This window comes from Pseudomonas fluorescens, assembly GCF_902497775.2.
In the GTDB taxonomy this organism is placed as follows: Bacteria; Pseudomonadota; Gammaproteobacteria; order Pseudomonadales; family Pseudomonadaceae; genus Aquipseudomonas; species Aquipseudomonas putida_F.
Genome location: NZ_OZ024668.1, coordinates 841,528 through 952,819, shown reverse-complemented (window position 1 = coordinate 952,819; position 111,292 = coordinate 841,528). Strand labels below are relative to the sequence as shown.

Annotated in this window: 106 protein-coding genes, 2 tRNA genes and 1 riboswitch (2 of these 109 running past the window's edge); of the genes, 54 read left to right on the top strand and 54 right to left on the bottom strand. The window is 63.6% G+C overall.

The annotated features are described in order from the left end of the window. Positions 1-297: the 3' end of a class II fumarate hydratase gene (locus F8N82_RS04525; RefSeq protein ID WP_038994022.1), read on the top strand. The gene continues 1,098 nt to the left of window position 1, outside the view; the window shows 297 of its 1,395 coding nt (coding positions 1,099-1,395); its start codon lies off the left edge, out of view; its stop codon occupies positions 295-297. Position 298: 1 nt separating this feature from the next. Here F8N82_RS04525 and F8N82_RS04520 read toward each other — a convergent pair whose 3' ends face one another. Next, positions 299-1,255, bottom strand: coding sequence for a DMT family transporter (locus tag F8N82_RS04520; RefSeq protein WP_038994021.1), 957 nt, complete (start codon positions 1,253-1,255; stop codon positions 299-301). A 222-nt stretch (positions 1,256-1,477) separates the two neighbouring features. Continuing rightward, positions 1,478-2,971 (bottom strand): polyphosphate:AMP phosphotransferase, encoded by a 1,494-nt coding sequence (gene pap, locus F8N82_RS04515; protein WP_038994020.1) that lies wholly within the window; start codon positions 2,969-2,971, stop codon positions 1,478-1,480. 135 nt (positions 2,972-3,106) lie between these two features. On the opposite strand from pap, the gene mnmC reads away from it, so the two are divergent. The 5 genes from mnmC (at position 3,107) to F8N82_RS04490 (ending at position 10,302) form a co-directional block, all read left to right on the top strand. After that, positions 3,107-5,122 carry a bifunctional tRNA (5-methylaminomethyl-2-thiouridine)(34)-methyltransferase MnmD/FAD-dependent 5-carboxymethylaminomethyl-2-thiouridine(34) oxidoreductase MnmC gene (gene mnmC / locus F8N82_RS04510; protein WP_038994019.1) on the top strand — a complete coding sequence of 672 codons (2,016 nt, stop codon included), beginning with the start codon at positions 3,107-3,109 and terminating at the stop codon, positions 5,120-5,122. 150 nt (positions 5,123-5,272) lie between these two features. Continuing rightward, on the top strand, positions 5,273-7,060 hold the full coding sequence (locus tag F8N82_RS04505) for an N-acetylglutaminylglutamine amidotransferase (RefSeq protein ID WP_038994018.1): 1,788 nt from the start codon (positions 5,273-5,275) through the stop codon (positions 7,058-7,060). A 3-nt stretch (positions 7,061-7,063) separates the two neighbouring features. Further along, entirely contained in the window at positions 7,064-8,809 is a 1,746-nt protein-coding gene (gene ngg, locus F8N82_RS04500; protein WP_038994017.1) for an N-acetylglutaminylglutamine synthetase, read from the top strand. Between the two features lie 14 nt (positions 8,810-8,823). Next, entirely contained in the window at positions 8,824-10,008 is a 1,185-nt protein-coding gene (locus F8N82_RS04495) for an osmoprotectant NAGGN system M42 family peptidase (RefSeq protein WP_038994016.1), read from the top strand. Positions 10,009-10,074: 66 nt separating this feature from the next. Next, entirely contained in the window at positions 10,075-10,302 is a 228-nt protein-coding gene (locus F8N82_RS04490; RefSeq protein ID WP_038994015.1) for a YheU family protein, read from the top strand. A 1-nt stretch (position 10,303) separates the two neighbouring features. Here the strand turns inward: F8N82_RS04490 and csrA are convergent, their stop codons facing one another. The 3 genes from csrA to F8N82_RS04475 all read right to left on the bottom strand — a co-directional run bounded on the left by csrA (position 10,304) and on the right by F8N82_RS04475 (position 11,823). Next, entirely contained in the window at positions 10,304-10,486 is a 183-nt protein-coding gene (csrA, locus tag F8N82_RS04485) for a carbon storage regulator CsrA (RefSeq protein WP_038994014.1), read from the bottom strand. A 135-nt stretch (positions 10,487-10,621) separates the two neighbouring features. Further along, entirely contained in the window at positions 10,622-10,954 is a 333-nt protein-coding gene (locus tag F8N82_RS04480; RefSeq protein ID WP_038994013.1) for a YnfA family protein, read from the bottom strand. A gap of 53 nt (positions 10,955-11,007) precedes the next feature. Next, positions 11,008-11,823, bottom strand: coding sequence for an SDR family oxidoreductase (locus tag F8N82_RS04475; RefSeq protein WP_038994012.1), 816 nt, complete (start codon positions 11,821-11,823; stop codon positions 11,008-11,010). 242 nt (positions 11,824-12,065) lie between these two features. On the opposite strand from F8N82_RS04475, the gene F8N82_RS04470 reads away from it, so the two are divergent. Continuing rightward, the gene (locus F8N82_RS04470) at positions 12,066-12,218 is read left to right on the top strand and encodes a DUF3309 family protein (RefSeq protein WP_010224169.1); all 153 of its coding nucleotides are present in this window, start codon (positions 12,066-12,068) and stop codon (positions 12,216-12,218) included. Between the two features lie 51 nt (positions 12,219-12,269). Here the strand turns inward: F8N82_RS04470 and F8N82_RS04465 are convergent, their stop codons facing one another. From F8N82_RS04465 to F8N82_RS04455, 3 genes are all read right to left on the bottom strand, one after another. After that, on the bottom strand, positions 12,270-13,928 hold the full coding sequence (locus F8N82_RS04465) for a cation acetate symporter (protein ID WP_038994011.1): 1,659 nt from the start codon (positions 13,926-13,928) through the stop codon (positions 12,270-12,272). Continuing rightward, positions 13,925-14,236: a DUF485 domain-containing protein gene (locus F8N82_RS04460; protein ID WP_038994010.1), complete on the bottom strand. Its 312-nt coding sequence runs from the start codon at positions 14,234-14,236 to the stop codon at positions 13,925-13,927. The genes F8N82_RS04465 and F8N82_RS04460 overlap by 4 nt, the downstream gene beginning before the upstream one ends. 192 nt (positions 14,237-14,428) lie before the next feature. Continuing rightward, positions 14,429-15,277, bottom strand: coding sequence for a glycine betaine ABC transporter substrate-binding protein (locus F8N82_RS04455; protein ID WP_038994009.1), 849 nt, complete (start codon positions 15,275-15,277; stop codon positions 14,429-14,431). 224 nt (positions 15,278-15,501) lie between these two features. Here F8N82_RS04455 and F8N82_RS04450 point away from each other — a divergent pair, with 224 nt between their 5' ends. Then, positions 15,502-17,058 (top strand): beta-1,6-glucan synthase, encoded by a 1,557-nt coding sequence (locus F8N82_RS04450; RefSeq protein WP_038994008.1) that lies wholly within the window; start codon positions 15,502-15,504, stop codon positions 17,056-17,058. A gap of 98 nt (positions 17,059-17,156) precedes the next feature. Here the strand turns inward: F8N82_RS04450 and F8N82_RS04445 are convergent, their stop codons facing one another. After that, positions 17,157-17,513: a hypothetical protein gene (locus F8N82_RS04445; RefSeq protein WP_038994007.1), complete on the bottom strand. Its 357-nt coding sequence runs from the start codon at positions 17,511-17,513 to the stop codon at positions 17,157-17,159. Between the two features lie 242 nt (positions 17,514-17,755). On the opposite strand from F8N82_RS04445, the gene F8N82_RS04440 reads away from it, so the two are divergent. Both F8N82_RS04440 and F8N82_RS04435 read left to right on the top strand, forming a co-directional pair. Further along, complete coding sequence (locus F8N82_RS04440) at positions 17,756-19,054, top strand: hypothetical protein (protein ID WP_038994006.1); 1,299 nt, start codon at positions 17,756-17,758, stop codon at positions 19,052-19,054. Then, complete coding sequence (locus F8N82_RS04435) at positions 19,047-19,850, top strand: MlaA family lipoprotein (RefSeq protein ID WP_038994005.1); 804 nt, start codon at positions 19,047-19,049, stop codon at positions 19,848-19,850. The genes F8N82_RS04440 and F8N82_RS04435 overlap by 8 nt, the downstream gene beginning before the upstream one ends. A 6-nt stretch (positions 19,851-19,856) precedes the next feature. On the opposite strand, the gene F8N82_RS04430 is transcribed toward F8N82_RS04435, so the two are convergent. Then, entirely contained in the window at positions 19,857-21,014 is a 1,158-nt protein-coding gene (locus F8N82_RS04430) for a patatin-like phospholipase family protein (RefSeq protein WP_038994004.1), read from the bottom strand. A gap of 88 nt (positions 21,015-21,102) precedes the next feature. Further along, a complete protein-coding gene (locus F8N82_RS04425; protein WP_038994003.1) occupies positions 21,103-22,035 on the bottom strand; it encodes a lipid A biosynthesis lauroyl acyltransferase in 933 nt (310 codons plus the stop codon). Between the two features lie 121 nt (positions 22,036-22,156). Between F8N82_RS04425 and minC the strand changes: the two genes are divergently transcribed. From minC to F8N82_RS04390, 7 genes are all read left to right on the top strand, one after another. Further along, the gene (gene minC / locus F8N82_RS04420) at positions 22,157-22,906 is read left to right on the top strand and encodes a septum site-determining protein MinC (protein WP_371857216.1); all 750 of its coding nucleotides are present in this window, start codon (positions 22,157-22,159) and stop codon (positions 22,904-22,906) included. 97 nt (positions 22,907-23,003) lie between these two features. Next, on the top strand, positions 23,004-23,816 hold the full coding sequence (gene minD / locus F8N82_RS04415; RefSeq protein WP_038994001.1) for a septum site-determining protein MinD: 813 nt from the start codon (positions 23,004-23,006) through the stop codon (positions 23,814-23,816). Positions 23,817-23,819: 3 nt separating this feature from the next. Beyond that, positions 23,820-24,074, top strand: a complete 255-nt coding sequence (gene minE / locus F8N82_RS04410) for a cell division topological specificity factor MinE (RefSeq protein ID WP_038994000.1) — start codon at positions 23,820-23,822, stop codon at positions 24,072-24,074. 108 nt (positions 24,075-24,182) lie between these two features. Then, entirely contained in the window at positions 24,183-24,818 is a 636-nt protein-coding gene (locus tag F8N82_RS04405) for an RluA family pseudouridine synthase (protein WP_038993999.1), read from the top strand. Between the two features lie 126 nt (positions 24,819-24,944). Further along, positions 24,945-26,234 carry a M18 family aminopeptidase gene (locus tag F8N82_RS04400; protein ID WP_038993997.1) on the top strand — a complete coding sequence of 430 codons (1,290 nt, stop codon included), beginning with the start codon at positions 24,945-24,947 and terminating at the stop codon, positions 26,232-26,234. Between the two features lie 130 nt (positions 26,235-26,364). Further along, the gene (locus F8N82_RS04395; protein ID WP_166675657.1) at positions 26,365-26,529 is read left to right on the top strand and encodes a hypothetical protein; all 165 of its coding nucleotides are present in this window, start codon (positions 26,365-26,367) and stop codon (positions 26,527-26,529) included. Between the two features lie 48 nt (positions 26,530-26,577). Next, entirely contained in the window at positions 26,578-28,737 is a 2,160-nt protein-coding gene (locus tag F8N82_RS04390) for a mechanosensitive ion channel family protein (RefSeq protein WP_038993996.1), read from the top strand. Here F8N82_RS04390 and phnR read toward each other — a convergent pair. Continuing rightward, positions 28,734-29,447, bottom strand: coding sequence for a phosphonate utilization transcriptional regulator PhnR (gene phnR, locus F8N82_RS04385; RefSeq protein WP_038993995.1), 714 nt, complete (start codon positions 29,445-29,447; stop codon positions 28,734-28,736). The genes F8N82_RS04390 and phnR overlap by 4 nt on opposite strands. 292 nt (positions 29,448-29,739) lie before the next feature. On the opposite strand from phnR, the gene F8N82_RS04380 reads away from it, so the two are divergent. From F8N82_RS04380 to F8N82_RS04355, 6 genes are all read left to right on the top strand, one after another. Continuing rightward, positions 29,740-30,804: an ABC transporter substrate-binding protein gene (locus F8N82_RS04380; protein WP_038993994.1), complete on the top strand. Its 1,065-nt coding sequence runs from the start codon at positions 29,740-29,742 to the stop codon at positions 30,802-30,804. A 116-nt stretch (positions 30,805-30,920) separates the two neighbouring features. Beyond that, positions 30,921-31,727 (top strand): alkaline phosphatase family protein, encoded by an 807-nt coding sequence (locus tag F8N82_RS04375; protein WP_038993992.1) that lies wholly within the window; start codon positions 30,921-30,923, stop codon positions 31,725-31,727. A gap of 5 nt (positions 31,728-31,732) precedes the next feature. Further along, positions 31,733-32,566, top strand: a complete 834-nt coding sequence (locus F8N82_RS04370; protein ID WP_162195921.1) for an ABC transporter permease — start codon at positions 31,733-31,735, stop codon at positions 32,564-32,566. Beyond that, positions 32,553-33,350, top strand: coding sequence for an ABC transporter permease (locus F8N82_RS04365; protein ID WP_038993990.1), 798 nt, complete (start codon positions 32,553-32,555; stop codon positions 33,348-33,350). The genes F8N82_RS04370 and F8N82_RS04365 overlap by 14 nt, the downstream gene beginning before the upstream one ends. A gap of 1 nt (position 33,351) precedes the next feature. Next, complete coding sequence (locus F8N82_RS04360; RefSeq protein ID WP_038993989.1) at positions 33,352-34,341, top strand: ABC transporter ATP-binding protein; 990 nt, start codon at positions 33,352-33,354, stop codon at positions 34,339-34,341. 25 nt (positions 34,342-34,366) lie between these two features. Then, complete coding sequence (locus tag F8N82_RS04355) at positions 34,367-35,020, top strand: HAD family hydrolase (protein WP_038993988.1); 654 nt, start codon at positions 34,367-34,369, stop codon at positions 35,018-35,020. A gap of 64 nt (positions 35,021-35,084) precedes the next feature. On the opposite strand, the gene F8N82_RS04350 is transcribed toward F8N82_RS04355, so the two are convergent. Beyond that, positions 35,085-36,047 carry a zinc-binding dehydrogenase gene (locus tag F8N82_RS04350; protein ID WP_038993986.1) on the bottom strand — a complete coding sequence of 321 codons (963 nt, stop codon included), beginning with the start codon at positions 36,045-36,047 and terminating at the stop codon, positions 35,085-35,087. 140 nt (positions 36,048-36,187) lie between these two features. Between F8N82_RS04350 and F8N82_RS04345 the strand changes: the two genes are divergently transcribed. Further along, entirely contained in the window at positions 36,188-38,275 is a 2,088-nt protein-coding gene (locus F8N82_RS04345; protein WP_167336583.1) for a carboxy terminal-processing peptidase, read from the top strand. A 123-nt stretch (positions 38,276-38,398) separates the two neighbouring features. After that, entirely contained in the window at positions 38,399-40,177 is a 1,779-nt protein-coding gene (locus F8N82_RS04340; RefSeq protein WP_038993984.1) for a bifunctional diguanylate cyclase/phosphodiesterase, read from the top strand. On the opposite strand, the gene F8N82_RS04335 is transcribed toward F8N82_RS04340, so the two are convergent. The 4 genes from F8N82_RS04335 to F8N82_RS04320 all read right to left on the bottom strand — a co-directional run bounded on the left by F8N82_RS04335 (position 40,153) and on the right by F8N82_RS04320 (position 42,410). Beyond that, positions 40,153-40,524, bottom strand: a complete 372-nt coding sequence (locus tag F8N82_RS04335; RefSeq protein ID WP_038993983.1) for a hypothetical protein — start codon at positions 40,522-40,524, stop codon at positions 40,153-40,155. The genes F8N82_RS04340 and F8N82_RS04335 overlap by 25 nt on opposite strands. Beyond that, positions 40,521-40,859: a helix-turn-helix domain-containing protein gene (locus tag F8N82_RS04330; protein ID WP_038993982.1), complete on the bottom strand. Its 339-nt coding sequence runs from the start codon at positions 40,857-40,859 to the stop codon at positions 40,521-40,523. Before F8N82_RS04330 ends, F8N82_RS04335 begins: the two co-directional genes overlap by 4 nt. Positions 40,860-40,957: 98 nt before the next feature. Next, positions 40,958-41,398: a YkvA family protein gene (locus tag F8N82_RS04325; RefSeq protein ID WP_038993981.1), complete on the bottom strand. Its 441-nt coding sequence runs from the start codon at positions 41,396-41,398 to the stop codon at positions 40,958-40,960. A 280-nt stretch (positions 41,399-41,678) separates the two neighbouring features. Further along, entirely contained in the window at positions 41,679-42,410 is a 732-nt protein-coding gene (locus F8N82_RS04320; protein ID WP_038993980.1) for an FKBP-type peptidyl-prolyl cis-trans isomerase, read from the bottom strand. 329 nt (positions 42,411-42,739) lie between these two features. On the opposite strand from F8N82_RS04320, the gene F8N82_RS04315 reads away from it, so the two are divergent. The 11 genes from F8N82_RS04315 (at position 42,740) to F8N82_RS04265 (ending at position 54,300) form a co-directional block, all read left to right on the top strand. Beyond that, a complete protein-coding gene (locus F8N82_RS04315; protein ID WP_038999216.1) occupies positions 42,740-43,471 on the top strand; it encodes a helix-turn-helix domain-containing protein in 732 nt (243 codons plus the stop codon). Positions 43,472-43,677: 206 nt separating this feature from the next. Further along, on the top strand, positions 43,678-44,745 hold the full coding sequence (locus F8N82_RS04310; RefSeq protein WP_038993978.1) for an SDR family oxidoreductase: 1,068 nt from the start codon (positions 43,678-43,680) through the stop codon (positions 44,743-44,745). Further along, the gene (locus F8N82_RS04305) at positions 44,746-46,017 is read left to right on the top strand and encodes an aspartate aminotransferase family protein (protein ID WP_038993976.1); all 1,272 of its coding nucleotides are present in this window, start codon (positions 44,746-44,748) and stop codon (positions 46,015-46,017) included. It abuts the gene before it with no gap. Continuing rightward, complete coding sequence (locus F8N82_RS04300) at positions 46,014-46,457, top strand: type II toxin-antitoxin system RatA family toxin (protein ID WP_038993973.1); 444 nt, start codon at positions 46,014-46,016, stop codon at positions 46,455-46,457. Before F8N82_RS04305 ends, F8N82_RS04300 begins: the two co-directional genes overlap by 4 nt. Before the next feature lie 5 nt (positions 46,458-46,462). Further along, on the top strand, positions 46,463-47,608 hold the full coding sequence (locus F8N82_RS04295) for an acyl-CoA dehydrogenase family protein (protein WP_038999215.1): 1,146 nt from the start codon (positions 46,463-46,465) through the stop codon (positions 47,606-47,608). Between the two features lie 5 nt (positions 47,609-47,613). Further along, a complete protein-coding gene (locus F8N82_RS04290) occupies positions 47,614-48,432 on the top strand; it encodes an SDR family NAD(P)-dependent oxidoreductase (RefSeq protein WP_224793855.1) in 819 nt (272 codons plus the stop codon). Positions 48,433-48,442: 10 nt separating this feature from the next. Further along, positions 48,443-49,435, top strand: a complete 993-nt coding sequence (locus F8N82_RS04285; protein ID WP_038993971.1) for a fatty acid desaturase family protein — start codon at positions 48,443-48,445, stop codon at positions 49,433-49,435. A gap of 32 nt (positions 49,436-49,467) precedes the next feature. Next, positions 49,468-50,271 (top strand): DUF3050 domain-containing protein, encoded by an 804-nt coding sequence (locus F8N82_RS04280; RefSeq protein ID WP_038993970.1) that lies wholly within the window; start codon positions 49,468-49,470, stop codon positions 50,269-50,271. A gap of 80 nt (positions 50,272-50,351) precedes the next feature. Then, positions 50,352-51,416, top strand: coding sequence for an HlyD family secretion protein (locus F8N82_RS04275; RefSeq protein ID WP_038993969.1), 1,065 nt, complete (start codon positions 50,352-50,354; stop codon positions 51,414-51,416). Further along, positions 51,413-52,987, top strand: coding sequence for a DHA2 family efflux MFS transporter permease subunit (locus F8N82_RS04270; RefSeq protein WP_038993968.1), 1,575 nt, complete (start codon positions 51,413-51,415; stop codon positions 52,985-52,987). The genes F8N82_RS04275 and F8N82_RS04270 overlap by 4 nt, the downstream gene beginning before the upstream one ends. After that, positions 52,951-54,300 carry a TolC family outer membrane protein gene (locus tag F8N82_RS04265; RefSeq protein WP_080764690.1) on the top strand — a complete coding sequence of 450 codons (1,350 nt, stop codon included), beginning with the start codon at positions 52,951-52,953 and terminating at the stop codon, positions 54,298-54,300. Before F8N82_RS04270 ends, F8N82_RS04265 begins: the two co-directional genes overlap by 37 nt. On the opposite strand, the gene pcaQ is transcribed toward F8N82_RS04265, so the two are convergent. The 4 genes from pcaQ to F8N82_RS04245 all read right to left on the bottom strand — a co-directional run bounded on the left by pcaQ (position 54,291) and on the right by F8N82_RS04245 (position 62,314). After that, complete coding sequence (gene pcaQ, locus F8N82_RS04260; protein WP_038993967.1) at positions 54,291-55,223, bottom strand: pca operon transcription factor PcaQ; 933 nt, start codon at positions 55,221-55,223, stop codon at positions 54,291-54,293. The genes F8N82_RS04265 and pcaQ overlap by 10 nt on opposite strands. Before the next feature lie 111 nt (positions 55,224-55,334). Then, on the bottom strand, positions 55,335-55,700 hold the full coding sequence (nirD, locus tag F8N82_RS04255) for a nitrite reductase small subunit NirD (RefSeq protein WP_038993965.1): 366 nt from the start codon (positions 55,698-55,700) through the stop codon (positions 55,335-55,337). Then, the gene (nirB, locus tag F8N82_RS04250; protein ID WP_038993964.1) at positions 55,700-58,258 is read right to left on the bottom strand and encodes a nitrite reductase large subunit NirB; all 2,559 of its coding nucleotides are present in this window, start codon (positions 58,256-58,258) and stop codon (positions 55,700-55,702) included. Before nirB ends, nirD begins: the two co-directional genes overlap by 1 nt. A 276-nt stretch (positions 58,259-58,534) precedes the next feature. After that, complete coding sequence (locus F8N82_RS04245; protein ID WP_038993963.1) at positions 58,535-62,314, bottom strand: bifunctional nitrate reductase/sulfite reductase flavoprotein subunit alpha; 3,780 nt, start codon at positions 62,312-62,314, stop codon at positions 58,535-58,537. A gap of 296 nt (positions 62,315-62,610) precedes the next feature. On the opposite strand from F8N82_RS04245, the gene map reads away from it, so the two are divergent. From map to F8N82_RS04230, 3 genes are all read left to right on the top strand, one after another. After that, positions 62,611-63,399 carry a type I methionyl aminopeptidase gene (gene map, locus F8N82_RS04240; protein WP_038993962.1) on the top strand — a complete coding sequence of 263 codons (789 nt, stop codon included), beginning with the start codon at positions 62,611-62,613 and terminating at the stop codon, positions 63,397-63,399. A 99-nt stretch (positions 63,400-63,498) separates the two neighbouring features. Next, positions 63,499-64,194 carry a DUF1266 domain-containing protein gene (locus F8N82_RS04235; protein ID WP_038993961.1) on the top strand — a complete coding sequence of 232 codons (696 nt, stop codon included), beginning with the start codon at positions 63,499-63,501 and terminating at the stop codon, positions 64,192-64,194. After that, a complete protein-coding gene (locus F8N82_RS04230; protein ID WP_038993960.1) occupies positions 64,191-66,881 on the top strand; it encodes a DUF805 domain-containing protein in 2,691 nt (896 codons plus the stop codon). The genes F8N82_RS04235 and F8N82_RS04230 overlap by 4 nt, the downstream gene beginning before the upstream one ends. Here F8N82_RS04230 and F8N82_RS04225 read toward each other — a convergent pair. The 3 genes from F8N82_RS04225 to F8N82_RS04215 form a co-directional block, all read right to left on the bottom strand. Continuing rightward, positions 66,875-68,566, bottom strand: a complete 1,692-nt coding sequence (locus F8N82_RS04225; protein WP_038993959.1) for a molecular chaperone HscC — start codon at positions 68,564-68,566, stop codon at positions 66,875-66,877. The genes F8N82_RS04230 and F8N82_RS04225 overlap by 7 nt on opposite strands. A 157-nt stretch (positions 68,567-68,723) precedes the next feature. Further along, positions 68,724-68,800: transfer RNA gene (locus tag F8N82_RS04220), tRNA-Asp, on the bottom strand. Positions 68,801-68,816: 16 nt separating this feature from the next. Continuing rightward, positions 68,817-68,892: transfer RNA gene (locus F8N82_RS04215), tRNA-Val, on the bottom strand. A 160-nt stretch (positions 68,893-69,052) separates the two neighbouring features. Between F8N82_RS04215 and rdgC the strand changes: the two genes are divergently transcribed. Further along, positions 69,053-69,973 (top strand): recombination-associated protein RdgC, encoded by a 921-nt coding sequence (rdgC, locus tag F8N82_RS04210; RefSeq protein ID WP_038993958.1) that lies wholly within the window; start codon positions 69,053-69,055, stop codon positions 69,971-69,973. Positions 69,974-70,136: 163 nt separating this feature from the next. After that, positions 70,137-70,454: a quaternary ammonium compound efflux SMR transporter SugE gene (gene sugE / locus F8N82_RS04205; protein WP_038993957.1), complete on the top strand. Its 318-nt coding sequence runs from the start codon at positions 70,137-70,139 to the stop codon at positions 70,452-70,454. Positions 70,455-70,469: 15 nt separating this feature from the next. Here the strand turns inward: sugE and F8N82_RS04200 are convergent, their stop codons facing one another. Together F8N82_RS04200 and F8N82_RS04195 are read right to left on the bottom strand one after the other, a co-directional pair. Then, positions 70,470-72,350, bottom strand: coding sequence for an MFS transporter (locus F8N82_RS04200; protein ID WP_038993956.1), 1,881 nt, complete (start codon positions 72,348-72,350; stop codon positions 70,470-70,472). Between the two features lie 79 nt (positions 72,351-72,429). Then, positions 72,430-73,575 carry a TDT family transporter gene (locus tag F8N82_RS04195; RefSeq protein WP_038993954.1) on the bottom strand — a complete coding sequence of 382 codons (1,146 nt, stop codon included), beginning with the start codon at positions 73,573-73,575 and terminating at the stop codon, positions 72,430-72,432. A gap of 164 nt (positions 73,576-73,739) precedes the next feature. Between F8N82_RS04195 and F8N82_RS04190 the strand changes: the two genes are divergently transcribed. Then, positions 73,740-74,936 carry an MFS transporter gene (locus F8N82_RS04190; protein ID WP_038993952.1) on the top strand — a complete coding sequence of 399 codons (1,197 nt, stop codon included), beginning with the start codon at positions 73,740-73,742 and terminating at the stop codon, positions 74,934-74,936. A gap of 20 nt (positions 74,937-74,956) precedes the next feature. On the opposite strand, the gene F8N82_RS04185 is transcribed toward F8N82_RS04190, so the two are convergent. Next, positions 74,957-76,147: an MFS transporter gene (locus F8N82_RS04185; RefSeq protein WP_038993951.1), complete on the bottom strand. Its 1,191-nt coding sequence runs from the start codon at positions 76,145-76,147 to the stop codon at positions 74,957-74,959. Positions 76,148-76,238: 91 nt separating this feature from the next. On the opposite strand from F8N82_RS04185, the gene F8N82_RS04180 reads away from it, so the two are divergent. Further along, on the top strand, positions 76,239-76,784 hold the full coding sequence (locus F8N82_RS04180) for a TetR/AcrR family transcriptional regulator (RefSeq protein WP_038993950.1): 546 nt from the start codon (positions 76,239-76,241) through the stop codon (positions 76,782-76,784). A gap of 119 nt (positions 76,785-76,903) precedes the next feature. Beyond that, positions 76,904-80,380, top strand: coding sequence for a PAS domain-containing hybrid sensor histidine kinase/response regulator (locus F8N82_RS04175; RefSeq protein ID WP_038993949.1), 3,477 nt, complete (start codon positions 76,904-76,906; stop codon positions 80,378-80,380). Here F8N82_RS04175 and rmuC read toward each other — a convergent pair. Together rmuC and F8N82_RS04165 are read right to left on the bottom strand one after the other, a co-directional pair. Beyond that, a complete protein-coding gene (gene rmuC / locus F8N82_RS04170) occupies positions 80,352-81,854 on the bottom strand; it encodes a DNA recombination protein RmuC (protein ID WP_038993948.1) in 1,503 nt (500 codons plus the stop codon). The two genes, F8N82_RS04175 and rmuC, sit on opposite strands and share 29 nt — an antisense overlap. 69 nt (positions 81,855-81,923) lie before the next feature. Further along, positions 81,924-82,352 carry a tetratricopeptide repeat protein gene (locus F8N82_RS04165; protein ID WP_038993947.1) on the bottom strand — a complete coding sequence of 143 codons (429 nt, stop codon included), beginning with the start codon at positions 82,350-82,352 and terminating at the stop codon, positions 81,924-81,926. 969 nt (positions 82,353-83,321) lie between these two features. Between F8N82_RS04165 and F8N82_RS04160 the strand changes: the two genes are divergently transcribed. From F8N82_RS04160 to F8N82_RS04150, 3 genes are all read left to right on the top strand, one after another. Continuing rightward, positions 83,322-83,546: a hypothetical protein gene (locus F8N82_RS04160; protein WP_038993946.1), complete on the top strand. Its 225-nt coding sequence runs from the start codon at positions 83,322-83,324 to the stop codon at positions 83,544-83,546. Positions 83,547-83,869: 323 nt separating this feature from the next. Next, a complete protein-coding gene (locus F8N82_RS04155; RefSeq protein ID WP_038993945.1) occupies positions 83,870-84,352 on the top strand; it encodes a hypothetical protein in 483 nt (160 codons plus the stop codon). A 146-nt stretch (positions 84,353-84,498) separates the two neighbouring features. Next, positions 84,499-85,758: an OmpP1/FadL family transporter gene (locus F8N82_RS04150; protein WP_038993944.1), complete on the top strand. Its 1,260-nt coding sequence runs from the start codon at positions 84,499-84,501 to the stop codon at positions 85,756-85,758. 40 nt (positions 85,759-85,798) lie between these two features. Here the strand turns inward: F8N82_RS04150 and F8N82_RS04145 are convergent, their stop codons facing one another. Continuing rightward, a complete protein-coding gene (locus tag F8N82_RS04145) occupies positions 85,799-86,731 on the bottom strand; it encodes a LysR family transcriptional regulator (RefSeq protein ID WP_038993942.1) in 933 nt (310 codons plus the stop codon). 116 nt (positions 86,732-86,847) lie between these two features. Between F8N82_RS04145 and F8N82_RS04140 the strand changes: the two genes are divergently transcribed. Continuing rightward, on the top strand, positions 86,848-87,111 hold the full coding sequence (locus tag F8N82_RS04140) for a DUF2798 domain-containing protein (protein WP_038993941.1): 264 nt from the start codon (positions 86,848-86,850) through the stop codon (positions 87,109-87,111). A gap of 9 nt (positions 87,112-87,120) precedes the next feature. Here F8N82_RS04140 and F8N82_RS04135 read toward each other — a convergent pair whose 3' ends face one another. From F8N82_RS04135 to cobO, 14 genes are all read right to left on the bottom strand, one after another. Continuing rightward, positions 87,121-87,672, bottom strand: coding sequence for a glutathione peroxidase (locus F8N82_RS04135; RefSeq protein WP_038993940.1), 552 nt, complete (start codon positions 87,670-87,672; stop codon positions 87,121-87,123). Positions 87,673-87,714: 42 nt separating this feature from the next. Further along, the gene (locus tag F8N82_RS04130) at positions 87,715-87,837 is read right to left on the bottom strand and encodes a hypothetical protein (RefSeq protein ID WP_256584435.1); all 123 of its coding nucleotides are present in this window, start codon (positions 87,835-87,837) and stop codon (positions 87,715-87,717) included. Next, positions 87,834-89,036 carry an MFS transporter gene (locus tag F8N82_RS04125; protein WP_038993939.1) on the bottom strand — a complete coding sequence of 401 codons (1,203 nt, stop codon included), beginning with the start codon at positions 89,034-89,036 and terminating at the stop codon, positions 87,834-87,836. Before F8N82_RS04125 ends, F8N82_RS04130 begins: the two co-directional genes overlap by 4 nt. 62 nt (positions 89,037-89,098) lie before the next feature. Continuing rightward, positions 89,099-89,503, bottom strand: coding sequence for a MarR family winged helix-turn-helix transcriptional regulator (locus F8N82_RS04120; RefSeq protein ID WP_038993938.1), 405 nt, complete (start codon positions 89,501-89,503; stop codon positions 89,099-89,101). A gap of 50 nt (positions 89,504-89,553) precedes the next feature. Continuing rightward, complete coding sequence (locus F8N82_RS04115) at positions 89,554-90,282, bottom strand: adenosylcobinamide-GDP ribazoletransferase (protein ID WP_038993937.1); 729 nt, start codon at positions 90,280-90,282, stop codon at positions 89,554-89,556. 1 nt (position 90,283) lies between these two features. Next, positions 90,284-90,853 (bottom strand): alpha-ribazole phosphatase family protein, encoded by a 570-nt coding sequence (gene cobC, locus F8N82_RS04110; protein WP_038993935.1) that lies wholly within the window; start codon positions 90,851-90,853, stop codon positions 90,284-90,286. Then, positions 90,850-91,905 carry a nicotinate-nucleotide--dimethylbenzimidazole phosphoribosyltransferase gene (cobT, locus tag F8N82_RS04105; protein ID WP_038993933.1) on the bottom strand — a complete coding sequence of 352 codons (1,056 nt, stop codon included), beginning with the start codon at positions 91,903-91,905 and terminating at the stop codon, positions 90,850-90,852. The genes cobC and cobT overlap by 4 nt, the downstream gene beginning before the upstream one ends. Continuing rightward, positions 91,902-92,423 carry a bifunctional adenosylcobinamide kinase/adenosylcobinamide-phosphate guanylyltransferase gene (gene cobU, locus F8N82_RS04100; protein WP_038993932.1) on the bottom strand — a complete coding sequence of 174 codons (522 nt, stop codon included), beginning with the start codon at positions 92,421-92,423 and terminating at the stop codon, positions 91,902-91,904. Before cobU ends, cobT begins: the two co-directional genes overlap by 4 nt. A gap of 1 nt (position 92,424) precedes the next feature. Then, the gene (locus F8N82_RS04095) at positions 92,425-93,879 is read right to left on the bottom strand and encodes a cobyric acid synthase (protein ID WP_038993931.1); all 1,455 of its coding nucleotides are present in this window, start codon (positions 93,877-93,879) and stop codon (positions 92,425-92,427) included. Further along, positions 93,876-94,868, bottom strand: coding sequence for a threonine-phosphate decarboxylase CobD (cobD, locus tag F8N82_RS04090; protein ID WP_038993930.1), 993 nt, complete (start codon positions 94,866-94,868; stop codon positions 93,876-93,878). The genes F8N82_RS04095 and cobD overlap by 4 nt, the downstream gene beginning before the upstream one ends. Then, entirely contained in the window at positions 94,861-95,769 is a 909-nt protein-coding gene (cbiB, locus tag F8N82_RS04085) for an adenosylcobinamide-phosphate synthase CbiB (protein ID WP_038993929.1), read from the bottom strand. Before cbiB ends, cobD begins: the two co-directional genes overlap by 8 nt. Next, positions 95,769-96,416 (bottom strand): 5,6-dimethylbenzimidazole synthase, encoded by a 648-nt coding sequence (gene bluB / locus F8N82_RS04080; protein ID WP_038993927.1) that lies wholly within the window; start codon positions 96,414-96,416, stop codon positions 95,769-95,771. The genes cbiB and bluB overlap by 1 nt, the downstream gene beginning before the upstream one ends. Beyond that, positions 96,413-97,708 carry a cobyrinate a,c-diamide synthase gene (locus F8N82_RS04075; RefSeq protein WP_038993926.1) on the bottom strand — a complete coding sequence of 432 codons (1,296 nt, stop codon included), beginning with the start codon at positions 97,706-97,708 and terminating at the stop codon, positions 96,413-96,415. Before F8N82_RS04075 ends, bluB begins: the two co-directional genes overlap by 4 nt. Continuing rightward, positions 97,705-98,316, bottom strand: a complete 612-nt coding sequence (gene cobO / locus F8N82_RS04070; protein WP_038993925.1) for a cob(I)yrinic acid a,c-diamide adenosyltransferase — start codon at positions 98,314-98,316, stop codon at positions 97,705-97,707. Before cobO ends, F8N82_RS04075 begins: the two co-directional genes overlap by 4 nt. A 163-nt stretch (positions 98,317-98,479) precedes the next feature. Continuing rightward, positions 98,480-98,703, bottom strand: a riboswitch (cobalamin riboswitch). 148 nt (positions 98,704-98,851) lie between these two features. Here cobO and F8N82_RS04065 point away from each other — a divergent pair. Next, on the top strand, positions 98,852-99,430 hold the full coding sequence (locus tag F8N82_RS04065; RefSeq protein WP_038993924.1) for a hypothetical protein: 579 nt from the start codon (positions 98,852-98,854) through the stop codon (positions 99,428-99,430). A gap of 68 nt (positions 99,431-99,498) precedes the next feature. Next, complete coding sequence (locus F8N82_RS04060) at positions 99,499-100,815, top strand: PQQ-dependent sugar dehydrogenase (protein WP_038993923.1); 1,317 nt, start codon at positions 99,499-99,501, stop codon at positions 100,813-100,815. Positions 100,816-100,849: 34 nt separating this feature from the next. Here F8N82_RS04060 and F8N82_RS04055 read toward each other — a convergent pair whose 3' ends face one another. The 7 genes from F8N82_RS04055 to F8N82_RS04025 all read right to left on the bottom strand — a co-directional run bounded on the left by F8N82_RS04055 (position 100,850) and on the right by F8N82_RS04025 (position 106,426). Next, the gene (locus F8N82_RS04055; RefSeq protein WP_038993922.1) at positions 100,850-101,497 is read right to left on the bottom strand and encodes an O-methyltransferase; all 648 of its coding nucleotides are present in this window, start codon (positions 101,495-101,497) and stop codon (positions 100,850-100,852) included. 17 nt (positions 101,498-101,514) lie between these two features. Next, positions 101,515-102,048 (bottom strand): C40 family peptidase, encoded by a 534-nt coding sequence (locus F8N82_RS04050; RefSeq protein WP_038993921.1) that lies wholly within the window; start codon positions 102,046-102,048, stop codon positions 101,515-101,517. Positions 102,049-102,181: 133 nt separating this feature from the next. Beyond that, entirely contained in the window at positions 102,182-102,817 is a 636-nt protein-coding gene (locus F8N82_RS04045; RefSeq protein ID WP_038993920.1) for a C40 family peptidase, read from the bottom strand. Positions 102,818-102,932: 115 nt separating this feature from the next. Next, positions 102,933-103,637, bottom strand: a complete 705-nt coding sequence (gene hda / locus F8N82_RS04040; RefSeq protein ID WP_010220358.1) for a DnaA regulatory inactivator Hda — start codon at positions 103,635-103,637, stop codon at positions 102,933-102,935. A gap of 141 nt (positions 103,638-103,778) precedes the next feature. Next, positions 103,779-104,261, bottom strand: a complete 483-nt coding sequence (locus tag F8N82_RS04035) for a hypothetical protein (RefSeq protein ID WP_038993919.1) — start codon at positions 104,259-104,261, stop codon at positions 103,779-103,781. A 16-nt stretch (positions 104,262-104,277) separates the two neighbouring features. Next, positions 104,278-105,351: an AI-2E family transporter gene (locus F8N82_RS04030; RefSeq protein ID WP_038993918.1), complete on the bottom strand. Its 1,074-nt coding sequence runs from the start codon at positions 105,349-105,351 to the stop codon at positions 104,278-104,280. A gap of 25 nt (positions 105,352-105,376) precedes the next feature. Then, positions 105,377-106,426 (bottom strand): DUF2066 domain-containing protein, encoded by a 1,050-nt coding sequence (locus tag F8N82_RS04025; RefSeq protein WP_038993917.1) that lies wholly within the window; start codon positions 106,424-106,426, stop codon positions 105,377-105,379. 344 nt (positions 106,427-106,770) lie between these two features. Here F8N82_RS04025 and purM point away from each other — a divergent pair, with 344 nt between their 5' ends. The 4 genes from purM (at position 106,771) to F8N82_RS04005 (ending at position 109,567) form a co-directional block, all read left to right on the top strand. After that, positions 106,771-107,829 (top strand): phosphoribosylformylglycinamidine cyclo-ligase, encoded by a 1,059-nt coding sequence (gene purM / locus F8N82_RS04020; protein WP_038993916.1) that lies wholly within the window; start codon positions 106,771-106,773, stop codon positions 107,827-107,829. Continuing rightward, positions 107,829-108,482 carry a phosphoribosylglycinamide formyltransferase gene (gene purN / locus F8N82_RS04015; RefSeq protein ID WP_038993915.1) on the top strand — a complete coding sequence of 218 codons (654 nt, stop codon included), beginning with the start codon at positions 107,829-107,831 and terminating at the stop codon, positions 108,480-108,482. The genes purM and purN overlap by 1 nt, the downstream gene beginning before the upstream one ends. Before the next feature lie 8 nt (positions 108,483-108,490). After that, complete coding sequence (locus F8N82_RS04010; protein ID WP_038993914.1) at positions 108,491-109,201, top strand: DUF3108 domain-containing protein; 711 nt, start codon at positions 108,491-108,493, stop codon at positions 109,199-109,201. A 183-nt stretch (positions 109,202-109,384) separates the two neighbouring features. Further along, positions 109,385-109,567 carry a hypothetical protein gene (locus F8N82_RS04005; protein ID WP_038993913.1) on the top strand — a complete coding sequence of 61 codons (183 nt, stop codon included), beginning with the start codon at positions 109,385-109,387 and terminating at the stop codon, positions 109,565-109,567. 45 nt (positions 109,568-109,612) lie between these two features. Here the strand turns inward: F8N82_RS04005 and F8N82_RS04000 are convergent, their stop codons facing one another. From F8N82_RS04000 to relA, 3 genes are all read right to left on the bottom strand, one after another. Beyond that, on the bottom strand, positions 109,613-110,152 hold the full coding sequence (locus F8N82_RS04000) for a DUF2058 domain-containing protein (protein ID WP_038993912.1): 540 nt from the start codon (positions 110,150-110,152) through the stop codon (positions 109,613-109,615). A 23-nt stretch (positions 110,153-110,175) separates the two neighbouring features. Then, positions 110,176-111,006, bottom strand: a complete 831-nt coding sequence (gene mazG / locus F8N82_RS03995) for a nucleoside triphosphate pyrophosphohydrolase (protein WP_038993911.1) — start codon at positions 111,004-111,006, stop codon at positions 110,176-110,178. A gap of 79 nt (positions 111,007-111,085) precedes the next feature. Continuing rightward, a protein-coding gene (relA, locus tag F8N82_RS03990) for a GTP diphosphokinase (protein ID WP_038993910.1) crosses the window boundary here: on the bottom strand, positions 111,086-111,292 show its final stretch. The gene runs 2,034 nt beyond the window's last position; the window shows 207 of its 2,241 coding nt (coding positions 2,035-2,241); its start codon lies beyond the right edge, outside the window; its stop codon occupies positions 111,086-111,088.

Sequence of the window (111,292 nt, the reverse complement as noted above, 5' to 3'; positions counted from 1 at the left end):
CTGCTGCAGTCCATCGAACTGCTGGCGGACGGTTGCAGCAACTTCCAGCAGCACTGCATTGCCGGCATCGAACCGGATCCCGAGCAGATGGCCGCGCACCTGGAGCGCGGGCTGATGCTGGTGACCGCGCTCAACCCGCATATCGGCTACGACAAGGCGGCGGAAATCGCCAAGAAGGCCTACAGCGAAGGCACCACCCTGCGCGAGGCGGCGCTGAGCCTGGGTTACCTGACCAACGAGCAGTTCGATCAGTGGGTGCGCCCGGAAAAAATGCTCGAACCGGGCGGCAAGGGCTGAGTCACTGGGCCAGGCGTACGCGCCTGGCCCGCCAGCCGGCCATGATCGACGGGCCCAGGGCGGTCAGCGCCGAACCCAGCACCACCACCAGTGCGCCTATATAGCCCAGGGTATTGATCTGCTCGGCATGGACGAAGTCGGGCCAGAACCAGGCCGCCAGAGCCACCGCCACAAAGGTAATCAACGGCGTAACCGCCAGGGTCGCACTGACCTTGGAGGCCTCCCAGTGCGCCAGGGCTTCGGCAAAGGCGCCGTAGGCCACCAGGGTGTTCAGGCAGCAGGCGAGCAGCAGCCAGCCTTGCAAGGGGCTCAGCTGCAGGGCTTCGAGCGGATGCACCCAGGGCGTCAGCAGCGCCGCGCAAAACAGGTAGATCACCATCATCACCTGCATCGAATTCCATACGGTCAGCAGTTGCTTCTGGCTCAGGGCGTAGAACACCCAGATCGAGGTCGCCAGCAGAATGGTCAGTACACCGGTGGTGTAGACGCTCAGGGAGGTGAGCAACTCATCCAGGCGCTGATTGAAGAACAGGCCAAAGCCCACCAGCAGGATCACCAGGCCCATGCCCTGACCCAGGCTGAAGCGCTCCTTGAACAGGAACACGCTGGCCACCAGCAACAGCACCGGGCCCATCTGCACCACCAGTTGCGCGGTGCCGGGGCTGAGCAGCTTGAGCCCGATCAGGTAGAGGACGTAGTTGCCCACCAGGCCGCAGGTGGCCAGCAGCACCAGGCCCCAGCCCTTGCGCCCGAGGGTGTTGAACGAGGGCAGACGCTTGCTTGCCGCCAGCCAGGCCAGCAGCAAGCCGCCGGAAACCAGCAGGCGAAACCAGGTGACGGTGATCGGGTCCATCACCTGCAGCACTTGTTTGAGTTTGATCGGCAGGATGCCCCAGAGCAAGGCGGTCAGCAGCGACAAGGACAGACCGTAAACCCAGCGTCCGGAAGAAATATGCATAACCAGCCTCGATAGCCCTATGGTGGGGGGAAACTGGATTCTACGGGGTGGGCTGGTGGGGAGACAGGCAAGTTTGCGGAAAAGAATTCAGTACTTCATTCCCTGAGTTCCTGCTGGGGCCGCTACGCGCCCCATCGCCGGCAAGGCCTGCTCCCACAAGGTCAGGTTTGTACAATTTCTGTGAGAGCGGCGGTGCGGCGTCCCGACTTGCCCCGCCATTGGCTACTTCTTGTGCTTCTTGAACGCCGCCTCCAGCGCCTCGTTGATCGTGCGCAAGACCTTGACCCGCGCCCAGCGCTTGTCATTGGCTTCGACCAGGGTCCAGGGTGCGATCTCGCTGCTGGTACGGTCGACCATGTCGCCCACCGCCTCGGCGTACTGCCCCCATTTTTCCCGGTTGCGCCAGTCTTCCTCGGTGATCTTGAACCGCTTGAACGGGATCTGCTCGCGCTCCTGGAAGCGTTCGAGCTGGGTCTGTTCGTCGATCGACAACCAGAACTTCACCAGCACGACCCCGGCATTGCTCAACTGCTCTTCAAAGTCGTTGATCTCGCCATAGGCGCGCATCCAGTCGGCCTGGCTGCAAAAACCTTCGACCCGCTCGACCAGCACCCGGCCATACCAGGAACGGTCGAACACGGTGAACTTGCCACGCGCCGGAATGTGCCGCCAGAAGCGCCACAGGTACGGCTGCGCACGCTCTTCTTCAGTGGGCGCGGCAATCGGCACGATGCGGTACTGGCGCGGGTCGAGCGCCGCCGCCACCCGGCGAATGGCGCCGCCCTTGCCCGCCGCGTCATTGCCCTCGAACACGGCGATCAAGGCATGCCGGCGCATGCGCTTGTCACGCAGCAAGCCGGCCAGGCGCGCCTGTTCGGTAATCAGCTGTTCCTGATAGTCGTCCTTGTCCAGGCGCAGGCTCAGGTCGAGGCTGCCAAGCAAACTGCGCTGGTCGATGCTTTCGCTCAGCGGGGCGATATTGGCCTGGTGGATCGGCGCATGATTGGCCTTGAGCGCGGCCTGCAGCCCCTCGAGCAGAATCTTGCCCACGGCCAGGCTGCGGTAATGCGGATCGACGCCTTCGATCACATGCCAGGGCGCATAGTCGCGGCTGGTCTGGCGCAGTACCCGCTCACCAAAGCGTACGAAGCGGTCGTAGGTCTCGGACTGCTGCCAGTCCAGCGGGCTGATCCGCCAGCTGTGCAGCGGGTCGTCCTTGAGCGCCTTGAGCCGGGCTTTCATCTGCTTCTTGGACAGGTGGAACCAGAACTTGAAGATCAGCGCGCCTTCATCGCAGAGCATCTCTTCGAGGCGCTCGGCACCGCGAATGGCCTGGTCGAGCACGGCATCCTTGAACTGGCCATGCACACGGCCCTGGAGCATCTGGCTGTACCAGTTGCCGAAAAACACGCCCATCCGCCCCTTGGCCGGCAGCGCCCGCCAGTAGCGCCAGGCAGGTGGCCGGGCGAGCTCTTCGTCGGTCTGCTGGTCGAAGGTGCGCACCTCGATCAGGCGCGGATCCATCCATTCGTTGAGCAGCTTGACCGTCTCGCCCTTGCCGGCACCTTCGATACCGTTGATCAGCACGATCACCGGAAAACGCGCCTGTTGCTTGAGTTCGAACTGCGCCTCGAGCAGCGCTTCACGCAGCGCCGGGACCTCGGCTTCATAGGTGTCTTTGTCGATGGCGTGACCAATTTCAGCGGATTCGAACATACCAGGCTCCCTACATGGATAAGCAAGACTAGCGGATTGTCGAATCCTTTGTCCGTACAAAACAAAGCCTGCCACAGGTCAAACAGCCTGGCGCCGATCAGCTAAAATGGCCCTCTTGCCAATGCTGAGCCGAACATGACCGAAGTAACCCAATACGCCCAGATCGACTGGGATGACCAGGGCCGACCGCACTCGCGCCAATACGACGACATCTATTTCTCCAAGGAGCAGAGCCTGGAGGAAACCCGTCATGTGTTCATTGACCAGAACGACCTGCGCCAGCGTTTCAGCGCGCTGCAGCCGGGCCAGTGCCTGGTGATCGGCGAAACCGGCTTCGGCACCGGCTTGAACTTCTTCTGCGCCTGGCAGCTGTTTGCCGAGTGCGCCCCGGCTGATGCGCGGCTGCATTTTATCAGCGTCGAAAAATATCCCCTGACCCGCGCCGACCTGAGTCGCGCCCTGGCCCTGTGGCCACAGCTGGCGCCGTTCAGCAGCCAGTTGCTGAGCCAATACGTGGCGGTGCACGAAGGTTTCCAGCCGTTTGAGTTCGAACAGGGCCGGGTACGCTTGACCCTGATGATCGGTGACGTGCTGGAGCAACTGCCGCAGCTCGATGCGAAGATCGATGCCTGGTTCCTTGACGGCTTTGCCCCGGCCAAGAACCCGGAAATGTGGACCCCGGAACTGTTCGCCGAAATCGGCCGGCTGTCATCGCCCTCCGCCACCCTCGGCACCTTCACCAGTACCGGCTGGGTGCGCCGTGGCCTGATCGCCGTGGGCTTTACCATGAAGCGCATTCCCGGCATCGGCAAGAAATGGGAAGTCCTGCGCGGCACCTTCAACGGCTGGCCGGCCGAACAACCGTTGCCAGCCGCCAGCGCGCCGTGGTTTGCCCGGCCACCCGCCCTGCCCGGCCCACGCCAGGCGCTGGTGATCGGCGCCGGCCTGGCCGGTTGCGCCAGCGCCGCCAGCCTGGCCGCCCGCGGCTGGCAGGTAAAGGTGCTGGAGCGCCATGCCACACCGGCAGCAGAGGCCTCGGGCAACCCGCAAGGGGTGCTGTACCTGAAGTTGTCCGCTCACGGCACGGCCTTGTCGCGCTTGATCCTCAGCGGTTTCGGCTACACCCGGCGCCTGCTCGAACGCCTGCAGCGCGGGCAGGACTGGGATGGCTGCGGGGTGCTGCAATTGGCTTTCGACGCCAAGGAAGAGCAACGCCAGCAGCAATTGGCCGATGCGTTCAACCCGCAACTGCTGCAACGCCTGAATCGTGAGCAGGCCGAGCAACTGGCGGGGGTTGCCCTGGGCAGTGGCGGGCTGTTCTACCCCGAAGCCGGCTGGGTACATCCGCCAGCACTGTGCCAGGCGCAACTGCAGCACCCGAACATCACCCTGCTGACTCATCATCAGGTGCTGCAACTGCGCAAGGTCGACGGCCTCTGGCAGGCCTGGGAGAGCGACAAACTGCTGGCCAGCGCGCCGCTGGTGGTGCTGGCCACCGCCGCCGAGATCCACAGCTTCGAGCCTTGTGCCGGGCTGGCGCTCAAGCGCATCCGCGGGCAGATCACCCGCCTGCCGGTGACGGCGCAAAGCCAGGCACTGGCAACGGTGGTTTGCGCCGACGGCTATGTCGCGCCGCCACGCAACGCAGAACACACCCTCGGCGCCAGTTTCGACTTCCACAACACCGATCTGACGCCCACCACCGGCGAGCACGTCGGCAACCTTGGCTTGCTCGAAGAGATCTCCAGCGACCTGGCCGAGCGCCTCGGCGCCCACCGCCTCGACCCGCATACGCTGCAGGGCCGCGCGGCGTTTCGCTGCACCAGCCCCGACTACCTGCCGATTGTCGGCCCACTGGCCGACCAGGCGCAGTTCAACCAGGACTATGCGGTACTGGCCCGGGATGCCCGGCAAATCCCCGACACCCCCTGCCCCTGGCTCGAAGGCCTGTTCATCAACAGCGGCCATGGCTCGCGCGGTCTCATCAGCGCACCGCTTTCAGGCGAAATGGTTGCCGCCTGGGCCGACAACGCGCCACTGCCAGTGCCCCGCGCCGTGGCCGAAGCCTGCCACCCGAATCGCTTCATGTTGCGTGAACTGATCAGGAGTAAAAAAGCAGCGTCAAGCGGCAAGCCACAAGCTAAAAGCTGATTGGCCCGGCTTCCTCTTGCAGCTTGAAGCTTGGCGCTTGCAGCTACCGCTTATAACCGATTGATCTAAAACTCTCGCTATCCGCACCGGTCAGTTTCCATGTGCCCGCGTTTTGGGCACCTTCCCCAACGGCAAAACCGGTAAGGACTTATGTGCGGATTAGCTGGAGAGTTTCGTTTCACCCCTGTTGCCCACCCACCACGCCCGGCGGACCTCGCCGCAGTCGAGCGGATCACCCATCACCTGGCACCTCGGGGCCCCGACGCCTGGGGCTTCTATAGCCAAGGGCCAATTGCCCTCGGCCATCGCCGGCTGAAAATCATGGACCTGTCCGACGGTTCGGCCCAGCCCATGGTCGATAACCAGCTGGGCCTGTCGCTGGCCTTCAACGGCGCTATCTACAACTTCCCCGAGCTGCGCAGCGAGCTGGAAAGCCTCGGCTATGCCTTCTATTCCGGCGGCGATACCGAAGTGCTGCTCAAGGGGTATCACGCCTGGGGCGCCGACCTGCTGCCGCGCCTGAACGGCATGTTCGCCCTGGCGATCTGGGAACGTGACAGCCAGCAGCTGTTCCTCGCCCGCGACCGCCTCGGGGTCAAACCCCTGTACCTGTCGCGCAGCGGCGAGCGCCTGCGTTTTGCTTCAAGCCTGCCGGCGCTGCTCAAAGGTGGCGATATCGACCCGGTGCTCGACCCGGTGGCGCTCAACCATTACCTGAACTTCCACGCCGTGGTGCCAGCGCCGCGCACCTTGCTGGCCAATATCGAGAAACTGCCACCGGCCAGCTGGATGCGCATCGATGCCCAGGGCCGCTGCGAGCAGCAGGTCTGGTGGCAGCTGCATTACGGCCCGCGCACCGACGAACAGGACCTGAGCCTGGAAGACTGGCGCGACCGCGTCCTTGACAGCACCCGCGAGGCGGTGGCGATTCGTCAGCGCGCCGCCGTGGATGTCGGCGTGCTGCTGTCCGGCGGCGTCGACTCGAGCATGCTGGTTGGCCTGCTGCGCGAGGTCGGCGTCGACGACCTGTCGACCTTCTCCATCGGCTTCGAGGATGCTGGCGGCGAGCGCGGCGACGAGTTCCAGTACTCCGACCTGATCGCCCGCCACTACGGCACCCGCCACCATCAGTTGCGCATCGACGAGCGGCAGATCATCGAGCAGTTGCCCGCAGCCTTCCGCGCCATGAGCGAACCGATGGTCAGCCATGACTGCATTGCCTTCTACCTGCTGTCGCGGGAAGTGGCCAAGCACTGCAAGGTGGTGCAAAGCGGCCAGGGCGCCGACGAACTGTTCGCCGGTTACCACTGGTACCCGCAGGTCGACGGCGCACGCGATCCGTTCGCTGCCTATCGCCAGGCCTTCTTCGATCGCAGCTACGACGACTATGCCGCCACCGTGCAGCCGTCCTGGTTGCTCGATCACGACGCCGCCGGCGACTTCGTCCGCCAGCACTTCGCCCAGCCCGGGGCCAGCGATGCGGTGGACAAGGCCCTGCGCCTGGACAGCACGGTGATGCTGGTCGATGACCCGGTCAAACGGGTCGACAACATGACCATGGCCTGGGGCCTGGAAGCGCGCACACCGTTCCTCGACTACCGCCTGGTCGAGCTGTCGGCACGCATCCCGGCACGCTTCAAGCTGCCCGACGGCGGCAAGCAAGTGCTCAAGGAAGCCGCGCGGCAGGTCATCCCCAGTGAAGTCATCGACCGCAAAAAGGGTTACTTCCCGGTGCCGGGCCTCAAGCACCTGCAGGGCGCGACCCTGGACTGGGTGCGCGAGCTGCTGCTCGATCCCAGCCAGGACCGCGGCCTGTTCAACCCTGGTGCCCTCGACCGCCTGCTCAGCGATCCCCATGGCCAGCTGACGCCGCTGCGCGGCTCCAAGCTCTGGCAACTGGCCGCCTTGAACCTGTGGCTCAGCGAACAAGGAATCTGATCGATGAAAGCCCATGCCTCACCCTATGGTCAGCGCCTGCTGCGTGGCCAGGTGCCGTCCTATGAGCGCCTGCAGGCGCAACTGGCCGGCGATGGCAGCGAACCGCACGACCAGCCGCGTTCGCTGCACTGCGGCTGGGGACGGTTGCTGATCGGTCACACCTACCCCGACCCGGCCAGCCTGGCCAGCGCCCTGCTCGACGAATGCCCCGGCGAGCGCGATATCGCCTTGTACGTGGCGGCGCCGCAGCAGGTGCTGGCCCAGGCCCCGCAGCAATTGTTTCTCGACCCGTCCGACACCCTGCGCCTGTGGTTCAGCGACTACCGTCCGGCGCAGCGAGTGTTTCGCGGCTTTCGCATCCGCCGAGCGCAGAGCGACAGCGACTGGCAGGCGATCAATGCCTTGTACCAGGCCCGCGGTATGCTGCCGATCGACCCCGAGCTGTTGACCCCACGCCACCAGGGCGGGCCGGTGTATTGGCTGGCCGAAGACGAAGACAGCGGCACGATCATTGGCAGCGTCATGGGCCTTGATCATCACAAGGCCTTTGCCGACCCGGAGCACGGCAGCAGCCTTTGGTGCCTGGCGGTGGACCCGCAGTGCACGCGCCCGGGCGTCGGCGAAGTGCTGGTGCGCCATTTGATCGAGCACTTCATGAGCCGCGGCCTGACCTGCCTCGACCTCTCGGTGCTGCACGACAACCGCCAAGCCAAGCGCCTGTACGCCAAGCTTGGGTTTCGCAACCTGCCGACCTTTGCGGTCAAGCGCAAGAATGGCATCAACCAGCCGCTGTTCCTTGGCCCAGGCCCGCAAGCCGGGCTCAACCCCTATGCGCGGATCATCGTCGAAGAGGCTTACCGGCGCGGCATCGACGTCCAGGTCGACGATACCGACGCCGGCCTGTTCACCCTCAACCATGGCGGGCGGCGGGTGCGCTGCCGTGAATCGCTGAGCGACCTGACCACCGCCGTGAGCATGACCCTGTGCCAGGACAAGAGCCTGACTCACAGGGCTCTGAACGCAGCGGGCTTGCAGGTGCCAGCCCAGCAACTGGCCGGCAATGCCGATGACAACCTGGCCTTTCTCGAGGACCACGGCGCGGTGGTAGTCAAGCCGCTGGACGGCGAGCAAGGCAACGGCGTGGCGGTCAACCTGACCACCCTCGATGAGATCAACGAAGCGGTAGAAAGCGCCCGGCGTTTCGACAGCCGCGTACTGCTGGAAAGCTTTCACGCCGGCCTCGACCTGCGCATCGTGGTCATCGGCTTCGAAGTGGTCGCCGCCGCCATCCGCCACCCGGCGCAGATCGTTGGCGACGGCCAGCACGCCGTCGGTGCCCTGATCGAGGCGCAGAGCCGTCGGCGCCAGGCGGCCACCGGTGGTGAAAGCCGTATCCCGCTGGACCACGAAACCCAACGCACGCTACACGCCGCCGGGGTCGACTACGACACCGTGCTGCCCGCCGGCCAGCGCCTGGCCGTGCGCGGCACGGCCAACCTGCACACCGGCGGCTGCCTGGAAGACGTCACCGAGCGCCTGCACCCGGTGCTGGGAGACGCCGCCGTCCGCGCCGCCCGCGCCTTGGACATTCCGGTGGTGGGCCTGGACCTGATGGTCAAGGCCGCCGACCAGCCCGACTACGTGTTCATCGAAGCCAATGAACGGGTCGGCCTGGCCAACCATGAACCACAACCGACTGCCGAGCGCTTCGTCGACCTGCTGTTCCCGCACAGTCGACCGGCGCCCTAAGCACAGGAGTTCGCATGCCAGAACAGATCCCCGAACCCGACCTCAAGTACCTGCAGAAAGTCCTGCTGGAAATGCTCGCCATCCCCAGCCCCACCGGCTTTACCGACACTATCGTGCGTTATGTGGCCGAGCGCCTGGAAGAGCTCGGCATCCCTTTCGAGCTGACCCGCCGCGGCACCATCCGCGCCACCCTCAAGGGCCGCAAGAGCTCGCCGGACCGTGCGGTCTCCGCGCACCTGGACACCATTGGCGCCAGCGTGCGGGCCATCCAGGACAACGGCCGGCTGTCGCTGGTGCCGGTGGGTTGCTGGTCCAGCCGCTTTGCCGAAGGCAGCCGCGTCAGCGTGTTCACCGACACCGGCGTGCTGCGCGGCAGCGTGTTGCCGCTGATGGCCAGCGGGCACGCATTCAACACCGCCATCGACCAGATGCCGGTCAGCTGGGAACATATCGAACTGCGCCTGGACGCCTATTGCGCCACCCGCGCCGATTGCGAATCGCTGGGGATTGGTATCGGTGACTTCGTCGCCTTCGACCCGCTGCCGGAGTTCACCGAGAGCGGCCATATCAGCGCCCGCCACCTGGATGACAAGGCCGGTGTCGCGGCGTTGCTGGCGTCGCTCAAGGCCGTGGTTGAAAGCGGCGCGCAGCCGTTGATCGACTGCCACCCTCTATTCACCATCACTGAAGAAACCGGCTCCGGCGCCGCCGCAGCGCTGCCCTGGGACGTCAGCGAATTCGTCGGCATTGACATTGCCCCGGTAGCGCCCGGGCAACATTCCAGCGAGCACGCGGTCAGCGTGGCCATGCAGGATTCGGCCGGGCCCTACGACTATCACCTGTCCCGTCACCTGCTCAAGCTTGCCCGCGAGCACGAGCTGCCGGCACGGCGCGATGTGTTCCGCTACTACTTCAGCGACGCGCATTCGGCGATCACCGCCGGCCACGACATCCGTACCGCCCTGCTGGCCTTCGGTTGCGACGCCACCCACGGCTACGAGCGCACCCATATCGACAGCCTCGCCGCACTGAGCCGCCTGCTGACCGCCTACCTGCTCAGCCCGCCGGTGTTCGCCAGCGACTCGCAAGCCACCGGCAATTCGCTGGAGAGCTTCAGCCATCAGCTTGAGCACGATGCGCAGATGGAAAGCGATACCCGTGTGCCGGCAGTCGACAGCCTGGTCGGCAACAAAAACTAGCGCCTACACAGCCAGGGCAGGTTTCGCGTAGCATGGCAGAACCTTTTCGCCAGACCTGTCCTGTTCATGCTGATTCCCTACGACCAACTGGAAGCCGAAACCCTCACCCGTTTGATCGAGGATTTCGTCACCCGCGATGGCACCGACAACGGTGACGACACCCCGCTGGAAACCCGCGTGCTGCGGGTGCGCCAGGCGCTGGCAAAAAAACAGGCGTTCATTCTGTTCGACCTTGAAAGCCAGCAATGCCAGTTGCTGGCCAAGCACGACGTGCCCAAGGAACTGCTCGAGTGATTCAGCCGGTCTGCTTGGCCAACTGCTCGACAATGCGCTTGTAGATCTCCGCCCGGTGCACTTCGACGTGCCGCGGCGCACTGATGCCAAAGCGCACAGTATTGCCCTCCACCGACAACACCTTGATCTTGATGTGATCGTCAATGGCGATGATTTCGCCTATTTCGCGGCCTATTACCAACATGCTCCGATCCTCCACAAATCAGGGAATTCGGAGACTGCACCGGGTGCCGGACGCCTTCAATGCTCCTGCGGCGAATTAGACAGGTCTCACATTTTCAGACGACTTTGCCTACAGATTTTCTGAGTTCTCGCTCACTCAAGCGCTCTGCAAGCGTGGCCCCAGGACAATGATACTGGCGCCCAACACACACAGCAGCGCACCGATCCAGTCACTGCCCAGCGGCCGCGCCCGCTCGACCAGCGCCAACCACAACAGCGAAGTGACGATATAGATGCCGCCATAGGCGGCATAGGCGCGCCCGGCGTAAGCGGCCTCGACCCGGGTGAGGATCAGTGCGAACAGGGTCAGGCTGAGCAAGGCCGGGGCAATCCACCACCCGCTCTTGCCCAGGCGCAGCCACATGTAGAAGCCGTAGCAACCGGCGATCTCGAAGACCGCCGCGAGGAAAAACCACAGGTAATTGATCACACCAGGCACTCAAGGCTGTTTCAGGGATGGCCAAGAATACCTGATGCCGCGGCTCAAGCCTGGGACGGCCGGGCCTTGGCGCGCATTTTCTCGGCCATGCTGGCCATTTCATCGTAGAGCACCTGCGGGTTGCGCTGCTTGAGCTTCCAGGCTTCACGGCCCTGTTCATGGGGCAAGATCAGGAACTCGCCGGCGGCCACTTGCTGGTGGATGTAATCGGCGATATCGGCGGCGCTGATCGGCGAGCTTTCCAGCAGCTTGCCGACCTGGGCTTTCATCGCCGGGGTCGGGCCACGGAACGATTCGAGCAGGTTGGTCTGGAAGAACGACGGGCAGACCACGTGCACCGCAACCTCCTGCTGGCGCAGCTCGATCAGCAGGCTTTCCGACAGGGCCAGCACCCCGGCCTTGGCGACGTTGTAGTTGCTCATCGCCGGGCCCTGCATCAGGGCTGCCATCGACGCAATGTTGATGATCTTGCCCTTGCTGCGCTCGAGCAGCGGCAGGAAGGCCTTGCAGCCCTTGACCACGCCCATCAGGTTGATTGCGATCTGCCAGTCCCAGTCTTCCAGCGACAGCTCGGCGAAAAAGCCACCCGAGGCCACACCGGCGTTGTTGACGATCACATCGATGCCGCCGAACTTTTCTTCACAGGCCTGGGCCAGCGCCGTGAGCTGGCTGTAGTCGCGCACATCGCAGCGCTGCACGAAGCCGTCGGCGCCCGCCTCACGCACCAGTGCCAGGGTTTGCTTGAGGCCAGCCTCGTTGACATCGGCCAGGGCCAATTGCCAACCCTCACGCGCCCAGCGCAAGGCAATTTCGCGCCCAAGCCCTGAGCCGGCACCGGTGATCATCATGCGCTTTTGCATAGCAGGCAGCCTTGTACTGTTCTGGAAAGTTCAGGCCAGTGTAGCGAAGGCAGCGCCGCCGCCCACGCTGTATCAGGATGCTGAATGGCCGGGGCAAACAGCGGTGAAAGTGGCACGTTTCGATGCGATAAAACTTTTAGCCACTGGCAGCAGTCGGAATTAACAGGCGGGCATGAAATACATGACCGAAGAGATGGATTGCAGCGTAACGCCTACTTCTCAAGCCAAACAAGGAAACTGCCATGGGCACCATACTTATCATCATCCTGATTCTGCTGTTGATCGGTGGCTTACCCGTCTTTCCGCACTCCAGAAGTTGGGGTTATGGGCCGTCCGGCATCATCGGTACCGTGCTGATCATCCTGTTGATCCTGTTGTTACTCGGCAAGATTTAAACGCAATAAAAAAGGCAGCCCAAGGGCTGCCTTTTCATACGCGGTTATAACTTAGTGAGACACCGCACCGCTGGCACCCAGGCCAGTCTGCGAGCGCACGAACTGCGGGAAGAACAGTGCGCGTTCATCATCGGCAGCCTTGGACTTGTCGGTGATCGAGAAGAACCAGATACCGGCAAAGGCAATGAGCATCGAGAACAGCGCCGGGTACTCGTACGGGTAGATCGCCTTCTCGTGACCGAGGATCTGCACCCAGATGGTCGGGCCGAGGATCATCAGCGCCACGGCACTGATCAGGCCCATCCAGCCGCCGATCATGGCGCCACGGGTGGTCAGCTTCTTCCAGTACATCGAGAGCAGCAGCACCGGGAAGTTGCAGCTGGCGGCGATGGAGAACGCCAGGCCGACCATGAAGGCGATGTTCTGGCTCTCAAACAGGATACCCAGGCCGATTGCCAGCACGCCAAGGAAGACAGTGGTGATCTTCGAGACGCGGATCTCATCCTTCTCGTTGGCCTTGCCCTTCTTGATCACGCTGGCATACAGGTCGTGGGACACTGCCGAGGCACCGGCCAGGGTCAGGCCGGCAACCACTGCCAGAATGGTGGCGAAGGCCACTGCCGAGATGAAGCCGAGGAACACGCTGCCACCCACGGCGTCGGCCAGGTGCACCGCTGCCATGTTATTACCGCCGATCAGGGCGCCGGCGGCGTCCTTGAATTCCGGGTTGGTGCTGACCAGCAGGATCGCGCCGAAGCCGATAATGAAGGTCAGGATGTAGAAGTAGCCGATGAAGCCGGTGGCGTACAGCACGCTCTTGCGCGCTTCCTTGGCGTCGCTGACGGTGAAGAAGCGCATCAGGATGTGTGGCAAGCCGGCGGTACCGAACATCAGCGCCAGGCCCAGCGAGAACGCCGAGATCGGATCCTTGACCAGGCCGCCCGGGCTCATGATCGCTTCACCTTTGGGGTGAACCTTGATCGCCTCGGAGAACAGCGCGTTGAAGTCGAAGTTGACGTGCTTCATCACCATCAGCGCCATGAAGCTGGCACCGGAGAGCAGCAGCACGGCCTTGATGATCTGGACCCAGGTGGTCGCGAGCATGCCGCCGAACAGCACGTACATGCACATCAGGATGCCGACCAGGATCACCGCGACGTGGTAGTCCAGGCCGAACAGCAGCTGGATCAGCTTGCCGGCACCGACCATCTGCGCGATCAGGTAGAAAGCCACCACCACCAGCGAGCCGGAGGCCGACAGGGTGCGGATTTCTTTTTGCCCGAGGCGGTACGAGGCGACGTCGGCAAAGGTGTATTTACCCAGGTTGCGCAGGCGCTCGGCGATCAGGAAGAGGATGATCGGCCAGCCGACCAGGAAGCCGATCGAGTAGATCAGGCCGTCGTAGCCAGAGGTGAACACCAGGGCGGAAATACCCAGGAAAGAGGCGGCCGACATGTAGTCGCCGGCAATCGCCAGACCGTTCTGGAAACCGGTGATGCGCCCGCCGGCGGCATAGTAGTCGGAGGCGGACTTGTTACGTTTGGACGCCCAGTAGGTGATGCACAGGGTGGCACCGACGAAAGCGACGAACATGACGATCGCCGAGACGTTCAAGGGTTGTTTCTGCACCGCGCCGGTGAGGGCGTCAGCGGCCCAGACGGCGGGTGCAAAAACGCCGAAGGCCAGGGTTGCCAGTAGACGCCGGATCATTGCTGAGCCTCCTTGAGGATCGCCTTGTTCATCTCGTCGAACTCGCCATTGGCGCGACGCACGTAGATGGCCGTGAGGATGAAGGCCGAGATGATCAGACCGACACCGAGGGGAATACCCCAGGTGATCGACGAGTCAGGGCTGAGCTTGGCACCGAGGATATGCGGGCCATAGGCAATCAACAGGATGAAGGCGGCGTAGAGACCGAGCATGATCGCCGAGAGAATCCAGGCGAAACGTTCGCGTTTTGAAACCAGCTCCTTGAACCGCGGGCTGTTTTGTATCGATAGGTAAATGCTGTCGTTCATTGTTTTTGTCCTCGCAGCACAGATTAGGTAGAACCCACTCCACTTTATGCTGCCTTCGAACGCACTCCAGACGACCTTAGTCTTAGATGCAAAACTCTTTTACCGATTCGGTAACAGCCTGAAACGACAAGGGCCGCGACAGCGTTTTCGCTGTCGCGGCCCTGGAAGGTGCCAGATAGAAGCCTTAGGCCATTATTTAGCGGTCCACTCGGCTACGCGCTCGGGGTGTTTGGCCACCCAGTCCTTGGCCGCGGCTTCGGGTTTTGCACCCTCTTGAATGGCCAACATGACCTCGCCGATTTCATCCTTGGACTGCCACTGGAACTTCTTCAGGAACGCCGCCACTTCCGGCGCCTTCTTGTCCAGCTCCTTGCTGCCGATGCTGTTGACGGTTTCGGCGGCGCCATACACGCCTTTGGGGTCTTCAAGGAACTTGAGCTTCCACTTGGCGAACATCCAGTGCGGCACCCAGCCGGTCACCGCGATCGATTGCTGCTTGGCATAGGCGCGGCCCAGTTCTGCGGTCATCGCCGCGCCGGAGCTGGCTTGCAGCTTGTAGCCGGTGAGGTCGTAGTCCTTGATGGCCTGGTCGGTCTTGAGCATGACGCCGGAGCCTGCGTCGATGCCGACGATTTTCTTCTTGAAGCTGTCATCGGTCTTCAGATCAGCCAGGGAGTTGGCCTTGACGTACTCGGGGACGATCAGGCCGATCTTGGCATCCTTGAAGTTGGGGCCGTAGTCGACCACGTTGTCCTTGTTCTTGGTCCAGTATTCGCCATGGGTTACCGGCAGCCAGGCCGAGAGCATGGCATCGAGCTTGCCGGTGGCCACACCCTGCCACATGATGCCGGTGGCCACGGCCTGCAGTTTGACGTCATAGCCGAGTTTCTGCCTGATGACTTCGGCGGCGACGTTGGTGGTCGCCACACTGTCGGACCAGCCATCGACATAGCCGATGCTCACTTCCTTGGCCAGCGCTTGCCCCGCGCCAATGGCCATTACCAGGGCGGTGCCCACCCCCAGGAGTCGTCGCATTTTCATCCAAGCATCCCCTCGTCACGTCACGGAAGCTGCATCATCAACCGCGCATGGCCGCTGACCTGCTCTGGTAACGACCTCAAGGCAACGAGAAACGACATCACATCGCCAGCAACGCAGATCGTTACATCAAGCAACATCCACCCTGGTTAACTTTGTAGCCCAAGGCTTTGGCCGGCGCCATTTGCGGGTACTATTGACGGCTTTGTTCCCAGACGGTCCGATCCATGCCCTCGACTGCGCGCTTCCCGCTCCTACCCTACCTGTTCGCCTGCCTGCTGGGCCTGTTCGCCCTGGGAGGGCTGTGGTACGGCCTGGGCAAACCGGTGGTGCTGCCGGATGCGGCTAGCGCTTCGCACAAGCTGCAGTGCGCCTCCTACACGCCGTTCGACAAGGACCAATCGCCGTTCGACCAGCCGTTCCAGCTGCGCCCGGCGCGCATGGACGCAGACCTGGCCTTGCTCGCCCAACGTTTCGAGTGCATTCGCACCTACTCGATGACCGGCCTTGAAGCCATCCCGGACCTGGCTCGCAAGCACGGCCTGAAGGTCATGCTCGGCGCCTGGATCAACGCCAATCCGGTGGATTCGCAAAAAGAGGTCAAGGCCCTGATCGCCTCGGCCAATGCCAACCCGGATGTGGTCAAGGCGGTGATCGTCGGCAACGAAACCCTGCTGCGCAAGGAAGTCACCGGCCCGCAACTGGCGGCGCTGATCAACCAGGTGAAAAGCCAGGTCAGCGTGCCGGTGACCTACGCCGATGTCTGGGAGTTCTGGCTGCAGCACCCGCAGATCGCCCCGACGGTAGACTTCTTGACCATTCACCTGCTGCCCTACTGGGAAGATGAACCCAAGAGCATCGACGATGCCCTGGTGCACGTGGGCGAGATTCGCCAGGTGTTCGGCAACCGCTTCGCGCCCAAGGATATCGTCATTGGTGAAACCGGCTGGCCGAGCGAAGGCCGCCAGCGCGAAACCGCCCTGCCCAGCCGGGTCAACGAGGCGCGTTTCATCCGTGGTTTTGTTGCCATGGCCGAACAGCAGGGCTGGAAGTACAACCTGATTGAAGCCTTCGACCAACCCTGGAAGCGTGCCAGCGAAGGCGCCGTGGGCGGCTATTGGGGCCTGTATGACGCCGACCGCCATGACAAGGGCATTCTTGAAGGTCCGGTGAGTAACCTGGCGTTCTGGCCAGAGTGGCTGGGCGTTGGCGTGGCGCTGTTCGCCGCCACTCTGCTGCTCGCCGGGCGCGTGCGCGGCACCCGCAGCGCCTTGCTGTTGCCACTGCTGGCGGCACTGGGTGCAGCCAGCCTGGGCCTGTGGGGCGAGCAACTGCGTATCAACAGCCGCTTTGCCGGTGAATGGCTATGGGCGATTTTGCTGGTGGGCCTGAACTTGCTGGTGCTGGCCCATGCGGCCCTGGCCCTGGCGCAGCGCCAGGGCTGGCGCGAGCGGGCCTTTGCCTGGCTTGAAGCGCGTGCCGGCTGGTGGTTGCTGGCGGCCGGTTTCGCGGCGGCGGTGAGTATGCTGGCGCTGGTGTTCGACCCACGCTATCGCAGCTTCCCGAGCCCGGCCTTGCTGTTGCCGGCGGTGGTGTACCTGCTGCGGCCGGTAGCGGCACGCCGGGCCGAAGCGGCTTTGCTGGCGTTGATCATCGGTGGCGGCATTGCCCCGCAGTTGTTCTGTGAAGGGCTGAGCAACCAGCAGGCACTGGTCTGGGCCGGGGTGAGCGTGCTGATGGTGGCGGCATTGTGGCGTAGCTTGAGGGTTCGGGTTCAGCAGTGAGCCATCGCGGGTCAAGTCGGATCGCCGCACCGCCGCTCCCACAGAGATCACTGTGGGAGCGGCGGTGCGACGACTCGACTTGACCCGCGATAAGACAACTAACGCCGTACCAGCCGCAACCCCGCCAGCACCACGGCAAACACGGCAATGCTTGCGGTGTACAACACCAGCGCCGGAATCCCGCACACCAGTGCCGCCACCGCCAGGCGCCAGCCGGCGCGCCCCGGCACCAGCATGGCCAGCAGCGCCAGACCCAAAGCCGACCAGGCCAGCACCCTGAAGTGAATCATCAAGCCCATCACCGAGCGCGCCTGGCAGCCCCACAGTTGTGCCTGGTCGGCGCAGGTCGCCACCCAGTGGGCATCTTCCATCAGCACATAACGCAGCCCATAGCTCGCCGCCAGCCACAAGGGCAGGAAAACCAGCAAAGCGATCAGCGGTAAACGGCGGGACATGCGACACTCCAGAAACATGAAAATCGGCGCCCAGCATAATCGTCCGGGGCGTCTATGCAAGGCAAAAGCGCCAGCCTCAGCTACTTTGTCCTGTAGATAAATGGAACCAATTGTTGCGAATCCTCAATGGACGGCGGCAACATCTGGGACGATAAATGCCGGAGCGCCAGGCAACTTTGCCGGGGCCACCATGGTCCTAGCCTGCGTAACGCACTTTGCTGCTGCATTTTTGGGGATCCGTCATGCTTCGTTCTCTGCGCCTCGCTGCCCTGTTGGGTGGCTTTATCTCGAGTGCGTGCGCTTGGGCACAAACCATCGACGCTGCCAGTTATGGCTATCCGTTGACCAACCCGTTCGAGGCGACGATTGCCACGACGCCGCCGGAGCTACGCCCGGAGCTGCCCAGCGACGACGACATCACCCAGTCCGACTACAGCCTGAACATGCGCCCGGAACGGGCCTTCACCCTGCCCGACAATTTCTGGGCGGTGAAGCAGCTCAAGTACCGCCTGGCCCGCCAGGACCACGAAGCGCCGCTGATCTTCCTGATCGCCGGCACTGGTGCGCCCTACTCCAGCAGCATCAACGAATACCTGAAGAAGCTCTACTACAAGGCCGGCTACCACGTGGTGCAGCTGTCGTCGCCAACCAGCTTCGACTTCATCACCGCCGCCTCGCGCTACGCCACCCCCGGGGTCAGCAGCGAAGACGCCGAAGACCTCTACCGGGTCATGCAGGGCGTGCGCGCCCAGCACCCGCGCCTACCGGTCAGCGAGTACTACCTCAGCGGCTACAGCCTCGGCGCCCTGGACGCGGCCTTCGTCAGCCACCTGGACGAAACCCGGCGCAGCTTCAACTTCAAGCGCGTGCTGCTGCTCAACCCACCGGTCAACCTCTACACCTCGATCAGCAACCTCGACAAGCTGGTGCAGACCGAGGTCAAGGGCGTGAACAACAGCACCACCTTCTACGAGCTGGTACTCAACAAGTTGACCCGCTACTTCCAGCAGAAGGGCTACATCGATCTCAACGATGCCCTGCTCTATGACTTCCAGCAGTCGCGCCAGCACCTGTCCAATGAACAGATGGCGATGATCATCGGCACCTCGTTCCGCTTCTCGGCGGCCGACATCGCCTTTACCTCCGACCTGATCAACCGCCGCGGCCTGATCATTCCGCCCAAGTACCCGATCACCGAAGGCAGCAGCCTCACACCGTTCTTCAAGCGCGCCCTGCAATGCGACTTCGACTGCTACCTGACCGAGCAGGTGATCCCCACCTGGCGCGCCCGCACCGACGGTGGCAGCTTGCTGCAACTGGTCGACCAGGTGAGCCTCTACGCCCTCAAGGACTATCTGCAAAAGAGCCCGAAAATCGCCGTGATGCACAACGCCGACGACGTCATCCTCGGCCCCGGCGACCTGGGTTTCCTGCGTAGCGCCTTTGGTGACCGCCTGACCCTGTACCCCCACGGCGGCCATTGCGGCAACCTCAATTACCGCGTCAACAGCGACGACATGCTGGAGTTTTTCCGTGGTTAAACGCCTACTGATTATTAGCGCGCTGCTGGCCTGTGGCCTGGCCCAGGCCGCCGAAGAAACTGCGCCGCGTGCCAGCGTGATTGAAGCCGATCCGGTCGATACCGATGGCTTCACCGAACCGCTCAAGGCGCTCAAGTTCAACCCCGGTCTCGACCAGCGCGAGTTCGAGCGCTCGACCCTGGCGGCGCTGAACGTCTATGACCCGCTGGAGTCGATGAACCGGCGTATCTACCACTTCAACTACCGCTTCGACCAATGGGTGTTCCTGCCAGTGGTCAACGGCTACCGCTACATCACCCCGCACTTTGTACGCAGCGGCGTGAGTAACTTCTTCAGCAACGTCGGCGATGTGCCGAACCTGCTCAACAGCCTGCTGCAGTTCAAGGGCAAGCGCTCGATGGAAATCACCGCACGCCTGCTGCTCAATACCACCATTGGTGTCGCCGGCCTGTGGGACCCGGCCAGCAAGATGGGCCTGCCGCACCAGAGCGAAGACTTCGGCCAGACCCTGGGCTTCTACGGTGTGCCTGATGGCCCATACCTGATGCTGCCGATCCTCGGCCCGTCGAACCTGCGCGATACCGGTGGCCTGGCGGTGGACTACAGCGCCGAGAACTGGATCAACTTCCTCAATGTCGCCGAGGTCAGCAGCAACCACCCGGAACTGTGGGTACTGCGCGGTATCGACAAGCGCTATACCACCAGCTTCCGCTATGGCCAGCTGAACTCGCCGTTCGAGTACGAGAAGGTGCGCTACGTGTACACCGAGGCACGCAAGCTGCAGATCGCCGAGTAAGCCGCTTCAGTTGGGCGCCGGCAGGCCCAGGAAGCCACACAGTTCGCGGCGCTTGGCCAAGGCGTCGTGGCGCCCGAGCTCGATCAGTTCGCTGCAGTAGCCGGCCTCGAACAGCAGGTAGCTGAGCACCCCGGCGCCGCTGGTCTTGGTCGCCCCCGGGCCACGCAGGAACAAGCGCAGGGCCGCCGGCAACTCACGCCGGTGGCGGGCGGCGATCTCGTCCAGCGGCTGGCTCGGCGCAACCACCAGCACATCGACTGGCGCCAGGCCCAGGCGCCTACGCTCGAGGTGTTCGGGCATCAGGTGGCTGAGGTGATTGAGCCGCTGCAGCAGCTCGATATCGTCTTCCAGGCTGTCAATGAAGGTGCTGTTGAGCATGTGCCCGCCGATCTGCGCCAGGCTCGGCTGCTGACCACTGAAGATCCGCTGGCGCATCTCGCCTTCGTTGGGCCGCTGCGGGTTGCCGCTGACCCCGACCACCAGCACCCGGCTTGCCCCCAGGTGCAGCGCCGGGCTGATCGGCGCCGACTGGCGCACCGCACCATCACCGAAGAACTCCTCACCAAGCTTGACCGGGGCAAACAGCAACGGGATCGCCGAACTTGCCAGCAGGTGCTCGACGCTCAATTGGGTGGGCAGGCCGATACGCCGGTGGCGCAACCAGGGGTCGATGGCGCCTCGGCCCTGGTAGAAGGTCACGGCCTGGCCGGATTCGTAACCGAAGGCCGTCACCGCCACCGCGCGCAGGTGCTGCTGCTCAATGGCGTGGCCAATACCGTTCAGGTCCAGGTGCTGGTTGAGCAAGGTGCGCAAGGGCGAGCTGTCGAGCAGCGCCACCGGTACGGGTGAGCCGAGACCAAGCAGGCTGTGTCCGACAAAACGGCTGGCCTGGCGGATTACCCCGGGCCAGTCGCTGCGCAGCACCTGATGGCTGCGAAAGCCCTGCCAGAAGCTGGTCAGGCGGCGAATCGCGTCGGCAAAGTGAGTGGCGCCGCTGGCGAGGGTCACGGCATTGATGGCACCGGCCGAGGTGCCGACGATCACCGGGAAGGGGTTGGCGGCGCCGGGCGGCAGCAGGTCGGCGATGCCGGCCAGCACTCCGACCTGGTAGGCGGCGCGGGCACCGCCGCCGGAGAGGATCAAGCCGGTGATCGGTTCAGCCATTTTACCTTCCTGGATTGTTGGTGAGTTCATCGCAGGTCATGCCCGCTCCCACAGACAGCTGTAGGAGCGGGCTTGACCCGCGATAGCCTCAACGCCGTTTTTCGTAAAGCTTCGGTGCCCCTGGCGGGCGCGACTTGAAGCGCCGATGCGCCCACAGGTACTGCTCCGGGCATTCGCGCAGCACGGTTTCGATCCATTGGTTGATGCGCAGGCAATCGGCCTCTTCGGTCTCGCCGGGGAAATCCGCAAGCGGCGGATGAATCACCAGCCGGTAACCGCTGCCATCGGCCAGGCGCTGCTGAGTGAAAGGGATCACCCGCGCCTTGCCCAGGCGGGCGAACTTGGTGGTGGCGGTGACGGTCGCCGCTTCAATGCCGAACAGTGGCACGAACAGGCTCTGCTTGGCGCCGTAGTCCTGGTCGGGTGCGTACCAGATGGCACGGCCGGCGCGCAGCAGTTTGAGCATGCCGCGCACGTCCTCGCGCTCCACCGCCAGCGAATCGAGGTTGTGCCGCTCACGGCCACGGCGCTGGATGAAATCGAACACCGGGTTGCCGTGCTCGCGGTACATGCCGTCGATGGTGTGTTGCTGGCCCAGCAGTGCGGCGCCGATCTCCAGGGTGGTGAAATGCAGGGCCATGAGGATGGCACCCTGGCCATCACGCTGGGCGGCCTGCAGGTGCTCCAGCCCTTCGATGTGCGCCAGGCGCGCCAAACGGGCCTTTGGCCACCACCAACTCATGGCCATTTCGAAGAAGGCGATGCCGGTGGAAGCGAAATTTTCCTTGAGCAGACGCTGCCGTTCGACGGACGGTAACTCGGGGAAACACAGCTCCAGGTTGCGCGCCGCAATGTAGCGGCGCTCGCCGGCCACCAGGTACATCAGCGCCCCCAGGGCACGGCCGATCACCAGCAATGCCCGGTATGGCAGCTGCACGATCAGCCACAGCAGGCCCAGGCCCAGCCACAGCGGCCAGAAGCGCGGGTGCAGAAAGTAACGACGAAAACGCGGGCGATCCATTAAAGATTCCGGAAAGACAAGGGCCGGGCATTCTACAACGGTTCGGCACGGGTTGCGGCCAACCGGTGTTCTCGTTATAAGTCTGGGCACTTTTTCGTAACAAGCCGCCCTAATGCAGACCATGAGCCAATCCCAAACGCCAGACCAAGACCCCGTGTTCCAGCTCAAGGGCAGCATGCTCGCAATTACCGTGCTCGAGCTTGCCCGGAACAACCTCGAAGGCCTCGACCGGCAGTTGGCGGCCAAGGTGGCCCAGGCGCCGAATTTCTTCAGCAACACCCCACTGGTGCTGGCCCTGGACAAACTTCCGGCCGGCGAAGGCGCGGTCGACCTGCCCGGGCTGATGCGCGTCTGCCGCCATCATGGCCTGCGCACCCTGGCCATCCGCGCCAGCCGTATCGAAGACATCGCCGCAGCAATCGCCATCGACCTGCCGGTGCTGCCGCCCTCCGGCGCCCGCGAGCGGCCGCTTGAGCCGGAGCCGGAAGTGAAGAAGCCCGAGCCTGCGCCAGCATCCGTTGCGCCGCCGGAGCCGACTATCCGCCCGACCAAGATCATCACCACTCCGGTGCGTGGTGGCCAGCAGATCTACGCCCAGGGCGGCGATCTGGTCGTGGTGTCGTCGGTCAGCCCGGGTGCGGAACTTCTCGCCGATGGCAACATCCATGTGTACGGTGCAATGCGTGGGCGGGCACTGGCCGGGATCAAGGGCAACACCCGGGCGCGGATCTTCTGCCAGCAGCTGACCGCCGAGATGGTCTCGATCGCCGGGCAATACAAGGTCTCCGAAGACCTGCGCCGCGATCCGCTGTGGGGGGCCGGGGTACAGGTCAGCCTGTCCGGTGACGTGTTGAACATCACCCGTCTTTAACGGATACTTGCCGCCATTTTCTGCGCAACTTTTTTCGATGTTGCCGTTTTTTGTATTTTTTGGGACTCAACGTCCTTTTCTTTAGGGGTGAAACACCTTGGCCAAGATTCTCGTGGTTACATCCGGCAAGGGTGGTGTGGGTAAGACCACCACCAGCGCCGCTATTGGTACCGGCCTCGCACTGCGCGGCCACAAGACTGTCATCGTCGACTTCGACGTCGGCCTGCGTAACCTCGACCTGATCATGGGCTGCGAACGCCGCGTGGTGTACGACTTCGTCAACGTCGTCAATGGCGAAGCCAACCTGCAGCAAGCGTTGATCAAGGACAAGCGCCTCGAGAACCTCTACGTGTTGGCCGCAAGCCAGACCCGCGACAAGGACGCGCTGACCGTGGAAGGCGTGGAAAAGGTCCTGATGCAGCTCAAAGAGGACTTCGAATACGTGGTCTGCGACTCGCCGGCCGGCATCGAGAAAGGCGCCCACCTGGCCATGTACTTCGCCGACGAAGCGATCGTGGTGACCAACCCTGAAGTCTCCTCGGTACGTGACTCGGACCGCATGCTGGGCCTGCTGGCGAGCAAATCGCGCCGCGCCGAACGCAACGAAGACCCGATCAAGGAACACCTGCTGATCACCCGCTACCACCCGGAGCGCGTCAGCAATGGCGAAATGCTTGGCGTCGAAGACGTCAAGGAAATCCTCTCGGTGACCCTGCTGGGCGTGATCCCGGAATCCCAGGCGGTGCTCAAGGCATCCAACCAGGGCGTGCCGGTGATCCTCGACGATCAGAGCGATGCTGGCCAGGCCTACAGCGATACCGTTGACCGCCTGCTGGGCAAAAACGTGGAACATCGGTTCCTTGATGTGAAGAAGAAGGGATTCTTCGAGCGCCTGTTTGGAGGCAACTAACCAATGAACCTTTTTGACTTCTTTCGTGCCAGCAAAAAAGTAAGCACCGCCTCGGTCGCGAAAGAGCGTCTACAGATCATCGTGGCGCACGAGCGCGGTCAGCGCACTACTCCGGACTACCTGCCAGCCTTGCAGAAGGAACTGGTGGAGGTGATCCGCAAGTACGTCAACATCGGCTCCGATGATGTGCAGGTCGCTCTGGAAAACCAGGGCAGCTGCTCGATCCTCGAACTCAACATCACCCTGCCCGATCGCTGATAGCGTTTTCGGGCACCCTGTGGGAGCGGGCTTGCCCCGCGATAGCGATCTGGCAATCAAATCGCATCGCGGGGCAAGCCCGCTCCCACAGCTATTTTGGAACACGCAATGCCGCTGTCCAACGTTCACATCCTGCATGAAGATGACGCCATCCTGGTGGTCAACAAGCCGACCCTGCTGCTGTCCGTACCGGGCCGGGCCGAAGACAACAAGGATTGCCTGATCACCCGCCTGCAGGAAAACGGCTACCCCGATGCCCTGATCGTCCACCGCCTGGACTGGGAAACCTCGGGGATCATCCTTCTGGCCCGCGACGCCGACAGTCACCGCGAGCTGTCCCGCCAGTTCCACGACCGTGAAACCGAGAAGGCCTATACCGCCCTGTGCTGGGGCCAGCCGGAGCTCGACAGCGGCAGCATCGACCTGCCGCTGCGCTACGACCCGCCGACCAAGCCACGGCACGTGGTCGACCACGAGCAGGGCAAGCATGCCCTGACCTTCTGGCGTATCGTCGAGCGCTGTGGCGACCATTGCCGGGTCGAGCTGACGCCGATCACCGGGCGCTCGCACCAGTTGCGCGTGCACATGCTGTCGATCGGTCATCCGCTGCTGGGCGACCGCCTGTATGCCTATCCTGAGGCGCTGGCGGCCCATGAGCGGTTGTGCCTGCATGCGAGCATGCTGAGCTTTACCCACCCGGTTTCCGGGGAGCGGCTGCGCTTCGAGTGTCCGGCGCCGTTCTGACACGCCCCATCGCGGGGCAAGCCCGCTCCCACAGGCTTCGTGGGAGCGGGCTTGCCCCGCGATAGAGCCTCCACAAATCCCTCCCCAACTACGCTAAACTCGCGCCACTGCTGTCTGGAGTGACCTATGCGCGATGCACTGAATCAAGGCCTGATCGACTTCCTCAAGGCCTCCCCTACGCCGTTCCACGCCACCGCCGCCCTGGCCCAGCGCCTCGATGCCGCCGGTTACCAGCGCCTGGACGAGCGCGACAGCTGGGCCACCGTGGCCGGCGGTCGCTACTACCTGACCCGCAACGATTCCTCGATCATCGCCTTCAAGCTCGGCCGTCACTCGCCGCTGCTCGATGGCATCCGCCTGGTCGGCGCCCACACCGACAGCCCGTGCCTGCGGGTCAAGCCGCAGCCCGAGCTGCAGCGCCAGGGCTTCTGGCAACTGGGCGTAGAAGTCTACGGCGGCGCCCTGCTCGCGCCGTGGTTCGACCGTGACCTGTCGCTGGCCGGGCGGGTTACCTTCCGCCGTGACGGCAAGGTCGAAAGCCAACGGGTCGACTTCAAGCTGCCGATCGCGGTGATCCCGAACCTTGCGATCCACCTCAACCGTACCGCCAACGAAGGCTGGGCAATCAACCCGCAGACCGAGCTGCCGCCAATCCTGGCCCAGGTCGCCGGTGACGAGCGCGTCGATTTTCGCGCGCTGCTCACCGACCAGCTGGCCCGCGAGCACGGCCTCAATGCCGATGTGGTGCTGGACTACGAGCTGAGCTTCTACGACACCCAGAGCGCTGCCCTGATCGGCCTGCACGGCGAGTTCATCGCTGGCGCCCGCCTGGACAACCTGTTGTCCTGCTATGCCGGCCTGCAGGCGCTGCTCAATGCCGACAGCGACGAAACCTGCGTACTGGTGTGCAACGACCACGAAGAGGTGGGCTCCTGCTCGGCCTGTGGCGCCGACGGCCCGATGCTCGAACAGACCCTGCGCCGCCTGCTGCCCGATGGCGACGACTTTGTCCGCGCCATCCAGCGCTCGCTGCTGGTTTCGGCCGACAACGCCCACGGCGTGCACCCCAACTACGCCGACAAGCACGACGGCAACCACGGGCCCAAGCTCAATGCCGGCCCGGTGATCAAGGTCAACAACAACCAGCGCTACGCCACCAACAGCGAAACCGCCGGTTTCTTCCGCCACCTGTGCATGGCCGAAGAAGTACCGGTGCAGAGCTTCGTGGTGCGCAGCGACATGGGTTGCGGCTCGACCATCGGCCCGATCACCGCCAGCCACCTGGGCGTGCGCACCGTCGACATCGGCCTGCCGACCTTCGCCATGCACTCGATCCGCGAGCTGTGCGGCAGCCATGACCTGGCGCACCTGGTCAAGGTGCTGACGGCGTTCTATCGCAGTCGCGATTTGCCTTGATGAAAGCATCGCGGTGCGACGGCTCGACTTGCCCCGCGATGAGATCCACCAGCCTGATCCCGATCAACCCTCCCCCTGGCGAATCCCGCTATGCTTGAGCCATAACTCTCAAGTACAAGGACCTTGCCGCATGTCAGCCTTTGCCTCTCTATTCCTTCCGGTCATCGCCGGCCTGATCCTGCTGACCGTGGGCTTCAACATGCGCGATCGCAACATCGGCGTGCTGATGATGTGGGTCGGTACCCTGGGTATGATCGGCATCATGTGCTGGAAGATCCTCGAGAAACTCAACTGACAAATACACTACACTCGGGCGATTGATCGTTTTGAGGTTGATTGTCCGGTGCCTGTCTTTTTCCGCGTTATTCTCCTGCTTCTGCCCTTGCTCTTGGTTGCGCCAGCGCACGCCGCCGGCCTGCCGGGCCTGCTCGGCGGCGGCAGCAAGGCCCAGCCCGAAGCGACCGAACCCCTGGCCCAGTCACTGGACGAAGTGATCAAGAGCCTGGAGAACGACCAGCAACGGGCCAAGCTGCTGGCCGACCTGAAAAAACTGCGCGACAGCACCAAGCAGGCGCAGCCCAGTGCCGAACAAGGCGTGCTGGGTCTGATCGGCGGCACCTTCGCCGAACTGGAAAAACAGTTCAGTGGCGAAGCCAGCCCGTTCAACCGCTGGACCCGCGAGCTTGACCTGGCGCAGATCGAGCTGGATGCGCGCCTGGTGCCCTGGCACGAATGGCCGCCGATCCTGTTCGGCTTTGCCGCCATCATCGCCCTCTGGAGTTTGCTCGCCTACGCCCTGAACTGGGTCAGCCACAAGGTGCGCCTGCGCTTTGGCCTGACCGAAGAACTGCCGCAACATCCGCGCACCTGGGATCTGGTGCGCTTCGCCCTGCGCAAGCTCGGTCCGTGGCTGGTGGCACTGATCATTACCGTGTACCTGAGCTTCGCCCTGCCGCCGTCCCTGGGCAAGTCGATGGCCATGGTCCTGGCCTATGCGCTGGTGGTCGGTACCTGCTTCTCGGCGATCTGCGTCATCGCCTTCTCCCTGCTCGACGGACCGCACCGCCACCGTGCCCTGCACATTCTCCGCCACCAGGCGTTCCGCCCGCTGTGGCTGATCGGCAGCTTTGCCGCCTTTGGCGAGGCCATGAACGATCCGCGCATGGCCAGCGCCTTGGGCGACCACCTGGCGCACACGCTGGCGACCCTGGCCAACATCCTTGCCGGGTTGTCCTCCGGGCTGTTCATCCTGCGCTTTCGCCGCCCCATCGCCCACCTGATCCGCAACCAGCCACTGTCCCGGCGCCTGACCCGGCGGGCGTTGAGCGACACCATCGAGATCCTCGGGACCTTCTGGTACCTGCCGGCGCTGGTGCTGGTGGCGATCTCGCTGATCGCCACCTTCATCTCCGCCGGCGACACCAGTACCGCCCTGCGCCAGTCGCTGATGTGCACCGTGCTGCTGATTCTGTGCATGGTCATCAACGGCCTGGTGCGCCGCCACGGGCTCAAGCCGCAGCGCGCCAACCGTCGCCAGGCGGTGTACTCGGAACGCCTGAAGAGCTTCACCTACACCCTGGTGCACCTGGCCATCTGGCTGGTGTTCATCGAGCTGGGCCTGCGCGTCTGGGGCTTTTCGCTGATCGGCTTTGCCGAAGGCGAAGGCCATGAAGTGGCGGTGCGCCTGTTCGGCCTGGCCGGTACCCTGATCGCCGCCTGGCTGGTGTGGATTCTCGCCGACACCGCCGTGCACCACGCCCTGACCCGCTCGCGCAAAGGCCTGGCCAATGCCCGCGCGCAAACCATGATGCCGCTGATCCGCAACGTGCTATTCGTGGCGATCTTCATCATTGCGGTGATCGTCGCCCTGGCCAACATGGGCATGAACGTCACCCCGCTGCTGGCCGGTGCCGGTGTCATCGGCCTGGCCATCGGTTTTGGCGCACAGTCGCTGGTTGCCGACCTGATCACCGGGCTGTTCATCATCATCGAAGACTCCCTGGCCATCGACGACTACGTCGATGTCGGCGGCCACCTGGGCACGGTCGAGGGCCTGACCATCCGTACCGTGCGCCTGCGCGATATCGACGGCATCGTCCACACCATCCCGTTCAGCGAGATCAAGAGCATCAAGAACTACTCCCGCGAGTTCGGCTACGCGATCTTCCGCGTGGCCATCCCGCACAGCATGAACATCGACCAGGCAATCACCCTGATCCGCGATGTCGGGCAGAAGATGCGCAACGACCCGCTGATGCGCCGCAACATCTGGTCGCCGCTGGAGTTGCAGGGGGTGGAGAGTTTCGAGTCGGGTTCAGCGATCCTGCGCGCCCGTTTCAAGACCGCGCCGATCAAGCAGTGGGAAGTGTCGCGGGCGTTCAACCTGGCGCTCAAGCGTCAGCTCGATGAGGCCGGCCTGGACCTGGCGACGCCGCGCTTGAGCGTGCAGGTCATCACCGCCGACGCCAGCACACCGTTCAGCGAAAGCCCGCCCAAGGCCTAACCGGCTTCGGCCTTGATGCGGATCGCATCATGGCGCCAATACTCAAGGTCACAGTCGATCAGCCGCCCGTGCTGGTCACTGTTGACCCGGGTGATGTGCAGCCCGGGGCTGCCAGCCGAGACCTTGAGCGCCAGCGCTGCCGCCACCGGCAAGGCGGTGGGCAGGATCTCGAAACGCACCCGCCCGTATACGATGCCGTAACGGCCGGCATACAGCTCGGTCAGCGACTGACTCAGGTCGTGGTCGAGAATGCCCGGGAAGTACTCGGGGTTCAGGTAGTGCTCGGCATACAGCACCGCACGACCATCAATGCGCCGTAGCCGGCAGATCTGGATCACGCTCGACAGCGGCGCCAGTTGCAGCCGCGCGCATACCGCTGCCGCCGCCGGCTGCAGGCGCGCCGACAACAGCTCGGTGCGCGCCTCGCGGCCCTGGTCGCGGACCATGGCGTGAAAGTGGCTGCGCTGGATCAGGTCGTAGGTCAGCCGCTCGGGCGCGACAAACCAGCCCCGCCGCTCCTCGCGGTAGATCAGGCCACGCGCCTCCAGTTGCACCAGCGCCTCACGCAGGGTGATACGCGTGGTGTCGAACACTTCGCTCAACTTGCGTTCGGCCGGCAGCTTGCAGCCGGGCGACAGGAGGCCATGCTCGATCTGCTCCTGCAGGGCATGACAGATGGCTGTTACTGCTCGCGGTGGCAGTGGCTGCATCAAAGGTTACCTATCTGGACTAGTCCAGCCCCAGCAACGCCCATTCTTGGCGCCTTCAGGGCTATGAGAATAGTGCAAGCCTAGGCACTCCAGATGAAAGCCAGATGACAGCCAGGGTGGTCTACGCTTGATTTTCAGGGGCGCGAGCCCTGGCTGGCAGCACGCCTGGACATCAAATTGTCATGCAACAGGTCTACCTTGGCTCAGGTATTGCTGACCTAGACCAACCGAACCGCAACAACATCCAACAACACCTTTTGCGTTTTGCACGGCACCCATCAAGGAGCTTCGGATGAAAAAGCTTTTTCTGGCGTCACTGTTAGGCTCGAGTATCGCTTTGTGCACCACGGCCATGGCCGCCGACACCGACCTCAAGGCCCTCGAGGACGCCGCCCGCAAAGAAGGCGCGGTCAACAGCGTGGGCATGCCCGATGCCTGGGCCAACTGGAAAGGCACCTGGGAAGACCTGGCGAAAAAATACGGCCTCAAGCACATGGACACCGACATGAGCTCGGCCCAGGAAGTGGCCAAGTTCGATGCCGAAAAAGACAACGCCAGCGCCGACATCGGTGACGTCGGCGCCGCCTTCGGCCCGATCGCCGTGACCAAGGGCGTGACCCAGCCGTACAAGCCAAGCACCTGGGAGCAGATCCCGGACTGGGCCAAGGATAAAGACGGCCACTGGGCCCTGGCCTATACCGGCACCATCGCCTTCATCATCAACAAGCAACTGGTGAAGGAAAAAGACATCCCGAAAACCTGGCATGACCTGGAAAAGGGCAAGTACAAGGTCGCCATCGGTGACGTCGGCACCGCAGCCCAGGCTGCCAACGGCGTGCTGGCCGCGGCCATTGCCTACAAAGGTGACGAGAAGAACATCGAACCGGGCCTGCAGCTGTTCACCAAGCTGGCCCAGCAAAAACGCCTGTCGCTGGCCAACCCGACTATCCAGACCCTGGAAAAGGGCGAGATCGAAGTCGGTGTGGTCTGGGACTTCAACGGCCTCAGCTACCGCCAGCAGATCGACCCGAAACGCTTCGAAGTGCTGATCCCGTCTGATGGCTCGGTGATCTCCGGCTACACCACGATCATCAACAAGTACGCGAAGAACCCCAACGCCGCCAAGCTGACCCGCGAGTACATCTTCAGCGATGCCGGGCAGATCAACCTGGCCGAAGGTCACGCCCGGCCGATCCGTGCCGAGCACCTGAAGCTGCCGGCCGATGTCCAGGCCAAGCTGCTGCCCAACGAGCAGTACCGCGCCGTGCAACCGATCAAGGATGCCGCCGCCTGGGAAGCGACCTCCAAGAAGCTGCCGCAGTTGTGGCAGGAGCAAGTGATCATCGAGATGGAGTGAACCTTCAGGGGGTGTCAGGCAATACCTGCTACCCCCAATCGCTGGCAAGCCAGTTCCCACAAGGTCTGTGGGAGCTGAGTTGCCAGCGATGAGGTCACCACAATTGCGGAGTTTCTATGAACCACAACGTCATCCTGGTCCTGCTCGATGGCCTCAACCACCAGGTCGCGCACCACGCCATGGGCCATCTGCATGCCTACGTCGAAGCCGACCGCGCCGCGCTGTACCGGCTGGAGTGCGAGCTGCCGTCGTTGTCGCGGCCGCTGTACGAATGCATCCTCACCGGTGTCGCCCCGATCGACAGCGGCATCGTCCACAACAACGTCAACCGCCTGTCCAACCAGCGCAGCGTATTCCACTACGCCCGCGAAGCCGGCCTGGGCACGGCAGCGGCGGCCTATCACTGGATGAGCGAGCTGTACAACCGCTCGCCCTTCGACCCGCTGCGCGACCGCCACACCCACGCGCCCAAGCTGCCGATCCAGCACGGGCTGTTCTACTACGCCGACCACTACCCCGATTCGCACCTGTTCGCCGACGCCGAATACCTGCGCCGCCGTCATGCACCGAACTTCCTCCTGGTGCACCCGATGAACATCGACGACGCCGGCCACCGTCACGGCCTGGACAGCAGCCAGTACCGCAACAGCGCCCGCAGCGCCGATATCCTCCTGGCCGACTACCTGCGCACCTGGCTCGAAGAGGGTTACCAGGTAGTGGTGACGGCCGACCACGGCATGAACAACGACCGCTCGCACAACGGCCTGCTGGCCGAAGAACGTGAGGTGCCGCTGTTCGTCTTCGGCGAGGCGTTCAGCCTCGACCCGGCCGCCAAGCCGCTGCAGACCGAACTGTGCGGCACCATTTGCGAATTGCTCGGCGTGCCCCACGACAAACCGGTGTGCCGGGAGCTGCTCAAGTGAATTCGATCAAACGCGGCAAATGGCTGGCCCTGCTCTGCCTGGTGCCTTTCGCGGTGTTTTTCATCATCTTCCAGATCGCCCCGCTGGCCTGGGTCATGCTCCACAGCGTGCAGGTGGAATCGAGCTGGGGGCTGGACAACTTCACCAAGATATTCAACTCGAAGTTCTACCGCCAGGCGATCCAGCACAGCCTGGAGATCAGCTTCTGGTCGAGCCTGTTCGGTATCCTCATCGCCATCCTCGGCAGCTACTCCTTGCGCCGGGTCGACTCGCGTCTGCGTGATTTCGTCAACGCCTTTGCCAACATGACCAGCAACTTCTCCGGAGTGCCGCTGGCCTTTGCCTTCATCATCCTGCTCGGCTTCAACGGCGCGCTGACCATGCTGCTGAAACAGGCCGGGATCATCGAGGACTTCAACCTCTACTCCAAGACCGGGCTGATCATCCTCTACACCTATTTCCAGATCCCCCTCGGCGTGCTGCTGCTCTACCCGGCCTTCGACGCCCTGCGCGAAGACTGGCGCGAATCCGCCGAGCTGCTCGGCGCCGGCGCCTGGCAATACTGGCGGCACATCGGCTTGCCGGTGCTGACCCCGGCGCTGCTGGGCACCTTCGTGATCCTCCTGGCCAACGCCCTGGGCGCCTACGCCACGGTGTATGCGCTGACCACCGGCAACTTCAACGTGCTGCCGATCCGCATCGCCGCGCTGGTGGCCGGCGACATCTCGCTGGACCCGAACCTGGCCAGCGCCCTGGCGGTCATCCTGGTCGGGCTGATGACCCTGGTGACCTTCGTCCATCAATGGCTGTTGAAGCGGAGCTATCATGTCGCGCGCTGAACCGGGCACCTCGTCGCTGTACCACCGCCTGGTGGTCTACCTGCTGTTTATCATCCTCCTGCTGCCGCTGGCCGGCACCCTGCTCTACTCGCTGGCCACCAGCTGGTCGGCGAGCCTGCTGCCCAGCGGGCTGACCTTCAAGTGGTACCTGGCGCTGTGGAGCGACCCGCGCTTTCTCGCCGCCTTCGGCCAGTCGCTGCTGGTCTGTGTCGGCGCCCTGCTGCTGTCGGTACTGCTGATTTTGCCGCTGTTGTTCGTGGTCCATTACCACTTTCCGCGGCTCGATGCGCTGATGAACATCCTCATCTTGCTGCCCTTCGCGGTGCCGCCGGTGGTGTCCTCGGTGGGCCTGCTGCAACTCTACGGCTCGGGGCCGATGGCCATGGTCGGCACGCCATGGATCCTGATCGGCTGTTACTTCACCGTGGCCCTGCCGTTCATGTACCGGGCGATCACCAACAACCTGCAGGCGATCAACCTGCGCGACCTGATGGACGCGGCCCAGCTGCTTGGCGCCAGCACTTTCCAGGCCGCCTTCCTGGTCGTGCTGCCGAACCTGCGCAAGGGCCTGATGGTGGCCTTGCTGCTGTCGTTCTCGTTCCTGTTCGGCGAGTTCGTGTTCGCCAACCTGCTGGTCGGCACCCGCTACGAGACCCTGCAGGTGTACCTCAACAACATGCGCAACAGCAGTGGCCACTTCAACAGTGCCCTGGTGGTTTCCTATTTCCTCTTCGTGCTGGTGCTGACCTGGGCAGCCAACCGCCTGAACAAGGACAAGTCCTGATATGAGCTTTGTCAGCGTACAGAACCTGCAAAAAAGCTATGCCGGCAGCCCGGTGTTCAACGACATCAACTGCCAGATCGAACGCGGCGAATTCGTCACCTTGCTCGGCCCGTCCGGTTGCGGCAAATCCACCCTGCTGCGCTGCATCGCCGGGCTGACCGCAGTCGACAGCGGGCGCATTTTGCTCGATGGCAACGACCTGGTGCCGCTGAGCCCGCAAAAGCGCGGGATCGGCATGGTGTTCCAGAGTTACGCACTGTTCCCCAACATGACCGTCGAGCAGAACGTCGCCTTCGGCCTGCGCATGCAGAAGGTCAACCGCGACGACAGCCAGGCGCGGGTCCGCGAGGTGTTGCAACTGGTCGAGCTGCAGGACTTTGCCCGCCGCTACCCGCACCAGCTGTCCGGCGGCCAGTGCCAGCGCGTGGCCCTGGCCCGCTCGCTGGTCACCCGCCCGCGCCTGTTACTGCTCGACGAGCCGCTGTCGGCACTGGATGCGCGTATTCGTAAACACCTGCGCGAGCAGATCCGCGCCATCCAGCGCGAGCTGGGCCTGACCACCATCTTCGTCACCCACGACCAGGAAGAAGCGCTGACCATGTCCGACCGCATCTTCCTCATGAACCAGGGCCGCATCGTCCAGAGCGGCGATGCCGAAACCCTCTATACCGCGCCGGTGGACGTGTTCGCCGCAGGCTTTATCGGCAACTACAACCTGCTCGACGCCGACAGCGCCAGCCGCCTGCTGCAGCGCCCGGTGGGCAGCCGCCTGGCGATCCGCCCGGAAGCCATCGCGCTGAGCCTCGACGGCGAGCTGGAGGGGCTGGTACGCAGCCACAGCTTGCTGGGCAACGTGATCCGCTACCGGGTCGAAGCGCGCGGGGTAGAATTGCTGGTCGATGTACTCAACCGCTCGTCCGCCGATCTGCACCCGGACGGCCAGCGGGTATCCTTGTCGATCGATCCCACCGCCCTCTGCGAAGTCGCCTGAGGGTTGCACAGGAGTTTTTCTGAATATGGCACTAGCGATTTTCGATCTGGATGAAACCCTGATCCACGGTGACTGTGCGTCATTGTGGAGCGAGCAGATGGTCCGCCTTGGCTGGGTCGATGGCGAATCCTTCCTGCGCCGTGACAAAGAGCTGATGGACGCCTACGGCAGGGGCCATCTGGCCATGGAAGACTACATGGCCTTCAGCCTTGAGCCGCTGATCGGCCGCACGCCGGAAGAAGTCGAGCATCTGGTCGCACCGTGGGTAGAAGATTTCATCGAACCGATCATCTTCAGTGATGCCACCAAGACCATTGCTGCCCACCGCAAGGCCGGCGACCGGATCCTAGTGATTTCGGCTTCCGGCACCCACCTGGTCAAACCCATTGCCGAGCGCCTGGGTATCGATGAAGTTCTTGGCATTGAGCTGGAGGTTGCACGCGGTGTTTACACCGGCAACACCACCGGCGTGCTGACCTACCGCGAAGGCAAGATCACCCGTTTGCTGGAGTGGCTGGACCAGGAAGAAGAAAACCTTGAAGGCGCGAGTTTCTACTCGGATTCACGCAACGATCTGCCGTTGCTGCTGAAGGTGGATTACCCGCATGTGGTCAATCCGGATCCGGTGTTGCGCGAGCAGGCCGAGACCCATGGCTGGCCGATTCATAGCTGGAAATAATTGAAGCCATCGCGGGGCAAGCCCGCTCCTACCTGTGGGAGCGGGCTTTCCAGCGATTGGCGTACTACACCAGACTCTCGTCGATCACCAACACCAGCTTGCCCGACACCTGATTGCTGGCAAGCTCGGCAAACGCCGCTTCGGCATCCTTGATCGGGAAGGCCTTGGCCAGTTGCGGCTTGAGCCGGCCTTCACTGAACAGCGGCCACACTTGCTGGCCGAGGTCGCTGAGCAGGTCCGCCTTGAACTGATCATCGCGGGTGCGCAAGGTCGAGCCCATCACCTGTATGCGCTTGCCCAGCAGTTGCGCCAGGTCCAGCTCGGCCTTGCGCCCGCCCATCAAACCGATGATCACCCAGCGCCCGTCACGGGCCAGCAGCTTGAGATTGAGCTCGGCATAGTTGGCGCCAACCGGGTCGAGGATCACATTGAAGGGGGCGAAATCGTTCAGCGCGTCGAGGTCTTCACCGCGCACCACGCCACCACTGGCCCCCAAGCCTTCGCAATAGGCCAGGCGCTCGGCCGAGCCGACGCTGACCCAGCACGGGCTGCCAAAGGCCTTGCACAGCTGGATCGCCGCCGACCCGACACCGCTGGCCCCGGCATGCAGCAAGACCTTCTCACCCGGCTTGAGCGCGGCCAGCTGGAACACATTGAGCCAGGCGGTGGCATACACCTCGGGGATCGCCGCCGCTTCCTGCAGGCTCAGGCCTTCAGGAACCGGCAGCACATGACGGCCATCGACCACCACTTCCTCGGCCATGCCGCCACCGGCGAGCAAGGCACAGACCCGATCGCCGACTTGCCAGGAGGAACCGGCGCCCACTTCACTGATTACCCCTGAGCATTCCAGGCCGAGAAACTCGCTGGCCCCCGGCGGTGGCGGGTAGAGCCCGGCACGCTGGAGCAGATCGGCGCGATTGAGCCCGGCTGCGGCCACACGAATTCGTACTTGACCGATATCGCAAGTTGGACTTGTCGTCGCAACCCACTCCACATGTCCGTCAACGCCTTGCAATGCCTTCACAGTGCCTCCATAGTTGAGTCATGACTGAGCCCGGGAGCTGTAGCCCCGGGCTTTTTGCATTATGCGTCCGGTTTTCATGGAACCGGCGAATTCAAAGACGGCCTAATATGCGTGATCAATTGTCCCTACGTCGAATCAGCATGAAGCATTTACTGCCAAGCACCACCCTCGCCCTGTTGATCGGTCTGGGCAGTCTGCCATTGGCGGGCAATGCATGGGCCGCCAACAGCTGGGATAAGCTCCAGCCCGACCGCGATGAAGTGGTCGCCAGCCTCAACGTGGTCGAGCTGCTCAAGCGCCACCACTACAGCAAGCCGCCGCTCAACGATGCGCGTTCGGTGATCATCTACGACAGCTACCTCAAACTCCTCGATCCGGCGCGCAGCTACTTCACCGCCAGCGACATCGCCGAGTTCGACAAGTGGAAGACCCAGTTCGACGATTTCCTCAAAAGCGGCAATCTCGACCCCGGCTTCACCATCTACAAGCGCTACCTGGACCGGGTCAAATCGCGTCTGGACTTCGCCCTGGCCGAACTGAGCAAGGGCGTCGACAACTTCGACTTCACCACCAAGGAGACCTTGCTGATCGATCGCAAGGACGCGCCGTGGATGAAGAACCAGGCCGAGCTCGACGACCTCTGGCGCAAACGCGTCAAGGATGAAGTGCTGCGCCTGAAGATCGCCGGCAAAGAGCCCAAGGCGATCCAGGAACTGCTGACCAAGCGCTACAAGAACCAGCTCACGCGCCTGGACCAGACCCGCGCCGAAGACATCTTCCAGGCCTACATCAACACCTTCGCCCAGTCCTACGACCCGCACACCAACTACCTGTCGCCCGACAACGCGGAAAACTTCGATATCAACATGAGCCTGTCGCTCGAAGGTATCGGTGCTGTGCTGCAAAGCGACAACGACCAGGTCAAGATCGTGCGCCTGGTGCCGGCCGGCCCTGCCGCCAAGACCAAACTGGTCGCCCCGGCCGACAAGATCATCGGCGTGGCCCAGGGCAACAAGGAAATGGTCGACGTGATCGGCTGGCGCCTGGATGAAGTGGTCAAGCTGATCCGCGGGCCGAAAGGTTCGGTGGTGCGCCTGGAAATCATCCCGGCCAGCAACGCCCCCAACGACCAGACCACCAAGATCGTGCCGATCACCCGTGAAGCGGTGAAACTCGAAGAGCAGGCGGCGAAAAAATCGGTGCTCAAGCTCAAGCAAGACGGGCGCGACTACAAGCTCGGCATCATCGAGATCCCGGCCTTCTACCTGGACTTCAAGGCCTTCCGTGCCGGCGATCCGGAGTACAAGAGCACCACCCGCGACGTGAAGAAACTGCTCACCGAACTGCAGAAGGAAAAAGTCGACGGCGTGGTCATCGACCTGCGCAACAACGGCGGCGGCTCGTTGCAGGAAGCCACCGAGCTGACCAGCCTGTTCATCGACAAGGGCCCGACCGTGCTGGTGCGCAACAGCGACGGCCGCGTCGACGTGCTTGAAGACGAGAACAACGGCGCCTTCTACAAAGGCCCGCTGGCGCTGGTGGTCAACCGCCTGTCAGCCTCGGCCTCGGAGATTTTCGCCGGCGCCATGCAGGACTATCACCGCGCGCTGATCCTCGGCGGGCAGACCTTCGGCAAAGGCACGGTGCAGACCATCCAGCCGCTCAACCATGGCGAGCTGAAGCTGACCCTGGCCAAGTTCTACCGGGTTTCCGGGCAGAGCACCCAGCACCAGGGCGTGCTGCCGGACATCGATTACCCGTCGATCATCGACACCAAGGAAATCGGCGAAAGCGCCCTGCCTGAAGCCATGCCATGGGACACCATCCGCCCGGCGATCAAGCCTGCGGTCGACCCGTTCAAGCCGTTCCTGGCGCAGCTCAAGGCGCGTCACGACACCCGTACCGCCAAGGATCCGGAGTTCGTGTACATCCGCGACCGCCTGGCCCTGACCCAGAAGCTGATGAACGAGAAAACCGTCAGCCTCAACGAAGCCGAACGCCGTGCCCAGCACGCCGATATCGAAAGCAAGCAGCTGGCGCTGGAGAACACCCGACGCAAGGCCAAGGGCGAAGAACCGCTCAAGGAACTGAAGAAGGAAGACGAAGACGCCCTGCCGGTCGAGCCAGACGATACCAAGCCGGAAGACGACGCCTACCTGAAGGAGTCCGGGCTGATCCTGCTGGATTACCTGGGCCTGAATTCTCAGGTGGCGCGGAACAACCCGTAAAACGATGATGGCAAAATAATGTGACTGTGCGTTATTGCGTCATCAAATAGTCATCAGACTGTCGTGAAATAAGGGACTGAGCGCCGCGGGTGCTCAGTCCCTTTTTTTCAAGGTAGCCCTGCCATGACCGTCAACGAACAGCTCAGCGCGTTGAGCACCATCCTGGCTCAAAGCGGCTTGCACAGCCTGTTCCAACCCATTGTCTGCCTTTCCGAGCGGCGCATCCTGGGCTACGAAGCCCTCAGCCGCGGCCCTTCCAACAGCCCGCTGCACTCGCCGATCAACCTGTTTGCCGTGGCCCGCCAGGCCGGGCGCCTGACCGAACTGGAAGTGGCCTGCCGCGAGAGCGCCTGCCGCCGCTTCAGCCAGCAGGACCTCGAGGGCAAGCTGTTTCTCAACGTCTCGCCCGAATCCTTGCTCGAACCGCAGTACCAGTCCGGGCGCACCCTGAAGATGCTCCACGAGCTTGGCGTACCGCCCAGCCGGGTGGTGATCGAGCTCACCGAACAGACCCCGACCGACGATTTCCAGTTGCTGTTCAACGCCCTGCACCACTACCGCGACATGGGTTTTTCCATCGCCCTGGACGACTTGGGCGCCGGCTATTCGAGCCTGCGCCTGTGGTCGGAACTGCGCCCGGACTACGTCAAGATCGACCGTCACTTCATCGACGGCATCCACCTGGATGCGCTCAAACGCGAGTTCGTCGGCTCGATCCTGCAGATCGCCCGGGCCTCGCGCGCCCAGGTGATTGCCGAAGGGATCGAACTGGCCGAAGAGCTCAAGGTGCTCACCGAGATGGGCGTCGACCTGGTTCAGGGCTACCTGCTGGGGCGCCCGCAGGAACTGGCGGCGCGCGATGTGCAGAGCATGCTCGGGCAGCCGGTGCAGGTGCTGCAGAGCCTCAATGAAGACGGCGGCAACCTCGCCGCGCTGCTGATCGAGCAGACCGCAGTGAACAGAGAGGCGCCCACGCCGCAGGTGCTGGAACTGTTTCGCAGCCAGGCCAACCTCAACTCCCTGGCGGTGCTCGACGCGCACCAACAGCCCTGTGGCATCGTCCACCGCCACTCGCTGTCCGATGCCCTGCTCAAGCCATTTGCCACCGACCTGTTCGCGCGCAAGCCGATCAGCCGCTTGATGAACGATGACTTTCTCGCCGTGGACCTGGGCCAGTCGCTGCAGCAAGTCAGCCGCCTGCTCACCAGCCGCGCCCGGCAGCGTATCGAGGAAGACTTCATCATCACCCAAAACGGCCGCTACCTGGGCCTGGGGCGGGTGATCGACGTGCTCAAGCTGATCACCGAACAGAAGATCCAGCAAGCCCGCTATGCCAACCCGCTGACCCTGCTGCCCGGCAACGTACCGATCCAGCAGTGCCTGACCCGCCTGCTGCAACAGCAACGCCCGGCGGCGATCTGCTACGTCGATATCGACAGTTTCAAGCCGTTCAACGATATCTACGGCTATGCCCGTGGCGATGAAGTGCTGCTGTGCCTGGCCCAGTGCCTGAGCGAACGGGTCGACCCCAGCCGCGATTTCGTCGGCCATATCGGTGGCGACGATTTCATGCTGGTGCTCGGTTCAGGCGATTGGCAACAGCGCTTGCAGCTGTTGCTGGAGGATTTTCACAAGCAGTGCCGGCGCTTCTACCGGGCCGAGCACCTGCAGGCAGGCTGCTTCGTTGCCACCGACCGTCAGGGCCGGCGCCAGGAGTTTGCCCTGCTGTCGCTGTCGATCGGCGTGGTGCAATTGCACCCGCAGGCCTGTGCCGGGCTCGATGCCGGGCAACTGGCCGAGCTGGCCTCACAGGCCAAGCATCAGGCCAAAGATGTGCCCGGGCACAGCCTGTACCTGATCGATACCGCGCCCGCCGCTCAGGCTTCTTCGTGTTCGGGGTAGCAGTACTCGAACACCCGCACCACTTCCGAAGCGTGCCAGGAAGCGGCAGCCATACCATCGGACGGGCCGGAGAACCGCCCCAGGCGTTCGACGCATTCGAAAAACCCGGTCCGTGGCAATCGGCTGGCACCCTGGCTGATCACCAGCGAACTGCGCAGTGGCTGCTCGGCACGGGCATCGAGCGCCGCCAGGTGCTCCAGCGCTGCGGTCAGGGTCTGCATGGCCGGGCTGGGCAATTGCAGGCGCTCGAGCAAGGCGCGGTAAGTCAGCAGGTGACGTTGACGGCGGGCGACATCCAGCTCGCCAAGCAGCCCTTCCCAGTGCTGACGGCTGATGCGCACGCTCACGACGGATCGCTCCAGCCAGCCACACCCAACTCCCAGGCCAGGCTGCGGCGGATCGCGGCATCCGGCTGGCGTTCACCGCTTTCGATCAGCGCCAGGTACACCGGGCTGATACCGACGCTGCGCGCCAACTGCTCCGGCGCCAGGCCCTTGCCCTCACGCAAACGCGCCAGCTCGCTGAAACGTGGCAAGCTGGCGCTGTCTGCGGCGCTGGCGGGTGTGTTTTCGGCGGCAACCGGCTCGCCTTGCCCGGCTGCTTTAAGCAGTGCCTGGTACTGCTCCCAGGGAACAACCGCGTACTCGGGTTGACCGTCTCGGCTGATGACCTGAATACCCATTACAACCCCCTTGTAGGATTACGATATGTAATCGGTAGGCATAATCCTTATGCCAATTATATTACCAGCCAACAAGGGTGTGCAGGGTCGTGATGTGATCAGCTTTTTTCCTGTTCCAGGCGAAGGGCTTCAGGGGTGTCGGGCAAGCGTTCGACCACCCGCAGTTTTTCCGGTGTCTGACGGTTGCGCCAGGCGCTGAAAGCGGCCAGTTCATCGGACACGGCTTTCATCACCCAGGCCAGCACGGCGATGTCATCGAGCAGGCCAACGCCCAGCAACCAATCGGGAATCGCATCCAGCGGGCTGACAAAATACAGCAGCCCCGCCACCACGGTGATCAGCGCCTTGGGGCTGATCGCCCGGTACTCGCCGCGCCACCAGGCCAGGCACAGGGCCTGCAGCAGGCGCACGTCCTCGCGCAGCTTGCCCAGCCGCGGGCCTTTGCGCGCCACGGCAAAAATCAGCGCCGGCAAGCGCCCGCGGCTGAGCAGGCGCTCGGCCAAAGGCAGAAATCGGGCGAAATTCCACGGTGCTTTCATACGGCCTCCAGGGCCAGTGCCAAGGAAGGTTATCCACAATAATTGTGGATAACCTTGTGAACAGAGCTCAGTTTCAGGCTCAAGGCGCCCGCCCGGCAAGGGTCCGGGTTAAATCGGGCGTTTTTTACACACCTGTTTCAATTGCGCAAACGTTTTGCCTGCTGCGCCCTGAATCATCAACAGCTGCAGTTTTTCAGACCCTGCCGGGCCCCGAGGGTTCGCTAAACCCCAGAAACGACAACGCCCCGTCGAGACGGGGCGTTGCAGGTATCAACTGGCCTTACTCGGCAGCAGGATCGGCAGGCTCGGCATCAGCCTTGGCCTGGTCCTTGATACCCAGCAGTTCCAGTTCGAACACCAGCACCGAGTTGGCCGGGATCATAGGGCTCGGGCTCTGGGCACCGTAAGCGAGGTCGGACGGGATGTACAGCTTGTACTTCTCGCCAACGTGCATCAGTTGCAGGCCTTCGACCCAACCCGGAATCACGCCGCTGACCGGCAGGTCGATCGGGCTGCCACGCTCGACGGAGCTGTCGAAGACCTTGCCATCGATCAGCTTGCCTTCGTAGTGAACGGTAACCACGTCAGTCGGCTTTGGCTGGGCGCCGTCGGCCTTCTTGATCACTTCGTACTGCAGGCCCGAAGCGGTAGTCACTACGCCAGTCTTCTTGCCGTTTTCTTCGAGGAACTTCTTGCCGGCGGCAGCCGACTCTTCGCTCATCTTCACCAGGCGCTCTTCAGCGCGCTTTTGCAAGGCAGCGAAGGCTTCAACCAGCTCTTCGTCCTTGATCTTCTGTTCTTTCTTGCCAACGGCGTCTTCGATACCTTGAGCGACAGCTTTCGAATCAAGGTCGTCCATGCCTTCCTGAGCCAGGCTTTTGCCCATGTTCAGGCCAATACCGTAGGAGGCTTTCTGTGCCGGGGTCTTCAGCTCGACGCTGGTCTGCGAATCGCAACCCGCCAGTACCAGGCTAACCAGGGCAACCGCAGCCGCCAACCGATGCTGTTTCATGCTATTTCCTTGTTCATGCGCCAATAGGGCAATCGAGTAAAGCCGCGAGCTTATCAGGCGGCCACGACCAATGGCTACCGGGATAAGAACGAGAAAGGCCGGATAAGTTCACTGCTATAGCTTAGGCAAGATGTTGTGGGGCGGGCAGGCTTGCACTTGCACCTATCAGGCGTAGCAGCATAGGACAAATCTGCCGGAGTACATTTGTAACCAACTTTATCGACCAGCCCATGGCACACAGCTATTATCGGCGCCTGACCGGTTAGATTCCGGTATGAGGTTACTCGTTCATTTAAGAGAAACCGGGCAATCGATAAGGAAATCGGATGATGTGGGATGGCAAGGTTACCTTTGGCGAGTACTGGTTCGGCTATGTCGGCAAAACCGACCAGACCAGCGCTCATGCCCACGTGGCAATCCAGCTGTGCATCGGTATCCACAGCGATGTCACCGTCGAACAGAAGGAACGGACGCTGTGCGGTCCCGGTGTGATCATCGGGCCATTCGTAAATCACCGCTCGCGGCCCAATGCTGATCGCGTCGCCTTTCTTTACGTCTATCCTGACGCGCCGCTGGGCCGCGCGCTCAATGCGCTTCTCGATGCCAGCGGTACAGTTCTGGCCAATGACCAAATCCTCGAATGCTTCCGTCAGGCTTCGAGCTTCGAAGAGATAGTGGCGGCGCTCAATGCGGTACTAGTAGCCGATGGCAGCTTCGACCCGCGCCTGTCCAATGCCCTGCTGCTGTTGCGCGAAGATTGTGGCGGCACTGGCGCGGTGTCGCGGGCAGCAAGCGCCGTAGGGCTTTCCAGCCCGCGCCTGCGCTTTTTCGCCCACAGCCAGATGGGAGTGCCGCTGTCGCAGTGGATCATCTGGCGCAAGCTGGAACGCGCCTGCCAGTCCCTCGCCGCCGGTGCCAGCTTGACCGAGGCAGCCACCGACGGCGAATTTTCCGATCAGGCTCACCTGACCCGCATGATGCGGCGCATGATCGGCATGTCGCCCAGCCGCGCCGCGCTGGTACTGCGCAAGACAAGCGAATCGTTCAAGACCCTCTCCTGACAAACCGCCATCCTTGTCCCCGCCCCCCTCCTCGGGATCTCCAACCAGCGGCGGGAAGGCCCGGCTGCGGCCCCGGTTTAACGGGGCTTGCGGCCAAACAATAAAAACCCGCTTCGCGACGGGCACAGTGCCCGCCCTTTGACTGCCCGGTCGCCTTCAGCGCCAACTCTCTTCATTCACTTCATGTCTGCAAGGAGCGTAAGCACATGCCTGAACATTCACGGATGACCGTTCTACTGACCGGCGGAGCCGGTGTACTGGGCGAGACTTTGATCGACCAGTTGGGAGATAGTTACCGAATCATCTGCCTGGCTCGCAAAAGCCGGATTCGCCAGACCAATGTCGAAGTCCTGCGCGGCGATATCTGCCAGCCCTACCTGGGCCTGAGCGACAGCGATTACCAAACGTTGCTGGCCAGGGTCGACTGGGTTATCCACTCAGCCGCCATTACCCGCCTCGACGGCCAGGCCGAACAAATCTTCTCGGTGAACTACCAGGGCACACAAAACATCGTCAGCTTCGTGCAGGAGGCTGGCGTGCCGCTGTACCACATCAGCACAGCCTTCACCCACCCTTGTGACTACTATCCCGGCGTGGTGCCGCAAACGCCTTATGAAATCGCCAAGCGCCAGGCCGAAAAGCTGGTGCGCAGCGCCGACATCCCAGTGTCGATCTTCCGCCCCTCCATCATCATCGGCGATGCCGAGAACGGGCATATGCCCAATTTCCAGGGTTTTCACCTGACCATGGGGCTGATGATGTCCGGCTACCTGCCAATCATCCCCTGCCCGGAACGCGGCTATGTGGACCTGATCGCCCGTGACGTCGCTGCCGCGGCAATCAAGAGCGCCCTGGACCAGCGCCTGATTGGCGATGACTACTACCTCACCAACGGCGCCGATGCCCTGGACATCACCGCCCTGCTGGACCTGATGTGCGCGGAGATGGCCAACCAGCAAAAGCCCTTCGACCGCCCGCGCTGCATGAACCCGGATATCTACGATCGGCTGATCCGTCCGGTATTCCTGCCGGCACTGGAAGAGAACGTACGTGCGGCGCTGGGCCGGGCCACGCAGATGTGCCGCTACGCCAGCCTGAGGACACCGCTGCCCAGCTCCCTGGCGCAGTTGCTGCCGGCGCACCATACCCGCAACCCGCAGCGGGAACTGGCCCGCACCCTCGGCCGGCTCTCGCCCAAGCTTTCGGCCCTGCAGCGCATGCTCAAGGTGCCGGCGCCGGGAGCCCAACGATCCGACCTTGCCATGGAGGCATGAATGAACAGTATCACGGCCACCCCCAACGAAGCCCTCAAGGCGAAGATCCAGCAGCAGTACCGCAATCATGTGAATGCCGGCTATGCGCGCCTGGCTTCGATGATGAACCTACAGATCGAAGTCTCCAGTGCCGGTGTGTATATCTACGACATCGATGGCAACCGTTACCTGGATGCCGGCGGTTACGGCGTGTTCCTGCTCGGACACGGCCATCCCGAGGTGCTGGCCAAGGTCAGCGAGCAACTGCATAGCCACGCCATGGCCAGCAAGCTGCTGCTCAACCCCTACCAGGCCGCCGCCGCAGCAGCACTCGCCGAGGTCTGCCCGCCCGGGCTGCAGTACGTGTACTTCTGCAACTCAGGCACCGAAGCCACCGAAGCGGCGCTGAAGCTGGCCTGCATGAACGGCTGCCAGGCAACCCTTTCGACCATCGGCGGCTACCACGGCAAGACCCTTGGGGCCCTGGCCGTGACCGGTCGTGAGACCTACCGCGAGCCGTTCGCCGGACTGCTGGGCAACACCCATTTCCTGCCCTTTGGTGACACCCAGGCCCTCGAACTGCAACTGGCCAGCCTCGATTGCCGCGCCTGCGTGATTCTCGAGCCGATTCAGGCCGAAGCTGGCGTGCTGATCCCCCCGCCGGGCTACCTGCGCCGAGTGCGCGAACTCTGCGACGAGCACGATGCCGTGCTGATCCTCGACGAAATCCAGTCTGGCCTGGGCCGTACCGGCTACTGGTGGGCCTGTGAGCGCGAAGGCGTGGTGGCTGACATCATGCTGGTCGGCAAAAGCCTGTCCGGTGGCTGCGTGCCAGTCAGCGCCATGGTCGCCACAGCGCGGATGCAGGAACCGCTGAATCGCAACCCACTAATGCACACCACCACCTTCGGTGCCAACCCGCTGGCCATGGCGGCGGTGCAGGCTACCTTGCAGGTAATGCAGCGTGACGGCCTGGTACAGAAAGCCCGTGTGCTGGGAGAGATGCTGCGCGGGCGCTTCGAACAACTACTGGAGCAAAACGGCTGGACCAAACAGGTACAACTGCGTTGCGCCGGCCTGCTGCTGGGCTTCGAGTTTGTCGATGCGTCCATCGCCGCCAACATGGTCATGGCCCTGCTCGACCAACGCATCATCGTCTGCCATTCGCTCAACGATCACCGGGTCATCCGCCTGACCCCACCGGCGCTGTACAGCGAAACCGACGTCGAATGGCTACTGGACGGCTTTGCCGTGGCACTCACCTCCTCACTCCCGACCGGTACCCACCCATGAAAGAAGTCCGCCTGAATGCCTTCATCCCCCGTCAAAGCGCCGATGAAGTCTACGCCGCCATCAGTAATTTCGGCGCCTATCCGCAGTACTGCACGTCGGTACGCAAGATCGACGTCAAGAACCTCAGCGAAAACGTGACGCTAACTGACTGGGAGGTTAACTTTCACAACGGCATCCTGAAGTGGCAAGAGCGCGATACCTTCGACCCGAGCAACCGCCAGATATCTTTCCGCCAGACCGCCGGTGACATCGATCACTTCTCCGGTTCCTGGCATGTCGAGGCCGATGGCAACGACGCCACCATTGCCTTCGATTCCTGCTTCGACCTCGGCTTGCCGATGCTTGCCGATATGCTCGATCCGGTCGCCGAACAGGCGATCTCGGACAATATCCGCGCCATCATCAGTGGCCTGTTTCCGGCCAGTTACATCAAGGATTGATGACCATGACCCTGGCTTTACTGCAACGCTCACGGGCCATTCTTGAACACTTTGCCCCAGGCTTTGATGCCCTGCTTGGCGAAATCCCCTTCAATGCCCGGGAAGAGGCCGAAAGCCCGGTGGTTGGCTGGTTCAAGCAGCACGGCCCGGTGGGCCTGCTGATCAACCAGGAAGCGGGTGGATTGGGAGCCGACGCCTTCCAGGCCGTGCATGTGCAACTCGCCCTGGGCGCACGCTCGCCGTCACTGGCGGTGGCCAGCACCATGCACCAGTTCTCAGTGGCAAGCCTGGTAGCCATCGGCGAGAACGGCGCGGGCGCCGAAGGCCTGTTGCTCTCAGCCATTGCCCGCCAGCGTTTGCTGCTGTCCTCGGGTTTCGCCGAGGGCGTACCGGGCGAAGGCATTCTCGACGCCGGCATGCAGGCTGAACAAACCCCCTCCGGGGTAGTCCTCAGCGGCAGCAAAAAACCTTGCAGCCTGGGCAAGTCCATGGACTTGCTGACCGCCAGCTACAGCCGTATCAGCCCGGCCGGCGAAGAACTCATGGTAGCGCTTATCCCGGCCAACGCGCCGGGTATCAGCCACTGCCCGTTCTGGCAGAACAGCGCCCTGGCGGCAGCCGAAAGCGTCGAGGTGCGCCTGGAACGGGTGCTGGTCGACAACAAGATGGTGTTTTCCGCCGGCCTCAAGGCCCAACTGGGCGAAGTCCAGACTATAGGTTTCATCTGGTTCGAGCTGTTGATCAGCGCCTCTTACCTCGGTGCCTGCCTGGGCCTGGTGGAGGCGGTGGTGGCGCAGCAGCGCTGGAGCGAACACCACCGGGTCGAACTGGCCGCGCAGATGCAACTGTGCCTGAGCGCGCTGGAAGGCGCGGCACTTGATATCCAGCGCCACCCCGATGACCTCTCGGCGATCCTGGCCCGCCTGCTGCTGGTGCGCTACGGCATAGAGCAACTGCTGGCCAGAACCTCGGACCAGGCTCACCAGATGCTCGGCGGCCTGGGCTTCATCCGCTCCACCGACAGCTCACAGTGGATGCTCAGCTGCCGCGGGCTGCAGTTCCATCCGCCAGCCAAGGTAGCGATGAGCAAAAATCTCGATGCCTACCTACAAGACGCCTCATTCAGCATTGCCAAAGGAGTTGCAGCGTGAACCTGATGAACAAGACCGTGGTGATCACTGGTGTCGCCCGTGGGCTGGGCCTGGAGACCGCACGCAAGCTCAAGCGCCTGGGCGCGACGGTGATCGGTATCGACCGCCTGGAAGGCGACGCCAGTCTGCACCTGGATGCCTTCTACCTGCTCGACCTGTGCGACCAGCAGGCCTTGGCCGAAGCCGTGCACTCAATCCAGGAACGTTTCGGCGACCTGCATATCCTGGTCAACAATGCCGGCACCCTGACCCTCGAACGCGGCGAGACCGGGGTTACCGATGAAGTGCGCCGGGCCATGGAAATCAACCTGCTCGCCCCCTGGCAACTCACCGCCGCCTTCCTCCCGGGGTTGTTGCGCAGCCGCGGCAAGGTGGTGAACGTGTCGTCACTGTTCGCCTTGGTCAATGCCCCCTATGTTGCCGCCTATGCCGCCAGCAAGCGGGCCATGAGCGCCTACTCCGACGTGCTGCGCATGCAGTACCCCGGGGAGCTGGATGTGGTGACCGTCTACCCCGGTTTCATCGATACCGCCATCCACCAGCCAGCCCAGCGGGTGGGGCTGTCGGTCAAGCGTCTGGTTAGCTTCAAGCTGGGCAACAAGACCCTGCTGTCGCTCGAAGAAAAACTCGGCGCGGCCAGCGACGGTCTGGTCCGTGCCTGCCTCAAGCGCGGCTTGCGCAATCGCGGCCTGACTTTCCTCGGCACCGTGGCCATGTACACCGCGCGCTGCATGCCGAGCCTGGTCGACGCCTTCATCACTTTGCGCCTGCGCACGCTGACCAAAGCTGGACAACTAGCGCTCAAACCCGAGCTGATCGAGTAAGGAGCCAGGCATGCACCGGCCCACATTTCACAAGCCTGAACTCAAGCTCGAACGGCGCCTGTTCGTGACGTCCGCGCTGGAGTCAGCTCTGGTCATCGGCTATGCCCTGCTGCTGTTCGCCGTGCCCCTGCTGGCCTATGTGGGCCTTGCCGAACATGGCACAGCGTGGGCCCTGGGCGCCCTGCCACTGCTGATACCGGCGGCGTACGGGATGTTCCTGCAGGGCATCCTCGGCCACGAGGGGTTTCACTTCAACTTCAGCGAAAAGCGCCTGCTCAGTTGCCTGCTAGGCGTGCTGTGCAGCTCGATACTCACAGGATTCTGTGTCACCGGCTACTTCGTCGACCACTGGCAGCACCACCGCCACAGCAACGGCCCGCAAGACCCGGACTGGCGACTGTTTCGCCGCTATCGGCATCCGTTGATGCGGATGATTGTCTCGCGCTTGCAGGCCACCGCTCGTTACTTGCTGCAGACCGTGCAACTGGCGCTGCCCGGAGCCAGGGTCGAGGGCCGGTTGCCATTGCCGGCGCAGCAGATCCGCCTGCTGGCACGAGTCAACCTGCTGTGCCAGGCCGGCTGGATCGTCCTCTGGGCTGGACTGGCCAGCCACTGGCCAGTGTTGCTGCCGGCGCTCGTGGTGTGCCTGCTGCTGGCCCTGCTGATTTCCGGCGTCAATGCCTACCAGGAGCATGCCTTCGCCAGCGACGTCGAAACGCCGATCGCCCGTTCGCGCACTTCGCTGCTGTGCAGCCTGTTACACGCGGGGTCGAACTATCACCTGGAACACCATCTGTACCCTCGGGTGCCGTGCTGGCGGCTCCCCCAGGTCCATCGGCGCTTGCTCGCCAGTGGCTGGTACCAGGACCGGCAGACCTTGCTCGAGCCCAGCTTCATCGGCTCGTTCAGGTACTGCTCCAGCCAGTTCCCCTACAGCGGGGAGCTGCAGGCAACACCCGAGCTGGCACCCGCTTCGCTCGAGGGCAGCGGACCCTCCCGCTGACACTTCCAACAATGACACTCATGGAGCCGAGTATGTCTTTCGAGATCGATCAATATATCCAGGACGAACGCCGCACCCTGCTGGAGCACCCGCTGTTCGCCAATATCACCACCCTGGATGACGTGCGCTTGCTGATGGAGGTCCACGTCTTTGCGGTATGGGACTTCATGACCCTGCTTAAACGCATCCAGCGTGACCTGACCTGCGTCGAGCTGCCGTGGCTGGCGCCCAAACACATCACCGCAGCCCGCCTGATCAACGAAATCGTCATCGGTGAGGAAACCGATGAGCGTCCCGGTGGCGGTTTCATCAGCCACATGGAGCTGTATGTCAACGCAATGGAAGAAATCGGTGCCAACACCGCGCCGTTTCGCAACTTCCTCGCCCAGCTCGGCGACGGTGCCCCACTGGGCCAGGCCCTGGCGGCCCCGGACATTCCGCTGCCGGCCAAGATCTTCGTCAGCCAGACCCTCGACGTCGCCCTGTACGGTACCACCGAGCAAGCCCTGGCGTACTTCTTCTTCGGCCGCGAAGACATCATCCCGGACATGTTCGGGCGCCTGCTGGAGAACTGGTCGGTAAGCGAGGACAGCGTGCCGATGCTGACCTACTACCTCAAACGCCACATCGAGATGGACGGCGACGACCACGGCCCCGCGGCCAAACGCATCATCGCCGCCATCATCACCGAACCGGCCCAGCAAACCCAGTTGGTCAACAGCGCGCGCAGCGCCATCAATGCCCGCATCGGCCTGTGGGACGGCGTGCAGCACCTGTTGGCCCAGCGCCTGCCGGCACCCGATTTACAACACCAGTACCAGGCCGAACTGGGCTGAGGGCAGCGCCTGCGTGCCGGGCTACGGCCCGGTGCACAACCCTTCCTGCGCGATAAAAATCCAGACGAAGAGCGTATGACATGGTGAAAAGCAAATACGGCAAGTTGGCGGTGTGTGCACTGGTGATCGGTGGCCTGCTGTTTCTTGGCTGGCAGCGCTGGCAATACGCCCGGGAATACGTCAGTACTGACAATGCCGAGGTCGAGGGGGTCATCATCCCGATCCGTGCCAAACTCTCCGGAACCGTGGTCGAGGTTCCGATCCGCGAAAACGCCCGGGTCGAACAGGGCGAACTGCTCTACCAGGTACGCGAGGACGAGTACCGCCGGCGGGTCGAGCAGGCTCAGGCCAACTACCTCGGCCTGATGGTCGCCGCCGGCCAGGGTGGCATGCCCGGCCTGATGGATAGCCAGGTGCGCAGCGCCGCGGCCCGCAGCCTGGCCGCCGAAGCTGGCATCGCCCAGCTCGGTGCCAACCTCGAACAAGCCCGCAGCGATTACCAGCGCACCCGGCGCCTGGCCAGCCAGGGCGTGGTCAGTACCCAGGACCTGGAAGCCGCGCAAGCGCGCTTCAATGCCCTGAACCATGAGCTGCAGGCAGCCCGCAGCAACTCCCGCGCCGCCGTCGAAGGCACCCTGGCCAACAAGGCAGCACTGAAAGTCGAGGAATACCGCATCGGTGCTGCCGAAGCGGAACTTGAACTGGCCCGGATCCAACTGCAGGACACCCGCCAGACCTCGCCCCAGGCCGGCATCATCGCAAAAAAGGAAGTCGAGCCCGGGCAATTCGTGGTCGCCGGGCAAAAGCTCCTGAGCCTGGTCAGTACTGAGCATCTGTGGGTAATCGCCAACTTCAAGGAAACCCACATTGGCCGCGTGCGGGTCGGACAAAAGGCCCGGATCAGCGTCGATGCCTTCCCCGGTGAACGCTTCGAAGGTGTCGTGCAAAGCCTGGTGCCGGCCACTGGCGCGCGCTTCTCGCTGCTGCCCCAGGAAAACGCCACCGGCAACTTCACCAAGGTGGTGCAGCGCATCCAGGCGCGCATCGAACTCGACCAGGTGCCCGAGCGGTACCGCAATGCGCTAAGCCAGGGCATGAGCGTGTTCGTTGAGGTGAACATCCGGGACACCGAGCAGACCCTATGAAATCGCCCTATCTGGTGGCCTTCACGGTCACCCTGATCTCGATGATGGAACTGCTCGACGTCACCATCGTCAACGTTGCCATTCCCAGCCTGATGGGCAGCTATGGCGCCTCGGTGGATGAAATCTCCTGGGTCTCGACCGGTTACATCGTCGCCAACGTGGTAATCCTCCCAGCCAGTGGCTGGCTGTCGGCCTGGTTCGGCCGGCGCAACTACTACCTGGTGTCCTCGATCGTGTTCGTACTGGCCTCGCTGGGCTGCGCGATGTCCACCGAGCTCTGGCAACTGGTGGCCTTGCGGATTATCCAGGGCCTGGCCGGCGGTGGCTTGCTGGGTATCTCCCAGGCGATCATCTACGACGTGTTCCCCAAAGAAAAGGTCAGCACTGGCCTGGCCCTGTACGGGGTCGGGGTAATGATGGGACCGACCCTGGGGCCGTCGGTGGGCGGTTACCTGATCGATGAATTCTCCTGGCACTGGATCTTTCTGATCAACCTGCCGATCGGCGCTGTGGCGATCCTGCTGTCGTGGCTCTGCGTGCATGATTCGATCAACGAGAAACGCCCGCAAAGCATCGACTACATCGGCTTCGCCCTGCTCGCCTTGGGCGTTGGCAGCCTGCAGATCATGCTTGAGCGTGGCGAACACTGGGACTGGCTGGAATCGGACCTGACCCTCGCCTGCCTGCTGCTGGGCGGCTTCGGCCTGCTGACGTTTTTCTGGTGGGAGCAGCGCGTCTCCACGCCGATCGTCAATATGAACCTGTTTCGCAACCGCGAGTTCCTCATGGGCTCGATCTGTGCCTTTTGTGTCGGCTTCGGCCTGTACAGCACGCTGTTCATGGTGCCGTTGCTGCTGCAGACGCTATTGGAGCAGAGCGCCTACCAGAGCGGCATGGTGATCTTCCCCGGGGCCCTGGCCAGCGCCGTGAGCACCCTGGTGATCGGCAAGCTGTCCCAGGAAAACAAGATCGATGAACGGGTGTTCGTCAGCATCGGCATCCTGATCTACGGCTATGCGATGTACCTGCACACCCAGTTCACCCTGCAGAGCAACCCCGACACCCTGTACTGGCCCCTGATCATCCGCGGGCTTGGCCTGGGCATGATTTTCGTTCCACTCACCAACCTGGCCATGCGCCAACTACCTGCACAGCTGATTTCGGTCGGCTCGGGGGTGCTCAACCTTATGCGCCAGCTCGGTGGCAGCGTCGGTATCGCCATCGCCGCGACCTTGCTGACGCGCTTTTCCTGGGCGCGCTACCGGCAATTGTCCGAGCACGTCACCGAGTCGAGCATCATCGCCAGCGGCTGGGATGTTGCCCGCTACGACCCGCGCGTGCTCTCGCTGGGCACCAGCGATCCAGCCCAGGCGCAAGCCCTGCTGGCCCTGGTCAATGCCCGTGAACAGGCGCAGATGCTCGGCTTCAGCATGCTCTTCGGCCTGCTCGGCGCAGTAATGCTGATCGGTGTGCCGATGGTCCTGCTGATGCGCAACCCCAAACGAATCGCTCAATCCGAACAGGAAGCCTCGCCGTGCTCGAACAACTCTCGCGAATCCGCGCAGGCCTGATGGCCCTGGCACTGCTCGGCAGCAGCCAACAGGCCCGGGCTGATGACCTCTACCAGCTCTATCAAAAAGCCCTGGCCCATGACATGAAATACGCCGCGGCCATCGAACAGCAACGTGCCAGCAACGAAAAAGAACCCCAGGGCCGTGCATTGCTGCTGCCCAACCTGTCGCTTGAAGGGGGCGCTGCCTGGGTCGACCGCGACGACAGCGGTGCGGCGACACGCAATCGCGACAACTCCAATGCCTACGCACTGGTGCTGATACAGCCGCTGCTGCGCTGGCAGAACGTGATCGGCCATGACCAGAGCAAGGCGCTGGTGCTGGCCGGGGAAATCAACCTGCAGGCCGCTCGCCAGGACCTGATGCTGCGGGTTGCCGACGCTTACTTTGACTTGTTGCTGGCTGAAGACCTGCTCACCACCAGCCGCCAGCAGGTGCGTACCCTGCAAGAGCAGCGCGGCAAGGCTGAACGCTTCTACCAGGCTGGATCCGGTACCGAAAGCGAGGTGCAACGCATCCAGGCCCGCTACGACCTGGCGTATGCCCGGCAGATGGCTGCGCACAATGCTGTGCAATTGCACCAGGAAACCCTGGCGCAGTTGACCGGGAGCGTGCCCGCGTCGCTGGCCCGGCTCGACCCGCAGGTGCGCTTTCAGGGGCCGCAGCCGGCGCAGATCGGCACCTGGGCCGAGCAGGCGCAACAGCACAATCTCAAGGTCCAGGCGGCGCAGATCAAGCGCCTGGTGGCAGAAAAGGAAATCGACAAGCAACAGGCCGGGCACCTGCCCACGGTCGACCTGGTGGCCGCTCACGGGCGCTTCGCCTCGGTGGGCGGCAGCCTGTACGACGTCACCCTGCCGGAAGAAAAGTACACCCAGACGGTGGTCGGTGTGCAGGTCAGCCTGCCATTGTATGCCGGTGGCGGCACCTCCAGCCGCACCCGCGAAGCCCGCGCCCTGCATGGGGTGGCCTTGGATGAAGTCGAGGACGCACGTCGCGAGGCCGGACTGATGGCGCGCCAGGCCTACCTGACCCTGACCAGTGGCATCAGCCAGTACGCGGCGCTGCAGCAGGCGCTGCGCTCCAGCCAGACCAACCTGACCTCGACCACCCACGCCTTCGAGGCCGGCGCGCGAATCAGTTCCGATGTGCTGGACGCCGAACAGCAGGTGACCCAGACCGAGCAGCAACTGGCTGAGCAGCGTTATGCGATCGTCCTGGCCCAGCTCAAGCTATTGGCCGCCAGCGGCAGCCTCGGCGATGCCGGCCTGCAAGAGATCAATGCCCTGCTCTCAGCGGGCGCTCAAGGGTAATGGCCGTCGCGGTACTGCGCCGCGACTTCGCGTAAAACTTCGCATAGCCACCGTGCCGGTAATGGCAGGGGCAAGGCGGCGTTGCTGCAGATGCCGACCGAGCCGCCCGGCTCGCTGACGCCCAGGTCCAGCTCGCACAGTTCACCACGGCTGAGGTCGACGCGCACCGCATCGCGCGGTGCGACCCAGACCGCATCGCTACCCTGCACATAGCGCCGGCTCAGGGCCGGCGACAGGGTTTCCAGGCGCTGCGCGGGTTGCTCGATGGCGCACTGCACGAACAGGCTGTCGGCGTGCTTGCGGATGGTCGTGCCAGCCAGCGGCAACACCAGCGGGTAGCGACCGACCTGGCTGCGCTCGATCGGTTGGCGGCCGAGCAAGGGATGACCGGGGCGCACCACCAGCGACATCGACTCGCTGTACAGGTGCTCGAACATCAGCCCCTGGATCTGCGGGCTGTCGGTCATGCGTCCGATTACCAGGTCCAGCTCGCCCACATGCAACTGCCCGAGCAGATGCGCGCTGGGGCCGGTGGCGACGCTGACCACCAGGGCCTCATGGCGCTGGTGCAGACGGCAGAGCACTTCGGGCATCAGCAGGCTTTCGACGGTCGACAGCACGCCGACCCGTACCTGGGGCGGCGCGTGTTCTTCACCGCGCAGGGTGCTGACGCCTTCGCGCAGGGCCTGCACGCTGGGCCCGGCGTAGCGCATGAAACGCACCCCGGCCGGGGTCAGCGCGACGCCCTGCTTGCTGCGCTCGAACAGCCGCGTTTCAAGCAGCTCTTCAAGCTCCTTGAGGGTCTTGGAGATGGCCGGCTGACTGATCGCCATGGCGTCGGCGGCCTTGGCGAAACTGCCCTGGCGGGCAATTTCGAGAAAGCACAGCAAGTGGCGGAATTTGATCCGGGTATCGAGGTTCATCCCCGGAGTTTATCGGGGCTCGGCCCGGACTGCGACCGCTTTGCGGTCGATCGCGGGTCAAGCCCGCTCCCACCGTTTTTGTGGGAGCGGGCTTGACCCGCGATGAGGCCATCAATAGCGACCCAACTCTATCTGCTCACCGCTGATGCGCACCGGCCACACCTGCAACGCCTGCTGCGGATCCTCCAGGCAACGCCCATCGCGCAAACAGAAATGCTGCTTGTACAAAGGCGCCGCCACCACCAACTCGCCCTTGAGCTCGCCCAGCAGCCCGCGGCCGATCACATTGGCACCGGACTTGGGGTCATGGTTGTCCACGGCAAACAGTGGCGTGGCCTGCCCGGGCAGGTAGAACAGCGCCACCTGGCGACCCTCGAACCACACCACCACCCCGGACTGGGCCACCAGGTCGGCACGGCTGCAAACCGTCTGCCAGTGTTGCGCCTGAACAGTTATCGCTGCGTTGGACTGGCTCATCAAAGCACCTCCTCGGTGGTCGGGATCACGTGAAGTTCGCCGGTGCCGATAGGCCGGCGCTGGCCGCGTTCGCGTACAAAATGCACACCCGGGTCCGGGCGCTGGTCGTTGACGAAGGTGCGAAAGCGCTTGAGTTTCTCGGGGTCTTTCAAGGCGTTGGCCCACTCGCATTCGTAGCGTTCGACCACCAGTTGCATCTGCGCTTCCAGCTCGGCACCCAGGCCCAGGCTGTCGTCGAGGATCACCTGCTTGAGGTAGTCCAGCCCGCCCTCCAGGCTTTCGCGCCACACCGAGGTGCGTTGCAGTTTGTCGGCGGTGCGGATGTAGAACATCAGCACGCGGTCGATGGTGCGAATCAGGCTGGCGTCGTCCAGGTCGGTGGCGAACAGCTCGGCATGCCGTGGGCGCATGCCGCCGTTACCGCAGATGTACAGGTTCCAGCCCTTCTCGGTGGCGATCACGCCGATGTCCTTGCTTTGCGCCTCGGCGCATTCGCGGGTGCAGCCAGACACCGCGAACTTGAGCTTGTGCGGCGAGCGCAGACCCTTGTAGCGGTCTTCCAGGGTCAGGGCCATCTGCACGCTGTCCTGTACGCCATAACGGCACCAGGTGCTGCCGACGCAGGATTTCACCGTGCGCGTCGACTTGCCGTAGGCGTGGCCGGTCTCGAAACCCGCGGCAATCAGTTCGGCCCAGATCTCTGGCAGTTCGTGCAGCTGGGCACCGAACAGATCGATGCGCTGGCCGCCGGTAATCTTGGTGTAGAGGTCGTATTTTTTCGCCACTTCGCCGATGACGATCAGCTTCTCGGGGGTGATCTCGCCGCCGGGAATCCGCGGCACCACCGAGTAGGTGCCGTTCTTCTGCATGTTGGCCATGAAGGTGTCGTTGGTGTCCTGCAGCGGCACCAACGACGGCTCCATGATCGGCTGGTTCCAGCACGAGGCGAGGATCGAGCCGACCGTGGGTTTGCAGATATCGCAGCCGACGTGCCCGCGGCCATGCTTGGCGAGCATTTCGTCGAAGCTGAGGATGCCTTCGACCCGCACCAGCGCATACAGCTCCTGGCGGGTGTAGGCGAAGTGTTCGCAGAGGCTCCTGTCGACGCTGACGCCGCGGGCGATCAGTTCATGCTCGAACACCTGCTTGAGCAACGCCGCACAACCGCCGCAACCGGTGCAGGCCTTGGTCTGCTGCTTGAGCTGGCCAAGCTCGCCGCAGCCCCTGTCGATGGCGGCGCAGATCGCGCCCTTACTAACGTTGTGACACGAGCAGATGGTTGCACTGGCGGGCAAGGCGTCGGCGCCCAGTGCCGGCGCACCGGCCGACTGCGGCAGGATCAGCCCGGCAGGATCCGCTGGCAAGGCAATGCCGTTCTGCACGTATTGCAGCAGGGTGTCGTAATAGCTGTTGTCGCCGACCAGCACCGCGCCGATCACCTGCTTGCCGCTGGCATCGACCACCAGGCGGCGATAGGCCGACGCGGCTTCGTCGATAAAGCGATAGCTACGCGCACCCGGGGTGGCGCCGTGGGCATCGCCAATGGAGCCGACATCGACGCCAAGCAGCTTGAGCTTGGTCGACATGTCGGCCCCGGTGAAGCTGCCAGCGTCTTCACCAGCCAGCGCCGCCGCAACATTGCGCGCCATGCTGTAGCCCGGTGCTACCAGGCCGAACACACTGCCGTTCCATGACGCGCATTCGCCAATGGCGAAGATCCGTGGGTCGCTGCTGCGACAAGCGCTATCGATCACCACCCCGCCGCGTGACGCGATGTCCAGCCCGCTGCTGCGGCCCAGGGCATCCTGCGGGCGGATACCGGCGGAGAACACGATCAGGTCGGTTTCGAGAAACTCGCCGCCATCGAAGTTCATCCGATAGCGATATTCGTCACCGGCAACGATGGCCTGGGTCGCCTGCGACAAGTGCACGCCAACCCCCAGGGCTTCGATCTGCGCCCGCAAGGCGGCACCGCCTTCGGCATCCAGCTGCACTGGCATCAAGCGCGGCGCAAACTCCACCACGTGGGCTTCCAGGCCCAGGGACTTCAAGGCATTGGCCGCTTCCAAGCCCAGCAGGCCACCGCCGACCACCACGCCACGGCGGGCACTGCTGGCAGCGGCGCGGATCGCATCGAGATCATCAAGGGTGCGATAGACCAGGCGCGCCGCCCCGTGTGAGCCTTCGATCGGCGGCACGAACGGATAGGAACCGGTGGCCAGTACCAATTGATCATAAGGGTAACGCCCGGCGCGGGTGACCACCTCGCAGCGCTCACGGTCGATCTCCAGCACCGCCTCGCCCAGGTGCAGGTGAATGCCGTGGCCGGCATACAAGTCCGCCTCGCCCAGGGCCAGGGTCTCGGCGTCGCTGGCGCCGAAGTATTCCGACAGGTGCACGCGATCATAGGCACGCTGGCGTTCTTCGCCGAACACCCGCACCTCGAAACGGCCCAGGGCGCCACGTTCGATCAGTTGTTCGACGCAGTGATGACCGACCATGCCATTGCCGACGATGATCAGCTGTTGCCGCGCTTCGATGCTGGTAAACCCATTCATACCCGATCCTCACTCAAGGCCATTCACGGTGGCTTTTCTGCTGGGGGCCAACCCCGAAAAACAAAAAAAGGCGCCTGGAGCCGAAGCTCCAGGCGCCTTTGCCTGGTCGTTTTTGTAGTCCCGGTTGCGAATCGCCATTGACCCGCGAGGACGTTGTACATCTGTAAAAGCAGGTTGCGTGCCAACTGCCCAAACCTTTGAAACCGGGGCTTGTGCGCGATCCACTGGCGCCGTTATCGACCCAGGCTGGTGCAGCCCTCCCCCTTATGGGGCAATTCAGTACACATCGCGCAGGTAACGCTTGGCGCGGCTCAGGTCGCTGACATAGGCCTCGGCCCGTTCCACACTCAGGCCGCCGTGCCGATGCACCACCTGCTTGAGCGCCGCATCGACATCCCTGGCCATGCGCGCGGCATCGCCACAGATGTAAAAGTGCCCACCCTCCTCCAACCAGCGCCAGAGCTCGGCGCCCTGTTCGAGCATGCGCTGCTGCACGTAGATCTTCTGCGCCTGGTCGCGGGAAAAGGCGGTGTCCAGGCGGGTCAGGTGACCGTCGCGCTGCCAGGCCAGCAGCTCATCGCGATAGTAGAAGTCGGTGGCCGCCTGCTGCTCGCCGAACAGCAGCCAGTTGCGACCTGTGGCCCCTTCGGCCTGACGCTCCTGCAGGAACGCCCTGAACGGCGCCACGCCGGTACCGGGACCGACCATGATCACCGGCGCCGTGCTGTCGCTGGGCAGGCGAAAATGCGCGGTCGGCTGAGTGAAGATCTCTACCCGGCCAGGTTCGCTGCGGTCGGCCAGATAGGTCGAGCACACGCCCTTGCGCTGGCCATAGCGGACGGTGGAAACCGTCAGGTGAACCTGATCCGGATGCAGCTTCTGGCTCGAGCTGATCGAATACAGCCGCGGCTGCAAGGGTTTGAGCAGGCTGAGCCAGGTATCCAGGCTCAGCTCGGGTGGGTACGCATGCACCAGATCGATCAGTTGCTTGCCCCACAGCCAGTCCTTGAGCGCAGCCTTGTTATGCGGTTCAAGCAACTCGCGCAATTGCCCATTGCCAAGGGCGCAGGCCTGGAGCAACTGCGGGGTGATACGGGCGATTTCCAGGTGCTCCAGCAGCGCCTCGGCCAAGGGCATGTCGGCCTGGCCCTTGAGGCTGACGCAGCGACCACCATCCAAGCGGGTGGCACTGAGCAACGCGTCGACCAGCGCCGGGCAGTTTCGTGGCCATACGCCCAACGCGTCACCAGCCTGGTAAGTGAAACCGCTGTCGCCCAGGCCAAACACCAGTTGGCGGGTTTCCTTGACCGCGCCGGGGCCGTTGAGCAGGTGGTTGCCGACCAGAGTCGTTGCCAACGGCCGGGTCTTGCTGAAGCCGATTGCAGCCGGCGCCGGCACTTCGAGCAACACGTCGCCGTGACCCAATTTGCCCAGCAACGCTTGCAGCCATTGCCCGGCCGGTTCAGTGAAGTCACCCTCGCAATCGACCCGCTCCAGCAAGCGCTCGGCACCCAGCTCTGCCAGGCGCTGATCGAGCTTGCGACCAAAGCCGCAGAACTGTTCATAGCTGGAATCGCCCAGGGCCAGTACCGCATAAGGCAAGCCGGCGCAGCGTTGCGAATGCTCGCCATGCAGGCCGCGCCAGAACGCCGCGCCCGTGTCCGGTGCATCGCCGTCGCCGAAGGTGCTGGCAATCAGCAGCAGGCTGGCGGGGCTGTCCAGTTGCTCCAGGGCCATGTCTTCCATGCAGCTCAACTGCACCGGCAAGCCGACCTTGCGCAGGCGCTCGGCACACTGCTCGGCCAGGGCCTGACCGTTGCCGGTTTGCGAGGCCCAGAGCAGCAGGTGCTGGTCCTGCACCGAAACGGGCTGATGGTCGATCTGGGTAGCGTTGATGCGCTCGCCGGCAACCCGGCTCAGGGCCACCGCGCAATACTTGAAAGCCGGTTGCAGCGACAGCGGGTCGACCGCGTCGCAGGTGACGGCATTGATCGCCAGGCTGTCACCGTAAACGTCGTTCCAGTGAAACGGCGCAAAGCAGTTGCCCGGCAGCACTCGGTCGGTAATCCGTGCCGGCAGCAGCGCCTGCCCACGTCGGGAACGGATCTGCACCTGGTCTTTTTCAGCGATGCCCAGGCGCTCGGCATCGTCCGGGTGAATCTCCACGAATGGCCCGGGATCGAGCTTGTTCAGCGCCGCCACTTTGCCGGTCTTGGTCAGGGTGTGCCATTGGTGCTGAACCCGGCCGGTGTTGAGCACCAGCGCAAAGTCGGCGTCGGGCAGCTCGGCGGCGGGCAGGCAAGGCCGGGCAAAAAAACGTGCCTTGCCGCTACTGGTGGGGAAGGCAAGCGCAGGGACCTCGCCTTGGCCATCGCGCCGCAAGGTTTGGCTGATTCCGTCATTGCGATAACGCAACGGGCTGCGGGCATTCTCACGTCCCGGCTCGCATGGCCACTGCTGTGGCGCCTCACGCAAACCGGCATAGCTGATGCCGCGCACATCGTAGCCGGTGGCCGGGTTCCAGGCCTGGCGCAGCTCGTCGAACACGGCTTCGGCACTGGCGTAGCTGAACGCCTCGGCATAGCCCATGGCGCAAGCAATACGGGCGATGATCTGCCAGTCGGGCAAGCTCTCGCCCGGCGCCGCGACCGCCTGGTTCATCAAGCTCAGGTTGCGCTCGGAGTTGACCATCACCCCTTCGCCCTCGGCCCACAACGCGGCGGGCAGGAGGATATCGGCGTAGCGGTTGGTCTCGGTGTCGAGAAAGGCATCCTGGGTGATCACCAGCTCAGCCGCCTGCAACCCCGCGATGACCTGCTGGCGGTTGGCGACACTGGCCACCGGGTTGCTGCAGATGATCCAGCAGGCCTTGATCTGCGCGGCTGCGAGGTTCTCGAACAGCGCCACCGTGCCGTCACCGGCTTCGCTGCGCAGGCTGCCGGTGGGAATCTGCCACAGCTGCTCGACAAAGGCCCTATCCTCCGCGACCAGCGCCGAACGCTGCCCAGGCAGGCCCGGGCCCATGTAGCCCATTTCGCGCCCGCCCATGGCGTTGGGCTGGCCGGTCAGCGAGAACGGCCCGCTGCCCGGCCGGCAGATGGCGCCGGTAGCCAGGTGCAGGTTGCACAGCGCGTTGGTCTGCCAGGTGCCGTGGATGCTCTGGTTCAGGCCCATGGTCCAGCAGCTCATCCACTCCGGGGCCTGGCCGAGCCACCCGGCGGCCTGGCGGATATCGGCTTCATGCAGCCCGGTGATAGCCGCGACCCGCTCGGGTGTGTAGCCCTGCAAAAAGGCCGGCATATCCTCCCAGCCTTCGGTGTAGCGCTGGATGAAGTCGACGTCGCACTGGCCGTTTTCCAGCAACAGGTACAGCAGGCCATTGAGCAGCGCCAGGTCGGTGCCCGGTTTGATCTGCAGGAACAGGTCGGCCTTGTCGGCGGTGGCACTGCGCCTGGGGTCGACGACGATCAGCCGGGCCCCGGCCTTGAGCCGGTCGAGCAGACGCAAAAACAGGATCGGGTGACAATCGGCCATGTTCGCGCCGATCACCAGGAACACCTCGGCGCGGTCGAAATCCTGGTAGCTGCCCGGCGGCCCATCGGCGCCCAGCGACAGTTTGTAGCCGCTGCTGGCGCTGGCCATGCACAGGCGCGAGTTGGACTCGATATGCCGGCTGCGGACAAAACCCTTGGCCAGTTTGTTGATCAGGTACTGGGCCTCCAGCGACATCTGCCCGGAGACATAAAACCCCACAGCATCGGGCCCATGCTCGGTAATAATCGCCCGCAGCCGTTGCGCCGCCTGGGCGATGGCGTTGTCGATGCCGCTCTGCACCGGGTCGCGCTGGCGCTGATCGCGCAAGTAGGCGTGCTCCATGCGCCCTGACCCGCCCAGCGGTTGATGGGCGGTCAGGCCCTTGGTGCACAGGCGGCCAAAATTGCTGGGGTGCAGTTTGTCGCCACTGACTTTGGTCACCCGCCCGCCTTCGACGCTCATGACGATGCCACAACCGACGCCACAATACGGGCACACGCTGCGCACGCTGGTGCTGCTCATCGGCCTACCTCCTGATTGCGCAAACAAAAAAACGCCCTGCTGCCCCGGCCTGAATGAACAAGCGAGGGCAACACGGCGCCTTTGTCGTGAACGGGGCAATCTGCGTTGATTGCCGGATGTTCAGGCTGTAGCAAGGGCCGCGCCAGAATCGGCAAGGCCTTGCGCTGCGGGCTTCAAGCACTCAGGAGAAGCGCCCGGCTGCACCGCAATGGGCCCGCTTGCACCATCGGATGGCACAGTCAGCAGGGGTGGCCTTATCATTGGCACACATTCCGAGAGACGAAATACCTTCCCCCATGAACCAAGTGGTTTTGAAAAACGCCGAACAACTGGCCCTGATGCGCAATGCCGGGCAGTTGCTGAGCCAGGTGTTCGCCCACCTCGACAGCTTCATCGCCCCCGGGGTCAGCACCCTGCAGATCAACGACCGCGCCGAGGCGTTTATCGTCGATGTGCTCAAGGCGCGCCCGGCGAGCAAAGGCCAGTACGGCTTTGCCTATTCGCTCAATACCTCGGTCGATCACGTGGTGTGCCACGGCGTGCCGCATGCCGATGAAGTGCTCAAGGCCGGCTCCATCGTCAACGTCGATATCACCCTCGAGCAAGGCGGCTACATTGCCGACTCGTCGAAGATGTACTGCCTGGGGCAGATCGATGCCGCCGCCCGGCAGTTGGTCGACACCACCTATGCCGCGCTCTGGCAAGGCATTCACCAGGTGCGTCAGGGCGCGACCCTGGGCGATATTGGCCACGCCATCCAGCGCCATGCCGAAGCGGCGGGCTACAACGTGGTGCGCGAGTATTGCGGCCACGGCATTGGCCGGCAGATGCACGAGGCGCCCGAGGTGCTGCACTACGGCCACAAGGGCAGCGGCCTGCAGCTCAAGCCGGGCATGGTGTTTACCATCGAGCCGATGATCAACCAGGGCGGGCGCGGGGTGCGCACTCTCAAGGACGGCTGGACGGTGATCACCCGCGACCGCAGCTTGTCGGCGCAATGGGAGCACACCATCGCCGTTACCGCCGAAGGTTTTGAGGTGCTGACCCTGCGCGAAGAAGAGCGCGCCATGCTGGCCAGCACTTAACTCGGCGAATCCGGTTTGCCGCGCACTGCGCGGCTCTCTACAATCCGCGCCATTACGGCCGGCACCTGCACATTCCCCTACCGGCCCCGGAGCTTTTTCATGGAAGAAATCGAGCAGCACTGGCTGTACGCCCTTTCCGCCCCCATGGCCGCCCTCAACGGCGCCAGCTACACCGCCGCGACCTACTTCGAAAGCTACGACGAAGACGAGACCGACCTTAAAAAGTGGTGGGGCATCAACAATCGCCAGGAGTTGCTGAACATGCTCAGCATGGCCGACACCGGCCACGCTTTGGAGCTCAAGGACGCCTACTGGCAAGCCGCGCGCTGCCTGCCCAGCGAGTGGCCACAGGTACTTGAAGCGCTGACGCCGCGCAAGCGCATCCAGTACGAGTTCGCCCGGCGTACCCTCGGCGACTGCGGCCAGGGCGGCGTGCGCGCCTGGGACCTGGGGCGCATGGGCTACCTGCTGCGTGCCGGGTTGCGCAAGGGCTACCTCAGCATTGATGAAAGCCTCTGGCTGCACAGCCGCCTGGCCCTGCGGGCACGGCACTACTACAACGGCTGGGACCGCTACCTGGCCGGTTACCTGTTTGGCAAGGCGCTGTGGAACTGCTCCAGCGCCAGCGACGAAGAGTTGGCGCTGTCCCTGGATCGCCAAGGCAGCGAACACTGGAACCGCTGCATCATGATGAACCTGAGCCACGACGCCCTGGGCTTTTTCGCCAGCATTCCCTGGGACCTGCCGCTGAGCCCACCGGAACGCCCTGACACCCTGCAAGGAGGCTGGTCATGAGTTGCTGGATTCGCCTGGGCATCGAGCCGACCACCGACCCCGATGTCATCCGCGGCGCGTACCGCGCGCTGTTGCCGCAGCACCACCCGGAAACCGACCCGCAGGGCTTCCAGGCGTTGCGCGAGGCCTACGAGCATGCCCTGCGCCTGGCCCGCGACGAGCCGGATGAATCCGCTGAGCACGACGCGCCGGCACCTGTACGCAATGAGCTGATCGAACAGACCATGCGCGACTTCGCCCAACTGCTCGGCGACCCGACCCGACGCTTCGATCCTCCGGCCTGGCAGGCGTTCATCGATAGCTTGAGCAGCCTGACCCTGGGTGACCAGGAACAGGTCAGCTGGCACCTGCTGTACAAGCTGATGGAAACCGGCCCGTTGTCGCACGCCTGCGTGCAACTGATGGCCAGGCACCTGGGCTGGGAAAACGAAGTGCTGCGCCTGGAAGATCCGCGCCAGGCGGATGAATTTCTTGAACGCATCAGCGAGCCGGACCCGTTTGACACCAGCTTGATGAAGCACTGGTCGATTGAAGCGCAAATCGAAACCCTGTGGTTCGCCAGGAACCTGGATTTCCTCTACCACACCCGGCCGCTGTTCGAGTTCGAGAGCTTCGTCACCCTGCACACCTGCCAGCCGTTCCCGGATGACCAGGCCTTTATCCAGCGCCTGCTGGTCAAGCTGTGCCAGGCCAGCATCGGCAGCACCAGCTTCTTTGCCATGATCGCCGAGCAGCAACGCCAGGCGCCGGACGATATCGACCTGCTGTACCTGCTCGCCTGCCAGGCCAGCGACACCGGCCAGGAAGAACTCGCCCGCCAGTGCTGGACCCGCCTGTGGCGCGAGCACCAGCATCCGGAAGCCGCACGCTGGCTGCTCAACCTGTGCGCCCAGCATCAGCCGCAGCGCCTGCCGCTGTTGATCCAGGCCCTCGATCGCCTGCAGCCGGTCTACCAATGGCCAGAAGACCTGAACGATCCGGCGCAGATCTGGGGCAGCCCTTCACAGCGCCCGGAAACCCTGACGCGCTGGTTCGATGCCGCACGTGACGAGCACCCGGGTATCGCTGGTGAGTTCATCAAATGGCGCCTGGACGGCAAAGACGAACTGCCACTGCTGGCCTGGCTGCTCGACGATCAGCCGGACCGCCAGCTGCAGCGCCTGTACCGCCACGCCTGGGCCCTGCACCGCGGTGACAGCGGCCTGCTGCGGCAAATCATCGCCGAGCCGCTGGGCGACGACCCGCTGGATCTGCTGATTATCGAAGGCTTCAAGTACCAGGCCGAGCAGCAGTTGCGCTGGCTTGAACAGTCGCCGCTGGCCCTGGCCCTGACCGCCTTCATCAACAGCCCTGCGGCGCAGCCGCAACTGCCCGAGGTGCTGCAAGAAGGCGCCGGCCAGTCAGTGGCCCGCGACTGGCTGCGGCGGATGCGCAGCTACCCGGCCGCGACCCTGCCGAAGCTGACTGCACTGATCAAGCCGGCCAACCTGATGCCGACGCCCTTCGGCGTGCAACTGCTTTCGGACCTCGCCGAAGCCGGTATCGAGCTGCCACGCCCGCCTGTCGACGACGGCCTGTGGGCCTGGCACCGGCAGAACCTGTTCATGCTCGCCCTGATCGGTGAGCCCGAGCGCTGGCTGGCGATGGTGCCGGGAACGTTGCTGGCCAGCCTGCCGTACCCGGCCGAGCATCCGTTCGCCGGGCTGCAGCAGTTGCTGTTGCGCCTGCGCAGCCAGCAAGGCAACGTCGATGGCCTGCTCGGCTGGCTGGATGACAGCGACCCGCTGCAGTGCTTTATCGGCCAACGCCTGTCGACGGTGCAGCAAGCCCTGGACAGCGCCAAACTGCCCAGCAACCTGAAACTCTACGCCTGCCTTGAGAACGACCCGCGCGCCTTTGATGATGACGTGCTGGGCATGATGGTGCTGTGCGCCATCCTGTATCACGACCCGACGCTGAACGCCGAACAGCATGGCAGCCTGCTGCGGCGCATCTCCACCCTGACCTGCCCGGATGACTGGTTCGAACCGTTTCGCAACGGCCTGATCAAGGGCGAGCCGGTGCGCCCGCCGCGCAAGGTGCTGGAAGAAGACGAGCTGATCAACAGCACGCTGTTCTACAGCATGCTCGACAGCCTCAAGGACCTGGCGCGCTACGGCAGCGCCGGGGTCCCGCGAGCCAAGGTGCTCAAGGAATTGCAGCGCGGCAAGGATTACCCGGGCATGGACGCAGGCATTCGCGCCGCCCTGACCGCCTTGCTGTCGTGGTCCGAACGCCTGCTGCTGGAAAACTCCGGCAGCCAGCCAGTACCGGCCTCGCACCTGTGGAAACTGGGCAGCCGCCTGGGCCGCAAGGGCTACGGCGTGCAGGTCGCTGCCAGCGTCATTCTCGGGCCGATCCTGACCCTGATGGCCGGCAGCGCAGTCGAGCAGATCTTCTTCGGCCTGTTGTTCGTCGGCGTGCTTGGCAGCGCCACCCTGCGCCGCCTGCACGACATTGGCCGGGGCATCCCGATGATGATCATCTTCGTGATGCTGATCCCGTTCCTGCATTTCTTGCCGCTGGTGCTGTTGCTCCTGCCGGGCGAACCGCTGCCCAACCGCTATGGCGTGCCGCCCGTCAACCAGCCCCAGGACACCCTGCAGGGTGGCCTGCAAGCCGCCCTGCGGCGCCTCAACAGTCAGTAGCGCATGTCGTCCAGCGCCTCGATGAGGCGCTGGCGAGCGCCGGCGATCTCGGTCGACTCCTGGCCGGCCAGGATCGCGCTGAACTCGTTGAGCCAGTCGCCGATCGCATCGCGTTCAGCCCCCAGGCTCTGCGCCCAGGCCCGCTCCAGGCGTGCCAGCAAGGTACGGTTGGGCAAGGCATCGCGTGGGTGGATCTTAAGCCCGGCAAGGCGCTCATGGCTGGCTTGGCGCGCTTGTTCATCCAGCCCGGTGGGGCTGCGATCGATCACGTGGCTGAACTGCTCGCGGGTCTGCGGCAAGGTCACATCGACTTCCAGCAGGCCGTTGATGTCGTAGCTGAAGCGCACGTCCAGGCGCTGGATCTTGCCGTTCGGGGTCAGCGGGATCTGGAAGGAGTCGACGAAGATGTTGTCTTCGACCCAAGGCCGCTCACCTTGATAGACGCGGATGCTGATGGCTTTCTGTTCAATATGGGTGCTGTAGAACGGCTTGATCCGTGACGTAGGGATCACGGTATTGCGGTCGATGATCGGCGCAAAGATCTCGGTCTGGTATTCACCATCCATCGCAGCAATGCCCAGGGTGTAGGGGCAAACGTCGGTGAGGATCAGCTCTTCGATCGCCGAATCGCGCGCCTTGCACGCCGCCTGGGTGGCGGCACCGAGGGCGACGATGGTGTCCGGGTCGAGGTGGCGGTAAGGCAGGCGGCCGAACAGGGTCGAGACCATCTGCTGGATCACCGGCATGCGCGTGGCGCCGCCCACCAGCACCAGGCTGTCGAGGTCGCTGGCGCGCAGGCGGGCATCGCGCAGGGCCTGCTCGATCGGTGCACGAATCCGCGCCAGCAACGGTGCCCAGATCTTCTGCGCGCGGGCTTCATCCAGCGACCACTGGCGGCTGACGCCGTCACCGTTCCAGCTCAGGTGCTGTTCGCCCTCGCCCAGCTTGCACTTGAGCTGCTCGATGGCATCGGCAAGGCTGGCCAAGGCCTGGGGCGCGAGCATCGCCGGCTTGAGTTGCCAGTCCTGCAGGCAGGTCTGCAGCAACGCACCGGTAAAATCTTCGCCGCCAAGGAAGTTGTCGCCGGTCGAAGCATGCACTTCGATCAGCGGCAACGCGTATTCGAGCACGGTCACGTCGAAGGTACCGCCACCAAGGTCGAAGATCAGCGTGCGTTCGAACTTCTGCTCGTGCAGGCCGTAAGCCATGGCCGCAGCGGTCGGTTCGTTGATCAGGCGCTGGACTTTCAGGCCGGCAAGCTCGGCGGCAAAGCTGGTGCGCTTGCGCTGCTCGTCGCTGAAATAGGCCGGCACGGAAATCACCGCTTCGCTGACCGGGCAGCCGAGGAAGGCTTCGGCATCGGCCTTGAGTGCACCGAGCACCAGCGCCGACAGCTCTTCAGGGGTGAAGATCTGCTCACCGAGGTTGATCTTTTTCTCGCTGCCCATGAAGCGCTTGAAGGCCGCGGCGCTGCGTTGCGGGTGGGTGGTCAGGCGGGAACGGGCGGCCTTGCCGACCAGGATGCTGCCGTCTTCGTCGAGACTGACCACCGAGGGAGTGAGCACGTCGCCAAGGGCGTTGGGGATCAGTTGTGCCCGGCCATCCTGCCAGACCGCCACCAGGCTGTTGGTGGTGCCCAGGTCGATACCCAGCATTGGCGCCGGGGAAGTGCTTGCATCCTGCATGTGCGATCTCTTGCTCAGAAGTGGGGCTGGCACGGAGAAAAACAGTAGCGTCCCAGCGTACTGGTGGATTCTGGACGAATTCCAGAAACAAAAAAAGCGACCCTAAGGTCGCTTTCTTTGTGGCTTCAGGGTGTTCAGTGGGCCCTGAAGCTAAATATGGCGCAGCGGACGGGACTCGAACCCGCGACCCCCGGCGTGACAGGCCGGTATTCTAACCGACTGAACTACCGCTGCGCGATACACTGAGAAGTGGTGGGTGATGACGGGATCGAACCGCCGACCCTCTGCTTGTAAGGCAGATGCTCTCCCAGCTGAGCTAATCACCCTTCGTCTCGGTGTGGCGCGCATTCTACGGAGCACCGCACACTCTGGCAAGCACTTTTTAAAAAAAATTTTTCAGGCGTTCCAAAGACTTAGCGGTGCTTGGCCTGAAGCGCCCGCTCGGAGTTTAATGCCCTCCTTATGTGTTGAGGAGAGATTCACCCCATGTGGTTCAAAAACCTGCTGACCTACCGCCTGACCCAGGACATCCCGTTCGACCCCGAGGCACTGGAAACCGCTCTGGCCAGCAAGCCGGCTCGCCCATGCGCCAGCCAGGAGTTGACCACTTACGGCTTCGTCGCCCCGTTCGGCAAAGGCGAAGACGCGCCATTGGTGCATGTCAGCGGCGACTTCCTGCTGATTGCCGCACGTAAAGAAGAACGCATCCTGCCGGGCAGCGTCGTGCGCGATGCGGTTAAAGAGAAGATCGACGAGATCGAAGCCGAGCAGATGCGCAAGGTCTACAAGAAGGAGCGCGACCAGATCAAGGACGAGATCATCCAGGCCTTCCTGCCGCGCGCCTTTATTCGCCGCTCGATGATCTTCGCCGCCATCGCCCCCAAGCAAGGCCTGATCCTGGTCAACTCGGCCAGCGCCAAGCGTGCCGAAGACCTGCTGTCGACCCTGCGTGAAGTCATGGGCTCGCTGCCAGTGCGCCCGGTGACGGTGAAGATCGCTCCGAGCGCGACCATGACCGACTGGGTCAAGACCCAGCAAGCCGCCCCTGACTTCTATGTACTGGACGAGTGCGAACTGCGCGACACCCACGAAGATGGCGGCATCGTCCGCTGCAAGCGCCAGGACCTGACCAGCGACGAAATCCAGCTGCACCTGGGCACCGGCAAGGTGGTCACGCAACTGTCGCTGGCCTGGCAGGACAAACTGTCGTTCGTGCTCGACGACAAGATGGTCATCAAGCGCCTGCGCTTTGAAGAACTGCTGCAGGACCAGGCCGAAGAAGACGGCGGCGACGAGGCCCTGGGCCAGCTCGATGCCAGCTTTACCCTGATGATGCTGACCTTTGGCGAGTTCCTGCCGGCGCTGTTCGAGGCGTTGGGTGGGGAAGAGATTCCGCAGGGGATCTGACTTTAAGCTTCAAGCTGCAAGAAAGAGCAACAGCCACGCGCGCGCTGCCTTTGCTTGCAGCTTGCAGCTTGCAACTGATAGCTTGTGCCCCCTGTGAGGACGGCCTCACGACGCACCGCGTGACCATTCCGGGGACGGCCCCATCACTTGATGGAGACTCTGAGTGTCCTGGATCATCCTGTTTTTCGCCGGCCTGTTCGAAGTCGGCTGGGCCGTCGGCCTGAAATACACCGACGGCTTTTCCCGCCCGCTGCCCACCGTACTCACCGTCGGCGCCATGGTCATCAGCCTCGGCCTGCTGGGCCTGGCCATGAAGGAGCTGCCGCTGGGCACCGCCTACGCCATCTGGACCGGCGTCGGCGCCGTCGGCACGGTCATCGCCGGGATCATCCTGTTCGGCGAATCCATGGCCCTGGTGCGCCTGGTCAGCGTCGCGCTGATCATCTGCGGCCTGGTCGGGCTCAAGGTCAGCGCCAGCTGACCCCGCCCCGCCCCTTCAGCGTGACTCGCCGCGCAAGGCGCTGACCCGCTCACGCAAGATTGCCGGTTCTGCCGCTTCCACCGGAACGGCAGAACCGGCCACCAGGGTCACCCGCGACCACAAGCGGCGAAAGAAACCCTTGGCCGGATCACGACTGAAGAAACTCCCCCACAAGCCCTGCAATGCCATCGGAATCACCGGCACCGGCGTCTGCTCGATGATCCGGCTCAGGCCGCCCTTGAACTCGTCGATTTCACCGTCACTGGTCAGCTTGCCTTCGGGGAAGATGCACACCAGCTCGCCATCCGCCAGGTAAGCGGCGATCTGCTTGAACGCCCGCTCGTAGGTCTGGGCATCTTCACTGCGTCCGGCAATCGGAATCGCCCCGGCGGTACGGAAGATAAAGTTGAGCACCGGCAAACGGTAGATCTTGTAGTACATGACGAAGCGAATCGGCCGACGCACCGCGCCACCGATCAGCAGCGCATCGACGAACGACACATGGTTGCACACCAGCAGCGCTGCGCCCTGGTCAGGAATCTGCTGCAGGTCGCGGTGCTCGACGCGGTACATGGAATGGCTGAGCAGCCAGATCATGAAACGCATGGTGAACTCGGGAACGATACGGAAGATGTAGAAGTTCACCGCGATATTGAGCAGCGACACCACCAGGAACAGTTGCGGGATAGTCAGCTCAAGGAAGCTCAGCAGCACCACGCTGAAAATCGCCGACACCACCATGAACAGCGCATTAAGGATGTTGTTGGCGGCAATCACCCGCGAGCGTTGATCCTCCGGGGTACGCGACTGGATCAGCGCGTACAGCGGCACAATATAAAAGCCGCCAAACACGCCCAACCCCAGAATAGATCCCAACACCCACCAGGCCTGGCCAATGCCCAGCACCGCCAGCCAGTCATAAGACGCAGCCGCCGGCAGGATTTCGCCGGAATGCCACCACCAGAGCAGGCCGAACAGGCTCAGGCCGAAGGAGCCGAACGGTACCAGGCCGATTTCCACCTTGTGCCCGCTCATGCGCTCGCACAGCAGCGAACCGACGGCGATGCCCACCGAGAACAGGGTAAGGATCAGGGTGACCACGGTCTCGTCGCCATGCAGCCATTGCTGGGCGTAACCGGGGATTTGCGTCAGGTACACCGCGCCGACGAACCAGAACCACGAGTTGCCGACGATCGAGCGCGACACCGCAGGCGTCTGCCTGAGGCCCATGCGCAGGGTGGCCAGGGTCTGGCTGGCGATGTTCCAGTTGATTTTCAGCTCCGGGGTGGATGCGGCGGCACGTGGAATGCCGCGGCTGGCCAGGTAGCCCAGCACCGCCACCAGCACCACCGCCGACGCGGCCCAAGCACCGTAATTGGCACTGGACATCAGCACCCCTGCACAGATGGTGCCGGCCAGGATCGCCAGGAACGTGCCCATTTCCACCAGGCCATTACCACCGACCAACTCTTCCTCGCGCAGGGCCTGGGGCATGATCGAGTACTTCACCGGGCCGAACAGCGCCGAGTGAGTGCCCATGCCGAACAAGGCCAGGAGCATCAGCCCGGGCATCTGGGTCATGATGCCAATGGCTCCGACCGCCATGATCGCGATTTCGGCCAGCTTGATCACGCGGATCAACGCATCCTTGGCGTACTTCTCGCCAAACTGCCCGGCCAGCGCCGAGAACAGGAAGAACGGCAGGATGAACATCAAGGCGCAGAGGTTGACCCAGATGGCAGTGTCGTGGCCGTGGGCGCTGGCGAGCTTATAGAGAAACAGCAGGATGACCGACTGCTTGAACAGGTTGTCATTGAACGCACCCAGCGACTGGGTGACGAAGAACGGCAGGAAGCGCCGTTTGCCAAGCAGGCTGAATTGTGAAGATTGACTCATCGTCCGTGTACCTGAGTGGGGCTTTGTTATTGGATACGCGCAGGCCGCACAAAGCCACAAACACCCAGGTAAATGCAATCTACTTGTTCAGCCCGGCAATGCACGGCGACACGAACAGCTCGCCATGCCAGGCGCCGCGCAGGGTCAGGGCCGTCACCAGCAGCCACAGCGCCGCAAGTGCTACCACCAGCAGCATGCCCATGTCATGGAAGAACCCCAAACCCAGCCAGGCCGCCAGTTTCAGGGTGGCCAGGGTGTACACACCCAGCGGGAAGGTAAAACCCCACCAGCCGAGGTTGAACGGCATGCCGTGGCGGATGTAGCGCAGGGTGATCAGCACGGCGGTAAGCAACCACCAAAGGCCCGCCCCCCATAGCACGATGCCGGCAATCAGGCCCAGGCCACGGGCGATTTCCCCCAGGCTGCCCAGGCCGTTGGCGGCGAAGATCGCCGGGGCATCGGCACCGAGCAGGAGCATGCCCAAGGCACCGGTACCGATCGGCCCAAGGGCCAGCCAGCTCGACGCCGCCATGTTGGCCTGCGGCAACTTGTGCAGGGCCATGCGCAGCATGAGGATGGTGAGGATGCTGAACGCCACCGGCAACGACACCGCCCACAGCACATAGCTGGTGATCAGCACCTGAAACTGCGTGTGCGCATCCACCAGGTGCGGTGCCAGCAGGCCACCGGTGGCCGCGGCAACCTCCGCCGCCACCACCGGCAGCAACCACACTGCAGTCATCTGATCGATGCTGTGCTCCTGGCGGGTGAACATCAGGTAAGGAATGGCCACGCCACACAGCAGGGCCAGGCCGACGTCGAACCACCACAGCGCCTCGACCCACGGCAGGATGCCCTCGCCCCAGCGGTTGATACCGAACACCAGGCAGCCGTTGAGGATGGTCGCCAGGCCCATGGGGATGGTGCCGAAAAACATCGACACGGTGGAATGGGCGAAGATTCGCCGCGCTTCGTCAAAGAACATTACCCAGCGCGCGGTGTACAGCAGGGTAAACAGCACGAACAGGCCGATGGTCAGCAACCACAGCGATTCGGCCAGGCGATGCAAGCCTGGTACATCGACCTGTGCCAGGGCCAGGGCGAGCACGCCGGTGCCCATGGTCGCGGCGAACCAGTTGGGGGTGAACTGACGGATCACTTCACGCGGATGCGCCAGCTGGCTCAGCGGGCGTAACGGCGAGGTGCGGGTTTGGCTGCAGGGCATGATGGATTCTCCTGTCCTCCGGTGAGGTTGAGTCCATCTTAGGCCGGGAAAATATATCTATATAACGGGTATTTTCTCTATCTGTTATCGGTTTTACAGATATACAAATATCCTGGCGCGCGGCGTATGCTCGGCACCGATAACAACAAGGACGTGGTTAACCAATGCTCACCGCTATCAAAGGCTACTCGGCGCAGGTTCGCCTGCTGCTGGCGACGACCTTCATCCTCACCCTCGCTCGTGCAATCACCCTGCCCTACCTGGTGGTCTACCTGGCGCAGAACTTCGCCCTGGACATCAGCGGCATCGGCCTGATGATTGGTGGCGCGCTGATCGTCGCTTCATTGCTGAGCCTGTACGGCGGCTACCTGATCGATACCCTGCGCAGCTACACGGTGATCATCGTCGCGACCCTGACTTTTACCCTGGCCTTCATCGGCGCGGTGGTCAGCCGCGAGCTGAGCCTGTTCTTTACCTGCCTGGTGCTGATCAACCTGGCCCTGGCGGTGGTCGACATCGCCGCCAAGGCTGGCTTCTGCGCACTGCTGCCGCTGGAAGAGCGCAGCGAGGTGTTCTCGATCAAGTACACCCTGAGCAACGTCGCCTACGCGGTCGGGCCGTTTGTGGGCGTAGCGCTGGTGCTGCTGGATGATCACCTGCCGTTCTTGCTCTCGGCACTGCTGGGCCTGGCCATGTGCCTGAGCTACCAGCGCTGGGGCGAGCGCGCGGCGCGGGCGCGGGCGCGGGCGCGGGTCGAGGGCAGCGCACAGGCCGGGTTTCTCAGTGTTGGCGTGCAACTGGTCAAAGACCGCCGGCTGGTCTGCTTCACCCTCGGTGGCGCCCTCAGCGCCGTGGTCTTCGGCCAATTCACCGCCTACCTGTCGCAGTACCTGGTGGTGACCAGCAGCGCCGGCGAGGCAGCGCGCTACATCAGCTATCTGGTAGCCACCAACGCCGTGACGGTGATAGCCCTGCAGTACGTGATCGGCCGGCGCATCAGCAGCCGCCAGCTGATGCCCTGGCTGATGGCCGGCATGGCGCTGTTCCTGGTCGGCCTGCTGGGCTTCTCGCTGGCCCAGTCACTGCTGGTCTGGTGCCTGGCGATGCTGGTGTTCACCCTCGGCGAGATCATCGTCATCCCCGCCGAGTACATGTTCATCGACAGCATCGCCCCGGAGCATCTGCGCGGCGTGTATTACGGCGCGCAGAACCTGTCCAACCTCGGCGCGGCGCTGGGCCCGGTGATCTGCGGCTTCGCCCTGGCACACCTGGTGCCGACGGCGACTTTTTATCTGCTGATTCTTTCGGTGTTGCTGGCGGCACTGTTTTATTACCTGGGGGCTCGGCGAGCGCCGAATTAAAGCATCGCGGGGCAATACAGTCAGCCGCGGGACAAAGCCCGCAGCGGCAAACTCAGAACCGCCGCAACGGCGCACAAAATGATCACCCCCAAGGCATACACCTCGCCGGTGGGCACCAGGCCGAAGCTGCGTACCATCCACCCGGCCAGCATGGCCGGCACGCAGAACGCCAGGTAGCTCAACACATAGAAGGTCGCCATCAGCCCGGCGCGCTCGTGGGCCTCGGCCAGCGGCATGATGCTGCGTAGTGCACCCAGGAAGCTGGCGCCAAAGCCGACACCGGTGACCACCGTGGCCATGAAGAACAGCCCCAGTTCACCCCGGTGCAACGCCAGCAGGATCAACAGCATCCCGACCGGCAACACCACAGTGCCCAGGCGCAGGATCTGCCCGGCCGGGCGCAGCCGCAGGGTGTAGATCGCCATGGCGCCGGTCACCGTCAACGCCGCCACCAGCCCGCCGCCCACCAGGTTCGAAGTCGCCCCGGTGGCCTCGCGCGCCAGTGACGGTGCCAGCGACAGGAAGAACCCACCCAGCGCCCAACCGGCAACGTTCACCGGCAACATCCGCCACACCGCGGCCCGCGCCTGGGGCGGCACATGCAGGGCCGGGCGCAAGGATGCCAGGGCGCCGGGCTGGCGGCTGACGCTCTCGGGCAAACGCCACACCAGCAACGCCAGGGTCACGAACAGCCCCAGCAGCAGCCAGTACGCCAAACGCAGCGGCCACGGCGCAAACTCCACCAGCAAACCGGTACCCAGCGCGCCGCTGGCCATGCCGAGCAAGGGCGTCAGGCTGTTGACCAGCGGCCCCTGCTCGCGGTCGATATCAAGCAACGCCGCCCCCAGCACGCTGGTGGCCATGCCGGTGGCAAAGCCTTGCAGGATTCGCGCGGCGATCAACCAACCGACGCTGTCGGCCTGCAGGAACAACAGCATGGAGAGGCTTTCCAGTACCAGCGCGGTGAAGATCAACGGCCGCCGCCCGAGGTAGTCCGACAGCGAACCAACCGTCAACAACGCCGCCAGCAAGCTGACGGCATACACGGCGAAAATCAGCGTCAGGGTAACCGCCGAAAACTGCCAGGCTTGCTGGTACAGGTGATACAAGGGTGTCGGAGTGCTCGACGCGGCGAGAAAACCGAGCAGGGCAATCGCCAGCAGCACCAGGCGAAAACGCCGCGAGGCCGGGGCTTTGAACAAGGCAAACATGGTCAGGACTCCGCTAAAGCAATTATTTAGCTTTTGCGCAGTCTGACCGCCTTCATTCCTTAACGCAAACCCTTTGTGTTAAGGTCGACCGATGGCGATTAAAGAAGGTATCCGCACGGGTGGTCGCAGCGCCCGTGTGCAGGCATCGGTACATGCGGCGGTACGCGAACTGCTCAACGAGCAGGACCGCGCGAACCTGACCGTGCCGCAAATTGCCGCCCGCGCCGGCGTCACGCCCTCGACCATCTACCGGCGCTGGGGGGAACTCGCAGCCTTGCTGGCCGATGTCGCCGTCGAGCGTGTGCTGCCCGACGTGGCGCCGCTCGACACCGGCGAGCTGCGCAGCGACCTGCGCGCCTGGGCCGAGCAGTACCTCGACGAAATCACCTCCGAACCTGGTCGCAACCTGATGCGCGACGTACTCAGCAGCGCCTGCCCGGGTTACTGCACCAACATCCTGCGTGGGCAGTTGCAGGTCATCCTCGACCGCGCCCAAGCACGCGGCGAGGCCCTGCCAGACATCGAGCGCCTGCTGGATTTGCTGGTCGCGCCGACCGTCTACCGCACCTTGTTCGCCGAAGCGCCACCGACGCTGGAACAGCTCCACGGCCTGCTTGAGCTGGCCCTGCCCGGCTAAGACCTGCGACGCTCTGCCACTGCGACCATCGTCGGCGCTGACGAAGCCTCGGCGGCGTGCCAGACTGATTGATCGAGGTTCGCTGTCAGGCTGAATCACCCTTTTGTTTCGGAGTTGTCATGTCGCTGTCCAGTGGGCTGATCGCCGTGGTCGCCCTGGCCTATATGGCCATCATGTTCGCCATCGCCTTCTACGGCGATCGCCGCAGCACACCGCTGCCGCCGCGCCTGCGTGCCTGGGTGTACAGCCTGTCGCTGGCGGTGTACTGCACCAGCTGGACCTTCTTCGGCGCGGTCGGCCAGGCCGCCGAACAACTCTGGGCGTTCCTGCCAATCTACCTGGGTCCTGTATTGCTGCTGCTGTTCGCCCCCTGGGTGCTGCAGAAGATGGTGCTGATCAGCAAACAGGAAAACATCACCTCGATCGCCGACTTCATCGCCGCCCGCTACGGTAAATCCCAGAGCCTGGCGGTGGTGGTGGCGCTGATTTGCCTGATCGGCGTGCTGCCGTACATCGCCCTGCAGCTCAAGGGCATCGTGCTCGGCGTCAACCTGCTGATCGGTGCCGGCGCCGACGCCACCGGCAGCCGCGTGCAGGACACCGCGCTGGTGGTGTCGCTGGTACTGGCGCTGTTCTCGATTGTCTTCGGCACGCGCAGCCTGGACGTCACCGAACACCACCGCGGCATGGTCCTGGCGATTGCCTTCGAATCGCTGGTCAAGCTGCTGGCGTTCCTCGCCGTCGGCGCCTTCGTCACCTTCGGCCTGTTCAACGGCTTCGAAGACCTGTTCAGCAAGGCGCAACTGGCGCCGCGCCTGGAAGGCTTCTGGAACGAGACCATCAACTGGCCGTCGATGATCGTGCAGACCGGCGTGGCAATGATGGCGATCATCTGCCTGCCACGCCAATTCCACGTCACCGTGGTGGAGAACATCGAACCCCAGGACCTGCGCCTGGCGCGCTGGGTGTTCCCGATGTACTTGATTCTCGCCGCGCTGTTCGTGGTGCCGATTGCCCTGGCCGGGCAAATGCTGCTGCCTGACTCGGTGCTGCCCGACTCTTTCGTGATCAGCCTGCCGCTGGCCGAAGCGCATCCGGCGCTGGCGTTGCTGGCCTTTATCGGCGGCGCCTCGGCGGCCACCGGCATGGTCATCGTCGAAGCCGTAGCGTTGTCGACCATGGTCTCCAACGACATGCTGCTGCCCTGGCTGTTACGCCGTAACAACGCCGAGCGGCCGTTCGAAGCCTTCCGCCACTGGATGCTCTCGGTACGCCGGGTGACCATCGTGGTCATCCTTCTGCTGGCGTATGTGAGCTATCGACTGCTCGGCTCCACCGCGAGCCTGGCGACCATCGGCCAGGTGGCCTTTGCCGCCGTCACCCAACTGACCCCGGCGATGCTCGGCGCCTTGTACTGGAAGCAGGCCAACCGCCGCGGGGTGTTCGCGGGCCTGGCCGCCGGGGTGTTCCTGTGGTTCTACACCCTGGTGTTGCCGATTGCCGCCCATAGCCTGGGCTGGTCGCTGGAGCTGTTCCCGGGCCTGGCCTGGCTGCATGGCAACCCGCTGAACCTGCCCATCACGCCGCTGACCCAGGGCGTGGTGCTGTCGCTGGCGGGCAACTTCACCCTGTTCGCCTGGGTATCGATCCTCTCGCGCACGCGGGTGTCCGAGCACTGGCAGGCCGGGCGTTTCATCGGCCAACAAACCAGCGCCCGCCCCAGCAACCGTTCGCTGCTGGCGGTACAGATCGACGACCTGCTGCACCTGGCCGCACGCTTTGTCGGTGAAGAGCGCGCACGGCAAAGCTTCATCCGCTTTGCCTACCGCCAGGGCAAGGGCTTCAACCCCAACCAGAACGCCGACGGTGACTGGATCGAGCACACCGAACGCCTGCTCGCCGGTGTGCTGGGCACCTCCTCGACCCGCGCGGTGGTCAAGGCGGCGATCGAAGGCCGCGACATGCAGCTTGAGGACGTGGTGCGCATCGCCGACGAAGCCTCGGAAGTGCTGCAGTTCAACCGTGCCTTGCTGCAAGGGGCGATCGAGAACATCAGCCAAGGCATCAGCGTGGTCGACCAGTCGCTGCGACTGGTGGCCTGGAACCGCCGTTACCTGGAGCTGTTCAACTACCCCGACGGGCTGATCAGCGTCGGCCGGCCGATTGCCGACATCATCCGCTACAACGCCGAGCGCGGCCTGTGCGGCCCGGGCGAGGCCCAGGTGCACGTGGCCAGGCGCCTGCACTGGATGCGCCAGGGGCGTGCGCACACCTCCGAGCGCTTGTTCCCCAACGGCCGGGTAATCGAACTGATCGGCAACCCGATGCCCGGCGGCGGCTTTGTCATGAGCTTTACCGACATTACCCCGTTCCGCGAAGCCGAACAGGCCCTCAAGGGCGCCAACGAAAGCCTGGAACAACGGGTCGCCGAGCGCACCCATGAACTGTCGCAACTGAACCAGGCGCTGAGTGAAGCCAAGAGCCACGCCGAAGCCGCCAACCAGTCCAAGACCCGTTTCCTGGCGGCGGTCAGCCACGACCTAATGCAGCCGCTGAACGCCGCACGGCTGTTCTCGGCGGCGCTGTCGCATCAAGGCGATGGCTTGTCGGCCGATGCCCAGCAACTGGTCCAGCACATGGACAGCTCACTGCGCTCGGCCGAAGAGCTGATCAGCGACCTGCTGGATATCTCGCGCCTGGAAAACGGCAAGATCACCCCGGACGTCAAACCGTTCGCCCTCAACGAACTGTTCGACACCCTCGGCGCCGAATTCAAGGTGCTGGCCCAGCAGCAAGGCCTGGATTTCCGCCTGCGCGGCAGCCGCCTGCGGGTTCAGAGCGATATGAAACTGCTACGGCGGATTTTGCAGAACTTCCTGACCAACGCCTTCCGCTATGGCAAGAGCCCGATTTTGCTCGGCGTGCGCCGCCAGCAAGGGCGCTTGTGGCTGGAAGTGTGGGACCGTGGCAGCGGTATCGCCGATGACAAGCTGCAGGTGATTTTCGAGGAATTCAAACGCCTGGACAGCCACCAGACCCGCGCGGAAAAAGGCCTGGGCCTGGGCCTGGCGATCGCCGACGGCCTGTGCAAGGTGCTTGGGCATCCGCTTGAGGTGCAGTCCTGGCCGGGCAAGGGCAGCGTGTTCCGCGTCAGCGTGCCGCTGGCCACAGCGCCGGCGGTCGCGGTGGCCAGCCCAGCCGAACAGGCCGGGCAACCGCTGGCGGGCCTGCAGGTGCTGTGCGTCGACAACGAAGACAGCATTCTCATCGGCATGAACAGCCTGCTCAGCCGCTGGGGTTGCCAGGTGTCCACCGCGCGCAACCGCGCAGAATGCGATGCCTTGCTCGACAACGGCCTGCGCCCGCACCTGGCGCTGGTCGACTACCACCTGGACGACGGCGAGATCGGTACCGAGCTGATGGCCTGGCTACGCACCCGCCTGGGTGAGCCGGTACCTGGCGTGGTGATCAGCGCCGACGGGCGCAGCGAGATGGTTGCCCAGGTGCATGCCGCCGGCCTCGATTACCTGGCCAAGCCGGTCAAGCCGGCGGCCCTGCGTGCCCTGCTCAATCGGCATCTAAGCCTGGTCCAGTAAGGGCGCTGGCGGCCAGTGGGTCGCCTTCGCTCATGGCCCGTTCGAGCAGGTCGGCAGGCAGGCTCTTGCTCGCCCGGGCGCCGAGCAGCTTGAGCTGTTCGCTGCGGCTGATCAGGTTGCCGCGGCCCTCGCAGAGCTTGTTGCGCGCCGCGCTGTAGGCTTTGTCGACCTGCTGCAGGCGGTTGCCCAGCTCGTCCAGGTCCTGGATGAACAGCACGAACTTGTCGTACAGCCAGCCGGCGCGCTCGGCGATTTCCCGGGCATTCTGGCTCTGACGCTCCTGCTTCCACAGGCTGTCGATGACCCGCAAGGTGGCCAGCAAAGTGGTCGGGCTGACAATCACGATCTGGCGGTCGAAGGCTTCCTGGAACAGGTTCGGTTCGGCCTGCAGGGCCGCCGAAAACGCCGCTTCGATGGGCACGAAGAGCAACACGAAATCCAGGCTGTGCAGGCCTTCGAGACGGTTGTAATCCTTGCCGGACAGGCCTTTGACATGATTGCGCAGCGACAACACGTGCTGCTTGAGCGCGGCCTGGGCGATCTCGCTGTCGTCGGCGGCAACGTACTGCTGGTAGGCGGTGAGGCTGACCTTGGAGTCGACCACCACCTGCTTGTCGCCCGGCAGCATGATCAGCACGTCGGGCTGGAAGCGCTCGCCGTCGGCGCTCTTGAGGCTGACCTGGGTCTGATACTCGCGCCCCTTCTCCAGCCCGGCGTGCTCCAGCACCCGCTCCAGAATCAGCTCGCCCCAGTTGCCCTGGGTCTTCTGGCCCTTGAGCGCCTGGGTCAGGTTGGTGGCTTCATCGCTCAGGCGCAGGTTGAGCTGCTGCAGGCGCTCCAGTTCCTTGGCCAGCGAGAAGCGCTCGCGGGCCTCCTGCTGGTAGCTGTCTTCAACGCGTTTTTCGAAGGCCTGGATGCGCTCCTTGAGCGGATCGAGCAACTGCCCCAGGTGTTGCTGGCTGGTCTGGGCGAAGCGTTGCTCGCGCTCATCGAAGATCTTCGTGGCCATTTCGGCAAACTGCGCGCGCAGCTCGTCTCGCGAGCCCTGCAGGTCGTCGAGGCGTTGCTGATGGCTTTCCTGCTGTTCGCGCAGTTCGGCGCCCAGGGCTGCGCTCTGGGCGTCGAGGCGGCGCAATTCGGCTTCACGGCTGGCGCGTTCAAGCTGCCAGGCGTGGGCGGCGTCGCGGGCTTCGTCGCGATCCATCTGCAACAACTCAAGTTCACGGGCCTGGGCGGCCAGGGTGGCCTGCTTGGCAGCGTTGGCCTGGCTCAGATCGCTGATTTCGTCGCGGCTGGCATCGAGCTGGGCGAGCAGGCCTTCCTGGGCCAACTGCACACTGCTCAAGCGCTCCTCGAGTAACGCCGCGTCAGCCTGGCGCACACTCAGGCGCCGTTGCACCTGCAGCACCAGCGCCAGACACGGCACAGCCGCCACCACGATACCCAGCACAATGCTGGTCAGATCCACTGCCATAGCCACCCCGATCTCCCTCGGCCAACGATCAACGGCTCAGCTTATCAGCCTTGGGCCTGAGCACCGCATTCAGGCTTCAGGCAATTGCCTGAGCAGACGCAGCGCCTCCTGCGAGCCCTGGGCCGCCGCCTGCTCCAGCCAATAGCGGCCTTGGGCGGGTTCGTTCAGTTGCCCGAGGGCGCACAGCCGGCCGTATTCGAGCTGGGCCCGGCGATCACCGGCCCGCGCCGCCTGGCGCAGCAGTTCGTGGCCGATACGACGGTCGCGGGCATTGCCGCAATCGCGGCAGAGCATCTGCCCCAGGCGGCTCTGCGCCACCACCACGCCCTGGCGCGCCGGCTGCTTGAGCAGGCGCCCGGCAAAGTGCTTGACGTTGGGGTTGTCACCCAGACGCGGGCTGTCGAGCAACCACAAGGCGACCTTCAAGGAGAAGCGCTTGGGCTCCGGCAGGGGTGTCTGGGCAGCAGGGGCAATGAGGGTTTTGGAGCGAAACTTCATAGAAAACAGCGAAGGCAACTCGAGAGGCGCGCCACTCTACTCCATTTTTCTGACAATGGCCCGGTGCTTTTCTGCACTTTTTTCAAAATATTTCAGTGTTTTTTTCTTGACGTCAGCGCGGGTATTTTGTCCCGGACAGAAGACTGTCGAAGGATTGTCGGACAGTGAGTAAAAAGCTGGCACGCCCGTCCTAGAGCAAGCGCTCGGGACAATCCACAGAAGCTGTGGATAACTCGGTGGACAACCCCCTAAACCACCCCGCAAACCCCTATGGAATGGGGCTTTCAGTCAAACTGTCGATTTTTTCACCAGCTCAAATAAGTGTTTTTTTTCATTGACTTAAGACAATGGCCAAGTCATTAGCGGCCACTTGCCGCCTTGTTGCAGAGCTGTAACAAAGGCTGCCCCAAGTGTGTACAACCGCCCTGAAGCGAGGCATTTCCCTGCACGAAATTGGCACGTTCCCTGCCTTACGGCACTGCAAACCCGGTGAATTAGCACTTCACAGACCGCCCGGAACGCGACATACTGATCGGCTCGCCAGACGAAAAGCCATAACGCTTGCCACAACCGGTAAACTCCTGTAGTCTTGCCGCCGTTAGTACCAAGCTGAAAGTCAATTCTGGCCAAAGCAGTCCTTACAGTGCCCTGCCCCCTCACATCGGACAGGCCTGTTGAAATCAGGACCGGCCCACTCGATGGTTCCCCAGGTAAATCACTTCTTACTCTGACCGAACCAACCTGCAGATTGATCAGGATCTTCACCCAGCGGCATTGAACCCGACCCTGGCTGTTGCCTGTCCTCTGACGTACCTACCAGTCAGCCCCAGCGCCACATGATAAATGCGCCCAAAACTGGCTGCCCTGTTCCAGTCAGGTTCTTCGCACCGGCTTAAATGCCCGCGTTACTGGAACGTTTTATATGTGCACGGATCAAAACCGTGTCTATTGCAGGAACATCTAATAACTATGCATCACGCTAATCATACTCAGGCTGCCATTCGCACCCTTTCCCAGGCATTTGCCCCTCTGAACTGCTTGATCCTGGCGTCGCGCAAAGGCGGCTTCAGCTTCACCCTGGTCAACGAGCACGGCATTGCCCGTCACAGCGAGCGCCTGTACCCGGAGCAATACTCCGAAGCCGAGCCGCTGCAGGCCGTTATCGAGCGCACCCGTCAGGCCCTGGTGGCCTGATCCGCACGACGCTGCAAACGCTCAAGCCCCGCCCTCTGGCGGGGCTTTTTTATGCCTGTAGGAGCGGGCTTGACCCGCGATGAGGCCGGTTGCTTATGCGCCGGATCGCGGGTCAAGCTCGCTCCTACAGGGGAGTTGGGTAATTGCCGTACGGCATATGATTTATAACTAAAAGCCGCAAATGTTTTAAAAACAGGCCTTTACAGCGCGAATATGACACTACACTTCAACTCAAGCGGCAGAGGCCGCTTCCGGCGGGCCTGACCGATTCACCAGCTGCCAAGCTCCAGCGTCCGCCGGCCAATTTCAAGTTCGAGGGCATCATGGGTATCGCCGCGAGCGAGTTGAGCCAGTTTGTCATTCGTCCGACCCTGATCTACCTGGGTCGTCACTGCGCCAGCGCCGAAGCCCTGCTGCTTGGCGTCGCCGCCAGCCAGTCGGCACTTGGCTCGGCCCTGCACGACCGCCGCGGCCACGGCCTGTACCGCATCGGCGAGCTACGCCACCAAAGCCTCTGGGACCAGTTCCTGGCCCGCGACCCGGACCTGGCCAGCCTGGTGCGCGGCCTGGCCAGCCAGCACGCCTTTCTCAGCGGCCCGCACCTGGAGCTGACGGTCAACCTGCGCTACGCCACCGCCATCGCCTGGATGCTGATCGAAGAACAGGCCCCTGAACTGCCCGCCGCCGACGATTTACTGGGCCTCGCACGCATCTGGCGACAAACCTTTCAACCCCAGGGTCGCCTGCGCGATTTCACCTGCGCCTGGCAAACCTGCGTCGCCCCTGTGACTCTTCAGGCCTGCTGAGAGTCACTGCATTCCATAATCGGATAATTTCCGCAATTTTGGTCGGATTGTCCTACAAAACCTCTCTATCTCCTGCGATACAGCCTATAGCGCTGCGGGCGAAATGTTGGTAATTTTCGCCCCGGAGATCCCAAGGAGTTCTAATAATGAAAAAAGTAATGCTCAAAACCTCTCTCAGCCTCGCCGTCACTCTCGCCTCGACTCAACTGTTCGCCAGCGGCTTCGCCCTCAACGAACAAAGCGTCAGCGGCATGGGCACAGGTTTCGCGGGTCGTTCTTCTTCTGCCGATGATGCCAGCACCGTATTCGGCAACCCTGCCGGTATGTCGCGCCTCAAGCGCGAACAGATCACCGTTGGCGGCGCCGCCGTCATCGCCAAGTCCGATATTTCCGGTGGTGGCCGCCCAGGTGGCAGCACCGATGGCGACATGGTGCCGTTCGTTGGCGTGCCCATGGGCTACTACGTCAAGCCGATCGATGATCACTGGACCGTCGGCTTCGGTGTCTACGCACCCTTCGGCCTGGTGACCGAATACGAAGACGAAGCTGCCAGCCGCTACTGGGGCAAGAAAAGCTACGTTGAAGTCATCACCTTCCAGCCTACTGTCAGCTATGCCTTCAACGACAAGGTCTCGATCGGTTTCGGCCCGACCTTCAACCGTATCAAGGGCGAACTGAGCTCCAACGTCCTCAACCCACGCAGCCCGGGCTTCAACGACGGCGAAGTGAAGATCAAGGGTGACGATACCGCGGTCGGCTACAACATCGGCGTCATGGTGCAAGCCACCGACAAGACCCGCCTGGGCCTGACCTACCACTCGATGGTCGACTACAAGCTCGAAGGCAACACCAAGATCAACTCGGCCCTGATCGGCCCGTTCAGCGGCGGCAAGTATGACGCCGAACTGAAGATCAAGACCCCTGAGTCGGTAGACTTCTCGGTCACCCACGAGCTGGATGACCAGTGGACCCTCTACGCGGGCAGTACCTGGACCCGCTGGAGCCGCCTGGAAGCGATCACCGTAACCAACGAAGTGCCTGCGCCGATCGCCGGCCAGTTCGGCACCATCAACGAAGACCAGAACTGGCACGACACCTGGGCACACGCCATCGGTGCTTCGTACAAGCTGAACAAAGAGTGGGTACTGCGCACCGGCTTCACCGTCGACCAGTCGCCGACCAACAACCACGACCGCTCGCCACGCATTCCGACTGGCGACCGCAAGGTATTCAGCCTGGGTGCGGGCTACAGCCCTACCGAAGACATGACCATCGACCTGGCTTACTCCTACCTGTGGGAAGAAGACACCAAGGTCAACCTGGCCAGCCCGACCAAGGGTTCGTACAACGCCAAGTACGAAAACAGCGCTCACGGTCTTGGCGCATCGCTGACCTATCGCTTCTGATTGCAGCGCTGCTAAAAAACCGCCTACATCGGCGGTTTTTTTATGCCTGATGGACCGGCCAGGCAGGCCCGACCTCAAGCTGGATGTACTCCATGAACGCCCGCACCTTGGGCGTCAGGGCAAAGCGGTCGGCCACGCACAGGTAGACATCCATCGGCTCGGTCTGGGCATAGACCATGGCGGGCTGCGAATACTCGAACAACGCCACCAGTTGGCCACGCTCAAGCAAGGGCCGGGCGACGAACTCGGCCAGGCGGGCGATACCGCCATCCTGCACGGCCATTTGGGTCAGCACATCGATGTCATCGCTGATCAGCACATTGCCGAACTCGGCATCAAACCGCAGCCCTTCGCGGATGAAGCCCCAGCGCAAAAAGCGTCCGTCTACCGGGTAACGAAACACCAGGCAGCGATGCTCCTTGAGCTGCTCGGGCGATTGTGGCCTGCCGGCCGCTACCAGATACCCCGGGGAAGCGCAGCATATGAACGGCACCCGGGCAATGTGCCGGGCCAGCAGACCATCTTCGAGTTGCGGCTGGATGCGGATGCTGACATCGACACCTTCCTGGGCATGATTGACCCGCCGATCATTCGTAACCAATTCAATTGAAAGCTGTGGGTATCGCGCGCTGAACGCCGGAATCAACGGCGCCAGTACATGACGGCCAAACGCCGACGACGAAGCGATGCACAAGCGCCCCTTGGGTTCGCTATCCGGGGTGGTGACCGCCTGCTGCGCGTGCTCAAGGTCGCGCTCGATATGCTTGACCTTGTCGTAGTACAAGCTGCCACTGGGCGTCAGCGCCATACTACGGGTGGTGCGTGAGAGCAGGCGCACCTGCAGATGGGCCTCCAGGCGGGCGATGTTCTGGCTCACGGCGGCGGCACTCAACCCCAGGCTGCGGGCGCCACCGGCAATGCTGCCGGCTTCGACAACCTTGATGAAACTCTTGATCGAACCGAACAGGTTCATGGCGGGGATCCGGGTATTCGTAAGATCTTCTTTATAAAGACCTAAGCCCAAGGCGTCTACCCGAGCCGAAGACAGCCTTGTTAGGCTGCGCCCTCACCCACTACAACGGAATCAGCATGACCACCCAGACCAGCGCCCGCAGCCGCCGCAAGCTCGGCGTTCGCGCCACCCCTTATGTGTTCGCCTTCTACATGTCGGCGATCATGGCCCTGTTGATGTGCTTCGTGATTACCGCCGCCAACGCCGGCATCGACGAGCAGTACCTGGGCAACGTGCTCAAGGCCTACCAACTGGCCATGCCGGTAGCCTTTGCCTGTGTCCTGGTGGTACGCCCGATCGTGCTCAAGCTGGTGGCCTGGACCGTGCACCCCAGCCACTGACACCACCGCTCAGGGCTGGGAAGCGATGGCCTTTTCGATCGCTGCCTTGAACGCCGGATCATCCGGCTTGGTCAGGCTGGTGAAGTTGGCCACCACCTTGCCCTGGCGATCGACCACATATTTGTAGAAGTTCCACTTCGGCGCGCTGCTCTGCGCGGCCAGTTCCTTGAACAGCGGCGTGGCATCGGCGCCGCGCACCGGCTGGGCCTGGGTCATGGTGAAGGTCACGCCGTAGTTGGCGTAACAGACCTTGGCGGTTTTCTCGGCATCGGCATCCTCCTGCTTGAAGTCGTTGGACGGCACCCCGAGCATTTCCAGGCCCTGCTCGTGGTACTCCTTGTAGACGCTCTCAAGCCCTTCGAACTGCGGGGCAAAGCCACAATAGCTGGCAGTATTGACCACCACCAACGGCTTGCCGGCAAAGCGCTGGCACAGGTCGATCTGCTCCTTGCCGCGCAGCTCCGGCAGCTTGCTGTCGAGCAGCACCGGGCAATCGGCGGCCAGGGCATTGGCCGCGGCGGCCAGGCTCAACAGCGGAACCAACATCCAGCGTGTGCGCATCGTCTCTCTCCCTCGAATGTCCCTGAAGAAATCAGATTACTCCTAGCACACGCCCATGCCCAACTGCATCAACGCCAGGCCACCCTCATGCCAGCCCCACCAGGCCAGCGCCAGCAGCAACAGGGCGGCGAGGCCGAGCAAGGTGCGAACGGCTACAGGGCTCATGCCGCTTGCGCCTGCAAGCGCGCCACCGGGCGCTCGCGAACCGGCCAGTTGAGCGCGGCGGCGAGCAGGCTGAGAAGGATGGAAATCTGCCAGACCAGGTCGTAATTGCCGGTCCGGTCATACACCACTCCGCCCAGCCAGCCACCGAGGAAGGCCCCCAACTGGTGGAACAGAAACACGATACCGCCCAACATCGACAGGTTGCGCACACCGAACAGGGTGGCCACGGTGCCATTGGTCAAGGGCACGGTCGACAGCCACAACAGGCCCATGGCGATACCGAACAGGTAGGCACTGAACTGGGTGATCGGTGCCCACAGGAACAGCACGATGACCACCGCGCGCAGCAGGTACAGGGCGGTCAGCAGGCGTGGCTTGGACATGCGCCCACCAAGCCAGCCGGCGGTGTAGGTACCGACGATATTGAACAGCCCGACCAGCGCCAGCACCGTGGTGCCGATGGTCGCCGGCAGGTGCTGGTCGACCAGGTAGGCCGGCAGGTGCACGCCGATGAACACCACCTGGAAGCCACAGACGAAAAAGCCCAGGGCCAGCAGCCAGAAGCCCGAATGGGTGCAAGCTTCGCGCAGGGCCTGGCCGAGGGTCTGCTCGTTGCCGTGGCTGGGCAGCGGGCGATCACGCAGCAGCCCTACCAGCGGTACGATAAAGGCCACCAGCAAACCCAGCACCAGCAAGGCCGCCGACCAGCCCAGCCAGCCGATCAGGCCCAGGGTGCCGGGCAGCATGGCGAACTGGCCGAAGGAGCCGGCGGCACTGGCGATACCCATGGCCATGCTGCGTTTCTCTGGCGGCACGGCGCGGCCAACTACACCGAGGATCACCGAGAACGAGGTGCCCGACAGGCCGATACCGATCAATAAGCCGGCACTGAGCGACAGGGTCAGGGCCGAGTCGGACATGCCCATCAGTACCAGGCCAACGGCATAGAGAATACCGCCGACCATCACCACCTTGGCCGCGCCCAGTCGATCGGCCAGGGCTCCGGCAAACGGTTGGGCCAGGCCCCAGATCAGGTTCTGCAAGGCAATGGCGAAGGCGAACACGCCGCGGCCCCAGCCAAAATCGGCGCTCATCGGCGCCAGGAACAGGCCAAAGCCGTGCCGCACACCCAGCGACAACGCCAGGATCAGCGCCGCCCCAAGGAGAATCCAACCACTGGTTCGCCATACCGATGTCATTTTTGTTGTCTCCCGTGCCGCAAGGTTATGCGGGTATATACCCGCTTATAATCGTAAAAAGCTCAGGCCAGCAGTTCCAGCAGGCGCACCAGTTCGTCACGCCGGCCTTCGCCGAGGCTTTCGACCAAGCCGCTTTGTGCCTGCTCCCAGGCCGGCTCCGCCGCGAGCAGACGCGCCCTGCCCTGCTCGGTCAGCAGCACGATGCGGTTGCGCAGGTCCTGCCCTTCGGCCAGAGCCACCAGGCCATCGGCTTGCAGCACTCGTAGGTTGCGCCCGAGGGTGCTGCGGTCCAGGCCCATGGCCTCGGCCAGGGTGGAAATACTCGGTTGATCCAGGCGCCGCAGATGGCGTAGCAGGGAAAACTGCGCGACGTTGATCCCGAAGCCTTCGAGGGCCTCGTCATAGTGTCGGCTCACCCCACGGGCGGCGCGACGCAGGTGGGTACAGATGCATTCGCTGGTCAACATAATGCGTGTATATACCCGCACCTGGGCAGCTGCAAGCTTTTATTCGCCGCTCACAGTACCAGGGCGAGCAATACCGCCAGCTCCAGCAGCTCGAGCATGGCGCCGGCGGTATCGCCGGTGGTGCCGCCCAAGCGGCGGACCATCAAGTGGCGCAGCCAGGCGAACACCACCGCGGCCACCAGCAGCACCCACAGGCCCTTGAGCCCTGCCAACAGCACACAGGCCAGGGCACTGCCCAGCAACACCAGCTTGCCCAGCCCGCGCGGCAGGTGATCCGCCAGGGCCTGGCCCAACCCGCCGCTGCGCACATAGGGCGTGCACAGGAACAAGCCCAGCAACGCCGCGCGGCCGATCAGCGGCGCGAGCAACAGCAGCAGCCCGTCACCGTGCTCGATCAGCGCCAGTAAGGCGCAGAACTTGAGGAGCAGCACCAGCACCAGGGTGACCACGGCAATCGGCCCGCTGCGCGGGTCTTTCATGATCAGCAACGTGCGCTCGCGGTCGCCGAAGCCGCCCAGCCAGGCATCGGCACTGTCGGCCAGGCCATCCAGGTGCAAGGCGCCGCTGAGCAGCACCCAGGCGCTGAGCAGCAACGCCGCGTGCAGCAGCACCGGGCTGCCCGCCAGCAGCGCGTTCACCCCCCAAAGCACCACCCCAAACAGCAGCCCCACCAGCGGGTAGAACAGCAGTGAGCGGCCCATTTGCTCAGGGGCCGGCATGCCCGGCAAGCGCACCGGCAAGCTGCTGAGAAACTGCAGGGCGATCCAGAAGGGCAGCATCTCAGCGCACCTCGCGCAGGCTGCCGTCCGCCAGTAGCTCCAGGCGGCACAAAGCACCATGGGCCACTTCGACTTGCAGCAGCTGTTCACGGGGCAGGCCACGGGCGCGGGCCAGCAACAGGCGCATGACGCCACCATGGGTGACCAGCAGCAGGTGCTTGCCGGCATGCACCTGCCGCAATGCGCTGATGGCCTGCAGTACCCGTGCGGAGAAATCCGCCACTGGCTCGCCGCCGGGCGGTGTGTAGGCGTAGGGGTCAGCCCAGAACTGCCCGAGTTCGGCTTCATGGGTGAGCATCAGGTCAGCCGCGCTGCGCCCTTCCCACTCACCAAAATGCAGCTCCTGCAGCCCCGGCGCCAACTGCACCGGCAAGTGCAACTGCACGCCCAGCTCCTGGGCAAAGCGCGCGCAACGCTGCAATGGCGAGCTGACCAGTGCATCCCAGGGGCCCAGCGCACTTACCGCCGCGCGCATCTGCGCCCAGCCCTTGTCGGTCAGGGCATCGTCGAGACTGCCGCGCAGGCCGCCGCCCAGTTCGGTTTCGCCATGGCGCAGCAGGTCGATGATCATGCCGGACGGTCCGCTACCGCAGCTTCGGCGAAGGTCGCCATCTGCCCGTGCAGGTCACAGGCCAGGCGCAGCACCGGCACCGCCAGCGCCGCGCCACTGCCCTCACCCAGGCGCAGCCCCAGTTCCAGCAATGGTTCGGCGTCGAGCTCGGCGAGCACCCGGCGATGGCCGGGCTCGGCGCCGCGATGGCCAAACAGCAGCCAGTCGCGGCAACCCGGGTTGATGCGCGTCGCCACCAGGGCAGCGACAGTGCAGATAAAACCATCCACCAGCACGGCAACACCGGCCTGGGCGCAGCCCAGGTAGGCACCGACCAGCGCGGCGATCTCGAAACCACCAAAGCAGAACAGCCAGTGCAGCGGCTCGTCACCCAGATCGGCATGCTGCTGCAAGGCCCGCTCGATGACCTCGGCCTTGTGCCGCACACCGGCGGCGTCCAGCCCAGTACCCGGGCCGCTGAGTTCCGCGGCCGGGCAGCCGAGCACGGCGCAGGCCAAGGCGCTGGCGGCAGTGGTGTTGCCGATGCCCATCTCCCCACCGATAAACAGCTGGGCACCGCTGACGGCTGCGCGCAAGGCACTCTCGCGCCCGCCCTGCAGGGCCTGCACGCCTTGTTCGTAAGTCATCGCCGGGACCTGGGCGAAGTTGGCCGTGCCGGGGCCGACGCGCAGGTGACGCACACCCGGCAGCTCGAGCGTCAGATCGATGGTGCCCAGGTCGATCACTTCCAACTGGGCATTCAACTGTCGCGCCAACACGCTGATGGCGGCGCCACCGTTGACGAAGTTGAGCAGCATCTGCCCAGTCACTGCTTGTGGGTACGCCGAGATGCCTTCGGCGACCACGCCGTGATCGCCGGCAAAGATCGCGATCCACACCTGCTCGACGCTCGGCTTGAGCTGGCCCTGCAGGCCGGCCAGTTGCACCGCCAACTGCTCCAGGCGGCCCAGCGAGCCGGCCGGTTTGGTCAGTTGCTGTTGACGCGCCAGGGCCTGTTGGCGAACAGTCTGGTCAACAGGACGACAGGCTTCAAGCCACCAGGTTTGACTCATAGTGCAGGTCCTTTCAGGGTAAGCGGCAAGCCAGCGACGGTCAGCACCACGCGCTGGCAGCGCTCGGCAATGGCCTGGTGCAGCCAGCCGGCTTCATCGACATAACGGCGGGTCAGCTCGCCCATGGGCACCACGCCCAGGCCGGTTTCGTTGCTGACCAGAATGATTTCGCCCGGCAGTTGCGCCAGGCAGTCGAGCAGCGCCGTGCGCTCCGCCGCCAGGCGCTCGGGGTTGTCGAGCATCAGCAGGTTGGTCAGCCACAGGGTCAGGCAGTCGACCAGCAGGCAGCGCTCGGCACTGGCGGTCGCGCGCAGTACCCGGGCCAATTCCAGCGGCTCTTCGATCAATGCCCACTCGGCCGGACGCCGCTCGCGGTGCAACTGCACCCGCGCATTCATCTCGCCGTCGAGCGGTTCGCTGGTGGCGATATAGGTGACCGCCAGGCCACTCTGCACCGCCAGTTGTTCAGCCAGGCGGCTCTTGCCCGAACGGGCGCCGCCAAGGATCAGGTTGAGCATTTCAGTTCAGTCCGCAGAGTTGGCGCAGACGCGCGGTGTCCAGGTGCTGCTCGACCAGGTCGGCCAGGCGCTCGATGTCGCGCTCGCGCAGGGCGTGGTAGTCGATCTGTTCGACCTCCTGCAACCCGGCCCAACGCAGCAGCGCGGCGCAGCAATGCGGCGCCTCGAACAGGCCATGCAGGTAGGTGGCGAGGATCTGCCCGTCGGCACTGATGGCGCCATCGGCGCGGCCGTCGTCCAGTACCACCGCAGGGCGTTCCAGCGCCGGCCCCTGAGTCACCCCGGCATGAATCTCGTAACCGCTGATGGCCGCCTGCTCCAACTGCAGGGTGCCGGCGACATTGCGCAATTGCTTCTCGGCTTCCAGCACGGTGACAAAGTCCAGCAAGCCCAGGCCATCGCTGGCCCCCGCCGGACCCTCCAGGCCCAAGGGGTCTTCCACCCGCTCGCCGAGCATCTGCAGCCCGCCGCAAATACCCAGGACCTTGCCGCCATAACGCAGGTGACGGCTGATCGCCTGGTCCCAGCCGCGCTCACGCAACTGCGCCAAGTCCCCACGCACGCTCTTGGAGCCGGGCAGGATGATCAGGTCGGCCGGCGGAATCGGCTGGCCGGGGCCGATGAACTGCAGATCGACCTGCGGATGCAGGCGCAGTGGATCGAAATCGGTGTGGTTGCTGATGCGCGGCAGCACCGGCACGATCACCTTGAGCTGGCGCCCGGCCTTGAGGCCCTGGCGCTGGTCGATGCCGTCTTCGGCTTCCAGGTGCAGGTCCATCACATAGGGCAGCACGCCCAGCACCGGTTTGCCGGTACGTTCTTCAAGCCAGTCCAGGCCCGGCTGGAGCAAGGCGATATCGCCCCGAAAACGGTTGATGACAAACCCTTTGACCCGCGCCTGCTCACTCGCCGAGAGCAATTCCAGGGTGCCGACCAGATGGGCGAACACCCCACCACGGTTGATGTCGGCAATCAGAATCACCGGGCAGTCCACCGCCTCGGCAAAGCCCATGTTGGCGATGTCGCCGGCGCGCAGGTTGATCTCGGCCGGCGAACCGGCACCTTCGACCATTACCAGCGGATAAGCCGCGCTCAGGCGCTGGTGCGAGGCCAGCACGGCCTGCATGGCGATGGCCTTGTAGTCGTGATAGGCCACGGCATTCATGCTGGTAACCGCGCGGCCATGGACGATCACCTGGGCACCGGTGTCGCTGTTGGGCTTGAGCAGCACAGGGTTCATGTCGGTGTGTGGCGCCAGGCCGGCTGCCTGGGCCTGGACCGCCTGTGCGCGGCCGATCTCGCCACCCTCGGCGGTCACTGCGCTGTTGAGCGCCATGTTCTGCGGCTTGAACGGCACCACGGCGACGCCCTGGCGCAGCAGCCAGCGGCACAGCGCCGTCACCAGGGTGCTTTTGCCGGCATCGGAAGTGGTGCCCTGCACCATCAAGGTGGTCATGGTTGTTCCTTGCGGTATGCGCTGAAGGCCTGGGCCAGGCGCTGGAAGTCCTGCTCGCTGGCCGGCAGGCCGAAGCGCAGGCTGGACGGCTGGCTGAACAGGCGCAGGAGGATACCGCGCCGGGCCATGAAATCATGTAGACGCGCCGCCTGATCGGTGACCAGATACTGGAACAGGTCGCAGCTGCCGCTGGGGACAAAGCCTGCCGCACTGAGGACATCGGCCAGGCGCTGGCTGGCTGCGGCGCAACGGATGATCTGCTGCCGATGGGCGACGCCATCGAGCAGGCAAGCCTGGCCGAGGATCCGCGTCGGGCCGCTGATGGTCCAGGGCCCGAGCTGTTCGGCGAGCAACTGCAACAGTTGACGCTCAGCCAGAACAAAGCCCAGGCGCACGCCGGCCAGGCCAAAAAACTTGCCGAACGAGCGCAGCACGATCAGCCCGGCGCGCTCGGCATGGGCGCCGATGCTGTGCTGCGGGGTGTTGTCCATGAAGGCTTCATCGACCAGCAGCCAGCCGCCACGGCGGGCCAGACGTCCATGCCACTCCAGCAGTTGCTCGGCACAAATCAGCTGGCCGGTGGGGTTGTTGGGGTTGACCACCACCAGCACGTCAAGGCTATCGAGGTAGTAATCGACCTGCTCTTGCGGCAACTCGCGCACCCGATGCCCGGCGCGGCGCCAGCCTTCGGCGTGCTCGGCGTAGCATGGCGAGAGGACGCCGACCGTGCCAGGGCGGCGCAGGCGCGGCAAGGCCTGGATCGCTGCCTGGGAACCGGCCACCGGCAGCAGTTGCTCGACCTGATAGTACTCGCAGGCCGCCTGCTCCAGGCCGTCGTCGGTCTCAGGCAGGCGCGCCCAGGCCCGCAGCGGAATTTGGGGAATAGGGTACGGCCACGGGGCAATGCCGCTGGACAGGTCCAGCCAGTCTTCGCGGGCGATGCCGTATTGCTGCACTGCGCGTTGCAGGCGACCACCGTGTTCAAGCATAGAATTCAGCCCCCAGGCACAACACCAGCAACCACAACCACACGCCCTGACAGACCAGGCGCCAGCCACGCTCGATGGCGTCGGCATCGGCCGGCGGGCCTTCGCCCAGTTGCGGGCGCTCGTGCAGCTCACCGTGATACACCGCCGGGCCGCCCAGCTCGACCCCCAGGGCCCCGGCCCCGGCCGCCATCACCGGGCCGGCGTTGGGGCTGTCCCACAACGGCGCCTGACGCCGCCAGCAGCTCAGGGCCAGGCGGGTCTTGCCCAGCAGTGCGTAGGTCAGGGCCACCAGGCGCGCGGGAATGTAGTTGAGCAAATCGTCGATCTTCGCTGCGGCCCAGCCGAAACGTTCGAAGCGTTCATTACGATAGCCCCACATCGCGTCCAGGGTGTTGCTCAGGCGATAGAGCACTACCCCCGGTACGCCAGCGACGACAAACCAGAACAGCGCGGCGAACACCGCATCGCTGCCGTTCTCCAGCACCGACTCGGTGGCGGCGCGGGCCACGGCGGTTTCATCCAGCTCGCGGGTTTCGCGGCTGACCAGATAACCGACGCGCTGCCGGGCTTTTTCCAGATCGCCCTGGCGCAAGGCTTCGGCCACCGGCGTCACGTGTTCGCCGAGGCTGCGCAGGCCGAGGGCGCAGTACAGCGCCAGCACTTCGACCAGCCAGCCAATGTACGGCAGCCAGGACAACAGCATGGCGACGAAGGTCAGTGGCACCACCGCCAGGAACCAGGCGCTGACGCCATGGCTGCGCCAGCCGCGACCGCCGGCATTGAAGCGCTGCTCCAGGCGCCCGGCCAGGCGCCCGAAGGCCACCAGCGGATGCCGGCGCTTGGGCTCGCCCAGCAGCGCATCCAGCGCCACCCCGGCCACAGTCAGCAACGCCACACTCATCAGGACTCTCCCCACTGGTTTTCAAACAGCATGTCGTGCAGCGGCCGCGCCGTGGTCCATCCTTCGAGCACCAGCATCGGTGCCGGGTAGAATTCCTGCACCGGGCCCAGGCACAGGATCGCCAGCGGCTTGGCGCCGGCCGGCATGCCCAGCAGCTCGGCCAGGGCCTGGGGCTCGAACAGCGACACCCACCCCATCCCCAGGCCCTCGGCGCGTGCGGCCAGCCAGAGGTTCTGGATCGCACAGGACAACGACGCCAGGTCCATTTCCGGCAAAGTGCGGCGGCCAAAGATATGCGCTTCGCGCTCATCCATCAGCGCCGCCACCAACAGCTCGGCGCAGTCGTTGATGCCTTCGACCTTGAGTTTCATGAAGTCGTCGGAGCGCTCGCCCAGGGCTTGCGCAGTACGCAGCCGCTCCTCTTCCACCAGGGCCTGGATTCGCTGGCGCAGCTCACGCCGGGTGATGCGGATAAAACGCCAGGGCTGCATCAGGCCAACGCTGGGCGCCTGGTGCGCGGCTTGCAATAGACGGGCGAGCAACTGCGGGGCGACTTCGCCGCCGCTGAAGTGACGCATGTCACGGCGCTCGCCAATGGCGCGGTAGACCGCCGCGCGTTCGGCTTCGGTAAAAGCATGGTCAGTCATGGGCACAACAGCGCCGCCGACGCCTGGGGGTTGGAAGCAAAGTAGAAATGCACGTAGGAAGCAATCAGCCGGCCTTGGCGATAAACCGCCTCGGCTCCCCGCCCGCCGTTGGGGCTCTGGCCACGGGCAACCGGCTCAAGTTCGGTGCTGGTCAGCGAGTGATGGTAGGTGTGCCCACGCAAGGTGCCTTCGGGCAACTCCACGGCCTGCAAGGCCAGGGCGGCCAGGCGCTTTTGCATCACCGCCTCGCCCGTCAGCAGGCCAAGCAGTTCGGCACGCTCGCCAGCAACATCGGTGAGGGCATCGAGCAGGTAGAGCATGCCGCCGCACTCGGCGAGCAACGGCTTGCCGGCGTGATGATGGGCGCGAATGGCCTTAAGCATCGGTGTATTGGCCGCCAGGGCCTGATGATGCAGCTCGGGGTAGCCACCGGGCAGGTACAGGCTGTCGGCTGGCGGCAAGCTTGCATCATGCAGCGGCGAGAAGAACGCCAGCTGCGCGCCCATGGCCCGCAGCAGGTCGAGGTTGGCGCCATAGGTAAAGGCAAAGGCTTCATCGCGAGCAACTGCAATGCGTACGCCTTGCAGCAAAGGCTCGATCGCAAGCTCGGTCGGCGCGGCGAAGCGCACCGCTGGCGGCAACGCCGCATCGCAACTGGCGCCCAGGGCGGTAGCAGCGGCATCCAGACGCGCATCGAGGTCGTTCAGTTCACTGGCCTGGACCAGCCCCAGATGGCGGCTTGGCAGCTCGATGCCGGTTTCTCGCGACAGGCCGCCGTACCAGCGCAGCCCTTCGGTCAGGCTGCCTTCGAGCAGTTGGGCATGGCGCAGGGTACCGACGCGGTTGGCCAACACCCCGGCAAACGGCAGGTCCGGCTGATAGCGCGCCAGGCCCAGGGCCAGGGCGCCGAAGGTCTGGGCCATGGCCGTGCCATCGATCACCGCCAACACCGGCACACCAAAATGCCGGGCGAGGTCTGCGCTCGAAGGGGTGCCGTCGAACAGCCCCATAACCCCTTCGATGAGGATCAGGTCGGCCTCAGCCGCCGCTTCCCACAACAGCCGGCGACTTTCCTGCTCGCCGACCATCCACAGGTCGAGCTGATACACCGGCGCACCACTGGCGCGCTCGAGAATCATCGGGTCGAGAAAGTCCGGGCCACACTTGAATACCCGGACTTTACGCCCCTGGTTGCGATGCAGGCGCGCCAGAGCGGCGGTCACCGTGGTCTTGCCCTGGCCGGAGGCCGGTGCGGCGATCAATACCGCCGGACAATGGCGCGCATCACTCATAGTTCGACGCCCTTCTGGGCGCGGATGCCGGCCTGGAACGCGTGCTTGATCATGCCCATTTCGGTGACGGTGTCGGCCAGCTCGATCATTTCATCCTTGGCCGCGCGACCGGTGACGATCACGTGCTGCATTGGCGGACGCGCCTGCAGGTCGCTGAGGACCTGATCGAGATCGAGGTAACCGTGCTTGAGGGCGATGTTCAGTTCATCGAGCACCACGAAGGCAATCGACGGGTCCTGGAGCATCTGCCGCGAAACCGCCCAGGCCGCTTCGGCGGCGGCGATGTCGCGCTGGCGGTCCTGGGTTTCCCAGGTAAAGCCCTCGCCCATCACGTGGTAGCGCACCTGCTCGGGAAAACGCCGGAAGAACAGCTCTTCGCCGGTGCTGTTGCGGCCCTTGATGAACTGCACCACGCCGCACTGCATGCCGTGGCCCATGGCCCGGGCGAGCATGCCGAAGGCCGAACTGCTCTTGCCCTTGCCGTTGCCGGTGAGCACCAGCAGCAAGCCGCATTCGTTGGGCGAATTGGCGATGCGCTCGTCGATCACAGCCTTCTTGCGCTGCATGCGCGCCAGGTGGCGTTCGTCGCGCTCGTTGGATTCAGTCATGAGGTTCTCCGCAAACCACTGTCGGCCGATCCGCAACGCGCGTAGCAGCCAGTGGAGGCGCATGGATCGCGAAGCAACGGCGTGACAGATGAATGGATATGGCAGACGGAAAACGCGCAGGGCTGCGGCACAAGCCGGAGGAACCGCGCATCACCCTCCGTGATGCCGTTGGCTGTTACAGGCCGGTCTCCGGGCTTGTGAGTGGGGCCATGATCACCCGGGACCGCGCGCCTTCCCGGGCACAAACACCCAGTGGCCCTGCGCGGCCTTGACTCACCTACCGTTGCGGGGGCAGCGCCGGATTCGCGCGCCTTGCGCGCCCACCGGCTTCCCTGTTTCACCCTGCCAGGCCATCGCCTGCAGAGCACCTGAAACAAGTCGCGAAGGTTAGAGGGTTGCACCCGGAGCGTCAATGAAAGGCGCTGAACTGGCCTGGATCAATGGCGCCTTTGACATCTTGTGTAACACTGACTTCAGTGATATCAAATAGCCATAACTTCGGCTGTACTCGATCACAACTATAAGGGAGAGCAGCATGCAAGGCCTGATCATCAACAATGCGCGCCTGGAGTTCCTGCGCCCCACCCTGGAACGCTGGGTCGATTGCATCGACCGTTTCAACCAGACCCTCGGTGATGGCGAGGCACCCTATTGGCACGGCGCCCAGGCCAACCTCGGCCTGCTCTCGGCCGCCGCCTGGCAGGCCGAACTGGTGTCCCTGCAGCAACACCAGAGCAAGAAGCAGCGCGATGACGGTGACCGTGAAGGCCGTTGCGACCTGTACATCGCCAACCGCGAAGAAGCTGCCTACCTGCAAGCCAGCCAGCGCTGGCCGAAAATTGCCAAGCTCGACCTGAACAACGCCCTGGCCGAGACCGTCTACGCCGCCCGGCAAATCGCTGCGCCTAGCCAGCTCAAGGTCGCCGCCCTGTTCGCCAGCCCCTGGAAAGCCGGCCAGCACGCCAGCCCCGAAGAGTTGCAGGACCTTGTCGACGACCTGCAAAAGCACAGCGCCTGCGCCATCGCCTGGTACTTTCCCTACGCCTATCGCAAGCTGCACAACGAAGCCGGCCAGTATCACCCTGGCATCGCCCTGCTGCTCAAGCAGGCCTAAAATGGGGAACCTCCCACGCCTGGCGCGCCTCTACTGGCAATAGCGGCCATCATTGCGAGGGAAACGACATGGGCATCAAACCGATTGCGCTGCTGCTGGCAGTGACTGCGGGGTTAAGCGGCTGCGGCGAGAACGCGCGGCTTGAGGTCAGCGACGGGGTCGGCCCGTCGCCGCAATTGCCCGAACCGAACCAGACGCTGATCCCCACTGTCAATATCGCCCCCGCTATTGGCTGGCCCCAGGGCATGACGCCCAAGGCTGCGCCCGGCACTCAGGTAGCGGCCTTCGCCGAAGGCCTGGACCACCCGCGCTGGCTCTACGCCCTGCCCAATGGCGATATCCTGGTTGCCGAAACCAATGCCCCGCCCAAACCCGATGATGGCAAGGGCATTCGCGGCTGGGTAATGGGCAAGGTCATGGACCGTGCAGGCGCCGGCGTGCCCAGTGCCAACCGCATCAGCCTGCTGCGCGACAGCGACCATGACGGCGTGGCGGAAACCCGCACGACTTTCATCGACAATCTCAACTCGCCCTTCGGCATGGCCCTGGTCGGCAATGACTTTTATGTGGCCGACACCGACCGCCTGCTGCGCTTTCACTACGAACCCGGCGCCACCTCGATCAAGGGCCCGGGCACGCCGGTTGCGGACTTGCCCGGCGGCACACTGAACCATCACTGGACCAAGAACGTGATTGCCAGCCGTGACGGCAAGAAGCTCTACGTCACGGTCGGCTCCAACAGCAATGTCGGCGAAAACGGCATGGATCAGGAAAAAGGCCGTGCCGCGATCTGGGAAGTCGACGCGGCGAGCGGCCAGACTCGCATCTTCGCCTCCGGCCTGCGCAACCCCAACGGCCTGGCCTGGGAACCGCATACGGGGCAGCTATGGACCGCGGTGAACGAGCGCGACGAGATCGGCAGCGACCTGGTGCCTGACTACATTACCTCGGTCAAGGATGGCGGCTTCTACGGCTGGCCTTATAGCTATTACGGCCAGCACATCGATCAGCGGGTCAACCCGTCTGATCCGAACCTGGTGGCCAGCGCCATTGCTCCGGACTATGCAGTGGGGCCGCACACGGCGTCGCTGGGCCTGACCTTTGCCGAACCGGGCGTGCTGCCGGCGCCTTTCGAGCAAGGCGCGTTCATTGGCCTGCATGGTTCCTGGAACCGCAAGCCGCACAGTGGTTACAAAGTGATCTTCGTGCCCTTCAGCACCGCGGGCAAACCTGCGGGCAAGCCGATTGACCTGCTGAGCGGGTTTCTCAATGACGAAGGCAAGGCCATGGGCCGACCGGTCGGGGTGATCAATGATCAGCGCGGCGGGTTGCTGGTGGCCGATGATGTGGGCAACAAGATCTGGCGGGTGAGCAAGGCCAAGTGAGCTGGGGCACAACCGTCTTTGGTGGGAGGGCTATTCAGCGCTTGCGGCACAGCGTCAAGCCATCGCCAATCGGCAGCATCGACAGGTCCACCCGCGCGTCATCCTTGAGCTTGCAATTCAACGCCTGGATCGCCCGGGTGTCTTCGCTGTCGGGTTTTTCCTCAAGCACCCTGCCGCTCCACAAGGTGTTGTCGAACAGCACCAGCCCGCCGGTACGCAGCAAGCGCAGGGATTCTTCCAGGTACTGCAGGTAATTGGCCTTGTCGGCATCGATGAAGATCAGGTCGTAGCGCTCCGACGGCAGTGTCGCCAGGGTCTGCAAGGCGGGAGCCAGGCGCAGCTCGATGCGCTCGGCGACCCCAGCCTCCTGCCAGTAGCGCCAGGCCACGGCGTTATAGCTGCCTTCAAGGTCACAACAGAGCAACTGCCCGTGCTCCATGGCCTGGGCCATGCACAAGGCGCTGTAACCGGTGAAAGTACCCACTTCGATCACCCGCTGTGCGCCCATAAGGCGTACCAGCAGCGCCAGCAGTTGCCCCTGTTCCGGCGCCACCTGCCAGCGCGCTTCGGGCATGGCCTGGGTTTCGCCGCGTAAGCGGGCGAGCAGCGGCGACTCGCGCAGCGACACGTTTTGCAGGTAGTGGTAGAGGGCGTCGTCGAGGTAGAGCGTCTGAGCGGTCATCGTCTACCTCGCGAAGGTCAGGGGTTACGCGCCAGATGCGCCGGCTGCAGCACGCGCTTGGCGTTCAAGTAGGTCTTTTGCCAATAGCTGTTGGACAGGTAGTCCAGACGCACCGTTCCGCCGGTGGCCGGGGCATGGACGAAGCGCCCTTCGCCGACATAGATACCGGCATGGCTGACTTGCGAACCCCCATTGGTGGCAAAGAACACCAAGTCGCCCGACTGCAGGTCGTTGCGCTCGATGCTCGGCGCGCGGATGCCGATCATTTCGCGGGTCGAGCGCGGCAGCGAGATACCGGCAGCATCGCGATAGACATAGCCAATCAGGCCACTGCAGTCGAACCCCGCATCCGGGGTGTTGCCGCCCCAGCGGTAAGGCGTGCCAACCAGGCCCAAGGCACGGAACAGCACGTCTTCGGCAACCGGGGAGAAATACACTTGCGGGGCCATGACTGCCGGCTCGACCACTTTGCGCGGGGCCGGGGCATGACTTGAGCAGGCACCGAGCAGTGCCGCAAAGGAAAGTAGAGCGAAGCGCGCCATCATCGCCATGGTCAGAACATCCTGTCTGAAGCCGCTTCGGCCTAGAGCCGAAAGAGTTGAGAATTTAGATTAGACGCTTTCTGTAAACACGCACGGCGACGAGCTTTTCAGCTACGTCGCCGTGGTCAAACCTGTCGAAGGATCAGTTGCGCGAGAGGGTGGTCGCGGCCGGAGCCATGGCCAGTGCACGCTTGGCTTCGATGAAGGTCTTGCTCCAGTAGCGATCGCCGAGTTTGTCGATGCGAACACCACCGCTGCGGCGGCTGCTGGAGTGGATGAACTGGTCGTCACCGAGGTAGATCCCGGCATGGCTGACGCGGCCGCGACCATTGGTGCTGAAGAACAGCAGGTCGCCTGGCTTGAGGTTGTTGCGAGCAACCAGCGGAGCCTTGACGTTGATCATTTCGCGGGTGGAGCGCGGCAGGTTGAGGCCGGCTTCTTCGCGGAACAGGTAGCCGATGAAGCCGCTGCAATCAAAGCCGGTGTTCTCGGAGGTACCACCGAAACGGTAGCGGGTACCGATCAGCGACATGCCGCGCTCAAGGATGTTATCGGCCAGGGCTGGCAGCTGGTAAGGCTTGCTGCTGGAGAAGTCTTGCAGCTCTTGTTCGGTGGCCAGTTCTTCCTCGAACGTCTCCTGGATGGAGGACTTGGTCGAAACCTGAGCGGAAACCGGTTGCTGCTGAACCTGCTGCTGCGATACGGGACCGGTGGTCGCGCAGCCAAAAAGCAGGGTCACGAGTGCGAGGGGCACGAGGGGTGCGAAGCGATTTAGCATGGGCACGACCGTGTCTGGAATTTAAAGAAGTCGAGACTATGCCTTCTATCGCATCGATTTGCAAATTCAATCGAAAAAAATGTGACTTTTATGTGCCGAGGCTCTAGCCCCTGCCTTACCAGCCCAAAGTCTCTTTCAAGAACGGGATGGTGAGCTTGCGTTGAGCCTGCAAAGAGGCCTGATCGAGGCGCTCGAGCAAGTCGAACAATGCGCTCATGCTGCGGGTACCCCGGGTGAGAATGAAGTGTCCGACCTCGTCCGTCAGGTGCAGGCCACGGCGCGAGGCCCGTAATTGCAGGGCACGCAGCTTGTCTTCGTCCGACAGTGCGCGCATCTGGAAGATCAGCGCCAAGGTCAGGCGCGACTTGAGATCAGCGAGCTTGATCGGCAGTTCACGGGGCGAGCTGGAGGCGGCGAGCAACAGGCGCCGGCCGCTGTCGCGCAGGCGGTTGAAGAGGTGGAACATCGCCTCCTCCCACTCCGGCTTGCCGGCAATCACATGCAGGTCATCGAGGCAGACCAGTTCGTACTGCTCGAGGTTGTCGAGCAGTTCGACGCCACGGTCGAGCAATTGCGCCAGGGGCAGGTACACCGCCGGCTCACCCAGTTGCTCGAAGCGCAGGCAGGCGGCCTGCAGCAGGTGGGTACGGCCCACGCCTTGCTTGCCCCACAGGTAGATCAGGCTTTCGGTCCAGCCGGCGTCGGCTTCGCAGAGTCGCTCGACGTAGCCCAAAGCGGCGGCGTTGGCACCCGGATAGTAGTTGATGAAGGTGGCGTCATCACGCAGACGCACACCCAGGGGCAACTGGATCGGTTTCATGCTGGCTGGGCAGTCCCGAAGAACCGCAGGGGGCCTTTTGTGAAAAGTCTGCAAAGTTTATACCCGTGGCGCCGGTCGCACAATGCGTTAGAAAAATCAAAGGCTTGCAGGGCGTGCGCGGTGCGCGGGGGTAGATATGGGTCAATCCTCCAGCAGTTCCTCTGCACTCAGGCGAAACAGCTGCAAGGGTTGTATCGTTGCGCCCTCGACCGAGCCCAGCTTCTCCAGCACCTTGTTGACGGCGTCCATTTCGGCACTTCGTCCGGCAACCCGCTCAAAGGTGCTGCGCGGCACGGCAGCGCTCCAGCCATGCTCGAAGGTTTCATAAGCCAGGGTCAGCGCCGCAGTGAAGTAATGCTGGCCGGCCACGGGTACCTTCACCGCTTTGTCGCCCTCATCATAGGCGACGAAGTGGTTGGGCAACCCAGCGATCCCCAGGCGCTTGAGCACCACCCAGGAGAACGCCGACGGTACGAACATCGTAAGCTTCTCGGCATCCAGCCGCGAGTAGCCCTGCTGTTGCAGGGCCGCCGCCACGTCGTCCTCGTCCAGATCATCGGCCAGCAGCGGTAATGCATCCATCACGCCTGCCAGTGCGCAGGCGTGATCCGTTTCATGTTCCATCACGCAGGGTGTCCTTTTACAAATCCGGGTCTATTTCGCCAGCATATATGTCCGACTCTTTATACAGGTCATGCACGTGGCGCAGCAGCACCATGATCACCGCCGCCACCGGCAAGGCCAGCAGCACCCCGGTAAAGCCGAACATTTCGCCACCGGCGAGGATGGCGAAAATGACCGCCACCGGGTGCAGGCCAATGCGGTCACCGACCAGTAACGGCGTCAGCACCATGCCTTCCAGGGCCTGACCAATCATGAACACTGCGGCAATGCCAAGCAGCGGGTAGGGATCGCCACCAAACTGGAACAACCCGGCGATCATCGCCGCGCCGATGCCAATGATGAAGCCCATGTACGGCACGATCGCCGCCAGTCCCGCCAGCAAGCCGATCAACAGACCCAGCTCCAGGCCCACCAGCATCAACCCCGAGGCATAGATGATGCCCAGGGCCAGCATCACCAGCAGTTGGCCGCGAACGAACGCGCCCAGCACCTCGTGACACTCGCCGGCCAACGCCACCACCCGCTCCTCGCGCTGGCGCGGCAGCAGGCTGCGGACCTTGGCCATCATCAGGTCCCAGTCGCGCAGCAGGTAGAAGCTCACCACCGGGATCAGCACCAGGTTGGCCAGCCAGCCGATCAGGGCCAGGCCCGACGCGGTGGCCTGGGACAGGATGACCCCGACGATATCGGTGGTCTGACCCATGTGCTCGCTGATGGCCGCCTTGATCTTGTCGAACTTCCAGAAGCCGTCGGCCAGGCCCAGGCGTACCTGCACCCAGGGCAGGGCCTGATGCTGCAGCCAGTCGAGCATCTGCGGCGCCAGTTCGTACAGGCGCACCAGCTGCTTGGCCAACATCGGCACCAGCACCAGGAGCAACAAGGTCAGCAACAGGGTGAACAGGGTAAAGACCACCACCACGCCCCAGGTGCGCGACAGGCCGGCGCGCTCCAGGCGATCGACCAGCGGGTCGGCCAGGTAGGCCAGCAGGATGCCGACCAGAAACGGCGAAAGAATCGGGTGCAGCCAATAGAGCAAGGCCGCACACAGCAGCGCCCCGCCTACCCATACCCAGCGACGTGTATCAGTCATGAACGGCTCCCGGCCAGGTCAGGATTTACCAACGAAAACGCAGGCCGTTGAACGGTTGCGGGGCCGCCGCCTGGGTTGCCCCGGGGTTGGCTGGGTCGGCTGCCACAGGTGCCGCTGGCGCTTCGGCCGGCAGCTCCTGCAACTTGGCCAGGCCCAGTTGCGCGCGCAACTGATCGCTGTTGCCGGTGACCTGATAGGTCAGGGTATCGCCCTGCACGCTCTTGAGCCGCGCCCCATAGGGTTCGAGCACGCGACCCAGTTCGGCATAACGCTCCAGGGTCATGCCCTGGACCTGGACCTGCATCTCGCTGCTGGCGCCTGGACGGGCGACGAAACGCGGAGCCAGGCGGTTGCTGACGGCAAGCATCACGGCATCGGCCAGGGCCGCCTGATCAGCGCCCTCGACAGTGCCCTGCTCGCGCTGATCGCCCAGCCACAGGCGCCACTTGCCCTGCCATTTGCCATCGGCTTCGCTGGCGTGCACCGCCAGCAAGGCGTCGGCGCCATAGCGCTCGGAGGCTTCACGCAGCGGCGCCGGGTCGCTGCCTTCGAGGTTCTTGCCCGTGGCGACCAGTTGCTCCTGCAAATCGGCCAGTGGCAGACGCAGCGGCAGGCCGCGGTGCTGGGCGGCGCGGCGCAGCGGTTCGGCGCTGCCCTGGCCGTCGCCGACCAGGCTTGAGCCTTCGATGCTGTCGTTCAACCACCAGCCGAGGATCGATGGCCGGTTGTTGCCCCACAGGGCCAGGCCGGCCTGGCGCAAGGCACGCTCGGTGCTGCCCGGGTCGAAGTCGACCAGCACGGTTTCCGGGGGACCTGCCTCGAATCCGAACTGGCTGATGATCTGTTGCGGGTCTTTGCGCAGCGCGGCCAGGCCCGGGCTTTGCGCGGCCTTGGCATCGCCGGTCAGGCGCAGCACCAGAGTCTCGAGGGCTTTTTCGGTGGCCTGGGTGCGGGCTTCGGCGCCCTGGCCGTTGACCGGTTCGCGGACCTGATACAGGCCGGAGAGGGTTTCGGCCTGAGCCGAGAGGCCGAACAGGGCCAGACAGCCAGCGGCCAGGTAGTTACGCAAACGCATGGAGGATTCCTGTCCTGGTAATAAAGAAGCGAGGGTGACAAAACGGACGCTGCTCAGACCGCAGCACCTGGTAAAACATTCAACCGCGCGCGGTAAATTCTGCCCATCGCCTTTGCTATACCTTATACAGCCTGCGCCGTGGCAACCAGTCGCACACTGTTAAAGCGTATTTTTAGCCAGATAAAGGCTCTGCCCGTCGGCCTGAGGATGGCCGCTACCGGGCAACCCTGATAAAATCGCGCGCCTTCGCAGACCGGCGACGGTCAGGCAGCCGGATTTTCTCCGCCTTGCCTGGCAGGTCACGGTCGATTCCCCTGAATCCCTCCCCCCTAAAGGCCTGGATCATGAGCAAGCAACCCTCCCTGAGCTACAAGGACGCCGGTGTAGACATCGACGCCGGTGAAGCATTGGTCGAACGCATCAAAGGCGTTGCCAAGCGCACGGCGCGCCCGGAAGTCATGGGCGGCCTGGGCGGTTTTGGCGCCCTCTGCGAAATCCCGGCCGGCTACAAGCAGCCGGTTCTGGTCTCCGGCACCGACGGCGTCGGCACCAAGCTGCGCCTGGCCCTGAACCTGAACAAGCACGACAGCATCGGCCAGGACCTGGTCGCCATGTGCGTCAACGACCTGGTGGTCTGCGGTGCCGAGCCACTGTTCTTCCTCGACTACTACGCTACCGGCAAACTCAATGTCGACGTTGCCGCCACTGTAGTCACCGGTATCGGCGCTGGCTGTGAACTGGCCGGCTGCTCCCTGGTTGGCGGTGAAACCGCTGAAATGCCAGGCATGTACGAAGGCGAAGACTACGACCTGGCCGGCTTCTGCGTCGGCGTGGTGGAAAAAGCCGAAATCATCGACGGCTCCAAGGTTGCCACCGGCGACGCCCTGATCGCCCTGCCATCGTCCGGCCCGCACTCCAACGGCTACTCGCTGATCCGCAAGATCATCGAAGTCTGCGGTGCCGACATCGAAACCGTACAGCTCGACGGCCAGCCGCTGACCGAACTGCTGATGGCCCCGACCCGCATCTACGTCAAGCCGCTGCTCAAGCTGATCAAGGACACCGGCGCGGTCAAGGCCATGGCCCACATCACCGGTGGCGGCCTGCTCGACAACATCCCGCGGGTCCTGCCAAAAGGCGCCCAGGCCGTGGTTGACGTGGCCAGCTGGGAACGCCCGGCGGTGTTCAACTGGCTGCAACAGCAAGGCAACGTCGACGAGCACGAAATGCACCGTGTGCTGAACTGCGGCGTCGGCATGGTCATCTGCGTCGCTCAGGACCAGGTCGACACCGCCCTGAACGTCCTGCGTGAAGCGGGCGAGCAGCCATGGGTCATCGGCCAGATCGGCGTTGCCGCCGAAGGCGCTGCCCAGGTCGAACTGAAGAACGTCAAGGCACACTGATGCCGAGCAAGACCTGTGATGTCGTGGTGCTGTTGTCCGGCACCGGCAGCAACCTGCAAGCGTTGATCGACAGCACCCGCACCGGCGACAGCCCGGTGCGGATCTGCGCGGTCATCTCCAACCGCGCCGACGCCTATGGCCTGCAGCGCGCCCAAGACGCCGGTATCGCCACCGCCGTGCTCGACCACAAGGCCTTCGACGGCCGCGAGGCGTTCGACACGGCGCTGGTCGAGCTGATCGATGGCTTCCAGCCGCAACTGGTGGTGCTGGCCGGCTTCATGCGCATCCTCAGTGCCGGCTTCGTCCGCCACTACCAGGGCCGCCTGCTGAATATCCACCCTTCCCTGCTGCCCAAGTACAAAGGCTTGCACACTCATCAACGGGCGCTGGAAGCCGGTGATGCCGAGCATGGCTGCAGCGTGCACTTCGTCACCGAGGAACTCGATGGCGGGCCGCTGGTCGTACAAGCAGTAATACCGGTAGAGTTGGATGACACGCCAGAACGTCTGGCACAGCGGGTTCACAGCCAGGAACACCTGATCTATCCGCTGGCGGTGCGCTGGTTTGCCGAGGGCCGTTTGCGCCTGGGCGAGCACGGTGCTCTACTGGATGGCCAGCCTCTGGCGGCCAGCGGCCACTTGATTCGACCCTAGGAGAAATTATGCGTCGCGCCCTGCTCTTCGCTCTCGCCGTGCTCGCGCTGCCTTTGCAGGCAGCCGATCTGAAGCCTTTCTCGGCCAGCTACACCGCCGACTGGAAGCAGTTGCCCATGAGCGGCACTGCCGAGCGCAGCCTGGAAAAGAACGCCAATGGTACCTGGAGCCTCAATTTCAAGGCATCGATGATGATCGCCAGCCTGACTGAGCAAAGTACCCTGAAGCTGGACAAGGACACCCTGCTGCCACAGACCTACCACTTTGAACGTGGCGGCCTGGGCAAGGCCAAGAAGGTCGATCTGGATTTCGACTGGTCGACCAAAAAGATCACCGGCACTGACCGCGGTGACGCCGTCAACCTGCCGCTCAACCGCGGCGTGCTGGACAAGTCCACCTATCAACTGGCCCTGCAGCATGACGTAGCAGCGGGCAAGAAGAGCGTGAGCTACCAGGTGGTCGATGGCGACGAGATCGATACCTACGACTTCCGCGTCCTGGGCAGCGAAAAAGTCACCACCAAGACCGGCCAGGTCGATGCCATCAAGGTCGAGCGCGTACGCGACCCGAGCCAGAGCAAGCGCATCACCGAGCTGTGGTTCGCCAAGGACTGGGACTACCTGCTGGTACAACTGCGTCAGGTCGAGACCGACGGCAAGGAGTACGTAATCGTACTGCAAGACGGCACGGTCGATGGCAAGGCGGTCAAGGGCAACTGATCGCCCTGATTGCTGGCAGTAACCCGAAGCCCCGCCTTGTGCGGGGTTTTTTATGTGTGTGCGGTGGTGCTCCCCCTGCATGAAAGATGTTTCATGCGCCGACCATTTACTTAGCCTGCTAACAAATTCTATAAAAGAGACCTGCGACACGGTGCCGCAGTTAACTGAAAGTGGAGTTTGCAGATGACTGTCAAAGTAACTGAGCGCGACGAAAGCAAAATGTCACACGAAGGCCTGGCTGCAGGCGTGCGCATCTGGGATGTGCATCAGCAGGGCGAACTGGTTGGCATGTTCCACAATGAGCATGAGGCCCACAGCTACCGCATCGAGCTGGAATACCTCGAGAACAGACGGCAACAGCAATAACCCCCTCCAGAAAAACAAACCCCGCCGAAGCGGGGTTTGTCGTCTTTACCACATCAGATCGTCAGGGATCACATAGGCTGCGTACGGATCGTCGGCATCTGGCTCTTCAACCTGGGTGTTGAGCAGGACGATACGCTGCGGGTCACGCTCCTGGATCTTCAGCGCCGCCTCGCGAGGAATCACTTCGTAACCGCCGCCATGGGCAACGATGGCCAGTGAACCGCTGCTCAGCTTGCTGCGCATCAGAGCGTTGACCGACAGGCGCTTGACCTTTTTGTCGTCGACGAAGTTGTAGTAGTCCTCGGTGGTCAGCTTGGGCAGGCGCGAGACTTCGATCAATTGCTTGACCTGGGCGGCGCGGGCCTTCTGCTCGACCTTCTCCTGCTGCTGGCGGTTGAGCTCCTGGTCGCGCTTGGCTTTTTCAGCCATGGCTTCCTTGGCCAGCCGCTGCTGGGTATCGTCGACCTCGACCTGGCCTTTGTGCTCCAGGCGCTTTTGTTTCTTCTGTTCTTTACTGACCTGCTTGACCTGTTTCTGGTTGACCAGACCGGCCTTGAGCAATTGGTCGCGAAGGGAAAGGCTCATCGTTCACTCACTTATGCAACAGCTCAGCCGCAGCTGGGCAGGTTCTTTTCCTGACGTTTGGCTTCGCCCCAGAGCGCGTCCATGTCTTCGAGGGTGCAATCTTCAATCGGACGGCCTATGTCGCGCAATGCCTGTTCGATAAAACGGAAACGTCGCTCAAACTTTTTGTTCGCCCCGCGCAGGGCGTTTTCCGGGTCAACCTTCAAGTGCCGGGCCAAATTGACCGCAGCGAACAGCAGGTCGCCGAGCTCATCGGCCAGGGCCACGCTGTCGTCGTCGGCCATGGCCTGCAGCACTTCATCAAGCTCTTCACGGACCTTGTCGAGCACCGGCAAGGCATCCGGCCAGTCGAAACCGACCTGGGCCGCGCGCTTTTGCAGTTTGGCTGCCCGCGACAGGGCCGGCAACGCTGCCGGCACATCGTCGAGCAACGACAACTGCTCGGGCTCGCCCTTCTCGGCGCGCTCCTGGGCTTTGATCTCGTCCCAGCGTTGCTTGACCTGGGCTTCGTCGAGCTTGGGCGTATCGAGGGCGGCGTACAGCTCGCCGCTGGGGAATACGTGCGGGTGGCGGCGGATCAGCTTGCGGGTGATGCTGTCGACCACCCCGTCGAATTCAAACCGGCCTTCTTCGCGCGCCAGTTGGCTGTAGTAGACCACCTGGAACAGCAGGTCACCGAGCTCACCCTGCAGGTGCTCGAAGTCGCTGCGCTCGATGGCGTCGGCCACTTCGTAGGCTTCTTCGAGGGTGTAGGGAACGATGGTCGCGTAGGTCTGCTTGAGGTCCCACGGGCAGCCATGCTGCGGGTCGCGCAGGCGGGCCATGAGGTGGAGCAGGTCGTCCAGGGTATACATCAAAAGGTTCTCTCGGGTCAGGCCTCATCGCGGGTCAAGCCCGCTCCTACAGGAGCGGGCTTGACCCGCGATAGCAGTCTTACGGCGTACGGTTACGCCGCGTCTCGATGATGTTCGGCAGCTGCGAAATCCGCCCCAGCAAACGCCCGAGGGCATCCAGACCGGGGATCTCGATGGTCAGCGACATCAATGCGGTGTTGTCTTCCTTGTTCGAGCGGGTGTTGACCGCCAGTACGTTGATCCGCTCGTTGAGCAGGACCTGGGAAACGTCACGCAGCAAGCCCGG

What these genes read in the sequence shown, in the direction of transcription:
- F8N82_RS04290 (WP_224793855.1), top strand. Translation starts at nt 47,614, where the DNA reads ATGAACAAGACCGTGGTGATCACTGGTGTCGCCCGTGGGCTGGGCCTG.
- F8N82_RS04520 (WP_038994021.1), bottom strand. Translation starts at nt 1,255, where the DNA reads ATGCATATTTCTTCCGGACGCTGGGTTTACGGTCTGTCCTTGTCGCTG.
- F8N82_RS04035 (WP_038993919.1), bottom strand. Translation starts at nt 104,261, where the DNA reads ATGGAACATGAAACGGATCACGCCTGCGCACTGGCAGGCGTGATGGAT.
- F8N82_RS04000 (WP_038993912.1), bottom strand. Translation starts at nt 110,152, where the DNA reads ATGAGCCTTTCCCTTCGCGACCAATTGCTCAAGGCCGGTCTGGTCAAC.
- pcaQ (WP_038993967.1), bottom strand. Translation starts at nt 55,223, where the DNA reads ATGAACCTCGATACCCGGATCAAATTCCGCCACTTGCTGTGCTTTCTC.
- F8N82_RS04185 (WP_038993951.1), bottom strand. Translation starts at nt 76,147, where the DNA reads ATGTTTGCCTTGTTCAAAGCCCCGGCCTCGCGGCGTTTTCGCCTGGTG.
- F8N82_RS04295 (WP_038999215.1), top strand. Translation starts at nt 46,463, where the DNA reads ATGACCCTGGCTTTACTGCAACGCTCACGGGCCATTCTTGAACACTTT.
- F8N82_RS04060 (WP_038993923.1), top strand. Translation starts at nt 99,499, where the DNA reads ATGGGCATCAAACCGATTGCGCTGCTGCTGGCAGTGACTGCGGGGTTA.
- rdgC (WP_038993958.1), top strand. Translation starts at nt 69,053, where the DNA reads ATGTGGTTCAAAAACCTGCTGACCTACCGCCTGACCCAGGACATCCCG.
- cobT (WP_038993933.1), bottom strand. Translation starts at nt 91,905, where the DNA reads ATGAGTCAAACCTGGTGGCTTGAAGCCTGTCGTCCTGTTGACCAGACT.
- F8N82_RS04180 (WP_038993950.1), top strand. Translation starts at nt 76,239, where the DNA reads ATGGCGATTAAAGAAGGTATCCGCACGGGTGGTCGCAGCGCCCGTGTG.
- F8N82_RS04005 (WP_038993913.1), top strand. Translation starts at nt 109,385, where the DNA reads ATGACTGTCAAAGTAACTGAGCGCGACGAAAGCAAAATGTCACACGAA.
- F8N82_RS04340 (WP_038993984.1), top strand. Translation starts at nt 38,399, where the DNA reads ATGACCGTCAACGAACAGCTCAGCGCGTTGAGCACCATCCTGGCTCAA.
- F8N82_RS04155 (WP_038993945.1), top strand. Translation starts at nt 83,870, where the DNA reads ATGGGTATCGCCGCGAGCGAGTTGAGCCAGTTTGTCATTCGTCCGACC.
- purM (WP_038993916.1), top strand. Translation starts at nt 106,771, where the DNA reads ATGAGCAAGCAACCCTCCCTGAGCTACAAGGACGCCGGTGTAGACATC.
- F8N82_RS04160 (WP_038993946.1), top strand. Translation starts at nt 83,322, where the DNA reads ATGCATCACGCTAATCATACTCAGGCTGCCATTCGCACCCTTTCCCAG.
- F8N82_RS04375 (WP_038993992.1), top strand. Translation starts at nt 30,921, where the DNA reads ATGAACCACAACGTCATCCTGGTCCTGCTCGATGGCCTCAACCACCAG.
- F8N82_RS04055 (WP_038993922.1), bottom strand. Translation starts at nt 101,497, where the DNA reads ATGACCGCTCAGACGCTCTACCTCGACGACGCCCTCTACCACTACCTG.
- F8N82_RS04270 (WP_038993968.1), top strand. Translation starts at nt 51,413, where the DNA reads ATGAAATCGCCCTATCTGGTGGCCTTCACGGTCACCCTGATCTCGATG.
- F8N82_RS04150 (WP_038993944.1), top strand. Translation starts at nt 84,499, where the DNA reads ATGAAAAAAGTAATGCTCAAAACCTCTCTCAGCCTCGCCGTCACTCTC.
- F8N82_RS04300 (WP_038993973.1), top strand. Translation starts at nt 46,014, where the DNA reads ATGAAAGAAGTCCGCCTGAATGCCTTCATCCCCCGTCAAAGCGCCGAT.
- csrA (WP_038994014.1), bottom strand. Translation starts at nt 10,486, where the DNA reads ATGTTGGTAATAGGCCGCGAAATAGGCGAAATCATCGCCATTGACGAT.
- F8N82_RS04200 (WP_038993956.1), bottom strand. Translation starts at nt 72,350, where the DNA reads ATGAGTCAATCTTCACAATTCAGCCTGCTTGGCAAACGGCGCTTCCTG.
- F8N82_RS04225 (WP_038993959.1), bottom strand. Translation starts at nt 68,566, where the DNA reads ATGCAGGATGCAAGCACTTCCCCGGCGCCAATGCTGGGTATCGACCTG.
- F8N82_RS04425 (WP_038994003.1), bottom strand. Translation starts at nt 22,035, where the DNA reads ATGGATCGCCCGCGTTTTCGTCGTTACTTTCTGCACCCGCGCTTCTGG.
- F8N82_RS04455 (WP_038994009.1), bottom strand. Translation starts at nt 15,277, where the DNA reads ATGAAAATGCGACGACTCCTGGGGGTGGGCACCGCCCTGGTAATGGCC.
- ngg (WP_038994017.1), top strand. Translation starts at nt 7,064, where the DNA reads ATGAAAGCCCATGCCTCACCCTATGGTCAGCGCCTGCTGCGTGGCCAG.
- minC (WP_371857216.1), top strand. Translation starts at nt 22,157, where the DNA reads ATGAGCCAATCCCAAACGCCAGACCAAGACCCCGTGTTCCAGCTCAAG.
- minE (WP_038994000.1), top strand. Translation starts at nt 23,820, where the DNA reads ATGAACCTTTTTGACTTCTTTCGTGCCAGCAAAAAAGTAAGCACCGCC.
- hda (WP_010220358.1), bottom strand. Translation starts at nt 103,637, where the DNA reads ATGAAACCGATCCAGTTGCCCCTGGGTGTGCGTCTGCGTGATGACGCC.
- F8N82_RS04175 (WP_038993949.1), top strand. Translation starts at nt 76,904, where the DNA reads ATGTCGCTGTCCAGTGGGCTGATCGCCGTGGTCGCCCTGGCCTATATG.
- phnR (WP_038993995.1), bottom strand. Translation starts at nt 29,447, where the DNA reads ATGCAGCCACTGCCACCGCGAGCAGTAACAGCCATCTGTCATGCCCTG.
- F8N82_RS04195 (WP_038993954.1), bottom strand. Translation starts at nt 73,575, where the DNA reads ATGCCCTGCAGCCAAACCCGCACCTCGCCGTTACGCCCGCTGAGCCAG.
- F8N82_RS04230 (WP_038993960.1), top strand. Translation starts at nt 64,191, where the DNA reads ATGAGTTGCTGGATTCGCCTGGGCATCGAGCCGACCACCGACCCCGAT.
- purN (WP_038993915.1), top strand. Translation starts at nt 107,829, where the DNA reads ATGCCGAGCAAGACCTGTGATGTCGTGGTGCTGTTGTCCGGCACCGGC.
- F8N82_RS04320 (WP_038993980.1), bottom strand. Translation starts at nt 42,410, where the DNA reads ATGAAACAGCATCGGTTGGCGGCTGCGGTTGCCCTGGTTAGCCTGGTA.
- F8N82_RS04145 (WP_038993942.1), bottom strand. Translation starts at nt 86,731, where the DNA reads ATGAACCTGTTCGGTTCGATCAAGAGTTTCATCAAGGTTGTCGAAGCC.
- F8N82_RS04310 (WP_038993978.1), top strand. Translation starts at nt 43,678, where the DNA reads ATGCCTGAACATTCACGGATGACCGTTCTACTGACCGGCGGAGCCGGT.
- F8N82_RS04280 (WP_038993970.1), top strand. Translation starts at nt 49,468, where the DNA reads ATGTCTTTCGAGATCGATCAATATATCCAGGACGAACGCCGCACCCTG.
- F8N82_RS04355 (WP_038993988.1), top strand. Translation starts at nt 34,367, where the DNA reads ATGGCACTAGCGATTTTCGATCTGGATGAAACCCTGATCCACGGTGAC.
- F8N82_RS04365 (WP_038993990.1), top strand. Translation starts at nt 32,553, where the DNA reads ATGTCGCGCGCTGAACCGGGCACCTCGTCGCTGTACCACCGCCTGGTG.
- nirB (WP_038993964.1), bottom strand. Translation starts at nt 58,258, where the DNA reads ATGAATGGGTTTACCAGCATCGAAGCGCGGCAACAGCTGATCATCGTC.
- cobC (WP_038993935.1), bottom strand. Translation starts at nt 90,853, where the DNA reads ATGATCATCGACCTGCTGCGCCATGGCGAAACCGAACTGGGCGGCGGC.
- cobO (WP_038993925.1), bottom strand. Translation starts at nt 98,316, where the DNA reads ATGACTGAATCCAACGAGCGCGACGAACGCCACCTGGCGCGCATGCAG.
- F8N82_RS04440 (WP_038994006.1), top strand. Translation starts at nt 17,756, where the DNA reads ATGCTTCGTTCTCTGCGCCTCGCTGCCCTGTTGGGTGGCTTTATCTCG.
- bluB (WP_038993927.1), bottom strand. Translation starts at nt 96,416, where the DNA reads ATGACTGACCATGCTTTTACCGAAGCCGAACGCGCGGCGGTCTACCGC.
- nirD (WP_038993965.1), bottom strand. Translation starts at nt 55,700, where the DNA reads ATGAGCCAGTCCAACGCAGCGATAACTGTTCAGGCGCAACACTGGCAG.
- F8N82_RS04030 (WP_038993918.1), bottom strand. Translation starts at nt 105,351, where the DNA reads ATGACTGATACACGTCGCTGGGTATGGGTAGGCGGGGCGCTGCTGTGT.
- rmuC (WP_038993948.1), bottom strand. Translation starts at nt 81,854, where the DNA reads ATGGCAGTGGATCTGACCAGCATTGTGCTGGGTATCGTGGTGGCGGCT.
- F8N82_RS04095 (WP_038993931.1), bottom strand. Translation starts at nt 93,879, where the DNA reads ATGACCACCTTGATGGTGCAGGGCACCACTTCCGATGCCGGCAAAAGC.
- F8N82_RS04360 (WP_038993989.1), top strand. Translation starts at nt 33,352, where the DNA reads ATGAGCTTTGTCAGCGTACAGAACCTGCAAAAAAGCTATGCCGGCAGC.
- F8N82_RS04190 (WP_038993952.1), top strand. Translation starts at nt 73,740, where the DNA reads ATGCTCACCGCTATCAAAGGCTACTCGGCGCAGGTTCGCCTGCTGCTG.
- F8N82_RS04380 (WP_038993994.1), top strand. Translation starts at nt 29,740, where the DNA reads ATGAAAAAGCTTTTTCTGGCGTCACTGTTAGGCTCGAGTATCGCTTTG.
- F8N82_RS04395 (WP_166675657.1), top strand. Translation starts at nt 26,365, where the DNA reads ATGTCAGCCTTTGCCTCTCTATTCCTTCCGGTCATCGCCGGCCTGATC.
- F8N82_RS04430 (WP_038994004.1), bottom strand. Translation starts at nt 21,014, where the DNA reads ATGGCTGAACCGATCACCGGCTTGATCCTCTCCGGCGGCGGTGCCCGC.
- F8N82_RS04235 (WP_038993961.1), top strand. Translation starts at nt 63,499, where the DNA reads ATGGAAGAAATCGAGCAGCACTGGCTGTACGCCCTTTCCGCCCCCATG.
- F8N82_RS04025 (WP_038993917.1), bottom strand. Translation starts at nt 106,426, where the DNA reads ATGCGTTTGCGTAACTACCTGGCCGCTGGCTGTCTGGCCCTGTTCGGC.
- F8N82_RS04505 (WP_038994018.1), top strand. Translation starts at nt 5,273, where the DNA reads ATGTGCGGATTAGCTGGAGAGTTTCGTTTCACCCCTGTTGCCCACCCA.
- F8N82_RS04330 (WP_038993982.1), bottom strand. Translation starts at nt 40,859, where the DNA reads ATGGGTATTCAGGTCATCAGCCGAGACGGTCAACCCGAGTACGCGGTT.
- F8N82_RS04050 (WP_038993921.1), bottom strand. Translation starts at nt 102,048, where the DNA reads ATGGCGATGATGGCGCGCTTCGCTCTACTTTCCTTTGCGGCACTGCTC.
- F8N82_RS04075 (WP_038993926.1), bottom strand. Translation starts at nt 97,708, where the DNA reads ATGAGTGATGCGCGCCATTGTCCGGCGGTATTGATCGCCGCACCGGCC.
- cobU (WP_038993932.1), bottom strand. Translation starts at nt 92,423, where the DNA reads ATGCTCAACCTGATCCTTGGCGGCGCCCGTTCGGGCAAGAGCCGCCTG.
- F8N82_RS04285 (WP_038993971.1), top strand. Translation starts at nt 48,443, where the DNA reads ATGCACCGGCCCACATTTCACAAGCCTGAACTCAAGCTCGAACGGCGC.
- mazG (WP_038993911.1), bottom strand. Translation starts at nt 111,006, where the DNA reads ATGTATACCCTGGACGACCTGCTCCACCTCATGGCCCGCCTGCGCGAC.
- F8N82_RS04315 (WP_038999216.1), top strand. Translation starts at nt 42,740, where the DNA reads ATGTGGGATGGCAAGGTTACCTTTGGCGAGTACTGGTTCGGCTATGTC.
- F8N82_RS04165 (WP_038993947.1), bottom strand. Translation starts at nt 82,352, where the DNA reads ATGAAGTTTCGCTCCAAAACCCTCATTGCCCCTGCTGCCCAGACACCC.
- F8N82_RS04135 (WP_038993940.1), bottom strand. Translation starts at nt 87,672, where the DNA reads ATGCGCACACGCTGGATGTTGGTTCCGCTGTTGAGCCTGGCCGCCGCG.
- F8N82_RS04465 (WP_038994011.1), bottom strand. Translation starts at nt 13,928, where the DNA reads ATGATCCGGCGTCTACTGGCAACCCTGGCCTTCGGCGTTTTTGCACCC.
- F8N82_RS04130 (WP_256584435.1), bottom strand. Translation starts at nt 87,837, where the DNA reads ATGAGCCCTGTAGCCGTTCGCACCTTGCTCGGCCTCGCCGCCCTGTTG.
- cbiB (WP_038993929.1), bottom strand. Translation starts at nt 95,769, where the DNA reads ATGAGTGTGGCGTTGCTGACTGTGGCCGGGGTGGCGCTGGATGCGCTG.
- F8N82_RS04140 (WP_038993941.1), top strand. Translation starts at nt 86,848, where the DNA reads ATGACCACCCAGACCAGCGCCCGCAGCCGCCGCAAGCTCGGCGTTCGC.
- F8N82_RS04325 (WP_038993981.1), bottom strand. Translation starts at nt 41,398, where the DNA reads ATGAAAGCACCGTGGAATTTCGCCCGATTTCTGCCTTTGGCCGAGCGC.
- F8N82_RS04125 (WP_038993939.1), bottom strand. Translation starts at nt 89,036, where the DNA reads ATGACATCGGTATGGCGAACCAGTGGTTGGATTCTCCTTGGGGCGGCG.
- F8N82_RS04400 (WP_038993997.1), top strand. Translation starts at nt 24,945, where the DNA reads ATGCGCGATGCACTGAATCAAGGCCTGATCGACTTCCTCAAGGCCTCC.
- F8N82_RS04445 (WP_038994007.1), bottom strand. Translation starts at nt 17,513, where the DNA reads ATGTCCCGCCGTTTACCGCTGATCGCTTTGCTGGTTTTCCTGCCCTTG.
- F8N82_RS04120 (WP_038993938.1), bottom strand. Translation starts at nt 89,503, where the DNA reads ATGTTGACCAGCGAATGCATCTGTACCCACCTGCGTCGCGCCGCCCGT.
- F8N82_RS04405 (WP_038993999.1), top strand. Translation starts at nt 24,183, where the DNA reads ATGCCGCTGTCCAACGTTCACATCCTGCATGAAGATGACGCCATCCTG.
- F8N82_RS04065 (WP_038993924.1), top strand. Translation starts at nt 98,852, where the DNA reads ATGCAAGGCCTGATCATCAACAATGCGCGCCTGGAGTTCCTGCGCCCC.
- F8N82_RS04495 (WP_038994016.1), top strand. Translation starts at nt 8,824, where the DNA reads ATGCCAGAACAGATCCCCGAACCCGACCTCAAGTACCTGCAGAAAGTC.
- map (WP_038993962.1), top strand. Translation starts at nt 62,611, where the DNA reads ATGAACCAAGTGGTTTTGAAAAACGCCGAACAACTGGCCCTGATGCGC.
- F8N82_RS04470 (WP_010224169.1), top strand. Translation starts at nt 12,066, where the DNA reads ATGGGCACCATACTTATCATCATCCTGATTCTGCTGTTGATCGGTGGC.
- mnmC (WP_038994019.1), top strand. Translation starts at nt 3,107, where the DNA reads ATGACCGAAGTAACCCAATACGCCCAGATCGACTGGGATGACCAGGGC.
- F8N82_RS04245 (WP_038993963.1), bottom strand. Translation starts at nt 62,314, where the DNA reads ATGAGCAGCACCAGCGTGCGCAGCGTGTGCCCGTATTGTGGCGTCGGT.
- cobD (WP_038993930.1), bottom strand. Translation starts at nt 94,868, where the DNA reads ATGCTTGAACACGGTGGTCGCCTGCAACGCGCAGTGCAGCAATACGGC.
- F8N82_RS04115 (WP_038993937.1), bottom strand. Translation starts at nt 90,282, where the DNA reads ATGCTGCCCTTCTGGATCGCCCTGCAGTTTCTCAGCAGCTTGCCGGTG.
- F8N82_RS04450 (WP_038994008.1), top strand. Translation starts at nt 15,502, where the DNA reads ATGCCCTCGACTGCGCGCTTCCCGCTCCTACCCTACCTGTTCGCCTGC.
- F8N82_RS04460 (WP_038994010.1), bottom strand. Translation starts at nt 14,236, where the DNA reads ATGAACGACAGCATTTACCTATCGATACAAAACAGCCCGCGGTTCAAG.
- F8N82_RS04010 (WP_038993914.1), top strand. Translation starts at nt 108,491, where the DNA reads ATGCGTCGCGCCCTGCTCTTCGCTCTCGCCGTGCTCGCGCTGCCTTTG.
- F8N82_RS04490 (WP_038994015.1), top strand. Translation starts at nt 10,075, where the DNA reads ATGCTGATTCCCTACGACCAACTGGAAGCCGAAACCCTCACCCGTTTG.
- F8N82_RS04345 (WP_167336583.1), top strand. Translation starts at nt 36,188, where the DNA reads ATGAAGCATTTACTGCCAAGCACCACCCTCGCCCTGTTGATCGGTCTG.
- F8N82_RS04475 (WP_038994012.1), bottom strand. Translation starts at nt 11,823, where the DNA reads ATGCAAAAGCGCATGATGATCACCGGTGCCGGCTCAGGGCTTGGGCGC.
- pap (WP_038994020.1), bottom strand. Translation starts at nt 2,971, where the DNA reads ATGTTCGAATCCGCTGAAATTGGTCACGCCATCGACAAAGACACCTAT.
- F8N82_RS04305 (WP_038993976.1), top strand. Translation starts at nt 44,746, where the DNA reads ATGAACAGTATCACGGCCACCCCCAACGAAGCCCTCAAGGCGAAGATC.
- F8N82_RS04275 (WP_038993969.1), top strand. Translation starts at nt 50,352, where the DNA reads ATGGTGAAAAGCAAATACGGCAAGTTGGCGGTGTGTGCACTGGTGATC.
- F8N82_RS04045 (WP_038993920.1), bottom strand. Translation starts at nt 102,817, where the DNA reads ATGCTAAATCGCTTCGCACCCCTCGTGCCCCTCGCACTCGTGACCCTG.